Source organism: Bacillus sp. B4EP4a, assembly GCF_006680105.1.
Taxonomy (GTDB): Bacteria; Bacillota; Bacilli; order Bacillales; family DSM-1321; genus Peribacillus; species Peribacillus simplex_E.
The window spans coordinates 1-115343 of sequence record NZ_VHIK01000022.1 but is presented as its reverse complement, the minus strand read 5'-3'; the positions used below and the strand labels follow the sequence as shown (position 1 = coordinate 115343).

Sequence of the window (115343 nt, the reverse complement as noted above, 5' to 3'; positions counted from 1 at the left end):
GTGATTACTCCCTCGATGAAAAAACAACCATAGAAAAAGAAGAATATTTTAAATTTGTTGATCAAGTACGGCAGGAAGATTTTGAACTGGTGGAAAAATTGCAAAAAGGATTAAGTTCCGAGGCATTTACAAATGGTATCTTTTCTCCAACTGAACATGCTGCAGTTTATTTTCATGAACTTATTGATAATAACCTCCAGAACTAACTAGCTGCCAATTGGAAAGCATTTAAAAAAGAAACGTTAATAGAGAAATTCGTAAATTTAATAGCTCTTAAGCAACCAACCAGTGTGATTCGGTAGTTTACCGGAGCATACTGGTTGAGTTGTTTTATTTGTGATAACTTTCTTTGCTTATTTGAACGACCGAAATTTGCGAACTGCCTTTTATTTATTCCGGGTGTGAGGACTTGTTCTTCCATTGTTGTTCTTCAGCAAGAAACTCAAAAAAAACATTCATGGCAGTAAGCGGATGCTCATTTACTCTTTTAAAGTAATTACTTTTTCTGGCATCTGTTAAATAGCTGCTTTTTTTGATTCTCTCCAACATATATTTTTGACTCATTTTCACTATTTCCCTTTTGTTGTGTTTGTTTTCTTTTAATAAGGCAAATCCAACAGCTCCCACCAATGCATAGATTCCAAGTGCGATTTTCGAGATGGGTATAGATTCGTTCTTAAATAAAAGAAAAAAAAGATTAATGATGGAAAAGCCTATCATCACCGTCGAAAAAAAACCGTATTTCATATTTTTCTTCAACAAGGGGGACAATGTTGATTGAAGTTGTTCGAGTTCGGCTTGCATGAAGCCCGGTATATTATTTATTTTGATATTCATTGTTTCCTCCTTATTATCTTGCATGAACCCAATAAGTATATGGCACTAAAAAAAATTGTACCTATTTAATGAAACAGGAAAAGGAACCTGATAATATATATCTTATCGTTTGGAAACGTGTTTGTCATTTAATATACCCCATGGACTTTTTTAGGGAAACGTAAACGAAATTGACGTATGTGGGTGATGAATGGAATGCCTAATTATATGTGTTGAACTAACTCAGATAGACAGCGTTCTTGCAGTATGAGGATGCCAAATAAAGATCATTTGCCTTAATATATTTACAATGGTATAAATGATGGGTGGATTATGGTAAAATGGTCCTCAAATGGAAGTCATGTTTTTCGTTTTTTCATCATTAATAGTTATGGATGGCCACCCTGCGCCTTTTTTTGTCATAAATACGTGACTATTGTGGTAATTTGTTCTTTTAAATCGAGTTTTGGAACAAATCAATATATAATTAGAAAGCGAGATATTAGATTCAAAGATTAAGGAGGGACATAGAATGATGGAATGGGCTCTGATCATTTTGTTTGCTGCAGCAGTATTACTGTTCATTTTATCGTTTATTAAAAAGGATTCTGTAAAAGTGGACAGTCAATTGGAACAGGTTGCTATCACTTTTGGAGATGAAATGAATGTATTACAGGAAAAAATCAGGAACATCGAGATAGATGCTGAAATTACGGTGCAAGAGGCAGGCGTTCTAACAATGTCTTCCGAAACGCGGATCTTGTTGCGTGAAGTACTCGACCTACATAAGCGAGGCTATTCATTTGAAAGCATCGCACTGAAGACAAAACAGCCGGAAGATGAAATAGAGCGCATGCTTACTCCTTACATAAAAACGAAGAATGAAAGGAGAAATGTGGCCAATGACATCTAAATCAATGCGCAGCTTTGCCGGAGGCATTGTTGTTGCAGCAGGCTTATGCGGTGCAGTGTACTTCTTTGGTCCAGGTGAAGCGACCGGCACATCGGAGAAACTATCAGAAGATGAAATGAAAGAGTCTCTGGCTTCAGAAGGGTATGTCATACATTCCGAAAAAGAATGGGAAGATCAGATTGCTGAAGCACAGTCGGTTAAAGATAAAGCGGAAGCGGAAAAAGAAACGGTAAAAGAACCAGCAGAAAAAGTCATATACCGTACAGTTCTTACTGTGGCTAAAGGCTCGACAAGCATCGATGTGGGTAAAAACCTACAAAAGGCAAAAGTCATTAAAAATGCCAATGATTTTTTTGACGCGGTTGAAAAGAAAGGCAAGGCCAACGGATTACGACCTGGAACGTATGTGGTAGATAGTGCGATGACGACGGAAAAAATAATTTCCATCATATTTAAATGAACATAAAAACGACCATCGATATGATGGTCGTTTCTGTTTGTCGACAAAAGGGTGTTATTAATGGTCTCATCCCGAATCCTTTTCTCGTTTTGCTGAGGGAATGATTACCTATGTTTGTTTACTGTTTTATATGGGATGAAACCTCATTAGATTGAAGAAATTTGCGACACTCCTGCCGAATAACTGTCTAGCCGAGATCCGGAGACGTTTGCGTAGAGGAGGCTTGTCAGACAGTCGGCGGAAAGGGAGCGGATTTCTGAAATCAACTGGAACTTTTGTAAGAATGTAGACCGACAATAGAATATGTTGGTCTCAGTTAGTTCACAACATAGGGGGGAATGGTCTTATCCGAATCCCTTTCACGATTTTTTTAAGTAATGGTTACCATAATTTTGAAACATACTTGATTATACTCCATGACTTTTTATTCATTCAAATGGAATGAAACCTCATTAGATTGAAGAAATTTGCGACACTCCTGCCGAATAACTGTCTAGCCGAGACCCCGGAGACGTTTGCGTCGAGGAGGCTTGGCAGACAGTCGGCGGAAAGGGAGCGGATTTCTGAAATCAACTGGAACGTTTTTATGTTTTCTTTAACTTAATCTTTGTCCGCACTCCGGCCCACACTGCAATGATAAGTCCTCCAATAGTATCCGCGATTAAATCTATCATTGTATCTTTATTTCCCCCGCCTTGTAGTGTCATTCCGAATAATTGATCAGAACTGAATTCGTAGATCTCCCATATGACACCACCAAGTGCTGAGAAAGAGAGGGTAAATAAAAAGACAAACCAAGGGGAAATCTCTTTGCCTGCATTTCTGTATACCATTCGTTCATATAAAGCAATTCCCGTAAAAGCAAGAAGGGAACCGCTTAGTAAATGTAATAATGTGTCCCACCACCCCAGACCATACCAACCTAAAATAGAACCTAAAAATTGTGAACCGAATAAGAAGATTAAATAGGAAATGATAATTGGCAGATTGAATTGAAGCTTGGTAAATAGGGCCAGTAATAGGGGAATTGCCCCGCATACCACACCGCCTATCGAAACCAGTGATTTGAAAGTTTCATCGGCTGTATAGTGAAAAATAGATAATGCTGCCATGAAAAGTACATACACTAAACTTAATGAAATAACTAGCTTACGATTCATATGATTACCTCAACAAATCATCATAATTTTAATTTTTGTACACAAGAATAAATGGAAATAAGCAATCCGCCTGTAAGACCGAAAATTATATCGTACATGGTATCTTTATTACCGCCTCGCTGCATGGTTTGAGTAAAAGTGAGATCTCCTGCGAATTCATATATTTCCCAAAGAACAGTGGCAATGACTGAAAGTGAGAGAACAAAAAGAAAGATGACCCACCTTGAAACATCTTTTCTCGCTTTTTGCGGGATGAATAGTTTATAAAGAACAATCCCAATAAAACCTACGAAGATACCTTTGTAAAAGTGAACGCCAGAGTCCCACCATTTAAAATCAACATAAAAATTTGCGATAGATCCTAAAAATGTCGTACAGAAAATAAAAACATAATAACCGATTATGATTGGAATGTTAAAGGGGTTATTTTTTACAAACAGTAATGAAATGGGCAAGGCACTTACCAATATTCCCCCTAGAGCCACCATCCATCGCGAAGAATCATCTTTTATGAGATAAAAGATGAGTAAACCAGTCATGAATGCTATAAAAACCAGACTAACAATAATGATTATTTTATGTTTCAATATACTCACCTCATTCGTAAATATTCATTACGATCATATCCAATTCAGCCAAATGCAACGCGGCAAATTGAATTTTGGGGGTATTTTTATGATGTTCTTTTTTTAATCCTCTAACTCACATCAGTGTTATCATTGTTGGTTACCATGGTGCTTTTTAATGATATTTTTAAATTTAGCCGTGATAAACAATAATAAAGGCATGACCAGACCTAAAATCGATACTCCTTATTTTTGGCTATTCATTTTAAAGTTATTCAGAAATTAATTGCCTTTCTTCAACAATCCATCCCCGTTTCATTATCCGGGCCCGTTTTTCCAAGGATTCACCTCAAAATTCCGACATGTCATTAGAATCAATTTCATTGGTAAAGGTATAGAAATATATCGCGAAATCGCTTTAAAAGAAATACAATGAATTGCCAATTATTTAGTACTGCTAGATTCAAAATAGAAAATAAACAACCTGTATTTTAAAAAGTGCCACACTCCTATATGTATTATGTATGCTTGTTTATAACCTGCACAATTCTCAAAACCGAGACAAAATGTTCATGCATTGTAATGAAAAACACACAGGAAGATATTCTTGTCCAAGAGAAAGTATTAATTTCTTAGTCCCGAACCTTAATGTTCAGTGAGTATTTTTTTAACTGCCACCTAATTTTTCACTGATGCGCTCCTTCGCGATTTTTGAACTGGTACAATTCTTGCATATTATTTTTGTGTATGTCTCTTGTGTGTATATTGAGTAAGGAAAAGAATAGGAATCTGTTAAACACACAATTATTGAAAAATATTTATTTGACGTTTAATTTGCCCTTGGTTATATGTCAGAAAATTAATCCGGATTCATAAAGGGAAGGCGAAGCAATTAAATTTAAAAAGGTTAGGAGAATTTTCGTATGAAAATACCAGTGGAAAATATTGTAGAGTTAACTGTAGAACATCAATTCTTACAGGCTTATCCTATATTGAGTCAGTTACGAACTGATTTGACTTTAGAGGAATATCTAGAATTATTAAATGATATGCGTAAGGAGGGTAAACAGTTATTTGCTTTATATCATGATACAAGCATCGTAGCTTTAGCAGGTATTAGCTGGCGTGAAGATTCATATAATGAACGCTATGTTTTTGTACAAGATTTGGTTACTGATGTAAATCATCGTCCTAGTGGCCTTGGATTTAGTCTGCTCAGTTATATACATAATTGGGCAAAAGAACATGGAGCTGAATATATTACAATGGAATCTTGAATTCGGTGCCTTGACACCATAAATTGTTCATTTCCTATTTTTTTTAGGATGGGCTAGCACCTACTGGGTGTAGCCTTTTTTTTGTACATATGCACCAGCAATGAAATTTTTTTTAACGATTTATAGAGTGCGGGGAAAATGGGAACAAAACATTTATGAAATAAGGGTGAAAAGACCAGGTATTTATAAACTTATAATCAAAAAAAATTGAACAAGTTTAAGGGAAAATTCTTTGCCATATTCAAAGGCAAGTTGCCCTGTCACCCAAAAATTTAGTTGAAAGCTTATAAAAACTCTGTGGAGGTCTGCAGAGTTCATCTTCATGTTTTTATGCCCCAAAACCATCCAACTTTCTGTCACTTAGTTCAACAAAAAAATAGAAGTTTTTGCTCTCGAAAATGAAAAAAGAACAAAATAATTATGCAAAATTGGCGATTTATGCATTTACTCATAGAATTCCACTAATACGACTTTTTCATTTTTCTGATTTCCACAGTGTAATCAAAAAGTAGCGACATTCCTGTCGTTAATTCTTCTCAACAAAACTAGGTTCAGAAAGGTTAATCCGAGGCACCTTCAGCATCCTTTAATTAAATTATCGATCTTCAAGAAAAGAGCGTGTTTGATAAAGATTATCAAGTCCACAATGAATTGCAATTTATTTTACTTAGATGGATATAATTGCAGCCAAGGTGAAAACATAATTTTAACAGGCTTTTGGTTATGAGGGGGTTAGCATTGAAATTTCGAGTTCCTATCCCATTGAGGAAGTTAATTGAAGATAAACAATCAGTGAAAAATAAAAACCAACAAGAAGACTTAAATCAAAGCAAAAATCCAAACTCCAGCAAATCTAAAAATCAAGCCCAAAATCCAGAACAAGCCCAAAACCGAAGTAAAGACTCAAAGAAACATCAAACAAAACTTATATCTTCTGACCTTCAATTTAATTTAGACCATATTAAGAAAACGTTAGGAAATAGTTCAGACATAGTTATAAGGGATTTTCAAGCAGGTAAAAATGGGGAAATTAAATTAGGCATCGTTTACACAGATGGATTAACGGATTCGGTATCCGTCCAAGATTTCATCCTCGACACTTTGATGATTGAAATTAGGAACTCGGATTTGGACGTAGCGTTCTTTAATCCCTCTGACTGTTTTGAAATGATAAAATCACATACTCTTCCTGTAGGGGGAATAGGGGAAATAACTGATTTCCAAAAACTTTTTAACCATGTTTTATCGGGAGACACGATGTTATTGATGGATGGCTCCCCAAAAGGAATAGCACTCGGCTCAAGAGAATGGGTCGATCGCGGAGTTCAGGAACCTTCCTCACAAACAGTAGTAAGAGGCCCGAAGGATGGGTTCACTGAAACGCTGCGAACAAATACGGCTTTAATAAGACGGAGAATCAAAGATCCTAACCTTTGGCTTGAAACAAAACAGATTGGTGAAAAAACGCAAACAGACGTTGCAATTATGTATCTGAAAGGTGTTGCCAATGATAAAACGGTTTCAGAATTGCAAAGCCGGTTAAATCGAATCAATATAGATGCGATTCTTGAGAGTGGTTACATTGAAGAACTTATACAGGATGAAGTATATACTCCATTTCCAACCGTATATAATACGGAACGTCCTGATGCCGTAGCTGCGGCCCTGTTAGAAGGAAGGATTGCAATCCTAGTTGACGGAACGCCGTTTGTCCTTATCGTTCCAGCACTGATGGTGCATTTTTTTCAGTCCAGTGAAGATTATTATCAACGGGCAGACATTGCCACATTAATTCGAATATTACGGTATTTATCCTTTTTCCTTGCTTTGCTTACACCGTCCCTTTATGTAGCAGTCTCAACCTTTCATCAAGAAATGCTTCCTACACCTTTACTCATAAGTCTAGCCTCACAACGAGAGGGTGTTCCTTTTCCAGCTTTTGTAGAGGCGATGATAATGGAGGTAGTGTTTGAAATCTTGCGTGAGGCAGGTGTGAGGATGCCTAGGGCAATCGGTTCATCCATTTCCATCGTAGGTGCATTAGTTATTGGGCAGGCTGCTGTCGAAGCAGGGTTCGTTTCAGCAACAATGGTTATCATTGTGTCCTTAACAGCCATCTGCAGCTTTGTGTTCCCAGCCAATAGTATGGCCATGGCTTTTCGGATGCTTCGATTCTTGTTTATGATCCTTGCCGCTACATTTGGATTATACGGGATCATTTTGGGGCTGATCGTGATGGTCCTACATTTAAATAGCTTGCGATCTTTTGGTTTACCATATTTAGCTCCAAATGCACCATTCATTTTACAAGATCAAAAAGACAATATCATCCGATTGCCACACTGGTCATTATTAAAGCGGCCTCGTTTGATTAGTAAAAATGATACAGACAGAGGAAATGTAAGTTCTCCGAAACCACCTAGATAAAATGATGAGATTATGAGGGTTCATGATGAAAAAAATGCTAAAGGTATTTTTAATGTTACCTATAATTTGTTTATCCGGCTGTTGGAGCAGCATTGAGTTGAATGAACTTGCCATCGTTACTGCCATGGGAATTGATAAAACAGAAGATGGGTATCTGGTAACCGTCCAAGTTCTGAATTCGAGTGAGCTGGCAGGTGATGCCAGGTCTGGTCGCACGGAAGTTGTAACCTTCAGGAAGAGTGGTAAAACCATTTTTGAAGCAATTAGAAGCCTATCAACTGATGTACCAAGGAGGTTATATGTAGCACATCTTCGTGAAGTTGTCTTTGGTGAGGAAATGGCCAGGGAAGGAATTGCAAAACCTCTGGATGTCCTTTCCCGGCAAAAGGAGTTGCGTTCCGATTTCTATATGACTGTTGCTAAGGGTTCAACTGCTTATGATACGCTTAATGTGCAAACGGCTCTTGAAAAAATACCGGCAAATAAAGTCTTTGACTCCTTGGAAAATTCAGAGAAAAGATGGGCACCGACAAGGACGGTCACTTTGGATGAGCTGGTCAGCAGTATCGTCAGTAAAGGCAGACAGGCCATGCTAACGGGGATTTACGTTTATGGTGATCCCGAATCAGGAAGCAATGTTACGAATGCACAAAATATCTCCCCGAAATCCGGTTTGCGTTTGGATTATCTTGGAGTATTCAAGAAAGATAAACTTGTCGGCTGGTTAAACAGGAACGACAGTAAAGGTGTTAGTTACATTACAGATCATGTTAAGTCTACTCCGGTAAATATTCCATGTGAAGGTGAGCAAATTACGGTCAACACGACTAGTTCAAAAACGAAAATCAAGGGGAAAATGGAAAAAGGAAACCCCAAAATTGATATAAATGTCACGTCAGAAGGGAGTATAGGTGAAGTAGAATGCTCAATCGATTTAACTAACCCCAAAAAAATCGAAGAATTGAATGAAAGATACGCAAAAGATATTAAAGCTAAAATAGAAGGATCGATAAAAACGCTTCAAGAGAAGTATCAAAGTGACATTTTCGGTTTTGGTGATGAAATCCATAGAACCGATCCTAAAGCATGGAAACGTTTAGAAGGAAATTGGGAACAGGAATTTGCAAATTTGGACGTGAATGTAACCGTTAAAGCAAAGATTCGTAATTTAGGAACGATATCAGAATCCTTTCAAAAAGAAATCGAGGAGTAAAGATCAATGTGGGCAATTATTGGAACAGTGTGTACTGGAGCTATTATTTCATTTTTTGAAATACCTCCTCTTATTAAAAAGAAATGCTGGAAGGAAATTGTCATTTTTATTTTATTGCTTTTAATTGGCATGACGTTGAGCATTTTAATAATCAAGGATATTACCATTCCCACTCCTATAGATTGGATAACAAAAATATATAGTCCACTCGCTCATTTCATGGATCGTATCTTATCCTAGGGAGGTATCGAATATGCTTGAAAAAGGAAAAATCAGCTCTGGTGAATTTCTTATTTTAGTCATCATATTCAACATAGGAGGAGCGATACTTACTTTACCTTCCGGACTTGTCTCATTAGCAAAACAGGATGGCTGGATTGCCTATATAATAGCTACTCTCATCGGTTTATGTTTCGTTTTCTTATTTACCCGACTCGCCTCACTTTACCCATCCATGACTTATATAGAAGTTAATGAAAAAATATTTGGCAAATGGATTGGGAAAATCTCTGCCCTGCTATTCCTGTTTTATATTTATTACCTTTCTTCTGCGTTACTAAGTGAAATTGGGAATTTCTTTTCGTCACAGGTTCTGGTTGAAACACCTATGGAAATGATAATGATCTTGTTTATATTAACAAGCTTATTTGGTGCACGGCTAGGATTGGAAGTCATCTGCCGAACTGCAGTAATTTTTTTCCCTTGGCTTGTACTGCTGCTTTTCATATTATTCGTATTTCTTATCCCCGATATCAAAATCGAAAATATGCAACCTATATTTGAAGAAGGCTTGAAACCGATAATGAAGGGATCATATCACTCTTTAGCACTGCCTTATGTTCAGCTTGTTTTCTTTTTAATGATCACTCCATATGTAAATGAAAAGGCTGAAATGAAGAAGAATTTTTATTTAGGGACTTTAATAGGTGGCAGCGTTCTTTTCTTAGTGATCATTTTCAGTATCCTCGTATTGGATGCTGCTAATACAGCAAGATTAACCTATCCTTCTTATAAACTGGGGATGAGGATAAGCATTGGTAATTTTTTTGAAAGGGTCGAGGTCATTGTGGCATTCATTTGGGTTTTTACAGAGTATTTTAAATTGACCATTTGCTTTTATGGACTCGCCTTAGGACTAGCTCAATTGCTAGGATTAAAAAATTACAAAATTCTTCTATTCCCATTAGCTTTTCTAATTCTCACTTTAACCATCTTTTCGCATCCCGATATAGTACATTATCAAAACTTTATGGCCACAGCTTGGACACCTTTATCCTTAACGATTTGTTTTATTCTGCCATTGTTATTATTAATGGTTGGGAAAATTAGAAAAAAGTAAGGGCAGCTTGCATCACATTAGATATTTTCAAGTGGATGTTGCATCTGGATGAGACTGACAGAATTAATCAAAATTAGGATGGGATTCGCTGCAACTTGGCGACTTTTACATGTTTAAGGACTTTCGGGAACTCCGTGATACACATGTCGTGGATCTTTTTGCATGGGAAAATCGGCACTTTTTTCAAATAGCAGATAAGCATGACCTGAATAATGATGTAGCGGAAATCTTATAGTTACTTGGCAATTTGGAAAGTTTTGCTGCTTCATAGATAAAACCTGTACAGATGAAGAGGAGGAGGGATATAGAGAAAGGCAGTAGTGGTACGGTTTAGTCAGTTCGTCTTGGTAGGAAAACAGAACAAAATGTATGATTTAAGTCCGTCCAAGTGGACATTACTACAATGTTTAAAAACATATGCCCGATCATTAAAACCCATAATACGACATCAAATTCCAACATATTTCTACTTTGCCATTTTGTATAATGAGATAGAAAAATATTTTAAGGGAGTGATTGTTGTAATATGAAAAACAGGAAACTTGTTTCAACTCTAGGAGTTGCCGTTTTATCGGCGGGTATTGCGGCACCAACATTTGCAGCTAATGAAACATCCCCAGGAACACCCATTCAACAAACTTATTCGGTTTCAGGTTTTACAGATCATGCTGAACTAGGGAAAAAGCTAGAACAAATTGCGAGTAATAGCCAAGGTAAAGTAAAAGTGGATGTAGCTGGATATTCTAATAGAAATAGAGAAATCTATAAAGCAACCGTGGGAACAGGTGACAAAGTCGTTTTAATTCAAAGTGAGATTCATGGAAATGAGAAAACTGGTACGGATGCCATCTTGAATATCTTGAAGTTTTTGGGGACCAATTCTCCTGAAGCGGAGAAAATTCGCAAAGAAATTACCCTGGTGGCTTTGCCTAAAATGAATCCGGATGGTGCTGAATTGAACCGTCGGGGAAATGATATGACCTGGTCAGAGGTCGTGGAACAGTTTCCACAGTTAGCAGGAGCGAATCCATCTTGGAACTATTATACATACAAAAATGAATCATTCGATTATGAGTCCAATCCTGGTTTCGATGTCAATCGTGACTTTAATCCTGATTTAAATTATATTCCTCAAGCTAAAGACTTCCCTGGAAAATCATCCACCCCTGGTTGGTTCATAACACCTGAATCACAAACAACGCGTGATGTTTACAAGTCTCTCCTGAAGCAATACGGAAAGGTGGAGATTTTTGTGGACTTGCACCACCAAGCTCCCTATTATGAAGTTGATGGAACGGATGATTTAGTCACATACTCGCTTTCCGCTCAATTTGTTCCTGATCCAAGCTCGCCTTCAGGACAAGAGTATGCCAAATATGCAAAAAACTATAATTATGATTTTTCCAGACAATTGAATGTAGCGGTATATAATGCGATGAAAGAACAAGGTAATTCTCCATATGGAAATATATCCTTATATCCGCAAAACCAAAACCTTCCTGGAACGGCTTTAGGAGCCTTTGCTTTAAACGGAAGTGGGACAGTACTCTTTGAAGTCAGAGGCCAAACACAGTCTTTTGGCCAAAAGAAAAAAGGCATGCTTATTAAAGCAGTGGAAAGAGGGTTATATGGAATAATTGATGGAGTTACTGATGGCTCAGTATATAAAATCAATCCGGAACAATACGAGTCAATTCCACTGACGGAGGGCAGGCAATAATAAAAATTGATAGTTTTATCAACTTAGTAACCAGACGGGTACCCGCCTGGTTTTTCTACATGATCGGTTTCGGCAAACAGAAAATGCTTTTTTGAATATCGCCATTGTAGAAGTAATTCCTTTCAAGTTATATGATGCAGAAGAAAACTTTTTGAAACATAGTTATTTTTCACTATTAACACAAAGTGTTAAAAATGTCAGAATATTAGTAATAGTTATTTTTTAGTAATTAAATTATAAGGAGGGTTTTTATTGAATTTTAAAAAGAAAGTCCTATCAGTTTCATTATCTAGTTTAATGACATTAAGCGCAGTTACAGCTGTTGCGCTGCCAGTCGGAGCGGTTGGAAATGGTCCCAGTGCTGGAAATGGTCAAGTGACAACTTCAAATCTTCATACATATGAAAGCCTGGTAAGCTATCTTAAAACGCAGGATGCTAAACAAGAAAGGCTGGCACTGGAAGTAATCGGCGAAACGGTAAAAGGGAGGGATATTTACCTAGCGAAATACATTTCAAATCCCAAGAATCCTACTATACTATTTTTAACTCAACAGCACGGAAATGAACAACTGACTACTGAAGGTGCACTCGAATTCATTAAACATCTAGGCACGAATAAGACTAAAGGTTTATTGGAAAATGTTAATATACTGATCATTCCCATGTTAAATGCAGATGGGGCAATGGGAGATGTTAATTTCCCTCTTGATGACTATTTAGCAAAAGGTGATCGACATCTAACACGGGCAAATGCAAATGGGATCGACTTAAACCGTGAGCATGATAAAAAAACTGATTCCATGCAAGTGGAGGTAAAGGCTTTACACGAAAATGTATTTGCGAAATACGATATAGATTACATGATAGATTTACATCATCAAGGGACGCTAAGCGAAACAGATGGTGAACTTGTTTCAGGTTCAATTCTTTATCCTACAAACGCTAATGTAAAGCCTGAAGTATTAGAAGCGTCAAAAAAACTGGGTGCTGTTGTATATAACTCCATTGAACCAACTGGTTGGGGGCATATTGGCAGGTATGATGGCGGTTCTGGAGAAAATATAGGACGTAATGGTGCAGCCGTTCGTTATGATATTGCCACACTGCTCTTTGAGATGCGAGGTATGTCGGACCACAATATCGAGTCAGTGGCGCTTGGACAAAAAAGTAATGGCTATCTAATAAAGCAAACGGTAACCACTTTGGATGCAGCTGTCAGAGCTATTGCCGATGATTCAATAGAAACTGTTGATGCAAGCTTTTGGGATACCCTGCCAACACAATACAATCGTCCTGGGGCAGAATCAGACGAATAAAATGATGACACATCCCATTCTTTCAGATGGGATGTGTTTTTTTAATTTTCCCACATCGATAGCTCGAACTTGTTCATCAGTTTATATGAAATGATTTATAGAGGAAATGCAGGATAAGATTAAAGATGATATAGAAAAAAGGCATCTGCTTTCACTACAAGCAGATGCCTTTTGAACGATAACGTATCGACCTGAAATATCCTTCTTTAATAATTACCGCTTGCTTCTATAAACTTTTTTCGGATGAATTCTCCTTTTTTTGTTCTTCTTTTAGCTGTAAGGCTACTAAACTGGCAAAGTCATGAATGATGGTGGCTGCCAATAGTGATGTAATTTGTGTTGGATCGTACGGCGGGAGGACTTCTACCAGGTCGAACCCAATAAAGTTGAATCCTTGCAGAGAACGTATCATCTCTAGGGTATCAAGGCTATTTAGACCGCCGACCTCCAAGGTGCCAGTTCCAGGAGCACATGATGGATCTACAAAATCAATATCAAAGGTCAAGAAACAAGGTGTATCCCCAATGGTTTTCTTGACTTCCTTCACGACATCTTCGATTCCTCTTTTCTTCAGCTCGGGAGTTGTTATCACATTGTAACCTAGATCTGTACTTGAATCTATATCTCCTGGATGATTGAGCGTACCTCTGATGCCAATCTGGAAAACTTTATCCGTTTGGAGCAAGCCTTCCTCATATGCACGGATAAACGGGGAACCATGCCAGTATTTTTCATCATAATAAGTATCCCAGGTATCTGTATGTGAATCAAAATGAAGAAGTGCAACAGGACCGTGTATTTTTGCGGCAGCTCTTAGATTAGCCAATGTTACGGAATGATCTCCCCCGATGCCTATTGGAATGATACCGTTTTTCATCAAGTCAGCCATAGCCTTTTCAATTAACTCATAGCTTCGATGTATATTATGGGGAATCACCGAAACGTCCCCAATATCAATTGCATTACATTCGTCAAACGGAAATACCTTGTGAATGGGATGGTAAGGAAATAACGTCATGGATGCCTGGCGGACAGCCTGTGGAGCAAACCGGGCTCCTACCCTGAATGATGCAGCTGTATCAAAAGGCATACCTATCACTGCCAATTTGGCATTTTCCCTTGAAGAAGGTAAGCGCATAAATGATCCGGTGGTACAAAACTCTGGTTTAACATCAGGGGATAAAGGATATTTCATTTTTCTATTCCTCCATTTTCTTATAACGATAATAGTTTTGAAACTCATATAAATGAATTCCTATGGAAGATTAATTATGCAATTATCATGCCAGGTCACAGTAAGTGATTTAAAGAGGGTTTTTCCAGTTATCATTGGCTTGGTTTATGCAAGGGCGAATAATTTATGGGAAATTGAATCGCTGATGAAGAGATGCTCCAAGACTTCATTTCTATGAATCAATCATGTGCCGTTAAGAATACAGGAATTAAGTAGCATTTTTGGCGTTTTTCGTTTGTAGAGTAAACCGAAATCATGTGGCACAGAAATTGCATTAAGGTATACAGGTAAAACTTTTAAAAAAGAGGGAGGCATGGGGATTTATCTAGTTAAGAAATTGAACTTACTGGTTTGAAAGCGGTTTCAAGGAGGAATGATAGGTGGAAAATGAGGTTACATTGAAAAGATCACTGAAATTATGGCAAATCGTTATGATGGGGTTAGCATATATGACCCCCATGGTCGTATTTGATACATTTGGAATTGTATCTGGGATTACGGGCGGCCATGTGCCGACTGCCTATATCTTTGCATTGGTGGGGATGCTTTTTACAGCGGCGAGCTATGGAAAACTTGTAAAGGTTTTTCCTGCTGCAGGTTCTGCCTACACTTATACGCAAAAGGCCATAAACCCGCATTTAGGATTCCTGGTAGGATGGTCTTCGTTGTTAGACTATTTGTTTTTACCTATGGTCAATGCATTGTTGACCAAAATTTATCTTACAGCATTATTTCCAGGAGTTCCCACGTGGATTTGGGTCGTATTGTTCGTAGCAATCGTTACCATTCTCAATCTACGGAGTGTCAATGTACTTGCAAACTTTAATGCGCTTTTTGTTTTAATCCAGATTGCCATCATGGCAGTGTTCATCATTCTTGTCGTCAAAGGTTTAAATGATGGAGAAGGTACAGGAGAAGTGTTTACGATAAAGCCTTTCGTAAATGAAGGAATGGACTTTTCTGCAATAATAACCGGGGCCACAATCCTTTGTTTTTCCTTTTTGGGATTCGATGCGGTAACGACACTATCTGAGGAAACGCCGGATCCGAAAAAAACGATTCCAAAAGCGATATTTTTAACTGCACTATGGGGTGGAATCATCTTCATTACCGCATCTTTCTTTATTCAGCTCTTTTTTCCGGATATATCCCGTTTTAAGGAACCGGATGCTGCATTACCGGAAATCGCCCTTTATGTAGGTGGGAAGCTATTTCAATCCATTTTTCTTTGTACGACTTTCGTCAATACGCTAGCCTCGGGACTAGCATCGCATGCCAGCGTTTCCCGTCTTTTGTATGTTATGGGACGTGATAAAGTGTTTCCGGAAAAATGGATTGGGTTTATTCACCCTAAGTGGAAGACGCCAGCCATTAATGTACTCATAGTTGGAGTCATTTCATTGTCGGCTTTATTCTTTGATTTAGTGACAGCAACGTCACTGATCAACTTCGGTGCATTAATGGCATTTACCTTTGTAAATCTGTCAGTGATCAGCCATTTTATCATTCGGGAAAAGAAACATCGAACGATAAAAGGGTGTATTCAATACTTAATCATGCCTTTAATTGGAGCTATAGCAATTGGCATTCTTTGGATCAACCTTGAGACAAGTTCCCTAATAATGGGGACAAGTTGGTTCATTATTGGTTTTTGTTATCTATTATATATCACAAAGGCATTCCGGAAGGCTCCGCCCCAATACCAAGTTGAAGAAATTCAGCTATGAGACTTTGCAAGGAAAAAACGCATCCTAATAAGGATGCGTTTTTTTGTATTTAATCATCACTGTTTACATATGCAAACCTGAATTGCTTATGAATTAATACATATGTCCTGATGGTTGTATGTGTGTTATTGATGATTGCAAATGGCGGTATATGGCTATCCACACGATATCTTCGAAGCTGGCATGAAAGTTGCTTAAGTAAGTTATAAGAATAAAAGTGAGGTGCTAAAATGACAGGGGAAATTAAGGTGATTGAAAAACGTCAATCGGATAATCCACTGCAAGAGTTCCAGGATATCTTAAAAGAAGCGATTCATGTTTTGGACTATCCAGATCAGGTTTTTGATTTTTTGAAAGTGCCAATGCGTTTTCTGGAAGTCAGTATTCCTATTCAAATGGATAATGGGGAGACAAGGATGTTTCAAGGGTATCGGGCTCAACATAATGATGCAGCCGGTCCAACGAAAGGGGGGATTCGGTTTCACCCGGATGTCACTCCTGAAGAAGTTAAGGCATTGGCCGGATGGATGAGCTTGAAATGCGGAATAACCGATCTTCCATATGGAGGGGCAAAAGGTGGCATTGTGTGTGATCCCAGACAGATGAGTTCATCTGAGCTAGAACGATTAAGCAGAGGGTATGTCAGGGCAGTTAGTCAAATAGTGGGCCCTACAAAAGATATTCCGGCACCTGATATGTATACAAATTCACAAATCATGGCCTGGATGCTGGATGAATACGATCACATCAGGGAATTCGATTCACCCGGATTCATTACAGGAAAGCCTCTGAGATTAGGAGGATCGAAGGGCAGGGAAAAGGCCACTTCCAAGGGAGTATTATATACACTTCAAATGATATGTGATTTAAAGGGGATTCCTATTGAAGGCATGCGGGTAATCATTCAGGGATTCGGGAATGTTGGCAGTCATTTAGCGTTATATTTACATGAAATGGGGGCTAAGGTTGTCGGTATTGCGGATGAGCTTGGAGGCTTATATGATCCGGATGGCTTGGATATTCCTTACCTTTTGGAGAATAGGGACTCTTTTGGGGTTGTTTCGAACTTATTCAAAGATTCATTATCCAATCAAGAATTGTTGGAAAAAGAGTGTGATGTGCTGATTCCCGCAGCTATAAGCGGAGTGGTGAATAAAGATAATGCAAACCGATTAAAATGTGAAATCCTGATCGAAGCAGCAAATGGGCCGACAACAAAGGAAGCGATTAAGATTCTCGATGATAAAGGTATAGTGCTAGTCCCGGATATTTTGGCGAATTCAGGAGGGGTGATAGTCTCGTATTTTGAATGGTGCCAGAACAACCAAGGTTATTACTGGACGGAAGAGCTTGTGGATGAACGATTGAAGGAAAAGATAACGGCCAGCTTTTTGAATGTCTACCATACTTCACAAAAATATTCCGTGAACATGAAGGTGGCTGCTTATATTGAAGGGATTCGCAAAATAGCAGAAGCATCCCAGCTTCGAGGTTGGGTCAGATTCTGAGCGAATTAGGGCTTACAAGAAAGGAGGCAATCCGTTGAATTTTGATATTCTTTCCGAAAATAAAGAAAACCAGGCTATTCATCATTATTGCTTATTGTCACAAGATTATAGATATGATGTGACCATTGTATATTCGGCCCAGTTTTTCGGTAAAGCAATGGTGACTTCCATGCAAAGCGGAAGAATGATCCTGCTTTGTGCCAATGATATTAATTTAGATCAGTACTGGGCTCCGACCCTTGGGATTGAACATGAAGATATACATGAGTTCCAAAACTTTCTCAAGTTGGTCTTACAAACCCCATTTCATTTAGAAGAATACTGAAGGAAGGAATGATGTAAATGTACGTTGATGTGATTCTTAGCCCATGTGAAGGCAGGATTGAAAAAATTTCAATATCCAAAAATTCCAGATTTTACGAATGGGAACAATTATTTCAGATTAAGAAGGCAGATGGACGTGTGGAAATCATTGATATTGGTGTTAGCGGGAAAATAGAATCATTGGAGGTATTGGAGGGTGAGCCAGTCGTGGCCGGCGAGGTCCTCGCCTATTTTAAAGAAGATTTATTTGTGACCGGCAGCGATTAATTTAAAAACGAAAAAGAAGATGAAATGATTCATCTTCTTTTTCGGCTTATCCGATAATCCTCCACTGCTCTCAAATTCATGTTCCCCTATACCCCAATTTTGCAGAAACCCGATTGCCAGTTTCCATAACATTCTTAATGAGGAAATCAAGTCTTTCATCTGTCAGGTTAAAACTGACAAAACCTATGCTCACCGCACCGTGAACTTCCCCAAAATGGTTCAGTATCGGCACGGCAACAGAACATGTTCCCTCTGTTCTTTCACTGTGGCTGATTCCATGTCCCTTTATTTTAGTCTCTTGCAATATATCCCAAAAAGCTGCTCTTTCTTGAATTGGCAGAAGAGCATCCACGATTTTTTTAGCTTGATTATATGGCATATAGGCGAGCATCGCTTTATTGGCAGCCCCAATATGCAAAGGAACTCGTGAGCCAAGCTGGTCATAAACCCGGATTTGGCTTTTTTCACTGTCGATTCGTTCGATTACGAGTGATTCCATTCCTATTGGCTGGCTAAGATAGACGCTTTCCTCCACTTTGTTCATCAGCCTTTCCAGTTCAGGCCTTATTTGGCTGATGTAATCCATTTTGTCATACATACGTAAACCATATTCGAGCCAAATATTCCCCAAACCATATTGTTTGGATTGCCCGTCCTGTTGGATTAATCCATGCAAGGACATCGCTTTTAACAAACGATGCATGGAGCTGACAGGAAGATCACATTCTTGGGAAAGTTCCGTAATTGACAGCCAGTTTTCCGATGAATTGGAAACCAGCACCTTTATAACGTTCATGGCACGGTCGATCGATTGCATAAACAAACCACCTATCTTTCATTACAAGTTGAATAAAACTTTGATTTATTTGAATATTTAAAACATATTGACATTATACCAAAGTTAATTTTATAATAAAAGAAAAATTCCTATTAGCGGAAACGTTTTCCACTATGCGGAAAAGGAGGGGGAGGCAGTGACATATTGTTCGTCCATGTACAAACCATTGGAACGTGTCATTGTAAAACATCCGAAAGAAGCGTTTATTAGTCAAGAGCATTTAAGCCAAGCATGGCGGAACTTCAACTTTGCGGAAGAGCCAGATTTCAACGAAGCACTAAAAGAGTATGGTGACTTTATTTCCATTTTGGAGAAATATGTTCCAAACATCGATTATTTGCCAGCATCTTCGGTAGTCGGCATTGACTCCTTATATGCGCATGACCCGGTCAAATTCACTAGCCAAGGAGCCATCATTTTAAAGTCCGGGAAAGAATTGAGACAGCCTGAAGCTAGTGTATACAAGGAATTTTGTAAGGAAAAGAACATCCCGATTATTGGGTATTTAAAGGGTGATGCGGTCGCGGATGGCGGTGATATCGTTTGGCTTGATGATAAGACCCTAGTTGTCGGACATGGTTATCGTACAAATGCTGAAGCCATTCGGCAACTAAAAGAAATGACCGCTCATCTTGTGGATGAATTCATCGTAGTTCAGCTTCCGCATGATCAAGGAGAGGGAGAGTGTCTCCATCTTATGTCTTTCATCAGTATGGTCGACAAGGATTTAGCAGTGGTTCACTCCCGCCTTATGCCTGTCTTTTTCAGAAAACTGCTGATTGAACGAGGCATACAGCTTATTGAAGTGCCGGTTGATGAGTACTTGACCTTGGGCTGTAATGTTCTTGCCATTGCTCCGCGGGTTTGCCTGTTATCTTCTGGTAACGCTTACACGAAGCAAAAGCTTATTGATGCGGGAGCAACAGTTTATGAGTACAAAGGAACTGAGATCAGTTTCAAAGGCACTGGCGGTCCAACTTGTTTAACCTGCCCGGTGGTCCGTACAAATATTAATGAAGGGGGATTGGAATGAGTCAATTACTATGGGGTACTCCAGAAACGCTCCGTACCTTGTTATGTGAACTTGTTAGCTGGGAAAGCCGTACTCTTACATTAGGGGAACGGATGTTTCCGTATAAGGTGCAAGATAAATTGAGGGAGCTTGATTATTTTAAAAGGAATCCGGCACACTTATCGCTTCACGAGGCTGATTTAGGGAGGAATTTTGTCAATGCTTTCTATAAACATCCTGATGCAAAGGAGACCGTTGTATTAATTAGCCATTTTGATACGGTTCATACTGAAGAATACGGTGACCTTGAGACTCTTGCATTTCAACCAGAGGAGCTCACGAAAAAACTTCATGACAGGAAAGATGAACTACCGGAAGAAGCGCGCATTGATCTTGAATCAGGAAAGTACTTGTTTGGTAGAGGAACGATGGATATGAAAATGGGGCTTGCCCTTCATATGGCTATCATCGAAAAGGCAAGCATCGAACAATGGCCGATCAATCTCCTGCTGCTAACGGTTCCTGATGAGGAAGTGAATTCTGCGGGAATGAGGGCTGCAGTTAAAGAACTTGTGGCTTTACGTGATAAATATGACCTTTCCTATAAAATGTTTTTTAATAGTGAACCGTCCTTTTCACAGAAACCGGGCGATAATAGACATTATATTTATTCCGGAACTTTGGGGAAAATCATGCCCGCTGCCCTTTTTTATGGGAAAGAAACTCATGTAGGTGAGCCATTAAAGGGCATGACGGCTAACTATATAGCCTCGTTCCTCACGCAGCTCATGGAGTGGAACACTCTTTTTCTGGAAAGTGATCTTGGTGAGGAAACACCATTACCGGTATCGCTTCAGCAAAAAGATCTAAAACTACAATATTCAACACAGACACCTTATCGGGCAGCCGCGCTTTATAATGTGTTCATTATGAAAAGAACAGCTGCAGAAATAATGGACCTATTCGAGCAGGTTGCAAACGAAGCAGCGATGAAATGCAATGAATCTTATAAAGAGCTATGTATGCGTGAACAAATTGAAGGTGTAGGTGAAGTACAAGTATTACGCTATGAAAAGTTACTTTCATATGCCGAGGGCAAATTTGGCGGGAGTTTTGTTGAGAAAATAAAGAGTGAAGTTAAAGGAAACATGGACTTGGATGAGCGGGAAAAATCAGTGCGGATCGCTGAAAAATTGATGATACAATGTCAGGAGCTTTCACCCGCCATTGTATTGCTGTTCGCACCGCCATATTATCCAGCCGTCAATACGTCCGATGATCCGCTTATCATGGAATCTGTGAAATTAATGAAGGAAACTGCCAGCATGCTTGGTGAAGAAGTCAGCCAAATTCATTATTTTAATGGACTTTGCGATTTAAGCTATGTTCAATATAGTGACGAGTCTGATGGCTGGACGGCTTTTGAAAAAAATACACCAGTCTGGGGCGATACTTACAGCATTCCTTTTGCTGATATGCAAAAACTTCAGGCACCAGTACTTAATGTGGGTCCGTTCGGCAAGGATGCCCACCAGCGTACTGAGCGCCTTCACATCGATAGCGCCTTCGTCCATACGCCCGTCATGCTGGAGAAGTTAATAAAGAGTATGTTTAAGTGTTTGGTTGAGAAGTGATGGTCCGACAGGAGAACTGGATTAAAAGTATAAAACTTTAACTGGGGGTATTTATATGAATGACCTGCCTAATGGTCAAATCACTTCCGAGCCGCTTAATCAGAATAATAAGCCACTTAACCAACTGACGGAGTTACCTGAAAAAGGGATAAATCCTTTTGTATTAATGTTTATCGTAATTGTAATAGTGACGGTTTTAACCTATATCTTACCCGCTGGCCAATATGAAAGAATTGAAAAGGATGGCCGAAGTGTAGTCGATCCCACTTCTTTTGAATTCATTGAATCAACACCAGTGGGATTATTGGAAATGTTCAGCAGTATTCACGCAGGGATGATTGAAGGAGCGTCAATTATCTTGTTCGTCTTTTTGTTTGGCGGAGCACTGGGAATCATGCAGGCAACGGGAGCACTGGATTCTTTCATTAAGTTTGTGGCCGTCCGATTCGGAACAAAAGAGAAGTTGCTTATTCCGTTGATGGTATTAATCTTCGCATCATTAGGGACACTGATCGGCTCTGCTGAAGATGCATTAGTTTATATCGCAATCATAGTTCCGATGACGATTGCATTAGGCTTTGATGCACTTACAGGTTTTGCGATCGTCATCCTTGGAACATTGGCGACTGGATTCATTTCTGGCATTACGAACCCTTTTAATGTAGGAGTTGCCCAAAGCATTGCAGAACTGCCCATGTATTCGGGAATGGGATTGCGGATCGCTCTTCTTGCAGTGTTTTATGTCGTTACAGTATTGTACATCTATTTCCATGCAATGAAGGTTAAAAGAAACCCTGAACTGGGGGAGTATGGGAAATTCAAGCGTGAAGAACATGCACATCTTGATAAAAACTTTAGGATGAGTAAAAGACATAGCATTGCTTTAATTATTTTATTGGTGAATTTCATCCTATTAGTATATGGAGTTATTAAATTAGGATGGTATATAAGTGAAATTGGCGGTTTGTTTTTATTAAGCGGGATCATAATGGGCCTAATTGGTGGCTTGACTCCATCAAGGATGGCTAATGGTTTTATTTCAGGAGCGGGCGATATGGTTTCCGGGGCATTGATAATAGGTGTTGCACAGACAATCTTGGTCATCATTACAAGTGGCGGATTGCTGGATACCATTTTATATTATGCTGCAGGATTGGTTGAGCAGCTTCCTCCCGCCATAAATGCAATCGGTATGTTCATTGTCCAATTATTTCTTAACTTCATTGTTCCATCCGGAAGTGGACAAGCAGCATTGACGATGCCGATTATGGCTCCATTGGCGGATTTAATGGGTGTGACAAGACAAACGGCAGTATTAGCTTTCCAATTAGGGGATGGGATCTCGAATATGATATTTCCGACTTCTGGAGTGCTATTGGCTGGTCTGGCAGTGGCAGGCATATCATTTACGAAATGGGTAAAATGGGTGTTTCCGTATCTTTTGATTCAGGTTGCGGTAGCGATTATCTTTTTGATCATTGCACAAAGCATACAGTATGGCCCTTTTTAAAGATCTGAAAAGTCTGAATATTAGCACTAAGTGTTGAAGGAGGCATTTATGATGAAGACAATACAGGAGACAGTTGTCGATGAAGTGATTTCATGGAGACGTCATTTTCACGAAAATCCGGAGCTCTCTTATCAGGAGCACCAGACTTCTGAATTCATTTATAGGAAATTAAAAACCTTTACAGGATTAGAAGTGACGAGACCTACCGAAACGAGCGTTTTAGCGGTTCTCAAAGGAGCTAAAAAATCTGCCCGAAAATCGAATACCATCACCTTTCGTGCAGATATTGATGCACTCCCGATTCAGGAAGAAGCAGAAATTGAATATAAATCAAAAAATCCTGGGGTTATGCATGCATGCGGACATGATGCACATGCTGCGATGTTATTAGGTGCTGCTAAAGTCCTCTCTGGGAAAAAAGATGCGATTGATGGAGAAATCAGGTTTATTTTCCAACACGCCGAAGAAGTTCTGCCAGGGGGAGCTCAGGAATTGGTGAAAAAAGGGGTCATGGAAGGAGTGGATTATGCATTTGCACTGCATGTTACTCCTTATGAACGAACAGGAACAATATGTTTAAGGGAAGGGGTATTCTGTGCAGCAGCCGATGATTTTGAAATTAAAATTATTGGTCAGGGCGGTCATGCCTCGACTCCGGAATTAACGGTAGATCCGCTACTCATTGGTGCAGAAATTACTACGAATCTTCAACATATCGTTTCCAGAAAAATTTCAGCTCTTAGGACACCCGTCATTTCAGTCACTCAGTTCCATTCAGGTAGTGCGCTCAATGTCATACCTGAATATGCGGAAATCGGTGGTACCATTCGTTCCTTAGACTCTGATAGCCGATTGAAAGCAAGGGAATATCTAGAACAAATCGTTAAGGGGATTTCAGAAACGCATGGGGCAAAATGTGAAATTACTTGGTATTTAGGGTATCCAGCCGTGGTAAATGATAAAGCAGCTGTCGATATTTCAAGAACGGTCATGGAAGGCATTTTTGAAGGTGATAATATCATCCAGGTTGATGACCCTATGTTCGGGACAGAAGATTTTTCGGCTTTTTCCGAAATCGTACCCTCTTCCATGCAATTTTTAGGCGTTCATAATGATGAGTTTGGAAAAGCTTACCCGTTACACCATCCTAAATTTAAAATCGATGAGAAGGCTTTAGGGTATGGAGTAAGATATTTTGTAGGAATAGCGGATAAATTATGCGGTCACCAAAATAATTGTTAAAGCATTGCTGGAAGAGACACCCGTTATAGTTTAAGAGAAGCTTTCGGTTGTCTTTTCTCCCTATCATGACTATTTTTCCATGGTTTCCGCTTCTGGAATAGTTAAGTGCAGCAAAGTGATGAAAAGAAACTTCATTTAAAGAACGGCTGGTTCAAAAGGGTTAATATCCTACATTTTTAAAAAATAAGCTACCTATTTAGGAGGAATATATATGTTTAAACACGCGATTGTAAGGAAGATTGGAAAAAGTTTTGTTAATGGCTTAACAACATCGGATTTAGGAAACCCGGATTATGAAAAAGCTCTTGTGCAACACGAGGCTTATGTAGAAGCATTAAAGCGCAGCGGTGTGAAAGTGACCGTTCTCGAATCGGATGAGAGACACCCGGATTCTACGTTTGTGGAAGATACAGCCGTGTTGACGCCAAAATGTGCCCTTGTAACCAATCCTGGTGCAGAAAGCCGGAATGGTGAGATTAATGAAATGAAAGAAGTTTTAAAGGACTTTTATGACACAATCGAATATATTCAATCTCCAGGTATGTTAGATGGCGGAGATGTAATGCAAATTGAAAATCACTTCTATGTTGGCCTTTCAACGAGAACAAATGAAGCAGGTGCTCTTCAGTTCAAGGATATTATGACTAAGTATGGTTATGATACGACCATCATCCCCCTTAAGAAGTTCTTTCATTTAAAAACGGGTGTCAATTACCTGGGAGACAATAATTTATTAGTGGCCGGGGAATTCATTGATCACGACGCTTTTTCTGGCTTCAATCAAATAATCGTAAAACAGGAAGAAGAATATTCGGGTAACTGCGTCAGAATGAACGACTGCGTTATTGTCCCTAAAGGGTTTGATGGTACAAAGAAAAAAATTGAAGATTTGGGATACACAGTGATTGAAGTGGAGATGACTGAATTTCAAAAACAAGATGGCGGACTTAGTTGTCTCTCTTTGAGGTTCTAAGATAGTTTAGGAGAAGGCAAGGCATAGGATAATAGATAAGATAAGGAAGTGATTACATGGGGTATGGACTGGAGAATAATGATCAGCTGCAACGCTCAATGAAAAGACGCCATTTATTTATGCTGTCACTCGGCGGCGTAATTGGTACAGGCCTTTTTTTAAATGCAGGCTATACAATTAACCAAGCGGGGGCAGGAGGGGCCCTGGTCGGTTATCTAGCCGGCGGTCTTATTTTGTATATGGTAATGGTCTGCCTTGGCGAGCTAGCCGTTCATATGCCGGTTACAGGTTCTTTCCAGAAATATGCTGCCGAATATATAGGGCCTTCCGCTGGTTTCTCTCTAGGATGGATGTATTTCGTAGGTTCAGCCGCAACAGCAGGAGTTGAGTTCACGGCTGCAGGAATTTTGATGAAACAATGGTTCCCCAATAGTCCTACCTGGATTTGGTGTGCTGTGTTCATAGTGCTTTTATTTACTTTGAATGCATTAACGACAAAAGGTTTTGCAGAGGCGGAATATTGGTTCGCTGGAATAAAAATCGTTGCAGTGATTTTGTTTATCTTGATTGGAATCGCGGGCATCTTTGGTTTTGTCTCTTTATCTGATCGTCCAACCCCATTCTTTGAGAATTTGGCTCCTTCTGGTCTATTTCCAGCAGGGGGGATTACAATCATCTTTGTGACAATGATGAATGTAATATTTTCTTATCAAGGCTCAGAACTAATAGGAATAGCGGCAGGGGAAAGTGAAAAACCTGAAGAGAATATCCCTAAAGCCATTCGAAACGTACTATTTAGAATCATTATTTTCTACATTTCGTCCATTATCATCCTTTCTGCCATATTCCCTTCTTCGGAATTAGGCTTATTGGAAAGTCCTTTTGTAACTTTGATGAAGATAGCCGGGATTCCTTATGCAGCAGGTATCATGAATTTCATTATTTTGACAGCCATTCTTTCTGTGGGGAATTCATGTCTTTATGCATCCACAAGGTTACTTTGGTCGATGGCTCATGACGGAATGGCACCCAAGGTGTTTGGTCTATTATCCAAGAGGAAAGTGCCATTGAATGCCCTTCTTTTTACGATCTGTTTTTCGCTCCTATCGTTATTGACTAGCTTCATTGCAGCGGATACAGTGTTCGTGATACTTATGTCCATAGCGGGTATTTCCGTCACGATCTCATGGATGGGAATTGCTTTATCGCAATATATGTTTAGAAGGAAATTTATAAAAGCGGGTGGTAAAACGGAAGATTTACAATACATAGTACCCTTTTACCCATTTGTCCCGTTGTTTTGTTTAGGCTTTTGTTTGCTGATTCTAGTATTCCTTGCCTTTGATCCTACTCAACGTGTCGGACTGTTTTATGGGATAGGATTTTTGATAGCCTGTATATTATTCTATAAATTTAAATTGGCTAAGAAAGTAGAGTCAAACACTAACTTTGAAAATGAAAAAATATTGTAATAGAGTTACACCAAAGGCTAGCCAGTTTTCACTGGTTGGCCTTTTTAAATCTTGTAATTGCGGTAACTTGGATGATTATTTACTGAATCGAAAGGATAATACTGACATTTTTACGAAAAAGAAGGAATACCTTACAAAATAGGAAGGGAGAATTAACATGTCTGATTACAAAGTGACTAACAGCATCACAACGAGCCTGCGGAAAAGTAACTTTTTTACCGAGAGACGGAAATAAAACAATAATATTAAAATTGGGGGAAGTAATGAAGATCAATCATATAAATTTAACAGTTAATGATGTTACAGCATCAAGGGAGTTTTTAGAAAGATACTTTGGATTGTCATGTGCAGGAAGCCGAGGCGATGGGTTCGCCGCAATGAAAGATGATGATGGATCCATATTGACACTAATGAAAGGAAGCGATGTACAATACCCCAAGACTTTTCATGTTGGATTCATACAAGAAAATGAAGAGCAAGTTAACAGGATCAATCAACGGTTAAAGGATGATGGATTCATGGTGAAACCTCCAAAACACCTACACAGATATACGTTCTATGTAGAAGCGCCTGGAGGATTTAACGTTGAAGTACTGTGTTAACGAGCTACTTGGAGATAAATCGTAAAACTACTATAAGAAAGGATTGTGGAAGAACAAGATATAATATTGCCTATATAAGTGTGGTCAATATGAAAAACCAGTTGGATTAAAAACGCTGGCGTTAATGCCATTTTAATTCCTTCATAACGGTCATGATGTATATGGAAAACCGAAAAAGCTGACTGCAAAAGCCTGTTCAAGAAGGCTCCTGTCATCAGCTTTTCTTTTTTTTGCTTTAGTCCCCAAACGGTTTGATCCTGCATGACTGCATCCTGAAATCAAACATGTATATTGAGTTACTTACGGAGACGTTGCATTTCCGAATTGAAATAGGATTTGCTGTAATCACATCCTACAATAGCGACGATATTGCCTTCATCATCAATAATTGGCGCAAAGCTTGTTTTCCACTCACCGTACCTGTCTTCGTATATCGGAGTCACACCAGCTTTACCATTAAACGCCTGGTAAGCGACATTAACCATTTCAGGGGGACCAATATATTCTTCCCCCGGTTCAATTACAAAGCCTTTGTCTGCAACGAGGTGAATCAGACGTCCATCCTCCGTCATGATAAATATAAAGACCCATTCAATTACCCCTTCCTTTTCTTGAATCATGGTAAGTTTTTGTTTTAATTTCTGGGAATAGGAAGTTTGCCGGTTCATATTTTTTTGTAGACTGATAACCTCTTCAGCTGGAATGATAGCTGCGGTTACAACGGCAATGGAACGAAGCCGTTGATTTATTTGTTCTTCTAAAATGGCCCGTTTATCCACTGGTGAAAAGCGTGCCTCTTCAATTTTATTACGTAATTTTTTATATTTCCTGCTCATCGTAGGCTGGCTTACTTCCAATACCTTCGCTGCTAGTTTTAATGATTTGTATTGTTCCATCGCCATGTTGATAAGCTGTTCCTCCACAAGGTCGACTGCTTCCTGCATAGGCATTAGAAAATCGATAACAGGTATTGAAGTGGGTTTGGGCCCTTTAAAAGGAAGGACCTCTTTAACCAACACCACATCTACTTCCGGCATTCCGCTAGTAATCACAAGCCTTTCAACTGTATTTTCAAGTTCGCGCACATTACCGGGCCATTGATAGATACATAACAAGTCGATTGCATCCGGGGTGAAAGCCACATTTCGATTGTATAGTGTATTGTACTTTTGTAAAAAAAACTGAACCAGATGGGGGATTTCATCTACACGATTCCTAAGCGGCGGAAGATGGATAGGTACGACATGAAGACGATAATATAAGTCTTCTCGAAATTCACCTTTTTTCACCATTTTTTCGAGCGATTTATTTGTTGCGGCAATCACTTGAATATCAACAGGGTGTGATGTCGTACTTCCAATTGGTGTGACAACGCGTTCCTGAAGGACGCGAAGCAGTTTTACCTGTACGTTAAGCGGTAATTCGCCAACCTCATCCAAGAATAAGATACCTTTATGGGCGAGTGTGAATTTCCCTTTGGCGCCGTCTTTCCGTGCGCTGGTAAAAGCCCCTTCTACGTAGCCAAAAAGTTCGCTTTCAATCAAGTTTTCCGGGATTGCACCGCAATTGACAGGTATAAATGGACCGTCGCTTCTGTTACTCATATTATGTATGGCCCTGGCGGCCATTTCCTTTCCAACACCGGATTCCCCCAATAAAAGGACTGTTGCGCTAACATCAGAAACCATTTGCATTTTATGCAGGACATCAAGCATCGGTTTACTGCGGATCACAAATGGAAAAGATGGCTTCTTCGATTCCAACAAAGGCCCCGATTGCCCCCTTGATGTATCTGGATAAGAGTCTTTAATTTCTTTGTAGGCCCAAACCCATGCCCCAGATTCAATCGGGTATGCCGTCATCAGCATCTCTGGACCCTGCCATGAGGACTGCATGAAAGATCTTTTTTCATTTTTGCCCATTATCTCTTCTGCAAAGCTTGTGGAAAATAAATCTTGTTCAACATCTTTGATGGAACCGCCGACATTAGCGGATTTGACTGTTTGGAATAAGGAATTCCCTGTTCCGGTCGATTTCAGTATGGTGCCATTTTTATCTGTCACAATAAGCTGATCGTAAATAGACAAGAGTGCAGAGGTGAAGTGATCCATTTATGTCTACCTGCCTTTCATTTAACTTCCTAGTTTTTATATTACAGAAATTTCACAATTGTTCAATAGTTTCAAAAATGAATATTCTTCCTTTTGAAAACCCAGTAAGCATGGTGTTTTCTGATTGGCATGTTTATTGCATTAAAGTAAAGAGAAGGGACTAGAAAGCATGATTGCAAAGGAGGGAGAAGCTATTTTGAATAAAGAGAATCAGTTCCAACAGAATATCAATTCTGAAGATCCCTTTATTAAAAATCTATATTCAGATTTGAATGAGCGGATCAATGCGTATGAGCAGGAAGATGCCGTGAAAATCGACAAAATGAAATGGAAGGATGCGACAGGTTCTATTTTTCTCATGATTTTAATCATCTTTTACCTGGTCTATACACTTTTCTAAAGTAGTTTTGTTTAGCTCACCCAAAACAAATACAGCCTTATTTCCAAGCGATACAATCATTATTTTATAGTTGGGAGAGAAGCGAGTGAGTAAAGAGAATTCCTCCATTTCAAAGGATGTGGCCTTTGGCTTTTTACCGGCAAGTAAAAGTGACCGGATTTTTAACCTTCGGGATTTAATTTTAGTTCAGGTTGTTATTGGCCTCTCATCTTTTGGGCTGTTAACTGGTGGATACACAGGTACAATGCTTGATGCGAAGCAGTCACTTGCAGCGATTTTATTCGGTAACGCCTTCCCTATGCTGTTGATTGTTCCCATTACCCTTTATTTTGCGCGTTATGGCATAGATACTTTTGTAGGGTTTCGAAGTTCACTAGGGTATCTAGGATCCAATATCTTTTTCTTTGTTTTTCTTATTTTAACTCTCGGCTACATTTCCATTGCGCTTTTCATGTCCGGCCAGGCGTTAGCAGAGGCTGCTAATTGGATGGGGATGCCCGACATTTTCTCAAGCCAAGCAACTGGAGCGCCGTTTTTCTCGATTTTACTCTTCATCTGTGCATTCCTTGTAACGGTGAGGGGACCGATAGCGATTCAAAAATATACCGCAGTAGCCGTTCCGGTATTTATGGTTCTCATGTTTGGCCTTCTCGCAATAGTCTTGTTTGGCCAGGGATTCACTAACGTTGCTCATATACTTCCTTCCGAGCCATTTGAATCGACTTCTCGTTCATTCGCGACTGCCCTGGAATTAAATATCGGTCTCGGCTTCTCATGGCTTCCATACCTTGGCCAATACAGCCGTTTATCTAAAACAGAAGGAGGAGCATTTAAAGCAGGATTCTACAGCTATGGAATTATCGTCTGTATCGCTGCTTTAGTTGGGGCCCTTGCTGCATTAGTCGCTGGTTCACTTAATCCTTCTGACTGGATGTTTTCCATCGCAGGAAGTTGGGGTGGCTTCATTGGCTTGATTTTACTCTCGGTTGGGAATGTCGGTGCAGCCATTTTCCTTATGTACTCACAAGCTGTCAGCTTTAAAACTGTATTCCCGAAAAAGTCATGGATGATTGCGATGGGTACGACCGTACCGACTATATTCTTACTTCTAAGCTCGACGTTCTACGATGCATTTGGTTCATTTATTGCTGTCATTTCCTTTATTATGGCTGTTCTTGGCGGCATTGTCGTTGCAGATTACTTTTTTGTAAAGCGACAACGCATTTCAATAAGGGATTTGTATGACACACAAGGCTCTTATACCTATTGGAAAGGCATTAACCCGTCGGCAGTTCTCACGGTGGTAATTGGAACGATCGTTTACTGGGCACTCTATAATCCATTGACTTTTGAAGCTAGTGACTTTTTCCTTTATACAGCTGCCGGAATTCCAACATATTTTGTCGCTTTAGTCACCTACTATGTTTCATCTAAATACATTTTCCGTTTTGAAGTTGACATGGAGCGTACATCCGTTGAATTAAAGGAAGCTAAATAGAAAAATCGCAATTTAAAGAATCTAGGGAACGAGAGGAGATTGTTCAATGTTTACACAAAGTTTAGATTTCAAAACAACTGATTTAGATACATTCCCATTTCCATTCACTTCAGGTAACTATCGTTATTCAAACGATTTGAAAAGACTCTCAAACATTAACTGTATTGAAGTTACACCAGAATACAGACTCCAAGTGGAAACGAAGCGTCGTCTCCTTCAAGAACAGCCGCATATAAGGTTTCAATCTTTTTCACACACAATGGAAATGCAATGGGAAGTGTTGGAAATGCTCATCGACATGGCAACTGATCGTTATCCGGAGCATTTCGAGGTCCTTAAAGATGGAGACAACTGGACTTTCAAGAACCACATTTTCGGGGAATCCGATTCATTCGTGTATGGCGATGCCACCACGCTTCCATATGAGCCGCTTGATTATATAGGCCGTCATTTCCACAATGATTTTGTTTTAATGGTTCATCGCGATAGTAATTTCTATTTGGAAGTGGGACAAGTTTCATACGCCGCACTCTTCTCAGCTAACTGGAATAAAGGCATGTCCTTTGATGAGATTCATGCACCTGTTCCATTTATATCGCGGAAAGGCGATGAACTTGCAGATCGCGTTCGTAAGTTTTTATTATCCATTGAGCCAGGAAAGCCATGGACACGCATCAACTGGAACCTGATGGCGGACCGTTGGGATGTCAACTATGAAACGATGGATGTATGGGGACCTCAGCGTTCTGGGATAACACCGGAAAATGCAGGTAAACTTGTTCGTTTGCGTGTTGAAGAACAAAAATTTTATCGCATGCCACGAAGTAACGCCATTCTATTCGTATTGAATACGCAGTTCCTGCCACTGGAGGATTTGACATTACGCCAGGAGTGGTTTGATCTGACATATAGCGTACTGCAGGATATTCCGGATCCTATGGCTGCGTACAAAGGAATTGCCCCGTTTCTTCCGCAATCGGTTGAATATTTGAGGCGTATTGATGAAAAACAAAAAAGCGAAGATAAACAATAAGTAGGAGGATAGGGCCTTGTACAATAGTCCAGTATTGTTTGATAAATCAATTACGATCGTAAATCAATTTACTCCTCGGAATGAGCGAAGAAAGTTTGTCGTCATTTCTGATCAAGCCGGATATGAAAAGGCGAAAAGTTTCACTTCTGAACTTGCAGGTACAGTGCCTTTTGAATGTCTTTCCATTAACGGAATGGAAGATAAAGAGGGGATTAAGAGAGTCATCTTGTCACAAAAGATGGGCACCCAATTTTATATTGCGGCTGCATGGAACAATGCCGTAATGATCTTCTCGCTCGGGGTGGAAGCTGGCCTATCTGAAGCTGAGATCCAGACTGTGATTATCGGGCCTAAACGGCGGTACGTATATTGCATGAAATGTTTCGAAGTGTCGGAAGTCGCAGAAGAAGCAGAGATTGCAGAATGTGACCATTGCAGAGCAAGTCTTGAAATAGGACCTTTTTATTCCATAGTACGGGAAGGTTATATTGGTTACCCATTCATCTCAATCGGAAAAGAAGAAGTAGGGAGCTGATCATCATGCGGGTAGTAGGAAATATTCAAATGAAAGTAAACAAGATTATTCAAGAAACAGCATTCGTAAAACAGTTCGAGTTGATTCCAGTTGATGGAAACCCATTGCCTGCATTTACTGGCGGTTCGCATTTGACTACATTCATGCCGGCCGGGGATACGATATTCGAGAGAGAATACTCCCTTATCAGCAACCCAAGGGACCGTAAAAAATATGCAATTTCCATTCGGCGTGATGGGGCGTCACGCGGAGGTTCCGCTTTCTGGCATGATCATGTACAGATAGATTCCAGGTTGGAAGTCAGTTTCCCTAAAAACAACTTCCCTCTCAGCTTTCGAGCAAAGCATCATGCCTTTTATGCAGCTGGAATCGGCATCACCCCATTTCTGGCAATGATGGAAGACATGGCTGCCGAAGGCCAAACCTTCGAACTCCATTATGCAGCACGCACACCGGAATTATGTGCTTTTTATGATCTGTTGAAAGCCAAATATCCTGATCAATGCACCTTTTATTTTTCGCAGGCAGAAGACAAACGCAGAATGATGCCTGAGACGATGAAGGATCATCGCATTGGCACGCATGTATATTTTTGCGGACCAATCGAGATGGTTCAAGAGTATCGAAAAGCCGCCAGTTCCTATGGTTATCCGGAACATGCGATCCACTTCGAATTATTTGCGACAAAAAATGATGGGCCGCAAGATCCTTTCATTGTCGACCTTTCAGACAGCGATCGGTCCATCCGCGTTCATGAAGGCGAAACACTGCTTGATGCGCTTTTAAGGGAAGGAATTGATGCACCTTATTCTTGTAAAGTGGGCGGGTGCGGAAGTTGTGAGGTAGATGTTGCAGAAGGTGAAGTGGATCACCGGGATTTCTTTCTTAGCGAACAAAACCGTCAATCACGTAAGTCAATCCTGACATGCTGCTCACGTGCAAAGGACGACAGACTTGTATTAAAACTTTAACGATTTCGTACAGGCTTTAAAAAAAATAATGAAAACCGGAGGCAAAAAACATGACAATTTTAGAAACGGCAGTTATAGAGCTTAAAAATTACATCGACGGTAAGTGGCAGTCCTCATCTTCAAATGAAGTAATCCCGGTAATCAATCCTGCAACACAGGAAGTCATTGCAAGGGCTCCGCGTGCCACCAAGGAAGATACAGAAAAAGCAATCTCAGTTGCGAAAGCAGCTTTTGAAAGTGGAATCTGGTCAGGACTGACGGCACAGGAGCGAGCTTCCTACCTATACAAAATCGCTGATAAAATTGATGAACGTGCGGAAGAGTTAACGATTCTCGAAACAATGGACAACGGGAAACTTAAAGCAGAGGCAGGTTTCGATATTGCCGATGCCGCCGCGTGTTTCCGTTACTACGCTGGTTTGATTCTTCATCCAGAAGGGGAAACTTATCAAGTTCCCGCTCCCGTGCAAGCGATGGTCGTTCGTGAACCAGTAGGTGTAGCCGGTTTGATTGTACCTTGGAATTTCCCTCTTCTAATGAGTGTCTGGAAAATCGCACCTGCCCTTGCGGCGGGTAACACCATTGTATATAAACCGGCTGAAGTGACACCTGTAACAGCAATGAAATTATTTGAAATCCTAGAGGAAGTCGGCATCCCTAAAGGTGTGGCTAATATGGTGATGGGGCGCGGCACTGTTGTCGGTCAAACCATTGCAGAAAGCAAGGACGTTGACATTGTTTCATTTACGGGAAGTACGGATGTTGGCCGCACTATCATGAAAGCGGCCGCGGGCAACTTAAAGAAAATTTCCCTTGAGCTTGGCGGTAAATCACCTAACATCGTTTTTGCTGATGCAGATTTAGAGACAGCCATCGATTACGGATTATTTGGCATCTTCTTCGGTGCCGGCCAAGTATGTTCATCAGGTAGCCGCATCCTGGTTGAAGAAAGCATTTATGATGAATATGTAAAACGCTATGTGGAACGCGCAAATAAAATCAAAGTTGGACCTGGCCTTGCAGAAGACAGCAACATGGGGGCAATTGTCAGCGAAGCGCAAATGAATAGCATTTTAAATTATATTGAAATCGGCAAACAGGAAGGTGCGACACTTGCAGCAGGCGGTTACCGTCTTGTTGATGACGGCCTTGACAAAGGATACTTCATTGCACCGACTGTCTTCACCGATGTAACACCTGACATGCGCATCGTACAAGAGGAAATCTTCGGTCCAGTCGTTGTCATTCAAAAGTTTAAAGATGAAGAAGAAGCTATTAAACTTGCAAATGATACAGACTACGGTCTTGCAGGCGGCGTCTTCACTAACGATGGCGCAAAAGGATTGCGTGTGATCAAGAAAGTGCGTGCAGGGATTACATGGGTAAATGATTATCATCCAACATATGTCGAGGCGCCATGGGGCGGTTATAAACAGAGCGGGATTGGACGCAGTTTAGGAAAATACGGCTTGGATGAATACCAGGAAATTAAGCAAATCAACATTAATCTCGATGTAAAACCGATAGGCTGGTTCCCAAATTAAGCATATGATTAGAGATGAAGCAATCAACATTCTTTAATCAAACCAAAAACCTAATCCAAATCCGGATTAGGTTTTTGGTTTGTAACGAAAGGGGTGCGCAAATAAAAAATCCGAACCGCTTTTTAAATTTCCTTCGAGATTTTGGCCCAAGGTTAATCAATGGCAGCCTTAATTTAACGAACCATATGGTTCGCTTGCATTAGTTGGTCTAAAGTAATATTTCAAGTTGATTTAGCTGAATAGAAATATGTTAAAAAAGTACCCTTATTATCTCAGGTTTTAATCCTTCTATTTTAAAAAGATTATAGGCAAAAGAGCTCTATCTAAATGTTAAAACAAAGTTGATTGGAGAGGAAGGTACGAGACTCCTGCGGGAAGAACGCGTCCAAGGGAGACCCCGCAGAAAGCGAGTGCCTGGAGTGAAATCAACGTTCAAATTGTTCAAGCCAAAAAAACTATAAGCAAACTCGATTTTCATCGAGTTTGCCTACAGTCTGAAATGTAATTCTAAATACGGATTGGTTTTTTGCAGAGAAACTTTTTAAAACCCTCAAAAAATTGTTCTTAAGCTTATAAATAACGGAGAGATGAGCAATCCCAAGGAATTAGCTTTTTCGTAGATTTTCTTCCTGACAACAAAAGGGGGAGTTTTCCTTTGATGAGTGAAAATGGATTTGAGCATAAAAAACACCATTGGTATGATTAAAGTGTCATTCCGATGCATATTTATCGCTTTAATCAGAAATAGCATTTATGGATTGATTTGTTTTACCGGTGCAGCATTTATACATAGTATCATATAGGAATCAGGTTAGGAGTGAATATTGATGACTAAGTTTTATTCGGATATGACAGTGGAGGAAGCAATATCATGTTTTCCCATAGGAAGCACTGAAGTGGAAGTTTTGGATGATTCAGAAGATTTCATCGGATTTTTGACAATAGAGGCGTTATCTGCGGCAGTGCAGCAGAGTGATTTGACGAAGCCTATTTCCCATTTCATTACTGTGAATGCACCGCTGCAAAATTTACGCAATTACTCAATACTATATGAACAATTTCAAGCATTCTTTGAGAGTGATTTATGCAGGGTTGTATTTAATGCCCTTTATGATGGCGTATATATCACGGATGGTGCTGGAACGACATTATTTATCAATCAAGCTTACCAGCGTATTACCGGAATAAGAGAAGAGGAAATTATCGGAAAACCGATGAGTTATTTAATTGAGCATGGTATGATATCCGTTTCTGCTTCATTGGACTCAATCCGGACGAAGAATCAAGTTACTTTGACACAAAGAATCCGAAATGGAAGAAAGATTATCGTATCGGCCACACCTATTCTATCGCCACAGAATGAAGTCATATTTGTCATAAATAGTGTAAGGGATATAACTGAATTAATCCGGATGAAGTACACGATCGATAGCCAAAAGCTATCTTTCCAACCTATTTCTCAATTATTGCCTGGCTCGGAACAAGTCAATTTACAAGAAATAATCATTGGGCCTTCTACAACTCCCTTATTTAAACTGGCTGATAAAGTAGCTAAAACGGATGCGAAGATCTTGTTACAGGGGGAAACGGGAGTAGGGAAAAGTTTAATCGCCAAGTACATACATGCCCAAAGCTCCAGGAAGGAAAAAATCTTTCTTGAATTAAATTGCGGAGCCATCCCAGCGAACTTGGTGGAATCTGAACTTTTTGGATATGAACCAGGGGCATTTACCGGATCCCTTAAGAATGGGAAAATGGGGATTTTCGAGAAAGTGAATGGTGGCACGTTATTTTTGGACGAAATTGGGGATTTACCTTTAGAGTTACAGGTAAAACTTTTGAAAGTGGTAGAAGAAAACAAGTTTATGAGAGTAGGATCTACCGAAATGAAAGAGGTGGATGTCAGGTTAATTACAGCCACTCATCGGGATCTTGCCTCCCTCGTTCAAGAAGGGTCTTTCCGCGAAGATCTATATTACCGGCTTAATATCGTATCATTTGAAGTCCCGCCCTTACGCCAGCGAAAGGAAGAAACGATCCCACTTTTAGAAATGTATTTAAAAAAATTCAATGAAAAATATAATGAAAAGAAAAAGATGACACCGGAATGCTATGAATGGCTGACGAACTATTCGTGGCCTGGTAATATACGTGAGCTCGCTAGTCTTGCAGAGCGACTGGTCGTCACGACTTATGATGATACGATTGATTTGCCTAATTTACCATCCTTCATCCAGCCGGTCTTATCAAAAAAACCTACAACACATTCATTGAAGGATGCCGTTTCCGAGCTGGAGCGATCCCTGATCCTGAATGCGATGAAAAAATATGGGACTACAAGGGCTGCGGCCATCTCTTTGGATATCAGTCAAAGCGCTTTGGTGCAAAAAATGAAAAAATTTCACATTCGATTAGAAAACGAATCAAAATAGTTTTATTGATTTGATTTCTACTCATTATTTCTTTTGTAATCCATGAAAAAAAGGTTATCCCCCTTATAAATTAAGCGTTTTCAATTTGGCATGATTCCTGCATTAGATAATACATGAAAGGGGAGATAACCATGAATATTTCTATTTTTTCAATGGCTAACAAATTGGTGACAGGATCAGATTCTTTACAGCAGCTGACTGATGAGGTTAAGCGATTAGGGATGAAGAATCCGTTGATAGTTACAGATAAAGTTTTACTGGATGCCGGGGTAGTGCAAAAGGTTGAGGATTTACTTTCATCAGCATACGGTATTTTCTCGGATGTGAATCCTGAACCGGAAATTGAAATCGTAGAGCTATGTGTGCGGTCTATCAGGGAGGGAAATCATGATGGACTGATTGCGGTAGGCGGGGGAAGTGCGATGGATATTGCGAAAGCCTCTTCTGTCATGGCTACAAATTCGGGTAGCATCGAGACATATTTCGGAACGAATTTGATTGAAGTTCCGGGTTTGCCTTTAATAGCCATACCGACGACTGCCGGAACCGGATCTGAAGTGACGAATATTTCAATTTTATCGGACAAAAAAGAACAAGTGAAGAAGGGAATTGTTAGTTCATATCTTTTACCGGATGTAGCGATCGTATCACCCGTGATGACGCTGACTTGCCCGCCAAGTGTGACGGCTGCGAGCGGAGTGGATGCACTTGTCCATGCGGTAGAGGCTTATATTTCCAAATTTGCTTCGCCCGTTACAGATGCTTTGGCAATTGGGGCCATGAAGTTGATCGCAAAAAATTTACCAAAGGCTTATGCTGCACCAGATAATCTGGAAGCACGGGAAGCCATGATCACAGGAAGCCTAATGGCAGGGTTAGCTTTTGGAAATGCCGGTGTTGGAGCTGTTCATGCCTTAGCTTATCCGCTTGGAGGCCGCTTCCATTTATCACATGGAGTCAGCAATTCATTATTACTGCCATTTGTCATGAAGTGGAATAAAATTGCATGTTTGGAAAGGTTCAGAGACATTGCTGAAGCACTTGGAGAGAAAGTCAATCATTTAAATGATGATGAGGCAGCGGATAAAGCTATAGAAGCGATGACCAGAATATGCCGTTACGTTGATATACCTGAGTCACTAAGTGAATTTGACATTCCTGAATCGGCTTTAAGTGAAATGGCTGCTGAGGCCATCAAACAAGTTCGTTTACTTCGCAATAATCCCCGTGCATTAAACGTTCGGGATATCGAAAAAATTTACCGTTCAGCCTATGGCTTTTAAGTGGAGGAAACAATATGAAATGGAAAAACCGTCGCTACGGAGATGAGACATCGTATATACCTGCGGGACCTTTTAAAATTAGACTTCCATTTGTCCATTATCGTTTTGAGTGGCCTGACTATGTTCAAGGGTTATTGATGTGTGCAGTTGACCTTGGAGCGATTACACTGCTTGCAGACCATCTGGGGATGCCTTTTGATGTAGCTCTAGCCGTCGTTGTCTTGAATGGATTATTGTATTTAGCACATCATTTACTCGGGGACCCAGTTATACCAGGTTGGATTACACCTGCGGTTCCATTGCTTGTATTGTTCGTCGGGCAATTTCCGGAAGGACCTGATCGGGTATATGCACTCGTTGCATTTCAATTAACATTAGGTATTTTATCGATAGTGCTTGGAATGACCGGACTTGCCAGTAAGGTCGTACGATTAGTGCCGAATGCAATTAAATCAGGCATCATTTTAGGGGCAGGAATTGGTGCTGTCGTATCCATTTTCGAAGTGGGTGGAAAGTTTGATTTATTTCCTTATACAATAAGCATTTGTATCGGATTTGCCTTTTACTTGCTTTTTTCGAAAAATTTCGGAAAGTTAAAAATGCGAAATAAAGTTTGGGTATTCATAGGCAATTTAGGGATATTGCCAGCAATCTTGCTTGCGGTCTTTGTAGCCCCTATTTTTGGTGAAGCAAAATGGCCTGATATTCAATGGGGATTCAGCAGTCCGGACTTTGCTACGCTTTGGTCGGACTATACTGTGTTCGGTTTAGGTTTCCCTGCCTTGACCTTCTTTTTAAGTGCGATTCCAGCTGTTTTTGCCACTTATTTAGTTGTATTCGGGGATGTGCTGAAAACAAAAGCATTGCTTTCTGAATCCGATGAGGTCAGGGAAGATGAAAAAGTGGACTATAATCCAAACAGAGCTCATTTAATTTTTGGCGGCCGAAATGTGATCATGAGTTTTATCGGACCTGATATAACAATGTGCGGTCCGTTGTGGGCAGCCATGCAGGTCGTGGTTGTAGAACGGTTCAAGAATGGCAAGAAAGCCATGAATTCTTTCTTCGGCGGTGCTGGCTCGTTCCGTTGGGGTACGAATACAGGGTTATTCTTATTGCCGGTAGTCAGCTTGGTTGAACCAATTCTCGGTGTGGCCTTGGCCCTAACGCTTTTGGTTCAAGGATATGTTAGCGTACGCGTCGGTGTGATGCAGGCGAAGAGCCAACGTGACCTGGGAATTGCAGGGGTCGTCGCTGCCATCCTTGTTATAAAAGGTGCTGGAATGGCGTTTGCAGCGGGAATTCTATTATGTGTCCTTCTATATGGCAAGGACTTTTTCAAAGGTGAGAATGATAAGACTTTTACAGATCATGCAGAAGAAGAGGAGATTAAAGCAGGATGAAAAAAGTAGTGGAAAAATGGCCAATTTATATAAACGGCGAACCTGTTCATACAGAGCGTCATTTTGTAGTGGAAAATCCAGCAACATTGGAGCCTGTGGGGTATGTTCCGGACGCTAATGAAAAAGAGGCAAAGGCTGCTGTGGATGCAGCTCAAGCTGCTTTTCTGACTTGGTCGAGAACCAGTGCATATCATAGGGCGGAATTACTTGAGAAGTGGTACACGATCATTGAGAACAGGCTGGATGAAATCGCAACGATCATGACACTGGAACAAGGAAAGCCATTGGCCGAAGCAAAAGGTGAAATGAAATATGCTTCAAGTTTCGTGAAATGGTTTGCTGAAGAGGCAAAGCGTAACTATGGGGAAATCATTCCAGCCTCTGTTGCTTCAAAGCGTATTTTAGTGCAAAAGCAGGCAGTCGGTGTCGTTGCTGCCATTACCCCGTGGAACTTTCCTGCTGCCATGATCACGAGGAAAGTGGCGCCAGCCCTTGCTGCAGGATGTACCGTGGTCATCAAACCCGCGGAACAAACGCCTTTGACCGCTTTGCTATTAGTTGAGAGTGCCCAGGAAGCAGGGATTCCGGCAGGTGTGATAAATATTGTAACAACACAAAAACCGGGAGATGTGTCAGACGTCTGGATGAATGATTCACGTGTTAAAAAGATCACATTTACTGGCTCCACTCCTGTAGGAAAACATCTAATGAAAAAGGCGGCAGAAACAGTAAAAAAAGTCTCGCTTGAACTCGGTGGATTGGCTCCGTTCATCATTGCTGAGGATGCTAATATCGAAGAAGCAGTAAATGGTTTGATTCAATCGAAATTCAGAAATGCTGGACAAACATGTATTTGTGCGAACCGAATATATGTCCATGAGACAATTGAACAGCCGTTTTTAGAAGCTTTCGAAGAAGCCGTCTTAACTTTGAAGGTTGGAAATGGAATGGAAGGAACCGATCTTGGTCCATTGATAGATGGAGCCGCAGTAAAAAAAGTTCAGTTTCAATTAGAGGATGCTGCAAGTAAAGGGGCTATCATCCATAAAACCTCAAAAGTAGATGAAAAACAAGGCTATTTTATAGCACCAGCCATACTTTCCAATGTAACGGATGATATGCTGTGCATGCAGGAAGAAACATTTGGGCCAATTGCGCCAGTCAGTACATTCAAAACCGATCAAGAAGCGATCGATCGTGCCAATAACACGAACTTTGGCTTGGCAGCTTATGTGTATACCGAGTCATTAAATAAGGCAGTTGCCTATTCGGATAGTCTTGAATATGGGATTGTCGGTATTAATGACAGTGCCCCATCCACTGCCCAAGCACCATTTGGAGGCATGAAGGAAAGTGGTTTAGGCAGGGAAGGTGGACACTACGGCATGGATGAATATTTGGAAGTGAAGTATGTCTCCATGCAGCTTGGTAAGTAAATAAAATAGAAGAGTCCGTCATGATTCTTCAGGCAAAAAAAAGAGCAGAAGGCACATCAAATATCGATGTGCCTCCTGCTCTTTTCCAATGGTTAAAAAGCATACGTTCCTTCAATGGCAAATCCAAATATGACGTTATTTTCTTCAAATAGCTGCTTCAGAATAAATACTCCAAGTGGGGGGTACGTTTACAGATATGTAAGGGGGATCGCAATCATACTAGGTGATTGCCATTAAAGTGAATTTATGACGAATCAAATGAAAAAACCCCCTAAGAAATCTAAGGGGGAAGGGAGGCATTTATTAAACATATTTTATCTTATGTTTACTTACTAATTCGATATAAAGGAGGGAAGGTCATGTTTCCAAGGATGACATCGAAGTCAGCACCGGTAGCCTTGGGAACGTTACTTGTATTACCATGGAAAGTCTCATTTGCAAGTAATGCAAAGGCCACCGCTTCTTTCGCTTCGGAAGAGTATCCCAAATCTTCTTGAGTCAAGACTTGAATAGAATTTCCAAGCAGTAATTGAATCATATTTAATAACGTTTTGTTATAGCTTCCACCGCCGCCAATAATCACTTCTTCAATATTGGTTTTTGGAAAGATGAAATTTCGATAGTTCTCCACAATGGACTTTGCTGTAAACATCGTTACTGTTGCTAAAATATCTTGACTTGGAAGTGATTCAAACATCTTTAATAGTTTTAATACATATTCCTTGCCAAACAATTCCCTGCCAGTTGATTTTGGAGGAGGGCTCATAATAAAAGGATGACTGATGCAATAAGATAAAAGTTCGTCATTGATTTTTCCTTGTTTAGCTATGTTACCACCTTCGTCATAGCTTATATTGAACAATTGGCGGCATACTTCATCAATGATCATATTTCCAGGCCCTGTATCAAAAGCATACATGTCATTAAGAGATGCTTGCTTGGGTAAGACGGTTACATTTCCAATGCCCCCTATGTTTTGAAGTAATCTTCCCTTCCCTTCACTTCTATAAAGAATGTATTCGGTAAAAGGAACAAGAGGAGCTCCTTGTCCACCAGCTGCCATGTCCATCGTACGAAAATTAGAGATTACAAGTGTGTTTGTATCGTGAGCAATTACTGCGGCTTCCCCAATTTGCAAAGTGGAGGGTATATAATTTTGGTCCTTTAAAGGCTGGTGGTAAATGGTTTGTCCATGGGATCCAATAAGATCCAGTTTATTAATGGGAAATCCAGCTTTATGACAAACTTCCTTTACCGCAGTGGCAAATAATTTTCCTAATTTAAAATTCAAACTGCATATTAATTGAACATTGGATGTGACTGCAGATAAAGACTGGATAATTTCTTTTTCAATATCCTCTGGGAAAGGGCATGTCATGAACTCAATCATTTCCATTTCAGTCTCGAGTCCACTATTATTCACCCGAACAAGTGCGGCATCAATTCCATCCAGCGATGTTCCGGACATTAATCCAACTATGTACATCGTCATTCCACCTACTTCGATTCTTTTATAATCCTGATTTAGCATGAACAGTATATGATACTAAGATAAGACCATTTCTAATATATTGTTTAATATATACCTTACGTCCATTGTTCACTGACATGCGCCACTTGAACCGTAAAGCTATTTCTTGAAGATTATTTTACTTTTATATTAATCTGTTTAGTTTGTTTACTTTCATTGTGGGTTCGGTCTAAGGCAGTCACAACATATGTGTAAGTCTTTCCTTTTTCTACACTGCCGTCAATAAACAATTGACGTTTATTTTCTTTATGCACTGTGGCAAGTAAGTTCGTTGAGTCTTCTATGTTTCCTTTTTTCTTCCCATCAAAACGATAAATAGCATAATAGGATGCATCTGATTGCTTGTGATCGTGAATTTCAAATTGTATTCCATCTCCTGCTTGTGTTGCCTTGCTCACCTTTGGAGCCTTTGGGGCATGATCATCAATCCAAGGCATGGCAGGAACCAATGCGGGATGCTTATAAATATCCTCGCTTAAGCGATCCGCTATCCCAAGGGGGTTTTTCCGTAAATCTTTGGCACTGAAATGCATGCTTCCATCAAATTCCTTATATGTTCGATTCAGTTTTAACTGGTTTGGCATTTCTTCAGGATTGAACCAGTTTTGGACACCATTGGACTCTGTATTAATTTTATAGTCTCCTTGTCCAATATAGAGTTGAACATTTTTACCTTTGACTTCTTTTGTCCACCAATCAAGAAGTTTGGCATAGTCAGCTACTGGCAATCCTATATTCCAATATAATTGAGGGGCAATATAATCAATGTATCCATTATTGATCCACGTTCTGGTATCCGCATATAAATCATCGTAATTCGTTTGTCCAGCGGCAGTGTCAGATCCTGTGGGATCAACTGCTTTGTTGCGCCAAACTCCAAATGGGCTTATACCAAACTTCACATATGATTTTTCTGCCTTGATTTCTTCATTTATATTCTTAACAAGGTTATTTACATTATCCCTTCGCCAATCTTCCACATTTGTAAATCTATCTGCTCCATATTTTTGATAGGAAATTTCATCTGGGAAAGGTACTCCTGCAATTTTGTAAGGATAGAAATAATCGTCCATATGGACTGCATCAATATCATAATTCTTAACAACTTCCATTATTCCATCGATCACAAACCGTTGTACGCCAGGAATGCCTGGGTCAAAGTACAACTGTTGTCCATATGGTATGACCCAATCAGGGTGCTTTCTAGCAGGATGAGATTCTGGAAGATTATCAATATCCGATAATTCAGCTGTCTTACCTAAAGGCATAGTAATGCGATATGGATTAAACCACGCATGAAATTCCATATTACGATCATGTGCTGCCTCTACCATGAATGCAAGAGGGTCATACCCAGGGTCTTTTCCTTGGACTCCTGTTAAATATTTTGACCAAAGACCGTATTCAGAAGGGTAAAAAGCATCTGCAGTTGGTTTAATTTGCATAACTACAGCATTCATCCCCATTGCTTTTTGTTCATCCAAATATTTTATGAATTCTTCTTTCTGTGCTGATATGGATAAACCTGGTTTGGACGGCCAGTCAATATTTAATACAGTTGCAATCCAAGTTGCGCGCAGTTCCTGTTTTACATAAGTAGTTTGCTGAGGGATAGTCCCCGTTTCTGCATGTGCAATCAAATCGGATGGAAGGAGAAGTGATCCTCCCACCAAAGCGGCTAGCGCCAGTGAACCAAATCTTGTCTTTGTAATTCTTTCATTCATCAATAGTACAACCTCATTTCATTATAATATTTATATTTAATTATTTGTAAGCGTTAACAAATAATGAATATATGAATTTGTCACATATGAATAGTGAGATAAGATTTAAACAATAAAAAGAATCGGAGGTTTGGTTCATAAAATGGCTAGTCAATCATTTCTAATTTTTAGTAGAAAGATAACAATCATTTAGCTATCTACCGTTTATTTTAAAATTAATTTTTAAAAATGTATACACAATATTGAAATTAATTTTTAATAATGATATATTCTCTATAGCTAAAAAAGTTTCACCACTTTCACCACTGAAATAAAAAAGGATGATATGTATGCTAGAGCATTTAACGACAGAGCGTCGTAATGAAAAGACCATGAGTTTGGATGAAATGGGAACACTTGAATTTTTAGAGGTAATGAACGAAGAAGACATTAAAGTTGCCCATTGTGTAAAAAAAGAACTTCCGCAAATTTCTAAAGCCGTGGAGATGATCGTCGAAGCCATGAAAAAAAACGGCAGATTAATTTACATGGGTGCAGGAACAAGCGGGCGCATCGGGTTATTGGATGCAGTAGAATGTCCCCCGACATTCAATACCGATCCTAGTGAAGTAGTGGGTCTTATAGCCGGTGGGGAAAAGGCTTTCATTAAGGCAGTTGAAGGTGCTGAAGACAGTTTTGAATTAGGTCCTGAAGATTTGAAGAAAATCGAATTAACAAACAGGGACGTGGTAGTGGGCATTGCAGCTAGTGGACGCACTCCATATGTTATTGCTGGATTGGAATATGCCAATCAAGTTGGTGCAGGAACTGTGTCGATAAGCTGTAACAAAGGTTCTGAGATAGGTAAGATTGCAAAAGTTGCGATTGAAGTTGTAAACGGGCCTGAAGTCCTGACGGGTTCTACCCGTTTAAAAGCTGGAACATCGCAAAAGTTAGTATGCAACATGCTTTCCACCGCCTCAATGGTTGGAGTTGGTAAAGTTTATGGTAATTTAATGGTAGATTTACAGTTAACTAATGAAAAGCTAGTTGAACGCGCAAAACGTATTATCATGGATGCTACTGACTGTAGCTATGAAATTGCAGATGAATTTTTAAAAAAGGCAAATGCCCAGCCTAAAATTGCAATTGTCATGATTTTAACGAATGTTTCATATGAAGAAGCCTCAAATCGTTTAGTGAAAGCACAAGGATTCATAAGAAAAACGATTTAACGCTTTTTATAAAAAAAATAAAAAAATTGGAGGAACAAAGAATGAAGGTATTATTCGTATGCTCAGGTGGAATGTCTAGTGCAATCGTTGTAAGCGCTTTAAAAAAGGAAGGGGAAAAACAGGGTGTAACCATAGAAGTATTGGCAGTCGGCACTCAAGAATTTGATGCAGAAGTACGAAATGGCTGGGATGTTGCAATGGTAGCTCCGCAAGTCAAACATCGTTTCGATGGCTTTAAGGCATCGGCAGATGAAGCGGGCGTCCCATGTGAAGCCATTCCAGCCCAAGCTTATAGCCCTCTTGGCGGACCTAAACTATTAAAACTGGTAACGGAACTAGCAAAATAATAATCTAATTACTATTTCTTTTCACTAAACGTAAAAGGGGAAAACACGAATGGACAAGTTTGTAGCTTTTTTAGAAAATAATCTTTCAACACCTATGGCTAAATTGTCTGAGCAAAAACATTTACGCGCGATTCGGGATGGTGTGGTTTCTGCGTTACCTTTCATCATCTTTGGCAGTTTATTCTTGATCATTGCATTTCCGCCCGTTGCAGCAGATACTGCATTAGGTGAATGGTCTGCAAAACATATAGCTGAAATTTTAATTCCATATCGATTAACGATGTTTATCATGACGCTATATATTACTTTTGGTATAGGCTACAGTTTATCTCAAAGCTATAAACTTGATCCGCTATCTGGAGGTTTACTATCATTAGCAGCCTTCCTGTTCACAATTGGTGTAAAGATGATGGATGATGTGGGGTTTGTTTTGCCAATGACAAATCTCGGAGGCCATGGTCTTTTTGTAGGAATGATTGTATCCATTTTTGCTGTCGAAATTTTACGTCTTTGTAAGACAAAAAATATCACAATCAAAATGCCTGATTCTGTTCCAACTTCAGTGGCCCGTTCATTTGAAGCATTAATACCAGTTTCAATTGTACTGCTTGTTATGACTTTAATTACAGTCGTTTTTGCTGTTGATTTACATTCACTTGTCGATAAAGCGGTTGCACCACTCATCAGTGCAGGCGATACATTGCCAGGTGTATTAATTCCAGTATTTTTGATTACATTCTTTTGGTCATTTGGTATTCATGGCGTATCAGTCGTAGGTGCCGTAGCTCGCCCGGTATGGGAAGTATACTTGGGGAATAACTCTGCAGCGGTTGCAGCTGGAAAGGCAATTCCCCACATCGCTCCTGAAACATTCTTCCAATGGTTTATTTGGATTGGTGGGTCTGGTGCAACATTGGGTTTAGTAATAGCCATGCTCTTAACGGCAAAGTCTACCTATAGTAAAGCAATGGGGAAAGCAACAATTGTGCCAAGCATTTTTAACATCAATGAACCTGTCATCTTTGGGATGCCAATTGTACTAAACCCGGTACTGATTATTCCATTTATCATTACACCGCTAATTGGTGCAACACTTGCATATATAGCAACGTCCATCGGACTGGTGAACCCGACATATGTAATGGTTCCCTGGACATTGCCCGCTCCAATAGGTGCCTACCTTTCAACAGGCGGTGATTGGAGAGCCATTGTTCTAGTGATGGTGAATTTAACTATTTCCGTTATTATTTATCTGCCATTCTTTAAGATGTACGATAAAAAGCTTTTAGCGCAGGAAAACATGGTGGAAACAACGGATAATAAAAATATCGCTTTATAAGGAATACCTAAAAGGGAGTTTGGGACTAAATGCTCCAAACTCCTTTTATGAATTGAGAGGGGGGAAAGGACATGAATTCAACTTCTAGAATCCACTTTTTTAGTTACAAAAGTGCCTTTCTATTTTTTAGCTTCATTCTTGTTTTTAATTTTATCTTTAACAGATTCATGGATGCCTTTGAGATAAATAAACAATTATCACTATACTTGGGAAATACCTTTGCCATAAGCGCAGGATTGACGATGGTTGTTTGTTTTGTTGAAGGTAAGTTTAAAAACAAGAAACAAGCATCACTATTATTCTTGTCTTTATTAGCGGTAAGCGCACTGGTTTGTTATGCAATCATCTATAAATAATATGAAGAATTCAGATTAGCTTACTATGAGGTGTTAGGGGAATGGAAATGAAAAACGGGTTGAAGATTGCCACAATTGGTGGAGGCTCCAGTTATACACCAGAATTAATAGAAGGTTTTATTAAACGATATGATGAGTTGCCTATTAGAGAACTGTGGTTAGTGGATATTGAGGCAGGAAAAGAAAAACTGGAGATTGTAGGAACATTAGCAAAGCGTATGGTTGAAAAAGCAGGACTTCCAATGGAAATACATTTAACGTTAGACCGCCGTCAAGCCTTGCAAAATGCTGATTTTGTCACAACGCAAATGAGAGTGGGTTTACTTGATGCACGAATCAAGGACGAGCGGATCCCATTGGACTTAGGCTTAATTGGTCAAGAAACAAATGGTGCAGGAGGATTGTCCAAAGCATTACGAACTATCCCCATACTTCTGGAAATTGCAGAAGAAATGCAGGAGCTCTGCCCTGATGCATGGTTAATTAATTTCACAAATCCTGCTGGGATGGTAACGGAAGCCCTTCTTCGCTACAGTAAGCATAAAAAAGTTATTGGGGTATGCAATGTTCCATTTAATATGCATATGTCTATTTCTAACATGCTTGGTGTTGATATGAAGAGAGTGCACATAGATTTCGCCGGGTTAAACCATATGGTTTTCGGGATGCATGTGTTCGTTGATGATCAAGAAGTCACAGATAAAGTGCTTGAAATGCTTGGCAATCCTGAAATTCAAATGACGATGAAGAATATTGCCCCATTGGCTTGGAACAGAAGATTTTTGAAATCTTTAGGAGTGGTGCCTTGCCCGTACCATCGTTATTATTACAAAACAAAAACGATTTTAGAAGAAGAGTTGGAAGCATTCAAATCTGGGGAAACTCGAGCAGAAGTTGTGAAAAAATTAGAAGAAGGTTTGTTTGACCTATACAAGGATGAAACCCTTGACATCAAGCCTCCACAATTAGAGCAACGCGGTGGAGCTTACTATAGCGATGCAGCGTGTAACGTCATTTCTTCCATTTATAATGATAAAAAAGACATTCAAGTGCTAAATGTACAAAACAAAGGATCGATTACTGATATAGATTATGATTCAGCAGTCGAAGTAAGCTGTATCGTCACCAAAAATGGACCAATTCCTTTGTCTATGGGTAAATTACCCATACAAGTGCTTGGCTTAATTCAACAAATCAAATCATTTGAAAGAATTGGTGCTGAGGCAGCCGTTACAGGTTCTTATGATAAAGCGTTATTAGCTTTAACGATTAACCCGCTTATTCCAAGTGATGACTTGGCGGAAATTGTTTTACAAAAACTTTTAAAAGCGCATCAAGAATACTTACCACGATTCTTCAGTGAAAATGCTGTACCAAACATCAAGTGAATGGTGTTTTAAACAGTAAATATGGATTACAGGAATCCAATGAACCTTCAAAATCTAACATAAAATAGGAGTGTAATGATATGTCAACTGAAATGAACAATAACGAAATGGAGATTTTTGAAATAATATCACATAGTGGAAATGCGAGAAGTTTAGCATTCGACGCACTGAAGGAAGCGGAAGAATTCAATTTTGAAAAGGCAGAGGATCTAATTAAACAAGGTCAGGAAGAATTGAACTTGGCCCATAAAACACAAACCAAACTGATTCAAGCAGAATTGAATGGAGTTCCAAGTGAGAAAACTCTATTAATGATTCATGCTCAGGATCACTTGATGACGGCAATGAGTGAACAAAAGCTAATTGAACATATGATTCGCATTGTAAAAAAGCTAGCTCCACAACAGTAAAGAGGTGATTAAATAATGGGTAAACTCGGTATTTCTATCTATCCAGAGCATTCAACCGTTGAAAAAGACATGGAATACATTGCACTTGCACACAAATATGGATTCAAAAAGATCTTTACTTGCTTGCTATCAGTCGAAGGTGACAAAGAGAAGATTTTAAAAGAATTTAAAGAAACAATTCGTTATGCCAATCAATTGAATATGGAAGTGATGGTCGATATTGCTCCCCGAGTATTCGGTTCGCTAGGCATTTCTTATAATGACTTATCGTTTTTTGCAGAATTAGGTGCGTATGGGATCAGGCTGGACATGGGCTTTACAGGTAACGAAGAGTCGATTATGACACATAATCCATATGGTCTCAAAATTGAAATAAATATGAGCAATGCAACAAAATATTTAGAAAATATTATCGATTACAAACCAATTAAAGAGAATTTAGTCGGATCGCATAACTTCTATCCTCATCGCTATGCAGGATTGAGCTATCCTCATTTTATAAAATGCTGTGAGTCATTCAAAAAGCATAATATCCGCACGGCAGCTTTCATAAGCTCGCATGCAGCAACGTACGGACCTTGGCCAATAATGGAAGGTTTATGTACATTAGAAATGCACCGGGAATTGCCCATTACAACACAAGCAAAACACTTGTATGCGACAGGGTTGATTGATGATGTAATTATTGCAAATGCCTACGCATCCGAAGATGAATTGAAGCAGCTTAGCCTGTTAAATAGCGCTCTGTTAACATTTAATGTTAACCTTCACGAAACCATAACAGCTTTAGAGAAAAAAATAGTATTGGAAGAATTCCATTTTTACCGTGGAGATGTTTCCGATTATCTTATTCGCTCGACTCAATCACGCGTGAAATATAAGGGCAAAGAATTTAAACCAACATATACGCCTGACATTAGACGCGGTGATATTTTAATTGAAAATGAGCTCTATGGACAATATAAAGGGGAATTGCAGATTGCATTGAAGGAAATGAATAATTCGGGGAAAACAAATGTAGTTGGCCGAATAGCGGAAGAGGAAATTTTTCTCCTCGATTATTTGGAACCATGGGGTAAATTCCAATTCAATGTTAATTGAGAATCTACAGGGAAGGAAAGGTGATATTCCTTCCCTTTTTTACTGAATAGGAGAATGATATGAATTATATTATCGGTGTTGACGGCGGTGGCACCAAAACTGAAGCAGTGGCCTATGATTTAGAGGGAAATAAAATAAGTGAAGGCAAAGCGGGGTATGGTAACCTGCTAATAAATGAAAAACAAGCCATCGCTAACATTATACAGGCAATTGAACAATGCATAACGCCTATTGATAAGGGAAGCTGCGGTTACATTTGCTTAGGTTTAGCCGGGTATGGAGGAGTTGAAAATCCGCAGGGTATAAAAAGTGCATTAAGCAGGGCATTTAATGCCCCGTTCACGATCGTAAATGATGGAATTATCGCTCATGCTGCTTTACTAAAAGGAAATGATGGCATTTTGACCATATCCGGAACTGGATCTGTAAGTATCGGCATTCATAAAGGTATCGAGAAATCGGCTGGTGGCTGGGGACACATTCTTGGGGATGAAGGAAGTGGCTATTGGATTGCCATGCAGGCTTTTATAAAAATGACGAAAGAAGAGGATGAGGGATATGAATATAGCCATTTAACCGAGACAATACTTAAAAAACTTGGGCTTCATAGTGTAATGGAACTGAAGAAATTCATTTATTCCGCCACGAAATCCGAGATTGCCGCGTTTGTTCCCCTAATTGTCCAACATGCGGAGAAGGGCGATGGTTTCTCGCAAAATGTGCTGAATCAGGCCGGGTACCACCTTTCAAAACAAACGCTTGAGGTTATCAAGAAGTTAAAGTTAAGTAAGAATGTTACAATTGCAATAAAAGGTAGCATATTGACAAATATACGATTGGTGCAAAGCTCTTTCATCAATCATATTAAACTTGAAAAACCAAATGTGAAATTTGTTTTGGATGACGTATCAGCTACCTTGGGTTGTTACTACATAGCAATGAAGCAGTTAAAGTAAGTAAAGATCAAGGAGAGTAAACCATATGCACGTTGAAAATATTTTATTGAGAATTGAAAGCTTATTGAACCAGTTGCCTAATTCAGAAAGGAAAATTGCCCAATATATCTTAGAAAATCCACAAGATATTATTAGAATGACGATACATGAATTAGCTGAACATGCCAATGCCAGCAGTTCTGCAGTAACGAGATTCTGTCATTCTATAAAAGTTAACAGTTTTTCAGAACTGAAGGTATCCCTATCATCACTGATTTCCCAACCGGAGAAAAAAGGTTTCCATGACATAGAGCCTAATGAAACAATAGCGTCCATTAAAAATAAAATAGTGTCCAACTCTGTCCAAGCTATACAAGAAACGGCACATTATTTGGATGAGACCGTACTTGACAAAATCATTGAAACCATGAGGAGTGCAGATGTGATTTATGTCTATGGATTAGGGGCGTCATGGCTTGTTGCTGAAGATATTACACAGAAGTGGTTACGGTTAGGAAAGATTGTAAGTGCTAATCAAGACCCGCATATTACGGCCACTGCACTCGCTGCATCATCAAAGAATACCGTTTTTTTCTGTATTTCCAATAGTGGCGAAACTGAAGAAGTTCTGGAACTCGTTGATATTGCTAAAGCATATGGAATTAAAACAATTGGTTTATCACGATTGGGGAACAATGGGCTAACTAAAAAAGTTGATATGTCCCTAAATCATGTACGTGCACCGGAGGCAAAATTCCGAAGTGCTGCAACAAGTTCGCTTTTTGCACAATTTCTAACGGTCAGCATTATTTTCTATGCGTACGTTTCAAAATTCTATGATGAAAATAAAAATGAAATTGAACGTTCAAGGGAATCGGTATTGAAATTCACAAAAAGGAATTTGGATACTTAAATGTGAGTCTTATACTTATCGTGTTTATTAGCATGGATAGGGTCAACGAACGGAATTTTAGCTTGAGATGTTTCCGAACAGGATGCCTTGTAAAATTTACATCACGATGAAAGGAAGATGTACGCTAAATGATCCAAAAGAATTCTCCGAGTCCCATTTATCATCAACTTGAAGAGGAGATTAAAGGAGCGATTCAAAGTCTTGAATTGGTGCCAGGAGAGATGATTCCTTCAGAAAAAGAATACACTGAAAAATATGGAATAAGCAGGATGACGGTGAGACAGGCCATTTCTAACCTCGTAAATGGCGGTTATTTATACAGGAAGCGGGGAAAAGGAACATTCGTTGTTCAACAAAAATTAGAGCAACCCTTGCAAGGATTAACAAACTTTTCAGAGGATATGATTTCAAGAGGACTTAAACCAAGTACAGGAGTCATCAGTTTTACAGAGGTCAATGCTGATCATGAACTTGCTGCAAAGCTTGAGGTTGAAGAAGGAACTTCTATTTTCGAACTGGAACGTGTGAGGCTTGCTGATCAGTTGCCGATGGCATATGAAAGGCTATACATCTCAAAAGATCTTGCCCCGGATCTAACGGAAGAAATAGCCGTGAGTTCCATTCATGACTATGTTGAAAAAAACTTTGGCTTACAAATCGAGCATGGCAGACAGGTAATTGAAGCCGCCATTGCTCAAAAAAAAGAGGCGGAAATGCTCGAGGTAGCCGAAGGTTCCCCTTTATTGCTGATAGAACGAAGATTTATCCTAGATACCAATCGACCCCTTGGGGTTGTCAGATCTGTCTACCGTGCAGATCGATATAAATGCAGGATTAATTTGGAGCGTATATCATCAGCAATGAAAAACAGAATCCCACTCTTAAATAATAATAGCAAAAATAACTTATCTGGATAAGTTAAAACCCCTTGCCAATATGGACAAGGGGTTTTTTAGTAGAATATCACTTTTCAAGTTTGAGAGTTTTCTAGCTCGAAAAGGAAGGGTACTTTGAAAAATTAAGGAATTACAATCCGGGACATTAATATTTCGCTAAGCTTTCTGTCAATCGGTTTTCTTTCCAAATGACTGTAATGCCCAGGCCAATGACGATAATGACAGCAGCAAAAAGATAAGGGTAGTGGATGTTTACGTCAAACAGCAATCCTCCAATAGATGGCCCGGCGATATTCCCTAAGCTAGTATAGGTGGAGTTCATTCCAGCAACGAATCCTTGTTCTTTCCCGGCAGCTTTTGATAAAAATGTCGTCAATGCCGGACGAAGCAGGTCAAATGCAAGGAAGATGAAGCAAGTTACCACTAGAACTGCCAAAAAGCTAGAAATCATAGTGGACGCTACCGCAAAAATGGCACCGACGATTAAACATAATTGGATAAGCTTCTTTTCGCCGAGAATATCCACCAGTTTTCCAAACATAAATACTTGCACAACAACTCCGAAAATAGAGCTTATTGTAATGATAATTGCAATATCCTTCGGTGTGAAGCCGAATTTATGATCAGAAAATAGGCTAAACACAGTTTCATAGGCTGATAAACCAAAAGCGAGTACAAATACGATGATGAACGCAATAAAGTAAAGCGGATTAAGTGATCTTTTTAAATCGCCTATAAAGTTTGTTTGCTTTGTACTGGCAGAAACTTTTGCAAGCTGTTCCTTTGTAAGCGGCTCTTTTAAAATGAATATTGATGAAAGGCAAGCTACAAAAGCAATGGCCGCCGCAAGGAAGAAGGGCAATCGTATACCATATTCTGCAATAAAGCCACCGATACCGGGACCTATTATAAAACCTAAGCTAATGGCAGCTGAAATATAGCCCATTGCTTTTGGTCTTTCCTGGACGGATGTAATATCTGCAACATATGCAGTAACACCTGGCATGATAAAGGCGGCACTGATTCCCCCTAGGATCCTTGATAAATAAAACACCGATACGTTTGTCCCTACACCGAAGATAAGTTCTGAAACTCCAAAAAGGAATAAGCCGATGATGATGATTTTCTTTCTGCCGTAACGGTCAACCCAACGACCTGCGAATGGTGACATAACAAGCTGTGATACCGCAAATACGGCAACCAGATAGCCCATCGTACTTCCTGATAAATGCATGATATTCATAAATGACGGCATAACGGGGATGATGAGTCCAATTCCCAGAAAAGCAATGAATATATTGCTTAGAAGAATAATCAATACCGCCTTTTGTTCTTTAATTGGTTTATTCATGTGTTAACACCACTTTCTTTGTGAATCATTCTTGTGAAATACCTCTCCAAAACACTTTCCAAGAGGCTGCCAATTTATCCTTCAGCCGTTTCTCATCATTGCCGTACACAAGCTCAAGCAAAATGGAATCCACTACTCCCAAGAAAGCATAGGTCGGAGTTATGGCTGCATCTTCGACAATTAATTTGGCATTGATCCAATCCTGGAATTTACATTCCAGAATTGCCTGCACCTTTTCCTCGATATCTATGACCTCCTGCCCGATCTCTTTTTCAAGATGCGCTGGCGGAAAAAAGGACATACGCAGCCAAAACTTTATATGCTCATTTTTTTGGAAAAGATCGATGACCAATTGCAGGAATCCATATAAATCTTTTTCAGGATTTTTTGAATCGACTTTACTGAAATATTGGAGTTTCGAAGATAGCTCCGTCTCTTTCGCATCACGTAAAACTTGCAGAAAAAGATCATCCTTGCCTTTAAAATGGGCGTAAATGGATTGCTTTTTCATGCCCACTTCTTCAGCTATTAGAGAAAGGGACGCTCCTTCATAACCATGAATCGTGAAAAATTTTAGAGCGGCTTCCTTAATTTCATTACTTTTCAATAATATCACCTCATAATTTAACGAACGTTCGTCAGTTATAATAGCAAATTAAATAAATATATGCAAGCAAAAAAAGTTCATAAAGAGGTATTAGGCAACAGAAATCATTCATAATAAGGGCGCTATATTTGAAAAGGACATTATTGTTGTTTCCAGCAATAGATATGTACTCAAGATTATTCACTAAATTCCCGCATATAATTCATATGGATAATAAAGAGACAGGGGGGATTAAGGTGGATACGTATGACATCAGAAAAGTGATCCATTACTATTACACAAAAATACAAGAAACGAATGACCCCTATTATTGGTACTGTTTGGCTGAGACTCAAAGTAGGGCCGGTTTAACAAGTGAAGCGATGCAAACGATTGATAACGCCTTGTCGCTTCCAAATCCTTATCCTTCAAAGCAGGAACTGCTAGATATGCAATTGAGCTTTCAATCTGCTCTTTCAAGGGAAATGAACTTGTACAGAACAGTCACAGTGACCTCAAAGCAAGGCGATATTGATGGGGACGGGACAAAGGACAATGTTTTTCTTACCGCAAACAAAACCCCTGATAGCCCCTTTTGGAGGAATGTAACTTTGGTTATCCAAAATGGGAGGACTAATCAATATGAACAAGTTCCCATGAAAAATAACGCAGGATATAATCCGACCCTTTTTCTGGGTGATTTTACAGGTAACAAAGGGGATGACATTTTAGTGGTCATTGATACAGGAGGAAGCGGTGGTTCCATTTATGCGTATGTTTTTTCATATCTTAACGGTCAACTGATGACCATTTTTAATTCAGACGCATTCAATGAAACCTATAAATACGATGTTAATTATGAAAACCAATACAAAGCAAAGGTGAATAGTTATTACCTAAAAGAAAGGTACATTCTTGACCTTACTTATAAGGATAAGGAATATTTATCTGAAATTTATGACAAGGATGGTGTATTGAAGGCGCCGATAGAAGGATGGGTCAATCCTTTATCTGGTTTATATCCGGTTGATTACAATAGGGATGGCATATATGAGCTCGAAGCGTATCAGAGGATCGCAGGGAGATATAATGCCGACTCACTGGGATTTGTACAGACTGTATTGAAATGGAACGGGCTAGCGTTTGCTCCTGACAGGCAGAATGTGGCTATTTTTGGAGGGGAAATATAGCACATTGGAATAGAAAGTTCATGAACAAGGTAAGGGCGAAATCTTCGCCCAAAAGAAACCGGTAAATATTCTTGGCAATTGTTCAGCGATTGTGTACTTTTCGAAGATAATTGAACCGGCTAAGCGGACGTGATGGTTTCCTCACCTCATCTACGATTTCAAGGGGAGTAATGCTAGTAGGAATGGTTAGTAGGCAATACCTACTCGTGATTTTAAATAATCGCTACTTTTTATTTGGCTAAATGCAAATTCTGCTGTATCCGGCACGGATATTTCAGCCCCATTCTCCGGTAAAAAGTCACCTTCTACACGATATGTACCAATACTTTCTCCATCCGGCAAATACGTAGGACAGACAATAGTCCATTGAAGTGTTGATTGTTTAAGCATTTCGTAAACTTTATGATGTTCTTTCGCTGCGCGGGTAGACCTACGCTTTGAATCACTGGACTGATAACGTAGAGTATTTGGGGTTGTTCTACTTTGCAGGATTCCTGCTGTTCCAATGGTAATAATTCGTTGGATACCTTCGTTTTCCATTGCTTCGATAATTAGTGGCATACTTGCTGATAAAGTGGTAGTCCCATCGGTATTCAGTGCACTAATAACTACATCAATCCCATGCATGGCACGTCCGATATCATCTTTAATTAGTACATTACCTTGAATAATGGTTAAATTGGCATCGTTCATTCCAATCTTTTCAGGAGTGCGAGCCAAAACTGTAACATGATGTCTGTCTTGCAGACCATAAGTAACTAAGTGCCCCCCAACTCGACCAGTTGCACCCAATATTAAAATGTTCATAGAAACGAACCTCCTTTTGCTAATACAATCATTCCACTAACATTATATCGTCATTTTCAATTAATGGGAGCTTTAGTGCACTAAGACATCATAATTCAGCACTTGCTGGCCGGTATCTCAAGAAGAAAAATGTTCGGAGATAAAGATACAAAATGGGCCGCTCAAAAGCTTCCTGAGGGCCCATTGAATTGGAAAAATATAAAAACGTTTTAAAAAAGGACAATGGCGACCACAATTCCTTCTCTAATATTCCTGTCCTTCTTTCGATTTTAGAAAAGAATCAACTGATTCATCTAATAATTTTTCCCGATTAGGATCTTCATTGACATCAGTATCCACTTCCATTCCGTTGTAATGTAATTTACTAACCTGACTTTTATGTTGAGCTGGATAATGGTTATTATTTTTTTTGTTTGTCATATAAACTCCTTTTTTAACAGATATTTTCTCTTTAGTATGAACAATTGATCCAATATGAAATCCAATATTCTGTAAGATTATTTCAGCTTGAGTCTTGTTGTCTTGATGGAAGGTTGAATTAGTATACATGATTTTACTTTGGATATTATTGACTGAATATTATAAATATTGTAACATTCAGTTTGTGGACCTATTTCTAAAACTGTGTTTTACATTCAAAACAGGAATTTGTTCTTCTTTGAGTAAAGAAAAAATAATCTGACAGGAGGTTTTTGTTATGAAGAAAAGAATAAGGAATACTTCTTTAGTTTTTTTGTTGGGAGTTTCAATAATTCTATCATTATCATTATTTCTTCCTTCTTTTGGCCAAACAGCTGAACAGCAAACGGACTTTAAAGTAACTCTACTAGGAACAGGTTCTCCTCTTTTAAGTACCACCCGCTCCGGTCCATCTACACTTGTAGAAGTTGGTGATGAAAAACTCCTCTTTGATGCTGGACGTGGTACTGCTTTACAATTATATAAAGCGAATATGTTACCGGGCAGTATTGACAAGTTATTTCTTACTCATTTGCATTCGGATCATACAATCGGCATACCAGACGTATGGCTTACAGGTTCTTTACCAACAGGAGGGAAAAGAGAGCAAGCATTTAAGATTTGGGGACCTAAGGGAACCGAGAAAATGATGTTACATATGAATAAAGCATTTAAAGCCGATTTGGATGCAAGAGATGATTCTGGAAATGGAAACGTTGAAGGAGCAAGTATCGTCGCAAATGATATCAAGGAGGGGGTTGTCTATAAAAAAAAGGGAATTGAAGTAATAGCCTTCAAGGTTGACCATAAATCAATTGAGCCTGCTTTCGGTTATCGGGTTAATTACAAAGGACATTCAGTAGTCATCTCAGGTGACACCCGCTATAATGAAAATCTAATTAAATTTGCTAAAGGCGCTGACGTAGTTATTCATGAGGTTGCAGCTGCAAGACCTGATAATGAATCAGAATCAATAGCCAATATACTTGATCTTCACACTACACCGGAGGAAGCAGGTAAAGTCTTTAGCCAAATACAACCAAAACTTGCTGTGTACTCACATATTGTATTATTGGGTGGATTAACAGAAGAAAAAGCTAATTTGCTCGAAAGAACAAAAAAAACATATGATGGAACAGTTATAGTAGGTGAGGATTTGTTGTCCATTGAAATAGGGGACAAGGTACAAGTAGAACAGCCGGGAAACGAGGCGAACTCGGGGAACTAAAACAGACCAGCTTCAGCTATATAATGAAAGCGAGGAACTCTTCCTAAAAGAAATAAACGTTTCTATTCTACCTCGGCTAGGGGAATAAATCATAGCTTCTTTCTAGCTATTTAACAAAAGGACAGATTGATTGAAGAAGCCGACCATTAAAAGGTCGGCTTTTTCATATACTATTTTTAGCAGAAACCGCAATAGCCTTTAATGGGGGGAGGAACGCCACCGTAAACTCCAAAATCACAAAAAATATGACCTTGAGCAGTCGGTGCGAATGGAAAAATCTCGGACAGACCTGATCAACTTTTTAGCTAGGCAAGTAGGTATAGATATTTATGGTAAATAGGGAAACAGGGTTATGTTTGTTATGACACACGAGACCTGGTTAGAATGGAAGATGGCTACCGGACCAGTTCTAATCCTATTGACTGGAAGGTCAAAGTGGAGTGAGAATCCTTTGCTTGTTAACAAAGTAAGCCCACTCAGAAAAGCCGATTTCCTTTAGTCTTTTTTTAACTTGTTCAAATTCATCGCCAATACGTTCAGGTGTATGCGAATCTGATCCAAATGTTACCTTCACATTATAGAAAAGAGCTCGTTCTAAAATGCCATCTGCTGGATACCACCCACCACACTCTTTTGTTTTACCAGAGGTATTAATCTCAATGGCGATATCTTCTTGACTAATGATTTTTAAAGTTTTTTCAATACTGTCTGTTTCAATGGATGAAAAGGCAGGATAAAACCCTTTCATTGCATCAATATGGCCTAAGATTTGAAACACTCCGCTTTTTGCAGATTTCTGTATTAATTCATAGTATTCATCTTTTAATCTTGCCTGTTCTTTAGAAGTTAAACCATTCCAACGCCCTTTTTTAAAAATGCTAATGTCTTGAACATAATGAACAGATCCAATTATGTAGTCAAAAGGGTGTAAAAGATATTGATCACGGTAGACTTCAATGTGGTCAGGGAAGAAATCACTTTCCATTCCTAATAACACCTGAATTTTACCTTTATATTCCTCTTTTAAGCGAAGTACTTCCTCAATATAAGGGACAAGTTCACTTTTTGCCATTGCAATAGTTGGGTAGAGATGGTCGTCCTCACTATAAAAATATGGAGAATGATCAGAAATCCCAATATATTGCAAGCCGTATTCAATGGCTTGCTTTACATAATCCTCAATTGTGCCGATAGCATGTCCACATCGTTCATGGTGAGTGTGCAGATCAAATTTTATTGAATTCGTCATTTCCTTAAGCCTCCTAAAATAACCGGGTTGTCTTGTTATATCATATCCAAAATTCACACTCTTTCTCACAACTTGAAAGAGAATTTATACCTGCATTAAATCTGCCGTTTTATGGGCGGGTAACGGATAATTTTATACATATCAATTAAAGATATTTTAGTTCGAGCAATTGTATAAATGTTGAATTTCCAAGACAAAATAGAATGTTCAAATATGTAAAAAGAAAGGAAAGATACAGAATGACTAAAGTATTGTACATTACAGCTCATCCTCATGATGATAAACAATCTTACAGTATGGCCGTTGGAAAAGCATTTATTGACACTTATAAAGAAGTAAATCCTAGCCATGAAATTGTGAATATTGACCTTTATAAAGAAAATATTCCTGAAATTGATGTAGATGTTTTCAGTGGTTGGGGGAAACTTCAATCTGGAAAGGGCTTTGAAGAACTTTCGGCAGAAGAGAAAGCAAAAGTTAGTCGACTCTCAGAGTTATGTGAGCAATTTATAGCTGCCGATAAATATATATTTGTAACACCTTTATGGAATTTTTCATTCCCGCCAGTAATGAAAGCTTATATAGATTCCGTAGCTGTTGCAGGTAAATCATTTAAATACACCGAACAAGGCCCAGTTGGTCTTTTAACTGATAAGAAAGCCTTGCATATACAAGCCCGTGGTGGTATTTATTCAGAAGGACCAGCAGCAGAAATGGAAATGGGTCACCGGTATCTAAATATCATTATGCAATTCTTCGGAGTGCCTTCCTTTGAAGGTGTATTCGTTGAAGGACATGCAGCAATGCCTGATAAAGCACAAGAAATAAAAGAAAATGCTATAGCACGATCAAAAGATTTAGCTTCTACTTTTTAAGCTAGGAGTCAAAACTGTAGGCAAAACTCGAGGAAAAGCAAGTTTGCCTACAGTTTTTATTTAAAAAGTTGTTGATTTCATAAATCCGCTCCCTTTCTGCCGACTGTCTTCCAAGCCTCATCAAAGCAAGCGTCTGTGGGGGCTTGGCTAGCCAGTTAATCGGCAGGAGTGTCACAAATTTCTTCAACACAGGAAGTTCATTACAATTAGGTAAAAATTCATGAAGGATAACCAAGTTTTCTAATATAAAATCATGGTTCGGGGTGAGACCACTCCGAACCTCTTTTTGTTTGTCAAAATAAAAAATAATATGTGGAATTTTTCTTGCCTCACCAATCAAGGGCATCTCTAATAAAGGATTATGGTTTTTTTATTTTGTGCGGCTATTCATTATTGTTGCTTTTGTATTCTGGATTGGTTTAAAGATGCAAACGATATGCCAATGCTTTTCTGTATATGCTAGTGGGGTAGAGGGGGGCCTTTGTAATTACTCTATCCAGTGGGATGAAATCCTTAATTAATTGAGGGAGCTTCTATAAGAAGAAGTAAAAAAATCGATTCCTTAACATAGCGGAGATCGACTTTGGAATTCTCTGTACTTTTTTTGTTTTAACTTCCATACTTTTATGTATGTAGTATATTTTTATCAAACTCTGCTAATGGATAAGCAAGTCAATAATTGTACTTGAAAACGGAGTGATACGATGAATAAGATGTATGACGTCATCATTACCGGTGCTGGATGTGCCGGCTCTGCACTGGCAATTTATCTTGCTAAGGCAGGTTTCCATGTGTTGTTAGTGGACCGATCGACTTTTCCAAGGGACACATTATCAACCCATACCTTTTTCAATAATACTGTCGCTCTTCTTCGAGAAATAGGTGTCCTGGACAAGCTGCTGGAAACAAAAGCACCACCGGTACGGGATATTAAATTTCAATTTGAGGATACCGTGATAGATGGTCTCATCCCTGTGGTTTACGGAGAGGACAGCTGTTATTGTATTAGAAGGACTTATCTCGATCAAATCCTACTTGAACAGGCCAAATCTCAAATGAATGTAACCGTTTTAGAAGGTTTTCGTGTGACGGATGTCATCCGTGATGACGAAACAGTAATAGGCGTGAAAGGCTTAGACGGCAACTACGAGAAACAAGAATTTTTAGCTCGCCTGGTAGTGGGGGCAGACGGCCGATCCTCTATTATTCGCAAGCTGGTAAAAAGTGAACTCAAAATAAGTATTCCGGCAACAGTCGGTATTTATTTTGGGTATTTTTCTGGATTTCGCCACGATGATGTCCCTAAATTTGAAGTATACAAGATAAAAGATAACACAGCCATTCTCTTTCCAACGAATGATGATTTATATGTTATTGTCGGCATTTTCCCATTAGAAAATAAGGAATTGATAGAACGGTTGAAATTAAATCCGGAAAACGGTCTACGCAATCTCTTGACAGATAACTTTCCTAATACAACAATTGGTGCTCGCTTGAAAAATGCTGAAATCGCAGAACCGGTCAAAGGCATACTAGGATATGATAATTACTGGTATAAAGGAATGGGAAAAGGATGGGCGTTGGTTGGTGATGCGGTTTGTTTTAAAGATCCTGGCATGGCGCAGGGGATCCATGATGCTATATGTGGAGCACGTATTTTATCCAATATTCTATTAAAATATAAGGGACAATCCGATCAATCGAATCAAATGTCTGAAGAATATCAAAAGGCAATAGAAGATGAGTTTATGGTCCGGTTTCACATGGGATGCCAAATTTCGAAGAATGAACGCATATCTGAACAGCAGGATGCTGTCAATAAGCTAATCAGTTCCCATCCAGAGGCCATAGAGAAGTTTTTAGGGATTTACAATTACGCAAACGAGCCCGCTGTTTTAGAAAATGAACTCGCACGAATTATGCAGTCTATCTAGCAATGATTTAATGATCCAAGTACAAAAATAATTCGCTATAAACATAGAGCAACAATATGCTGATAATTTTAAGGTAGGACAACTAATTGAAAAAAATATAAATCAGTTCAATCTCATTTTGGATAGCGTTTCCTCTTTGGTGAAGTTGCCCAGGTTACACAATACAGCTTACTCTTGAGCTTAGACTTAGTATAGGGGTAGCGCGTCAGTGGAGCTGCCCTTAATATGGGGTTTACGAGGAACATTTAATCAATCTTTGCTTCAAAGCTGTAGTGGGTACTTTTTTTAACAGATCTATAACCCAATAAATGAATAAAAAAATCATTTCCTAACGGCAGGAAACCGCTTTTTCGCTGGGATTTGCTAGCGGACAAAATACAAAGTTTGGCGGTTCCCCTTTTATATCGATGGAAAAAAGCGACAAAACAAATGAATGGGACGATGTTATTTGTGTAAATAAAGAACTGATTTTGAAGGTTGTTTATACACTTTATAAAGGCAAAAGAAGAGAACGCAATTAATCTGGTTTATGTTCCACCAAAGAATGTGAAAAATTTCATTATAGTTATTCTTCTAATCCGTTATAATTATTTTTGCATATTGTACGAACATGAAATTATGTTATCTAAATGGATTTTCTTTTAACAGGTATAACGGTTGTATAAAAAGTCAGAAAAATATAAAATATACTTAAATCGGAGGATTTTTTCTTATTTACTGTAACAATTTGTGATTACTAATCTGGCTGACTATTAAACCACGATTGTCATGACTAGAGAAAGTTGCAATCATTTCTTAATATTTACCTTTTGCTATTCATTAATTTTTATTTCTAAAAAGAAAAGAGTGAGTTTTATGATGAAAGACATTAAAAATATCTATTGTGTAGGTCGAAACTATGCTTTGCATGCAAAAGAGTTGAATAATGAAATACCAACTTCCCCTTTTTTATTTTCAAAACCAACTCATTCGCTTGTGGAAGCAAAAGGTCAGTCAATTACTTTGCCGAGTAATCAGGGTTCCGTTCATTTTGAAACTGAACTTGTCATACATATCGCAAAGCAGTACGAATCAGGAATGAAAGTAGATGAAATGGTTGATGCGATGGCCATTGGATTGGATTTAACACTTAGAGATGTTCAATCACAGTTAAAACAAAAACAGCACCCTTGGCTTTTGGCTAAAGGATTCAAAAATTCAGCTGTTGTTAGTGAATTTATACCGTTTCCAGGTGTCGAAGCGTGTGAACAATTAGATTTTTCCCTGTTAAAGAATGGAGAGCGTGTACAAGTCGGAAATATTAAAGACTTACTATTTGATTTGCAAACCATTATAGAATTTACAGAAGAGCATTTTGGGCTTGGGAAAGGAGATATTATTTTTACCGGTACTCCAAGCGGCGTAGGACCACTATCAGATCAAGACAAGCTTTCACTAAACTGGGGTGGAAATGAAATAGGATCCTGTTCAGTTACACTGAATTCATGAAAAAAGAGCAGTCATTTTGACTGTTTTTTTTATGGAATAATTCAATCTTAGACAAAAGGTAGAAACTCGTCTAAAATGAAGAGAACAATATATCATCTTTAGAACAAAGTCCCGAGCACTAAAATTAAATCCATGACGATGATCATTTAAAGTGCCATATATTAATTATATAGGATAGAACAGGGTGGAATGGGCATGACAAACAACCAAGAAAAGAAGTATTTAGATAATTGGCTATCTATTACTAATATTCAAATGAGCATTACCAATGAGCTGGAAAGTGCTTTGCAAAAAAATCATAACCTGTCGTTAAAAGAATTTTACGTTCTATACTTTTTATCCAAAACAAGCGATAAACAATTGAGGCTACAACAATTACAGGAGATGGTTGGATTAAGTCAAAGTGCTATTTCAAGGCTGGTAGGCAGGCTGGAAGCAAAAAGCTGCGGAGCATTACAAAGGCATATATGTGAAGATGATCGAAGAGGTATCTACACACGATTAACTACATTAGGTGAAGAAAAACTTCAAATTTCCTTAAATACTTTTCATGAAATTCTGCACGCTGCTTTTTCAAAAGGAAATCTTCAGGATGAATTACAATCTTTAATCCAGAAATTGTAATATGGTTCTTACATCTATTAAGCTGTAAGTGAGGTCTGTTATTTCTATATATATTAGCTAGGAATATTCATTTGCACAGAGAACTGATATTATTTAAAGCTGAGTGTTGCCTTTCGCTTTTGTTGACAAAAGGGGAAGTGTAAATGCGGAATTGAATGTAAGCGCATGCATATAAAGAAGATGGAATGGCCAATAAAGTTATGGGAAATGGAGAATTTGACCATTATAAATAGCTTAATAAAGATGAACTTCTTGTTATTAAAGTACTTTCAAAAAAATGCCAGGGGCAGAAGTGTTAGCCCCTGGCATTCTCTTTTTCATTTATTGTGTTTTAACTCTCTTTAGAAGGTGAGACGTGCGATTCAAATTGCTGCTGCCTTTGATCCGCCACTTTATATCCTTGCTTCCTCAAATAAGCATCTTCGCCAATAGTCCATCACCAGCATCGGAAAAAAGATGACGTACCCCATTATCTTATAAAGATCACCTACTGCAGTAAAATCATTTGAAACTATTTTCATTTTTCGACGTATTACTATCAAGGGTAATTTAGAAATTTCCTGAAATACGAATAGATTTCTTGTCATTTCTTATTACGCCCAATTTTACTTACATATTCTTAAGGCGGATTGAGATAATTTCGAAAGGAAGAGGAAGCATGTTCAAAAAAATTTTAGCAAGTTTAGGAAAAGGAGCCGCAACTGTAGATTTACAATGTGGTAATCGTAATTATCAAGCGGGAGAAAGCATTCAAGGGGAGGTTGTCATTCAAGGTGGTGAGGTGGAACAGAAAATTAATCAATTGACTGTCCGGTTTATGATGAATGTGGTATTAAAACAAGGAAGCGTTTCTAAGGAAGTTGCCCATATACCATTAATTAATCGAGATCGTATTCACCCTAAAGAACGTAAGGTCATTCCTTTTCATTACGTCCTACCTACGAATATACCTATTTCTAGTGGAACTGTTTCATACTATTTGGATACACATCTTGATATTGAGGGTGGGGTTGACCGCAAAGATGTAGACCGGCTAGTCATCCAATCCCAAAAATCTATCCAATCCATTTTTAATGCAATGGCTCAATTAGGTTTTCGCGAGACAGCCGATTCGGGTAAACTTGACCAATATGGACAGGAATTTGCCTTTTTTCCCACTCAACAATTCATGGGACAAGTAAATGAAGTTGAAATGCGGTTCGCCAATGAAGAATCAGGTATCCGGGTCTGGATGGAAGTTGACTGTAAAAGCGGCTACAAGGAAATTGAAGCAAAACGTGAGTTTCATTTAAATCAAAATGTTCTTGAGCATGAAGCCGGACTTGAAAAACTATTAGGAAAATTTATATCGGAAGCTATTGATCAGCCTTATGCTTTTAATCAGCCTTTCTCTTATTCCGCAAACCAGCATCATGGTCGCGCTTCCCAATTAAACGCTATACCTGGAATGGTTGGTGGATTAGCAGTGGGTGTTTTAGGGACGATGTTATTTACTGAGATGATGGAAGGTTTTGATATTGAGGAAATGTTTGAAGAGGCAACAGAGGATTTTGATGGGGGATTTGATTCTTTTTTTGATAATGGAGATGGGGAATCCTAATAAAGCCATTAGAGAGTCCTGTGTCAACCAATATTATTAGTTTGTTTTTTTGTAGAAAAGAAAAAGTACCCACTAATCATTGCTTAGGTAAGGATTGGTAGACAAGCGTTACTTACTTTGATCAGTAAGTAACGCTTGTTTTAATGTTGTTTTGCCAGGAGGGCACATTTAATAGTGCAACTTGCTTCTTTTGCATATGCTCCGATTTTCCCCTGATCCGTAGCTTTTTGCCTATTAAGACTCCTATAGTAAAAACTTCTTCATTTGATGATATTTTACCGTTAATTCAATGTAAAAAGTGTGGAGTGACACAAGTATTCTTGGAAACTAAAATATTTTTATATAAATATTCAGAATTTTAAAATAAATATATTGTGCATTGTATACAATATGGCATATAATGCGTTTAATATACAAAAGGAGGGGAAATGGATGCAATGAAGTTAAATAAAATTAAATCTGTTTCAATCGCTTCAGAAGTTTTTGATCAACTTAGATTAAAGATAATCAATGGTGAGTTGAAAAATGGAGAGCGATTGGTTGAAATGAATCTAGCCAAAGAAATGGGAGTAAGCAGAACTCCTGTTAGAGAAGCGGTACAACGATTAGAACAAGAAGGTTTAGTAGAAATTCTCCCCAGAAAGCACTGCGTTGTGAAAGGCATAACCTTTGAAGCCATCAATGAAATTATCCTCATTCGTTCGTTATTAGAGCCTACTGCTGCTAGAGTTGCCGCGTCCAAAATCACCGATGAACAGCTATTGAAATTAAAAAGTTATCTAGAACAGTCTGAAATGTATTTTCAACAAGGTAGAATTGAAGACCTTATGAAGGTTCATGATTTATTTCATGCGGAAATCATTAAAACTTCTGGGTTAAACAGACTGATCAATATGCTAGAAAACTTACATGATTATATTGTTCATTTTAGATATTCCTTTTTAAGTAGACCCCACCTTGTTGAAAGATCCATCAAAGAGCATTCTGAAATCTATGAAGCTTTATGTAGCCGTGATGAAGACAGAGTAGAAAAAGTATTTATCAAACATCTGAGCGGAATTACAGATTATGAAAAAGTGGTATTGGACGATATGCCTTCCGAACAAATTGGTTTGGAAAAATGATGTATTCAGAATAGGGGGATTGTAATGAGCAATATGAAAACGAAAAGTATCCGTGAGGAAATCAAAGAAACGATTCGAGTTTTGAGTGATGAAGTCGGGCAACGATTCGCTGGAACAGAAGGTGAGTGGAAGGGTACAGATTATATTCACCGAAGACTTAGCGAATTAGGAGTGGAAACTGAAAAGCAAGTGTATCCTTTTGTGGGGTGGGAGCCTGAAGGAACACCTGAGCTTGAAATCCTGTCTCCAATTTCTAAAGTGTTAAAAACGGCATATCTCCTTTTCTCTGGATCTACTCCATGTACAGGAATTAAAGGGAAGCTTACATATCATGGAATAAAAGGCTTAATTCCGGGCGTTTATGATATGCCTTGTTACAATGTTTTAGGTGCTGAAGGAGAAATACTGGCACAGGTTGTTGTAAATAGCGGCGGTGACCCAATTGCATTATTGAATCCAAGAGCAAAATTCCCAATTCCTGCTGTAGTGATGAGTTATGAAGATCATCTTCATGTACAGGAGTTATTAAATGAAAATCATGACATTGAGGTATTTGTAAAGGTAGAGGGAAAAATAAAGGAATGTAAATCGGCAAACATCATTAGTCATCCATATAAATCGAAAAATACAGACGAAAAGAAAAAAGTAATTGTTTGTGGTCACTCTGATACTACGTTAAATACTCCTGGAGCCTATGATAATGGTTCAGGTATAGCAGGAATCGTTGAAGTTGCCAGAAGACTTAAAACCGAAAATCATGATTTTCCTTTTGATGTAGATGTCATAGCATTTTCCAATGAAGAAGTTGGATTCATAGGAGCCGATTATTATGTAAATGATTTAAAAGAAAAAGGAACACTTAATGAAGTAGCGGCAGTTATCAATCTTGACCAAATTAGTGCGGGAGATAAGATATGGTCCTGGGTAGGGCCGGAAGATTTCCGTCAAAAGGTAAAAGAAAGTTTCAGAGAAGCTGGAGCTTATGATAGCGATGACTTCGAAGTTGATGTTGATACTCCTAAAGCGGGAGCAGATGAATGGATGTTCCATTTAGAAGGGATTCCAACGGCGCTCCTTATGTTTTGGAGATTGCCGGACTATCATCGTCCGACAGATACTATGGAAAAAATCGAATATGACAAAGTGGAGCTTATTATCGAGACTGTTTTCAACTTACTCAATCGAATAGAGTAAAGGAGAATTCCTATGTCCAAAAAAACTGTTTTTTTCCTATTGGCTCCATCCGTATTGATCTTATTAGGACTTTTTGTTATACCTTTAATTGTTGTGCTAAATAATTCCATCTTGGATGAAAGCGGAAGAATAACGTTTCAGCATTATCTTTTATATTTTAAGGATCAACACTATTTATCTATTACCATACGTTCAATAAAAATTTCCTTAATAGCTACTTTTATCACCTTGTTGGTCGGTTATTTTATCGCCTACTTCATTACCAAATATATCAAGAGTAAGAAAATTAAGCGTATTGCCTATATCGTGATCATATCACCATTATTTACGAGTGCTGTCGTAAGGTCATTTGGATGGATGGTCATTTTAGGGAATAACGGATTTATCAACAAAACTCTATTAGGGCTGGGTATCATCTCCCAGCCTCTAAGACTTCTGTATAACGAGACTGGTATAATAATTGGTTTAGTTTATATATTGGCTCCCTTTATGATTTTATCCATTACGACAGTTTTGGAGAATATAGACAGCAGGCTGGAAGAGGCTGCATCGGATTTAGGTTTAGGTCGTTTACAAACCTTTCTAAGGGTAACGCTTCCATTGACAGTCCCTGGAATATTGGCAGGCAGTGTTATGGTTTTCTCCCTGGCAATTAGTGCGTATGTAACGCCTGCTATGCTATCCGGTGGAAGGATCCAATTGATCGCGACCGTTATCTATGAACAGATGATGCAGGTATTCAACTATCAGTTCGGTTCTGCGGTTGCTTTTGCTGTGTTAGTCTTTAGCTTTTTGATTATTGGATTGAACCATTATTTATTAAGGTCTGACTGGATAGAGGAGGGAAGACGTTGATCTCTAAAGTAGTAATGTGGACAATAGGTGGCTTCCTGCTTTTATTTCTGGCCTTTCCATTATTGGTATTGATTAATGTTTCGTTTACTGAACTAAATTATTTAAGTTTTCCTGGAAAAGGTTTTACATTGAAATGGTATCAAAAGCTTTTTGAGGATATATCTTACTTAGAATCCTTCATATATAGTTTTAAACTATCGGGTGTCGCTACTCTAGGTTCGATATTAATTGGTATTCCAGCCTCATATGGTTTGGCAAGGAATAATTTTAAAGGCAAGGGGATTGTGATGAGTCTTATCTCATCCCCTCTCTTGCTCCCTCAAATCTTCTTAGGCTTGGCACTGCTTCAGTTTTTTTACTACTTTACTAATAGCCCACAGAATTTCTTAGCCCTAGTTTTAGGTCATATCATCATTACTTTGCCTTATGTGGTTCGGACGTGTGTGAATAGCTTTCTTGGGATAAGCCCATATATTGAAGAAGCTGGAAGGGATTTAGGTGCGGGTGCATTGAAAACCTTTTTCATCATTACATTGCCACAGATGAAATCTAGCATTATCGCTGGAACACTGTTTTCCTTTGCGGTTTCGTGGGTAAATGTTGAAGTTACGATTTTCTTGACCTCTGCCGATCAGATGGCACTTCCGGTTAAAATGTTCAATTATGTTCAGTACAATATCGATCCAATGATAGCTGCTGTTTCAGCCGTGACGATTTATATTGCATTTTTCTTAATTCTTGTCATTGATATGTTAGTAGGCATTGAGAATGTTGCTTCAAAATAAAACATGAGACTAGGGGATGTTCTATGAAGAAGTTAAGTGTTTACACCATTTTGTTGGCTATTATTTTAGTAGCTGCTACTGGTTGTGGAAAGCCCATTCAACCAAAAAGTGGGGCGACAGAAGCCAATTCAGATGTACAAGAACAAGAAATATCCATTGCCATTTTCGGTGGTGATTGGGGTGAAACTATCAAAAAGCATATTATTCAACCTTTTGAAAAAGAGACTGGTATCAAGGTGAGAATCATTGAAGGCAATTCAACTGCAACTTTTTCCCGTCTATTACAGGAAAAAGGGGCTCCTACCATCGATTTAGCCTTAATGGATTCCGGAATTTCTGAACTAGCTCACGAAAAAGGAATTGTTGAAAATATTGATATTAGTAAACTTAAAGAAAACGCTGCCCTTCTGCCTGAAGCATATCAAGGTAAAGGTGAAGAAGTATATGGAGTAGCTCTAGGGTATTGGGGACTAGGGATTGTATATAACAAGGACGTAATTAAAAACCCACCAAGGTCGTGGAAAGACCTTTGGAAGGAAGAGTATAAAGGAAAAATAACGGTTCCAACACCTGCTACTACCGGAGGACTTCCTTTATTGGTACAAGTTTCTGAGCTTGAAAGAGAAGCAAAAGGGAAAGTGGAAAAAGGATTTCAGAAAATGAAGGAATTAGAAGTAGTAGCATACTTCGATGGTTCTGGAACAGCCACTAATCTATATCAAAGCGGGGAAGCATCAGTTGGAGCTCACTACGGAGGACCTACATATGTAATGCAAGACCAAGGTCAACCAATTGAATTTGTTGTACCGAAAGAAGGCGTTCTAGGTGCAGGTAGCTTTTGGCATGTTGTGAAAGGCTCGAAAAAGTCTGAGCAGGTTTATTCCTTCTTAAACTATGCTACTACTAAGATTGCACAGGAAGGCATTGCGAGTGATTTATATTTGGCACCAGTTCATAAGGATGTAGAATTAGATGAAAAAACACTTGAAAGAATGCCATATGGCAAAAACGGCACCTTAAAGGATATGAACATGCCTGATTATAATCTCATAAACCAACATCGAGATGAGTGGACCGAGCTATGGAACAGAGAAATCGGAAATTAAGGAGGTTTCAATCATGTCAGTGGTTCCGATTGTAGAAAACAATATAGCACTTGTAGCCGATGAAAAAGTCAGCATTATCGAGTTAAAGAGCATCACTAAGAAATATAGTCAAGCGATAGCTGTAGACAACATTTCCCTTAATATAAAGGAGGGTGAGTTCCTTTCGCTTCTGGGTCCAAGCGGATGTGGGAAAACCACTACCCTTAGAATGATTGGCGGTTTTGAGCTTCCAAATCAAGGAAGTGTTAAGATCGATGGGAAAGAAGCCGGGAATTTGCCACCCAACCAACGTCCGGTTAATACGGTTTTTCAAAACTATGCTTTGTTTCCTCATTTAAGCATTTACAATAATATTGCTTTTGGATTAAAGCAAAAAAAAATATCAAAGGCGCAAATTGCAAGGGATACAACCGAAATTATCGAAATTATGGGGTTGCAGCATCACAAGGATAAATATCCAAGGCAACTATCAGGTGGGCAGCAGCAAAGGGTTGCACTTGCAAGAGCTCTGGTAAATAAGCCAAGAGTGCTCCTTCTGGATGAACCACTAGGAGCACTAGATTTAAAGCTAAGAAAAAAGATGCAGTTTGAATTAAAAAAACTTCATGAACAATTCGAAATCACGTTCATATATGTCACTCATGATCAAGAAGAAGCATTAATCATGTCCGATCGAATTGCTGTTATGAACCAAGGGAGAATTGAACAAATTGACACGCCTCAGCAAATCTATAACAATCCAAAGACTCTTTTTGTTGCCGACTTTATTGGGGAAACCAATGTAATAGATGTGGAATTATTAGAAAGCCAGAATAGAGAAAATCTATTAAAAGAGTTTTCGCAAGTTAAGAATTCAGATAAAAAGCTTGTAATAAGACCTGAACACTTAAACATTACCCAAAGTCGCTTTCAGCCTAATCGAATTACGTTTGAGGCTAAATTAAAAAAAGTCCATTTTGTTGGTTCAAAAAGAGTGGTAGAGTGTGTATCAGGCTCTCAGGAGATTGTTGTTAACCTATCTGATGAGGAGCAAATGGAGCATCTAGGTGAGAGTATTTGCTTGAGTGCTAGAAAAGACTTAGTGAAAATACTTTAATATGTTGGTACGCTCTGTTAAAGGAAACTTTACAGAGCTTTTTTATTGAAGTAACTAGACAGCGGCGCAAACTCTTCACCGAAATTTAGCATTCATTTTATGCGTTCCCGGAACAGTTCAGTAAAAACGAAGTCATATCTAGCCGATTGTGATAAATGGATTAGGTGAAGCTGATCATGAAGCTGATCATTTTATGTAGTTAATAAGAGTCAAGAAAGAAAAAAACATGTAGGTAACCTAATGCATTCTTACTTAATGATTGAGTTTAATATATAAAGTCAATCTACACATAAGGGGTTTTTGGTTATATAACCTTTTGAGGAAATTATTATTATTTGAATAATGAAGAAGTGAAGAAGAGAAAATATGAATGCTCAACTATACCTATATAACTCCCTTAGAGATAACCACAAAGGTAATGATGGTATCGACTTTTTGATTTCTGATTTGTTTTAATGCGTTCATCTCCTGAATATAACCCTACAGTTTTTGATTTAGCGTGAAAAAAATGAATAAACAATCATATAAAGCCAATTCTATATACAAGAATGATAAAAAGGAGATTACATCGTGAAGCCATATGAAATAAAAAATATGATTATTGATGACGAGTTTGATGGTGAAGAATCGGTTACAGCTGATTTTACTCACAATGATAAAGATTATAGCATTACTTTAAAAAAAGAAGATCTTGAAATAATTAATACATGGGTTTTTGAGGATGGTTCATCTCTTCCAGCAAATTTATCAGGTACTATCATTGAATTGATAAGGGAAGATATTAAAAAGAAAATCTAGTCATTTGCACTAGATCTTTTTTATGGTCATATTCTTAATCGAAGAAAAATTTAGCCTTATTTATATTGATGAAAAAAGATAATGAAGAATTATTGCTTGTGGTGCAATACCAATAAGATTGGAATAAGCATTAAATAACTAAAATGTTTACTTCAGAAAACTATCGTGGACAAGGAATCTTAACTATTTTGTTAACTAAAATAGTCGATGTAGCTAAAGGTATAAGAAAAATATGGCTTTATGAACAAGAGACAAGCCCTTAATTGATGAAAAAAGGGCTTTTTCGTAGTTAATTACCTAAAAGATCCATTAAGGTAACTAACTAAAGTTTCTCTTGAGGATCTTTAATTTTAAAAATACGATGCGAGAGTTAATTCACTCGTATTTTTTTAAAACGATTGCTGCATTATGTCCTCCAAAACCAAATGAATTGGATAGACCAGTACTTATTTCCACCTTACGGGCAATACCCGGTACATAATCTAAATCACATAATGAATCAGGCTTTTCTAAGTTGATGGTTGGAGGGATAATTCCTTCCTGTAAACTTTTTGCCAAAGCAATTGCTTCCACGCCTCCAGCTGCTCCTAACATGTGACCAAGCATAGATTTATTAGCTGTTATTGGGATTTGATAAGCTTTTGATTCAAATAGTTTTTTAATTGCCAGTGTCTCAGAACGATCTCCAACTTCTGTACTTGTTGCATGAGCGCTAATGACATCAATCTCTTCAGGGGAAATTTTTGCGTTTTTCAAAGCCATTTTCATTGCAAGATAGGCTCCTTTACCTTCTGGGTGTGTAGCTACCATATGATAGGCATCAGAACTTGCACCATACCCAATGACTTCTGCATAAATTTTTGCATCTCTACGTAAAGCGTGGGACAAAGATTCCAAGATTAAAATTCCTGCTCCTTCTGACATGACAAATCCATCTCGATTTACATCAAAAGGACGGCTAGCTTTAGTTGGATTATCGTTTCTCGTTGATAATGCTGTAGCATTGCCAAAACTAGCTAAAGATAAATCTGTTATAGCTGCCTCTGCTCCTCCTGCAAAAACGGCATCAGCTTCTCCAAAGCGAATAAGTCTGAATGCTTCACCGATAGCTGTATTACCGATCGCACAAGCAGAAACAGGTGACATAGTAGGCCCCATTGCGTTCCACTTAATACTAATTTGAGCTGCGGCAGCATTTGAAATCATGGCTGGTACCAGTGTTGGACTAACTCTTCTTGGACCTTTCTCTCGAAGAGTATCCACATTATCAATCAATGTTTCAATTCCTCCTATCCCCGAACCAACATATACGCCAAGTCTTTCCAGATTGATATCATCAATATCTAAATTAGAATCAGTCCAAGCTTGTTCAGCAGCAGCCAAAGCAAATTGAGTAAAGCGATCTAGACGTCGTGCTTCATTTTTTCCTAAGATATCATCTGCATTAAAATCACGAATAATTCCTGCAATTTTTGCTTTATGATTGCTTACATCAAATGTATCAATAGAGGAAATGCCTGACTTCCCATCAGTAAGATTTCTCCAAAATTTTTCTACGCTGTTTCCAATAGGAGAGACTACTCCCATTCCTGTAATAACGACTCTTTCCATTTTTCATCACTCCAAATGAATAGTATACTTGTATTATACTTCGGAGTTATCCTATTACAAGTGAGTGTTTATCCTGGTATAATAACTACTAGGTTAAATTGTTATGAAGGAGGTTTTAGAAATGAATGATAAAACCAGACTTGAAGCTTTGTCTTCATTTTTGAAAACGAAGCGATCCCAAATAAAGCCTGAATCTATAGGTATACCTGCTGGTACACGGAGAAGAACACCTGGCTTACGAAGAGAAGAAGTTGCACATTTGGCGGGAGTCAGTACTACTTGGTATACGTGGCTAGAGCAAGGTCGGGATATAAAGGTCTCTACAAGCGTATTGGATTGCATATCTACAGCCCTACAGTTAAAAAATGATGAACGGGAGTATCTTTATGATTTAGCTTTAGAAGTGAAATCATCCATTATTCATCGAAAGAAGGATCAGCCAAAACTTAGTCCTTCTTTGGAAAGAATTTTAGCTGAGTTAACGTATTGCCCTACTATCATTACAGATCGACATTGTCATATTGTAGGGTGGAATAATCCTGCCGCTCATGTATTTTTAGATTTTGAACAACTCCCGGATGACCAACGAAATTTGATCCATCTAATATTTACAAGAAAAGAATTAAAAGCATTAGCTGTGAATTGGGAACATTTTGTTAAAGGATTTCTTGCCATTTTTCGTGCCTATTATGGTCACTACTTAGGGGATGAATGGTATAGCTTATTTATTAATGAAATGAGTAGTTCTCACCCGGAATTTCAATCTTTATGGCAAGAAAGTCAAGTGAGCAAAGCTCCAGAAATGATGATTGAATTTAGACATGCTAAAGCCGGAAAGATGCTGTTTAATTTAACTTCTCTCCAAGTCCAGGGGGACATGGACTTAAGGTGCAGTATCTATACACCAGTAGAGGGAACAGCTACAGAAGATAAATTAAAACGATTAATGAAGAAAATCTCCATTGAAAGTTCATAAACCAGCATATTCACTGTCTTTTATAGATAGATTATCATGATCAAACCTTACTTAAACTGATCAACAATTAGTAAAGCTCTTTTTGCCTATTAATCTTTAGGACAAGTTTTATAATCGGCCTGATATTCCGTGAGAGTGTTATGTAGTTCTGTCCTAGCCGATCGGTTCAAGGGGCATGGGAAAAGGCAAAAAAAATAATGGACTCCGCATCTCGAAATCCATTCCAAAAAAACGTGTATGAAAGTCACGTAAGCAATCTTCGTATGTATATTGAGTTGCTTTTTCATTACCAGGGACACCTCTCTGATTTGGAAGGTCGTATAGTGGCCCTGGCAAATGAACTGGAAGAATATAAGATCATCCAATCGCTTCCCGGTATAGGAGAAAAAATCGCAGCCACGATTATCTCTGAAATTGGTGAAATCGATCGGTTTAATCATCCGAAAAAACTGGTTGCCTTCGCTGGAGTAGATAAGTGTTCACGCATCGGGGAAGTTTACGGAAACCATTAATCGTACAACTAAAAGAGGTTTGAGCAGGCTAAGTCATTCTCTGTATCTTGCCGTACTATCGGCATAAGAAGTTCATGGAACAAAAAGCTTAAAGCAACCTATGATAAGAAAAAATCAGAAGGAAAACCTGCCAAAGTACAATCGTTGCCTGTATTAATAATTTGTTTCATTGGATTTACGCACTATTAAAGAGAAAAGAAACGTTCCTAGATTTAGCCTAATTAACGGTTTTGTGAAACAGAGAAAAATCCTTCCAAAAGGGTTTTAGAGGGATTTTTGGCATGGCCAAAAATAGTATATCATAAGGGAAATGAAATTTTTAGAGAAAGATATTGACATCCTATTAGCTGGTTTACTTCAAAAAATTGGGGTGATGCTGCAGTCTTTTTTATGGAACTAAGGGGGGATCTTCCCTAGGTGTAGAGTGACAATTTTGTTCATTAATACAACTTATATTCCTTTAAATTTCAGAAGCTTCTGGTTGGATACCTTCTATATTTCTTTCTTCGACTACCATGCGCAATCCACGTTTCGGTCTGAGTGTAATAGACGGAAGTGGTTTTACTTCATGATGGTCCGGCGCAAGCCTTATCCGATATCGTTGAGCAATGCACGCTAAGACAAGCACAGCTTCCATCATTGCGAAATGATTTCCGATACAAACTCTCGCCCCTCCGCCAAACGGAAAGTAAGCGAACGGAGGTAGAGTTTTCACAAAGTTGTTTTCAAATCGCTCAGGATTAAAAGACTCTGGATTATCAAAATACTCTGGCTTGTGGTGCATCACATACTGACTTAACAGAATCATCTCGCCTTTTTTAAAATGATATCCTCCTATTACCACATCCTCCTCCACTTTCCGTGATATTATAAAGCCAGGCGGGTATATGCGCATTGATTCATTGATAATATTTTGTGTGTACGTTAATTTCATATAATCGCCAGGAGTAGGATTACGATTGCCGATTACGCTATCTATTTCATTGAAAAGTTTAGTTTCCACTTCAGGGTGTTGTGAAAGCAAGTATAAGGTCCAGGAAAGCACGTTTGCAGTTGTTTCGTGACCGGCAAGGAAAATGGTCATTAGCTCATCACGTACCTGCTGGTTTGTCATAGCTAAGCCATCCTCATCATCTCGAGCAGCCATTAGAATCCCAAGCATGTCCTCATGTCTCTCTGCATCTGCCCTACGTTTTTCAATAAAGTTATAAATCACTGTATCAAGTCTTTGTATCGAATTTTTAAATTCAAGGTTATTTTTAGTCGGAACCCATAGTGGCAATTGAAGAAGTGTTCTCATCCTTTTAACAGCAATTCTCATAGATGCTTCTATTGGTTCCCCGAGCTCGTCATATCCATCTTTGAGGTTCATACTGAACATGGTCTTGCTGATAATACCGAGAGCAAGGCTCATCATATCCTCCGTAATAATCCTTTCTTCTTTGTTTTTCCAAGTGGAAATATAGTCCATTGTTATATCAATCATATCCTGACCATAATTGCTAATATGAGACTTTTTGAAAGAGGGTTGAATAAGCCTTCTTTGGCGCATGTGAATTTCCTTTTCACTTGTAAGAAGGCCTTCTCCAAGTAATGGTTTTAAAGCTTGGAAGTCATTTGATTTCAAGAAGGATTTTTGTTTTGTTACAAGTACCTGCTTAATTAAATCTGGATTTGAAATAAAGTAAACATTTTGGAAAGGTCCAAAACGAATTTTAGCAACATCTCCATATTCATTTGCTAACCGGGTAAGAAAGCCAAGTGTATCTGAAATAAACTCCTTTGAATGGCCAGTAATTAGTCTTCCTTTTGGGCCCTTGGGAGAATCATGTGAAAAATCTGTGTCACTCAATGGTTTGTTTCCTCCATTTCGATATAATTACTTTTAATCATCCTATGAGGAAATTATTAATTGGTTTGGACAGGTTGTTAATAAGAAGACCAATAAATACAATATTTTTTAAAGATAGTTAATCAATTTGAATTCAAAGTGTTTATGAAATTGTAAAGGCACCCATCCCTTGGTTGTCACTTTTTTTTGATGAAAGCAGGTATGTATGGAACTAACTTACAAAAGTTAATCTTGTTGAACTAACAAATATGGGGTTGGAAACAGCTCCATTTTCTTATGCAACTTCCGGGGCAGGATAGTGGAACAAGGAATTTCAATAGATATCAGAAATTACATGGTAAAATAGTTAAAAAAAGGCTGTGTTATATATGAAAGTATCTTTAATTGCTGCGATGATAAGGATAGAGTCATTGGCAAGGAGAATGACATCCCTTGGAGAATCCCGAAGAATTGGGAGTATGTTAAAAATACTACAAAGGGACATCCAATCGTATTAGGTAGAAAGAACCTTGAGTCAATCGGAAGGGCTTTACCTGACCGAAGGAATATTATTTTGACGAGAGATAAGAGTTTTACCTTTACCGGTAGTGATATTGTCCATTCAATTGAAGATGTTTTTGAGTTATGTAAAAATGAAGAAGAGATTTTTATTTTCGAGGGAGAAAAGATTTATAATTTGTTTTTGCCTTATGTTGAGAAAATGTACATTACAAAGATTCATCATGAATTTGAAGGAGATACTTTTTTTCCAGAAGTTAATTTCGATGAATGGAAAGAAATATCAGTTGAAAAAGGGATTATGAATGACAAAAACCCTTATAACTATTATTTTTATGTCTGCGAAAAAGAAACTTTTTTCAGCTAGATGCAGAAGAATATAAAAGTTTAATGGCACTCATATACATTAAATTCAATATACTTTTCATTAGTGCTATTGTTAACCAGTCAATTGATATTCCATCCATAAATTAGGGTCATAATAAATACCAAAATCGTTTTCTCTATCAATTTGAATAGGCTGTAAAGCACCTTGAATAACATATCTGCCACTCTCACGAAAATGCATACTTGTCCATTATTCGCAATCCTTTATGGTCCCAGTAACAGTAAAAGCTTTATAAATTGGTCTTACAATCTTTGCCCCCAGCTTCCAATGAGTTCGAATCCAAGGGTCAAATGGTGTATTATCCTCTCGTTTCCAATGGACGTAGTCATCAAAAGGTGTAAGTGGATAATCCACTTTAAAACTAGGCCGAACGGGTACAATTTTTTCTACCCCTTTTTTATTTGCTAACTTTTTAAATTCCGATAAGAGTCTTTGGCTTAATCCAGATTTCTGATAGTCGGCATGGATAGCGATATTCATGGCAAACAAAGTATTTACTGAATCTGGCTCTTTGTTCTCAACTCCTTGAATCAATGTATCTGTCCATTTAACAGGAGAATGAGATTTTATTCTTAATGAACTTACGGGTGCTTTACTTCATTAAGGGAGTTGCTTTGGCAGCTCTTTTTCTTATAGAGCTAATGTGGCAGTTAGTCTGATGCTTTAGTGTTTTAAGAAATTAGTTTTTCATTTGGGATTATCAAAGTCACCATTGATCAATGGGAGATAGAATCAAATATGGGAGAAATCATAATAGAACTATGCTTTTGAGGCACAATAAATTGAAAAGATATAAAAAGGATGCAAAGCGAGGGATTTTATGAAAAAGGTTGTAATGTTTTTCCTATGTCTTCTTATCTTAATTCTTCCATCACAAGTTTTTGCTCAACGAAAAGTACCTATTTTAATTTATCATTCGATTGACGAGTTTACTGGGCAGGGCTCTAAGGAGCTATATGTAACTCCTGATAATTTCCAGAAACAAATGATTTATTTAAAAGACCATGGTTACACATTATTAACTTTTGATCGTTGGCAAGACATTTATAAAGTAAATAAACCCATTTTCATTACCTTAGACGACGGATACAAAAACAATCTGAATGCATTTGCTATCTTTCAAAAACTTAAAAACGAACGTTTTAAACCAAGTGGTACCATTTTTGTTATTTCTGACTTTATCGGTCGTTCAAACCGATTATCTAAATCGGATTTAAAAATGATGGCTGATTCGGGTATAATCTCAATCCAGTCTCATACTGCTACACATCCTGATTTGACGGAAATAAAAAATTATGAATATGAACTGAAAGGGTCCAAAGAAAAAATTCAAAAAATAACAGGCAAACCAGTTATTGCTCTTGCGTATCCATACGGAAATTTCAATGACAAAGTCGTAGAAGAAACGAAGAAATATTATTTATTTGGAATTACGACAACTCCTGAACTATTTTCTGAGAAGGGCATAAAAGACGAACTTTATCTTTTACCACGAATTTATATCAAGTATTCAACTACTATTGATGACTTTGCAAAGATAGTTGAAGGCGGTTCCTATAACAGGTAATCGCTTTTTCTTTTGGAACCAAGGGAAAAGTACTTAATATTGTTTATAAGCAAATGGGTACGGAAAATAGGAAAACATCAAATATAATTCAAAAGTTTAAGAAGATAGATATTGAACTAATTGGGTGATTTATGATTGAAGTTCTTTAAAAACAATGGAGTTGATAATTTGATGACGAGAGTCGCTTTAAGGGGCCTAGGATCCTTTTTTTGTTTTTAATGAACTTACGGGCAGGTTAGTGCAATAAGACGTGTTACAAAAGTGATAAAAAAATGGGAGAATTGAAAATGGATAAGTCTCTTCATTTAGGTGCAATTTTGTTATTTATTATAGGTTTGGTAGCATTTTTTGGTTCTTGTTTCTATAGTAAAAAAGAACACCAGAAATTCAAAAAGTATTCATTGTCCGTCTCAACAGGTAGTTTTCTAGAGGATATTTAAGGCGTAATAGTTGTAGGTTTACTCGGTATCTTTCCTTGGTATGAAAATAAAATATTAATGCTACTGTTTGGATGACAGAATGGATATTAAAGAATAGGTTGGAGGATATTAAATAACGGGGAAATTATTGTCGGGAGTATTAGAGGTAGGCAGTATCACTATTGATAGTGATACTACCTTGACCGGCATTAGAAATCAAGTTGCAGATACTAAGATTAGAGAAGGTAAGCCCAATAGTTTTGGTTATTTTTTATCTCCACAAAAAATATATTCAGATTCATTTCTCATATCATTAATATTTATAGATGAGAAGATTAATAAAGTTATTTTAAGGGCATATTCGGAAACCGAAGAAGATGGTATGACCACTGCTAAAAGACATATGCGATGGTTAATAGGACTATTGGGTGAGCAGTTAGGAATAAAGAATCAAATAGATCTCGACTGGGGGATGGTTAAACCTTGGGTAGATATGAGAAGTGGTCAGTCGGAGATTCATATTTCCTTTTAATAAAATGCTAGGTGAATATTTTTTTGAGCCTTGTTCAACTAAAAGGTGCAAGAGTTGAATATCCAGCTGCCAAAGATTCTTGGTGGCTTTTTCTTATTAATCTAACGTGGCAGGTTAGCTTAATAAGAAAATAATAAATGTCGAAATCTACATCTAAAGTTGTATGGAAAATTCAGCCTTAAGATGTATCAAATATTTCCATTAAATTGTTATATTTAAATAAGTGGAAAGCGTTTTCTTTAATGAGTTTGTATCGATCGTCAGTTCTTTTTTATTATGCTAACGGTGCAGTTTAGTTGAAGTAGGAATGTAAATGAATATCTAATTTTTGTAAACCATAAAGGATTTTAGTATACCCAAATGAAGTAGTAAAAGATACTGGGTTTGGCAGAGGAAAGAGTGAGTATTAATAAATATCTTTTTATATGTTTAACGTTGATTTTGTCATTCTTGCTTAGTACTTGTTTTGGAAATGAAAAAGTTATAGAAATAGAAAAAAATATTATCTATGTAGGAAGGAGGAAAAATTTTGTTTTTAAAAATTGTAAAGAATGATTTCATCAGGAATAAAATTTTAAATATATCAGTATTTGTATTTATAACTATGGCAGTTATTTTGGCAGCTAGTGCAACAAATATCATTGCCAATCTGATTCAGTCGATGTCGGAACTTCAGGAAAGTGCAGTCCCAGCTGATATTACGCAGATGCATTCAGGGGAATATGACCAGGAAGAAATCGATCAATTTACGGAAGAACACCGTGAGAATATAGCGATGCAGGAGACGATGGTTCTTCTGACTTTTGATGGAAGTAATATTCATTTTGACCAAAATCAAACGATGGCTGGAACTATACAGGATATTTCATTTGTCGTACAGAATAAAAATTTTGATTTTATATTGGATCTGGATAATGAAAAGCTGGATGTAACAGAAGGGGAAGTGGCGGTTCCCATCTATTTCATGCAGCAATATGACTTAAAAATAGGTGATACGATTACGGTGAAAAGCGGAGAGTATAAGAAAGAGTTTGTCATTTCAGATTATGCAAGAGATTTTGAGATGAACTCTTCCCTTACTTCTTCGAAACGGTTTGTGATTAATCAGGCAGACTATAATGAAATGCTTTTAAGGCAGGCAGGGGAACTGGAATATCTGATCGAATTCAAACTGCATGAAAACGGGGATTCTCAAGGACTTCAGACGGCATATATCGAAGAAGGCCTTCCAGCAAACGGTCCTACAGTCGGAGGAAAGGTATTTCTGTTGTTTAATGCCATGTCAGATGCGGCAGTTGCAATGGTTATTATACTTATCAGTATTCTGCTGATTATTATCGCTTCGCTCTGTATCAGACTTACGTTTCTGGCAACGATTGATGAAGATTTAAGAGAAATCGGTGTGATGAAAGCAATCGGAATATCCAAAAAGGATATAAAGAAGGTTTATCTTAATAAATACAGAGTCATGTCAGTAGCAGCAGGTATCATAGGCTATCTGCTTTCCTTTGCAGCAGTAAATCTGTTTAACGGTAATATGAGACTTTACCTTTCTTCGGATTTATCAGGAAACTTAAAATATGTACTATCTTTTATCGCTCCATTATTTGTCTATTTCATGATTGTGATGTACTGCAAGAATGTACTGAAAAGAATCGATAAGATTTCTGCGGTGGAAGCATTGCTTTCAGGTATCATGGACCGTGGAAAGAACCGAAAATACAGTTTTCCACTGCTTAAGAACAAATTCTTCAGCACCAATATTTACATGGGACTAAGGGATGTATGGAAACGATTCAAATTATACAGGTTACTGTTCTTTATTTTTATCGTATGTACGTTTATTGCCATACTTCCCATAAATATTTATAACACCATGAATTCACCGGAATTTTCCACATACATGGGAATAGGAAAATCCGACATGAGAATCGATCTTCGAAGGACAGATACGATTACAGAAGATTTTAAAAAGCTGCAGGAAGAGCTGAAAAATGATTATGATATTGAAAAGTATGCGGCCTACATCACATGTTCCTACCAGGTCAATAATGCGGCAGGTTCCTGGGACTATATTAATATTGAAACCGGAGATTTTTCCGTATTTCCATTAAAATATCTGGAAGGAAGAGCACCGCAGGGTGAAGGGGAAATCTCACTTTCCTATGCCAATTCGTCAAAAGATGGATTAATCAAGAAAGTGGGAGATGAGGTAGTCGTAAAGGTTGCCGGGACAGAAAAGACTTTGAAAGTAACGGGAATTTATCAAGATATTACAAATGGCGGGAAAACAGCAAAGGCGCATACCAGTCTTGGTTTAAATGAAGAGACCGTTCTTTGGTATATTGTGAGCATGGATGTGGCTCCAGGCGTTGATATTCGTGAGAAAATGGACTACTACCAGAATACCTATGATTCTGCGCAGGTAAATGATATCAAGGAATATACCCAACAGACTCTGGGAAATCTTATTGATCAGATGAGCACAATTGTTATAGGCGGAATCGCAATTGCAGTAATCATTGCAGTATTGATAACTGCATTATTCCTTAAGATGATATTGTCAAAGGATATGTCTCAGATTGCAATCATGCGAAGTGTGGGATTAACTTCTAAAAATGTTAGTCATCAATATATGTCAGGAACTTTGATGGTACTGATATTGGGAATCATATTTGGAGTGTTGGCTTCTAATTATTTAGGGGAGTTTCTTGTAAGTATGGCCATGTCCTCTATGGGAGCTGCAAAAATTGAATTGGTTCATGTTGCATGGCAGACTTGGCTGCTATGTCCGTTAGCGCTGATTGTAGTAGTTGGATTTACTATATCTGTGTGCTGTAAGGTAACAGTAGAAGATGATTTATCAGCAGTTTTAAGAAGTTAGAACGGCTGAAAAAGGTCTGGGCAGGAGGCGTAACTGCGATGGTAGAAGAAGTCTCCTGCGTGAAGGCACCGATGCAGAAAAGAATGCAGATTCCTGAAAAATAAGGCGATTCCGGGGTGCCTCTGTGGATATAGACTGTGATTAAATGTTTGACATTGGAGGAATATATATGAGCACTATATTAGAAGCAAGAAGTATGAACAAAAAAGTAGAATTAGGAAAAGATAATGAGCTTGATATCTTAAAAGATGTAAGCTTGGAGATAGAAGAAGGTGAATTCGTATCGGTCATGGGGCCATCCGGAAGCGGGAAATCAACACTGCTATATAATGTAAGCGGTATGGATAGAATGACTTCTGGTAGTGTGAAATTTAAAGGCCGCGAAATCGGCAGACTAAAAGAAGAAGAACTGGCAAAGATTCGAATGAATAACATGGGATTTATCTTTCAGGATATTAATCTTTTAAAGAATCTGTCAGTGATTGACAATGTTATGTTTCCTGCTCTTGTATCAAAAGATGCGGATAAAAATGCGATACATCAAAAAGCAAAAAAACTGTTAGAAATGACAGGAATTAAAAATCTTGCAGATAATAATATCACCCAGGCATCTGGTGGACAGCTGCAGAGAGTCGGCATCTGCAGAGCATTGATAAATGATCCGGATATCATATTTGGAGACGAACCGACAGGATCATTAGATTCCAAATCGACAGAAGAGATTATGTCAATTCTTGCAGAGATTAATAAAAAAGGGACAACCATAATGCTCGTTACGCATGATGCAAAGGTGGCAGCAAAAACCGAAAGAGTATTGTTTATGGTAGATGGAAATATTGTGGCACAGAAGAAAATGCGTAAATACGATGCGCAGCATGACGATATTAAGGGAAGAGAAGAAAGTATTATGAAATGGTTAGTGGAAAATGGATTCTAATTTTTCATTTTTTATCAATATCCCAGGCTTTTTTCAAGATGAAGGTCGTCTTTTTTATTCCACAAGATAGTTTGTGAAATATTGTCCTTAAACTATCGGGTGCGTTAGCTGAAGATAGGGGCTGTCTTTAAGGCAGTTTTTTCTTATGGGGGTGTCACCAAAAAGGTCGGGCAAATACTGCCCGACCTTTCAACTATACCACACGACATAGTTAATGGGATATTTATAATACGAAACTATAAAAATATCATTCCTCAATATGTATGTAGATTAGTTTTACTTTGCAAATAAGTGGTTGCCTATTCTAATGACTGTTTTCCTTGTGAAAATCCATTCATCTGTTGCCGAGAACGGATTATAATAATAAACAGAACCATGAGTAGGATCCCAACCTTGTAATGCATCAATAACAGCTCGATAAGAATAGCTATTTGGGGTCAAATAATATTGCCCATCATGTACAGCTGTAAAAGCATTTGTCTGGAAAATGACATCGTAAGTATTTTTAGGAAAACCTGGCGTTGACATTCGGTTCAAAATTACTGCAGCGACAGCTACTTTTCCTTCATAAGTTTCTCCTCGAGCTTCTCCATAAACAACCCTGGCCATCATTTCAATACTATTTAATTTTTGTTGTGTTTGGAATCCAACAACTCCATCTGGTAATATTCCAGAATCTAGTTGAAGTTGTTTCACTGCATGATCAGTAATTGAACCATAATACCCTGTTGGTTGACTGTTAAAGTAACCCATTTTCTTTAAATTTTCTTGTAAGTCATAAACTGCTTCTCCTTGACTTCCATTGTGTAAAATTTCTTGAGCATAGATTGAATTTGGTATAAAAAACATGAAACAAATAAAAACAACAAACGACATTTTTTTTACATTTAACATCAAATAATACCACATCCTTCGATTTATTTTCCTGCTATTCTACTTTATCATACAAATAAAATAGATTTATCTTACATTATTCCTATTTTAAACCAAAAACCGAAGAAATTTTCAGACGAATTTGCCTGTTTATTGGGGTACCGCCTATCGCCATCAAGCTAAGAAAAAGGATTATATCCATAACGAAAAAATAAGCTATTCTTTCTGTAAATGCTGCTGAAGATAGCTTTTTTCGTTTTGGGGTATAAAGAAATTTTAACTTGATGGGCATGCGGCAAGACCCCTTATGCAACTAATGGGGCAGCATTCCTGTATAAAGAAATGTGAAAAAGGACGAGTTTGTGAAGGAGTGTACTTAAACTAAAGGGTGCGTTAGCTGAAGATCAGAGCTGTCTTTAAGGCAGCTTTTTCTTTATGGAACTATCAGGGCAAGATAGTTCAAGAAGGACTGGTGCAAAGTTTATCCGAAATAAGACATAAGTATTTATGAAACTTTTTCCATTTCCATTCTTAATATATAATGAATGAGGTGAAACTATTTAATTAATAGTAAATAATCGTCATAGGAGGTAAAAAATGAGAATAGTTGTATTAGCTGGCGGATTAAGTGATGAAAGGGATGTTTCTCTTGCTTCTGGTGCTCAAATTTCTAACGCTTTAGTTTCAAAAAATCATGATGTATTATTACTAGATATTTATAAAGGTTTACAAGATGTTTCTGATTTTGAATCAGCTTATAAAAAATATAGAAAAGAAACATATACTTATAATGTTCCTAAAGAAAAACCTAATTTGGAAGTATTACGAAAACAGCAAAATAATAAAAAGTCTTTAATTGGTCCTAATGTGTTAGAAATTTGTCAAGATGCCGATATTTGCTTCCTTGCTCTTCATGGTGGAATTGGTGAAAATGGACAATTACAGGCCTTATTCGATATATACGGTATTCAATATACTGGTAGTTCCTATGAGGGCAGTCTATTAGCGATGAATAAAGTAATTTCAAAAGAATTAATGGCTTTTAATGGGATAAAAACGCCAAAATGGGATATTTATGATTTCGATAAAGAATTACCAGAAATTAATTATCCAGTAGTTTTCAAGCCAAATGACAACGGTTCTAGTATAGGAGTGATAATTCTTAATAATTCTGATGAACTTCATAAAGCATTAGAAGAAATAAAGGACATTTCAAATACTATTCTAATTGAAGAAAAAATAGATGGTAGAGAGTTTTCTGTTGGCATAATTGGAAATGCTGCTTTACCTGTTATAGAAATTATTCCTAAGAAAGGTTTCTTCGATTACCAAAGTAAGTATCAAGTAGGTGCAAGTGAAGAAATATCTCCTGCAAATATTCCAAATAGGCTAGCTGAAGAATTACAAAACACGGCGTTAAAAGTACATAATTTATTAGGATTAAAAGTCTATTCTAGAATTGACTTTATTGTTGATCAGGATAATGTAATTTATTGTATTGAAGCGAATTCTCTTCCTGGTATGACGCAAACTAGTTTATTACCTAAAGAAGCCCATGCTAATCAAATAAGTTATGAAGATTTATGCGAATTACTAATAATAGAATCTTTCAAGAAATACTCATAAGAACAAGATATATCATACGTAAACAAAAGCAGTGTGTAGTCAGTGCTTTTGTTTTTAGAGTCTTACAGTTTAATATCGTATTATTAGTAGGTACGAATCTGTAGTAAGAATTAAGTGATTTTATAAGTGAGGTCAGATTTTAGTTATTCAATTAAAGGGTGCGATTCTTGAATAAGGTTCGCTTTTCTTATCGAACTAACGGGTGCGTTAGTTGATTAAGGCACACAAAAATAATCAATTATACTCAAATCACTCTTTCTTATTTTTATAAAAAGAGATAGGTTATTAAACATAGAATAATGAACAGAGTTTTGTTACGAGAAAGGCAATAAAAAACGTCCTTTTCAAAACGAACAGTGGTGTGTTCAGAAAAGAACGAGTTTTGGAACAAATAATAACCTATTTATAATATCGTGCTTAATCGATAAAAATCAAATAAACGCCAATCCCTTATAGATATGGGATTGGCATTTTGGCGTACTTCTTAAAGTTACAAATATGTTAAGTTCATTTTATAAACAACATTTTAAGAAATGTTTTTCAATTCCTCTGTTAATCGTAGGAATTCTTCTTTGTTTTGATCCTGTAATGACTGGTCAATCTCTTTTCGGATTTGCTCTTTTCGGAAATTAAGAAGGGATTTGTTTAACACCATTTCAGCAAATTCAGAATCCATGACGTTTATTTCAGGTTGTGGTGTTGTATTAGCCAAATTCTTTTCCATAGGAAACCAACTCCTTTACCTTTTTTCTATTATACCAATAGTTTTCAGACTATTCAAATATTCCGCTTAGTAGTTCCAATGAAATAATTATCGTGTAAATACATTTAATTATCACCAAACAGAAAAATACTAGTTTTAGAACAAATAATAACTTATTTATGAAATGTTTGCTTTTTTACTTTTGTTCAGCAATCGGGCCAGATTGTGGAAGATCATTTTAAAAGAAAATTCGATATTTGTTGGTGAGATTTTGAAGGATTGTACTTAAGCTAAAGGACAGAATAGTTTAAGAAGGAAATCAAGTTTATATATATTTTGTCCATCAACTTTTCATTGTAATGTAATCCTTCTTTCTATCGTTTTATAAGATTAAAATGGAATTATTACATCAATTGGGTTCTAACTCCTCCAAAAGTAGCAAGATAAGCGAATAAAAAAGCAGTACCACCGCTATAAAAGTGTTGGTACTGCTATATTGAGTGACAAGTTTTGTATTAATTAGAACGTACTTGCTACTTTAACAGCTTTTTCAAGCCCTGCAGCAATAATTTCTTCTGCTTTATCTGAGAATTGATTGTGACCTTCAATCACTACTTTCTCTATATTTTTTACACCGAAGAAGCTCATCATACTTGCTACATATTTAACAGCCATTTCTACTTCAGCTTTTGGTCCTTCAGAATATACACCGCCACTTGCGTTTAATAATACAATTTTCTTATCTCCAATCAGACCTACTGGACCTTCTGGCGTATATTTAAATGTTTTGCCTGCGCGGTTTAAATAATCAATATATGTGTGTAGTACAGCCGGAATTGTTAAGTTCCATAATGGGAATCCAAACACAACTTTATCAGCTGCAAGGAATTGTTCTAAATATTTATCAGCAACAGTTACTGCTTTTGCTTCTTCTGCTGTTAAATCAAGTCCTCTACTAACCTTAAATGTACCGTTAATCATATCTGCTCCTACATATGGCAACTCTTCCTTGTATAAATCAAGTTCTACCACTGTATCATTTGGATGTGATTCTTTATAGCTTGCTAAAAAAGCCTCATATAATTTCACACTCACCGCTTGGTTTGCGGGGCGATTGTTTGCTTTTACAAATAAAACTGTTGTCATTCTCTTTTCCTCCTGTTACTCGCTCTTATGTTGTTATATATTTATTCACTAAAAAGGGAATCCTTGTCTTTACAATATCTTTTTAAAACTATATTCCATGTCTCCACCTAGAGCTTCAGCTGTATCACCAGTTTCTCTGAAGTCATGTGTATGAATCTTTTCAAACAGACCAAAGTTTACTTGCTTATAAAATTCATAACAAGGGAATCCGTCATGTGCACCTTGAATATCGATAGTACCATCTTTTTTGACATGTATAGTTAATAGATAATCAACGGGAGGTGCATATACATTTAATGGGTTGCTAGCACTAGCACTCATTTGAAATTTGACGTCATCTGACCTCCATACAACATCAGTGCACAAAATACCTTCCGTACTAGCTTTTCCTGTTTTTTTATTAACGGAACCATCAGGAGTTGTGATTCTTTCTGTTGTTATGCCAGTATTCGCATATGTGAAGATTTCTTTTTTATAAAAATCTACAACTACTTCTTGTTCAATTCTGGAACGCATAGCGTTTACAGCATGTGGTGTAAATTCACGTGAGTCACCTTCGAATTGAATCAAGTTTCCTGTTTGAGTATCCTTCTTAGGTTCAGTCCAAGACATTGGAATAAATACACTTGCTCTAACTTTAACAATGTTAGTCATAAGAACCACCTCTGTAATTCTAATTTTATTTTGGGTAATTCATAACTTTGAGCCATTCAGCAAAACAGGCCGCAATTTCTTTCGTATAAATTATTGCTTTTCCTTTAATATTTGCTGCTTGTAAACTTCTACTTAGTATTTATATCTAGATTGTCGTTTTAAAACTGTATTCCATTTCCCCAGCTAGCGCTGCTGGAGTGTCACCAGTTTTTCTGAAATCATGTGCATATATTAATTCAAATGGACCAAAATCTATTTGTTTATAAAATTCATAGCAGGGGAACCCATCATGTGCACCTTCAATTTGTGCAACACCACTCTTGTTAACATGTATAGTTAATAAATAATCAGCCGCAGGTGCTGCTGCATTTAAAGGATTGCTTGCACTTGCCCTCATTTCAAAAGAAACTTCATCAGTGCCCCACACAACATTAGTACATACAATATTTTCTGTACTTGTTTTTCCTTTTTTATAATCAATAGAACCATCTGGATTTGTAACTTTTACAGTTACGATACAAGCATTTGTATATGTGAAAATTTCTTTTTTATAAAAATCAATAATCACTTCTTGCTCTAATCTTGACCGCATAGTGTTTACAGCGTTTGGTGTAAATTCACGTGCATCACCAGTGTATTCGAATATCTTTTCTGTTGCAGGATCTTTAATAGGTTCCAACCAAGCATACGGTGCAAATACACTTGCTCTAATTTTAACGATGTTAGCCATGAGAACCCTCCATAATGTATTAATTTTGTTTCGGTGAATCCTATTTCTTTTATAATTAAACTATAGTCAACTTGATTGACTACATTGCGTATAGTACAATGAATTTTAAATAAAGTCAACCTGATTGACTTTATTTAAGGAGGTTTTATGTATGAATCATGAAGTATTTAGTGAATTGGATCTTACATCACTTTTATCATTATCCTTTAGTACATCAATTAATGAATTACATGACAGATTGAGTGAATTTGGATTTGGAGATATTAGACCTGCACATGGTTTTATGTTTAAATGCATCACTCCCAATGGAGCAACAGGTATAGAACTAGCCGAATATCTAGGAATTACAAAGCAAGCTGTGAGTAAAATGGTGGATTATCTTGAGAAAAGTGGCTATGTAATGCGCAAAGCTCATCCCACTGATAAGAGAGGAAAAATTATTGTTTTGACCGAACGAGGTTGGTTAGTAGTGAAAGCAAAAGAGAAGATACTAACTGAGTTTGAGCAACGTTGGATTGAAATCATAGGTGCTGAACGCCTGCAAATGCTCAAAGAAGATTTAACAAAATTAGTTTATGAAGAAAATGAAGATAAACTATCATCGAGGTTAAGACCTGTCTGGTAATTATAGAGTATGAAGGGAACTTTTAATCGTGCTTAAATTCGTACTAACAGTACAGCATTCCTGTAATGATAGCACCAGAACCCTTAATCTGATAGACACTGTAGTGATGAAAATAAGCTTGGTTTGGCGATAATTAATAAGAAGAAATCTATCATTAAGGGAGTACCTGTATGGTTAAATTGTTAATTGCTGATCGCGATCAAAATGAACGAACAGGGATTGGCTGGCTAGTTTCTTCGTTTTCGATTCCATTTGATCACATTCTATTAGCAGGCTCAGTATCTGAGGTATTTCATCTAATAGAGGCCGAAGTACCAGATGTTGTTTGCATTGAACTCGATATGATTCCAAAGGATACGTGGGACAGCTTTAAGGAGCTGACCAAACGGTACATACAAAAGGTCATCGTCATGACGGCTGAAGCCACATTTGAACGTGCGCTTCAAGGCATCGAGCTTCATGCCTATGATCTATGGGTAAAACCTCAGTCGCCTGACCATATCAAACGAGTATTAACCCAGTGCTGCAAGGCCGTTTCAAAAACTGAGGAGAAACGAGAGCCATCGGCTCAAATTGAGGTTCCTTCCGTATCTTACAGTTCTCTATTCGTGCATCAAGAAACGTTAGGCGCCAATTTCCGATTAATGCTGATGCAGTTGGAAAATTCGAAGAAACAACCTATACTGCTATCTTTTTTACAAGAATATCCATTTAAGAACCGACCGGTTGTATTGCCGCTAAGCGACATGATCGTTTCTGTTTTTTCATTCGATAACCAGCAGCCACAGCCACTCAAACAATTAAAGCACATAGGCAATCGGATTCTAACCGAATGGGAAGAGCAGTTTTCGGAGCCCATGTCACTAGTTTTATATGATACTAATGACCCGTTGCTTTCGTTAAATGAAAAATATCTTCATGCGAAGCAAGCGCTAGAAATTCGTTTTTTCAAAGGATATCGGCAGCTTTCGGTCATTGAGGATAAGGTGAACTGGGTTATGATCGATCCGTTTTTAACCCCGTCTGAACAGCGCGAATGGATTGACATGCTGAACGAAGGTGACAGGGACAAAATTAAGCAGTGGATGTATAAAGAATTTTTGAATAAGGAAGATCCCTATCCCGAGCCAGGTTTATTGCGAACCCGGTTAACAAGCTTATTAGCCCAAGTCCGACGCTTCATGAAGTCATTTTACCTTGACGAAGGGATGCTTGAGAGACGTTATCATCAAGTATTTGAATCCATCCTATACAATCCGATTCTATATCGGATCGTCCAGGAGTTATTGCTGTTCTTATATGAAGTTCTTGATCGGGCAAATAACAATCAAGAAAACGCTCGTACAAATGTGATTGAGCAGGCCATCCGGTACATTGAGGAGAATTTTACTAACCCTGAGCTAAGGCTTGAGGACGTTGCGAACCAAGTAAACAGAAGCGCAGCGTATTTTAGCTCGCTCTTAACAAAAAAACAAGGAAGCTCGTTCCGACAGCTATTAACAAAGACACGGATAAACGAAGCGCAGCGTCTATTGATAGATACAAAACTCTCGATTCAAGATGTAGCAGATAAAACAGGATTTATAAATGCAAATTACTTTAGCAAAATTTTTAAGGAAAAAACCGGTACAACCCCCCGTTCATTTAGAAATCGTAAAAAAGTATAGAAATCTAAAATAATTATAGATTTCAAATGTAAGCGTTTTACATTACACTTTAAATTCGAAAAAAATTAGAAAAATTCAAAAAATAGACGTCTGTTTTCAATCGCTTTCCTTCTCTAAACTAGAGAAGTAGGAAGTGTCCCAAAAATCAAATATTGAAAAGGGGAAAGACGCTTATGACCGAACAAAAATTTAAGATGGATGACGCTCCACTTAACAAGTTCCATATGAAAATTACAGCGCTTACTTTTGGCTCAAATTTCTCTGATGGGTATGCTCTTGGGATTATAGGAGTGGCTCTTACTCTCCTTAGCCCACAAATGGAACTCAATTCGATGTGGGTAGGACTAATTGGAAGTTCTGCTTTGATCGGACTCTTTTTCGGTAGTCTAGTACTTGGAGGGTTATCTGACCGGATAGGCAGACAGAAAATATTCCTGCTTAACTTTTTATTGGTCACTATAGCTTCGTTGCTGCAACTATTTGTGGATGGTCCCGTAGAGTTGTTAATTTTGCGGTTACTGATAGGTTTTGCTCTCGGAGGCGATTATGCAGTCGGTTCGACTTTACTTGCCGAGTTCGCGCCTAGAAAGTATAGGGGGTTCTTACTGGCTTCTCTAAATGTGCTCTGGACGGTTGGTTACGTCTCTGCAACCATTGTCGGATATTATTTAGGACAAGCTGGTCCGGAATCATGGCGTTGGATGCTTGCTAGTGCTGCAATCCCTGCATTCATTGTGCTGCTACTGCGAATCGGAACGCCTGAATCACCACAATGGCTCATCAGCATGGGACGTATTGATGAAGCACGCCATATCGTAAAGAAGTATATCGGGCCTAATGCGGAAATCGACGAAACTATTATTGAGACTCAAAATAAAAATGGCTTTCGTGCTCTTTTTAACAAAAAATTTCGGAAGCGAACAGCTTTTGGAAGTCTATTTTATGTCTGTATTGTCATTCCGTACTTTGCCATCTACACATTCCTACCGTCTATCTTAAAAAGTATGGGTTTAGCAGAAAACTTCACTGTAGACTTGTGGTTAAACATATTCCTAATCTTGGGTTCGGTTGCTGGTCTTTGGCTTATGGAGAAATTTTCTCGAAGAGGTTTCACGATTAGTACGTTTGCAATCCTGACTGTCTGCTTGCTTATGCTTAGCATTTTTCACGAACCTAAACTTTTAGTAATTCCGATTTTTCTGGCTTTTACTTTTATATTATCAGCAAATTCAAATCTTACGCTAACATATCCGGCCGAACTTTTCCCAACCGAAATTCGCGCATCTGGGGTTGGTTTTGTGACAGCGTTCAGCCGAATTGGTTCTGCTATCGGGACATTCCTCCTGCCCCTTAGTATGAACACTATAGGGTTGGATGCCTCGATGATTGGAATGACGGCTATTCTGTTAATTGGTACTATCATTTCGATTGCCTGGGCACCGGAGACAAAGTCACTTTCTTTAAGCGAGGCAAGTAATCCTTTTAATGAAGCAAGTAATTCAAATTCAAACTTAAACCCCTTGAACCATAAGAAGATTAATTGACATGAAAAAAGGAGTACCTCTCCAATTCTCGAAAGAGAGGTCTCGTTGCGAAATTTTACTAATCCAAAGGCTTAAACATTATAAAAGTTAATGTTTTGTCAAGCTGCACAATATAGGAGATGAGTTTATTATGAAAACACAAGAAAAAGTAATGATAACTGAAGATGATTTTAGTATCGGGGATTTGATTTCAGTAGCAAGGCATCATGCCCCTTTGGAGCTGTCTATGAGTGTAAAGAAAAGAATTAGCCAAGGAAGGGATATAGTCGAGCGTTTTGTCGAGGAAGAGCGAGTCATATACGGAATTACGACCGGAGTAGGAGAGAATTCAAAAATAAAAATTTCAGCCTCTGATTCGAGAGAATTGCAAAAAAATATAATTATGAGTCATGCTTGCGGTATGGGCGATCCGTTGGAGAAGGAAATAGTAAGGGCAATTATGGTGATGATGATCAAAAATTTATCCCTTGGTTATTCTGGTGTAAGACTTGAAACGGTAGAGAGATTAGCAGAGATGGTGAATAAAGATGTCATACCATTCGTCCCTCGAGAAGGTTCCCTAGGTTACTTAAATCATCAGGCACATATCAGTTTGGTCCTTTTGGGTATGGGTGAGGCCTATAATCAGGGCGTACTAACAGATGGCGAGACGGCTTTGAAGAAGGCCGGAATCAAGCCAATCGAACTGCATGAAAAGGAAGGGCTTTCTTTGATTAATGGCACGGTAGATATGACTGCAATTGGCGCTCTGGCCGTTTATGATGCCATTAATGTTCTTAAGGCGGCAGACATTGTTTCGATAATCAGTTTTGAGGCGCTGAAAGGTACATACTATGCCTTTGATCCCAAAATTAGTAAAGTAAAACGTCATCCTGGACAAAAAAAGACAACTGATAATATTCATAAGCTGATAGAAAACAGTGAGATCACGGAAAAATTTAAAGATTACCGCACACAAGATGCTCTTAGTATTAGATCCATTCCACAAGTGCATGGAGCTTGTAAAGACGCTGTTGATTACGTTCGGACGATTGTGGAGAGAGAAATGAATTCAGCCTCAGATAATCCGTTGGTGTTTGATGATCAAGAGGGTGCAAGAGCGATATCCTCTTCCAATTGTCATGGAGAAGCGATAGCCTTAGCCATGGACTTTCTGGCAATCTCTCTATCTGAATTGGCCAATATTTCTGAACGAAGGATTTTTAGACTCGTCTCGCCTCAGCATAGCGAGCTGCCCCCGTATTTGATCGAGCAAAGTGGGCTTAACTCGGGCTATATGATTCCTCAATATGTCGCGGCGTCATTGGTTTCTAACAATAAGGTTTATTCACATCCGTCGTCTGTGGATTCCATTCCGACAACCGGGGGTCAGGAAGATCATGTAAGCATGGGGACATCTGCAGCTTTAAAGGCACTGAAAGTAATCGCCAATACTGAAAAAGTGATTGGGATCGAATGGATGTGCAGCTGCCAGGGGATTGAATTCCATCAGCCGTTACAGCCTGGAACAGGAACGACTGCAGCCTGCGATTTGTTTAGAAAATATGTGCCTCGCCTTGAGCAGGACAGAATTTTATACAAAGACATGCGTACAGCTGCGGAACTGGTTCATTCAGCAGAAATTGTAAAGCATGTAGAAGCAAAAATCGGTCCTTTGCAATTTTAAAGATATGATTCATAGCTGAAGTTGCAGTTTGAATCAATAAAAGAATATGAAGGACAAGATATTCGTTTAGAAATAAAAAAATTTAACAATATATGATGACCACGAGACTCGTAAAGTAAAAACAATATGGCCACTCGGTTTCATGCTTGATCAAACGGCAATCCTAGAAAGAGTAACAGTAAAAATAAATAAGGAATTCAATTTCGGAAAATAAAACATACAAGATTAAAAGGGTAGAGTTTTCACCATTAGAAACAAGAATTGTCGTTACTAAATCTGACACGAAACTCCTAACAGATGAGAGTGGGTTGAAATACAAAGTATTAAGCAAACTGGAACATAAACTCCTTAATGCAAGGAAACATGATAAAGAACACGGTTATAGTGTTGAGTATAAAAAATCTTGTGTATTTTTAAAATCAGCTGGTGAAAAAGTTGAACCCATTTTTAGTAAGTCTGAAGTAGCAGGTGAAGATGACGAATATGTAATGATTTTTGCTCCGGTTAAAGACCGGCAAGACTGCTTGCTAGGAGTTGGTGATGATATAAAGATTAATTTTAACAAAGTAAATTATATTTACTTAATCCTTATAAATATATTTACTTAATCCTTATAAATATATTAAATTAATCTTCCGTAATAGGGCGCGATTCTTTAATAAGAATCGCTTTTCTTATAGAACTAAAGGGTGCTTTACTTCAATAACAGGGTGTTGCTTTGGCATCTTTCTTATTGAACTCTAACGGGGCAGGTTAGTTCCACAAACACAGTGTATTCGTACTGTGACGTAGCAAAATAACAGCTACTGATGTTTCTATTTCTTTTTTTAAAAATTTGTAAAATTATAAATAGGGATAGTCCAATCACTATCCCTAACATTACATATGATTTCGATTAACGAGTTCTTCCGCCTAATTGTTGTTCAGCCATTTGCACTAAACGTTTTGTAATTTCTCCACCAACAGATCCGTTTGCACGAGATGTTGTATCAGCGCCAAGTGTAACACCGAATTCACTAGCGATTTCGTATTTCATTTGTTCTAGAGCTTGCTCTGCACCATTAACTACTAATTGATTACTGTTGTTATTTCTAGCCATGTTGTCAGCTCCTATGAATGTAATGTGTTGCTAGTCATAGGTTTTGATATTGTTAAGAGTTATATACATAGAATTTAAAATAAATTAAGACAGTGATTAAGTGAAATTAAAACTCATCTGTAGCTCTAGAAGGGAAGAGCACAGGAACCACATTGAAGCCACCGGGGCGCAAGGTAAGGGTTTCAGAAGATCCGAAAAGCAAATAATCTGAGGCAGGTGTAAATCATGCCGGTGAATATCCGTAGGGAAGCGTGTTCATCCATAGCCTATGCTTACCGAATCCCGTCAGAGGCTTTCTCCTCCTATTGCACAGTTTGTGTCAACTATACACTAAGCCTTATATAACTAACGGTTGCGTTAGCTGAAGATCGGAGCTGTCTTTAAGGCAGTTTTTTTTGGGGGGCAGGTTAATTCAATAAAGTGCATGCAATAAGGGAGGGTAATGTGTGAGAGATAGAGGTTCGGTTGTGCTTGTAGAAAATAACATGGTTGGACTGATTAAAAGAATTAGGAACGGTTCTGTTTACTATGTTTTTCCTGGTGGTGGAATTGAAGAAGGTGAAAATCCTGAAACAGGGGCAAAAAGAGAAGCCTTTGAGGAATTAGGTGTAAAAGTCAACGTTAATGAGTGCTTTGCAAAGGTTGAGTTTAACGGCACACATTACTTTTTCTTAGCTGAAATTATCGAAGGAACTTTTGGTACTGGACAAGGTGAAGAATACACCAATGAAAATAGAGATAGAGGTACATATTTGCCAATATGGGTAGATATAGAAAAACTATCACTCCTTGACGTTAAACCGAAAGAAGTTGCTTTAAAAGTACAATCCATTTTCACCTAACAGGTTCTCAATAAGGAAGGTTGCGTTTGCAGCCTTTTTCTTATAGAACTAACGGGTGCTTTAGTTGAAGATCGATCGGAGTTGTCTTTAAGGCAGCTTTTTCTTTATGCAACTATCGGGGCAGTATAGTTGAAGAAGAACTGAATAAATAAATAAAAACAGCCAGGTTCTGGCTGTTTTTTTATAAAAAATCCAAATGCTTGCAATAAAAACAAAAATTCAATCAGATTTATGGGATAATTTTATTAATTCCAGTTTTTCTCTATAAATTGAACTGCAGGTTGTAAATTTGTTTTGTTAGCAATTGAAATGACAGTGGGAACCACAGAAGGGTCCGTTTTGGATAAATTAGGGATCCGTGGATTTAACCGAAAAAAACGATTTCCTAGAAGCTGAGAACTGACCATGGATTCATAGTAACCGGATCCACTAGCGACTATCTGAAGAAATGGCAGTAAGGGTTCATTGGGCGATCGGTCCCAAAGAACTCCCCAATTTGGGGGAAGGTTCTTCATATTTTCGGGGCGTATGTTATCTGCACTCACCATCCCCCACCCCTTCGTATCTCTTCTTAATTGAGTCGGCTCTTCACCTGTTCCAATGGATAATACCGCAATTTGATCCAACGGCTGTTTGGCTTTCCCCACTGCAAACGCGATACTGGCTGTACTGGGGTTAGTTGCTACTGTATACCCATCCACGTAGTTTTGATAGGCTCGTTGCGTCGCGGGAGCACCACTGCTCCGTAGTATTACATCACTCGCTTTCTCATTTAAATAGGGAGAGCCAGGAAAGTTGTGGAATAACACAGGAGTCCAACGATTCAGCTCAGGTGAGAATAAATGAAATGCAGGGACAACAATTCGTCTTTTTAAGTCTTTGAGGAGAAGATCTGGTGGAAAAAATGTTTGTACCGCTTTAATGAAACCGGAATATGGTAATTGTTGGTTGAAAACAGGTCCGCCTGGTCGGGAAACGCTGAATGCCGGCAGGATTTTATCCTTAAAAAACTGGAGTGTCTCCTTCGGCGATCTTCCACTTGCTAACGCAAGGGCAGTGAATGAACCGATTGAATTTCCCGAAAAAACATTGGTTCGACTAATTAATTTTGGGTTTTGCTGAGCCAGTCTGTTCAAAAGTTGTAAACTTAAAGCACCTAAGGTGCCGCCTCCATCAAAGGACATGATTCGATATTTTGTCAAAGCTGATTTCTCCTTTCTAATCTGGTCAAAAGTATCATTCAGTATATGTTTATTTTTCAGGAGCCGGATTATGTAGCTAAACATCCAAGGAAAGACTCCATCGAGTATATAAAAAATACTACGACGAGGATAAGGAGACTACGTTTGAGTGGCAGTACGGGCAAGCCAAACGGGAATTTATTATGCACGTACTTTGTTTGTAATGGGTGATGAGAAAGGCAGAAAGCACAGCCAAAAAAACTTGAAAGAAAAAAAGCCATAGCGGTGGGCTACGGCTGCCTGTTCCGTCCTCAAACAGGTTATTTTGCAACCCTGTGCACAAAAGGTTATTGATTATTATTAAATATCGTGCAATCCTTCAAGATGGAGATCGCTTTTTCCAACAACAAGATTGTGAAGAATTACACTTAAACTAAAGGGTGCATTAGTTCTAGAAATCGACTTTTAATATTGGAATTTTTCTTAGCATATATTCCGGAATGGGCGGTATAGCATTCTTGCTACCATACGTAAAAGAACACTTTCTCGAAGGTGGAGTTTCTTCTCAAAACAACCATTATTCGCATTCGTTAAATCGTAACACCAAGATAAGGAGGGTTTGTATGTCTTCTGCACAACAATTTTTTTTAATAATCATGATAATATTAACCATATTTTTCTTAAATGCTAAAAGTGCTCCAAATAGGTCTAAGTATAGTATTGCAATATTCTTATTAGTAACTTTTATATTAGTATCTAGTATAACTTTTATCATACTTTGAGAGATTAATTTAAAATGAAAAATCAATACAACCCCAGTCGACATAACACCTAATTAACGGAAGTTACCAAACGAACAAAACCCTAAATTTGGCCAAGATCGGTCATATTCAGGTTTTTTTTTGTTGGAAAATATGGGTTAAAGAGTTCCTGTAATCTAAAATTACGATTCTTAACAAAATCATACATACAAATTAAAGTAAAAAAGTACCCTTTATTAACTAACGGGGCAGTTTAGTGCAATAAGCATTATACTATGTATCAGGAGGTCGATAATAATGCCTGTTCATGATTTTGGAATAATTGATAATATCGAAAATCTGAAAAGAAATATTGCTTATGAACCACAAAAATATAAATGTATTTCTGTTGATGATGAAATTATTAATCACTTAAATGAGCATTTATCTATTATGAGAACCTACTTTCATTCGCTTGAACGCACAGAGTTTGGGTTAGCTTACTGGGGAATTACAATTATTCCACCTGATTCTCTATCAATGTTTTATGATGTGATTACATCTTCAACGATGTATAAAAAATCTACTGAACTTAATGAGTTAGCTTCTAAAATATTTCAAGCTAAAGAGGAAAATAAATACATGATACACTTTGGAATATAAGCCTTTTTGTTTTTATCTTATCTAAATTAACGGGTGCTTATATTAAAGAAGGGATGGCTGCGGCTAACGGCTTCCCTTTTGAGGTGCAAACAATGCAAATCACATCACATTTTTTGTCACTAATATCAATGCAATTCTCAATGGAATTCTCTAATTAAATATCAATTATAAACGCAGAGAAGGGATAGCTTAATAGCTATCCCTTCATCTTAATTTCACTATCTAATCCCGTTGGTTGAAGAAAGTTGTTGTCTGTTTTATTGAGTGTCTTCGTTGCCCTTGTACTCCAAAATATCACCTGGCTGACAATCCAAAGTCTTACATATCGCTTCTAATGTAGAAAAACGAACCGCTTTTGCTTTTCCATTTTTCAGAATGGAGAGATTCGCCATAGTAATTCCAACCCTCTCCGAAAGTACTGTTACGCTCATTTTCCTTTTTGCCAACATCACATCAATATTGATGATAATCGCCATGATATTCACCTCAGATCGTTAAATCATTTTCTGATTTTATATTAATAGCTTCTTGTAAAAGTCTTTGGAGAACAGCAGCAAAAACGGCGATCACCATTGAGGCGAAAATAATGACCAATCCGATTGGTATGAAACTTGGAGGGTCAACTCTTTTCGCCATGAGATAGTAGAGTGGCATACCTAACAGGTACAAGGTACTGATCGTGATGGCACAGTGCTTTATATTCTTTAAAGCCTTTACCGATAATTCCGAGAACGCTTGGTTCTTATCAATATAGCTTAAAAGTTTAAAAGCTTGATAAAGAGCGAAATAAAAAGGAATCGCTGCCACGTACATATCGATTAAAACGAGAGATTTCATATAAGCAATATCTGGATACAATTCCCCAGCAAAATTCCCGATCTTAGGCACCAAAAATATGCACAATGCAAGAACTGCAATTCCAACCAGAAAAATAATTACCTTTAAGAAAGTGGTTGAACCTCGTTTAACATTCATTTTAAATACCTCACTTATTTAATGACAACATGATTTTATCATATGATTTATCGTTTTACAATAAATTTGTATTGTTTTTTATTGTATTATTATTGTTACATGAAGTCCTTCGATATACTTGTTTCTTTGATCAAATTCATGAAGGGCATTCAAATATTCCGAGTAAGACTCCGTATCATTCTTTGTTGGTGGTTGAGGAGAGAAAGAGAAGCGATGTCTTGCATACTTTTGAGTGAAATCATCAAGATATATATAAGCTGGAGCAAGAGAATAAACAGAATTTGTGGAAGAGTCATCTCTTGCTCTCATATAGACGGGCAGCATTCATGTAATAAATGAAGTGATAATTCAGTAGGTTTGTAAAACATTGTACTTAAACTAACGGGTGCGTTAGCGCCATGAGAAGGCCGCCAATTGACGGCCTTCTTAATGTATGATAATTCCCATTATCGTACATTCGAAAAATGAAGTTAAACCCCCTTAATTAACTATAGGCACAGGTTAGTTCAACAATTTATTTGCTTTTTTTTGTAATATCATAAAGGTGGTGAGGAATTATGAAAAAGAATTATACGATTTTCTTTTTACTTTTGTTTATTGTAGCTATATCTAGTGGTATGGCACTTAAAAATTATTTCGACTATTCTATGATTATTGGAGTTGGTTTAGCGACAGTATCTTTATTAGCTGCTGGGTTTTCGCTTGGAAAAAGGTACAAGGTAAATAATTCACATCATTAAATTGTTTGTTAAGCTAAGGCGTGCTTTACATCAATAAGGGAGGTTGCTGAAGCAACCTTTTCATTAGGGAACTAACAGGTGCAATAGTTCTTTAAAGAGCTGTGACGATCACTCTTTTTTTTTGGAGCTAATGGGGTAATTATTAATATAATAAGAATTATAGATAGTATAAAGGACCGGAAATTCACTATATTAAAGGTGGGAAATGGCATGGCAAGAAAGTACCGATTATATCAAATTGATTCATTTACGAAAGAAAAATTATCAGGTAATCCTGCTGGTGTAATTACAAATGCAGATGGTTTATCTTCAGGTGAGATGCAGAGGATTGCTAGAGAGCTTAACAATTCGGAAACGGCATTTATATTTAAATCAGACAATAGCGAATCTGATGTACATATTCGTTTTTTTACGCCTACTCATGAGGTTCCCATCTGTGGACATGCGACGATTGCTGCTCACTATGCTCGTGCAGTTGAAAATAGCTTAAATACAGGTAAAGTTTTTCATAAAACTGGTGCCGGCATTTTACCAGTCGATGTGATTAATGAAGATAATGATTACAAAATTATAATGACGCAGGGTAGTATAAGTTTTGATGCGGTGATTGATGGTCTAGCTTTAGAAAACATATTTACAGCTTTCAATATTAGTGAAAATGATTTATTAGAAGATTGTCCCGTACAAATCGTTTCTACCGGGCATTCCAAGGTGATGATTGGAATTAAAAATTCGGAACTTCTTCACCGATTAAACCCTAATATGGATTTACTAACAAAAGTCAGTGGATTAATTAATTGCAATGGTTTCTATGTGTTTACGATGAATGCTCCCTACTCTGAAATCTTAATTCATGGAAGAATGTTTGCTCCAGCAATTGGTATTAACGAAGACCCTGTTACAGGTAATGCGAACGGCCCTTTAGGCGCATACTTAATACACCATGGACTTGTCAAACATGATAATACTTTATTTAGTTTTAAAGCAGTGCAGGGCGAAGCTATAAACCGGGCGGGTGTCATTGATGTTCAAGTGAAAATTTGTAATCAGGAACCAGAGGAAGTAAGGATTGCGGGAAATGCTGTAATCGTATTTAAGTCCGAGTTATTACTTGAATAACCATTCAACGTGCGTTAGCTTAAGATCGAAGCTGTCTTGTCTTAAGGCAGCTTTATCTTATGGAACTAAAGGGGCAGTTTAGTTGCATAAAGAACCGGATAGCTATAAAAAAGCAAACTCACCAAAACTGCGGTGAGTTTGCTTTTTTTAAATGCCAATAACGAAGTCAAAACATCTGTCATTTTTGTTTATAAATTCGAAAAACCACTTCAAAACGGAACCCTTAATAAATAAGTGGCTTTTTTTTATTCTACTCTTTATGTCTCCTTTTTAAAATTTTTTAACGAAGTAAATCTAAAAGATCGTTAATCGTCATATGCAGAAGAATTACAATTTTTTGACTTAGAGTAAGCTCTAAGTATTATTCTTTCTTTATGTCACAAATTAAAAAAGAAAGAAGAAATAGACATATCAGATTTAATGGAGGCGGTTATATTGACATATTCTATTGGGGAATTTTCTAAAATAGTTGGGTTAAGCGAACATACATTGAGGTTTTATGAAAAAGAAGGGTTAATAAAAGTAAATAGAGACGATAACAATGTCAGAATCTACTCGGATGAAAATAAATTATGGATTGAATCCTTGCTCCACCTAAAAAATACAGGGATGTCACTAAAAGACATGAAACGATTTGCCATGTGGGGGCATATGGGGGATAAAACAATGGAGGAAAGGTTAGCTCTGCTTAAAAAGCATCGCAAAAAAGTAGTGGAAGAATTGGAGAAGATTCGTCAAAGTTTAGAGCATTTGGATAATAAAATAAATTTTTATGAAAATGAAGTAGGAGACTGTTTCTCTTAGAAATTAAGGAGCCAGGTGTTTTTTCATTTGCATCTTTTGGATAAACCTCGTACAGACAACTTTCTACATCGTGTTTTTATCGAAAGTAAAAATAAAAAAAAACTTGCGTTAGAGTGCTCTCTAGGGATTAACCTATTCTTGCACCATTTAAAATACATGAAGGGTTAATCACCCTTTACAAAATACGACAAACTAACAATGTTTGATCAATTCAGAAAGAGGTTAAAAAATGAACGAAAAATATAGCAACTTATTTAAATCTTTTACATTTAAAAACGGGATTACCCTTAATAATAGAGTGGTTATGGCACCAATGACAACTTGGTCCAGTAATGATGATTACACGGTTTCAAATGAGGAATTAACCTATTACAAAAAAAGAGTAAACGGAGTAGGACTTGTGATTACAGGTTGTACACATGTGACTCCAAACGGGATCGGTTTTACAAATGAATTCGCAGCTTATGACGATAAATTTATGCCGGGCTTACGTAAATTAGCTGAGGCCGCGAAAAGTGGCGGAGCTCCTGCGGTCCTTCAAATTTTCCATGCAGGTAACAAAGCCCTACCAGATCTTGTTCCAAATGGTGAGGTTGTTAGTTCCAGCGCTTTAGAGACTGAAGCTACTGGATTTGCTCCTTCAGTTTTGCCTAGAGAACTTTCACACGAGGAAATTTTAGATCTCATCCATGCATTTGGAGAAACAACAAGAAGAGCAATTGAAGCAGGTTTTGATGGCGTTGAACTTCATGGTGCTCATGGGTTTTTAATGCAAAACTTCTTCTCACCTTACTTCAACAGACGAGAAGACCAATGGGGAGGATCATTAGAAAATCGCATGCGTTTCCCACTGGCAATCGTTCAAGAAGTGAAAAAGGTGATTGAAAAGCGTGCAACAAAACCGTTTATTTTAGGATACAGAATATCTCCTGACGAACACCAAGAAGGCGGTTTGAAAATGAAGGATACCTATGAATTAATTAATCGTCTTATTGAAGCAGATGTTGATTATGTACATGCTTCGTTGGCTAATGCCTTATCCTCAAAGCCCGTAAATAGTAAAGATGAAAAAACATATCTTGAATTAATTGTTGAACATGTAAACGGCAGAGTTCCTTTAATGGCTGCTGGTTCTATGGTAACTCCGGATGACGTTTCAACAGCATTAGATAAGGGTCTATCCCTAGCAGCGATTGGTCATACATTAATCATGAATCCAGACTGGGTAGAAAAGGTTCAGACTGGAAAAGTAGCTGAAATTGAGACAGCCATTAAGACGTCAAAAGTAAGCGAGCTTGAGCTTCCTGAAAAACTTTGGAATATAATTCAAGCTTCAGGTCCTTGGTTTAAGATTGAGGAATAACATCGTAATAGAAAAGTTTACTGTTTTTTATCACGTTTCTATTAAGAGAGGATGTTTTTTATTTGTTCGTTTAATGTGTTAGTGGGCAATTAAGATATTAATATAATTTAGATAGAGATTAAATTTTTTAATATGTGAAGTATCATACTTAAACTAACAGGTGCGTTAGCGCCATAAAAAGGCCGCCAATTGGCGGCCTTTTTAATGTACGATCATTACAATAATCATACTTTCAAACTAGAAAAAATATAAATATAATTGAAAGGAGTGAGATAATAATGGAAGTAAGTGCCTTTTTAGGGCTGTTTTGGGGATGGATGACGGTTGTCGTATCGGGAATACTTTTCGTACGTCCATCAGTACTACGTGAACTGAAAAAATTAGTGGTCGAGGACAGAGGATTTGGGATTATGTATGGCTTTCTATCGATTTTCCTAGGATTAGGCACTGTTATCCTGCATAATGTATGGGCATTAAACTGGCAGGGATTCACCACAGTCATTGCATGGCTCGCACTATTAAAGGGAATTTACGTAATTGCATATCCTGAACCATCCAAGAAAACCGACTTTGAAGTACGGATACTATCTACGCGTATAGCACTTGCTATCGTTGGTGCTTTGGCTTTATGGATGCTTGTAGTAATCTATATGAAATAATCAGTATTTCGAAGGAATGAATAATTGGCAACGGGTGCGTAGCGTCATAAGAAGGCCGCCAATTGGCGGCAATCTGAATGTCCGATATATATATAATCATACATTCAAATTCAAGTGAAAAACTACCCTTAATTAACAAACAGGAGCGTTAGCTGAAGATCGGAGCTGTCTTTAAGGCAGCTTTTTCTGTATGCAACTATCGGGGCAGGTTAGTTCAACAAGAATTCACCCAAGATTACAAATCGGATGGTCAAATATGGAAAAATATTAAATTGGTATAATAATAGATGATGCGAAATTTATAGTATCAGGAAGTGAATTGGCTTATGAAGAAAGAGCAATTAATCCAAAAGTTTAATAAACAAGCTGCCAAATATTCAAAAGAGCTTAAAAAACAAGAGCAAAATAAATGGAGAAAGCAAATTTTCCAATCGGTTAAAGGAAAGACTTTAGAAGTGGCTGTTGGGGCTGGAATGAATTTTTCCTTCTATCCAAAAGGTATAGAATATTTAGGAGTAGATTTCAGCCCCAAAATGATTGAACATGCTAAAGAATCTGCAAAAAAATATGGGGTAAAAGCCAAATTTATTTTATCTGATGTTGAATGCCTTGATTTTCCTGATAATTCCTTTGATACAATTGTTTCATCCGGTTCTTTTTGCGGTTATGAAAATCCAGTACATGTTTTAAACCTTTTTAATAAATGGTGTAAAGAAGATGGACAGATATTACTTTTGGAACATGGGCTCTTTTCCGTCCCAACCCTGGCTTGGATTCAAAAGAAACTTGATAAGGCTGCAGTTAATGCTATTGGATGCCATCAAAATCGAGATATCTTAGAAATAGTTAAGCAATCCAATTTGATAATTAAGAAGCATGAACGTGGGATTTTAGGATATCTTTATTTAATCTGGGCAAAACCACAAAAGTTAGAACAATTTAATAATTAGACACTAATAAAAATACGAATAGACTAAGTTTATCTTTTATTCTTTTTGAAATAAAAGGAGGCGATGCCTTAAATAAAGCAATGCTTTTTCCTAGTTCGACTATCGAAGAAGATTGTGAAGAATTGTACTTAAAGTAACAGGTGCGTTAGCTGAAGATCGGAGCTGTCTTTAAGGCAGCTTTTTCTTATGGAACTAACGGGGCAGGATAGTTCCATAAGGGATATGTTTTTTAACAGAATTAGCGTAAAATGGTAAATGTAAATTTATTGAAATAAGGGTTGGGGAATATGAGGCATCTTAAAATAACACTTAAAATAAGCGCAAATTACCTCTTAAAGTGACAATAAAGGCATGATAGTACGTAAAAAAATTCGAACTAACATAGGTGTAAGAATGTTACTCCGTTGCAGAACCATTAAAAACATTTTAGGTGTAGGCAGCCAACAATCATATTTAGGGCCAGTTAGGAGAAATTCAGCTCTGGTTTATAATGCTTCTATTTAAAAAATTCGTTTTCTCATTCCAGTCGAAACATGTAGCCCATCAGGAGAAATCTTTGCTCGTCGTGACTTTAAAAACTCCCCAAGCACTTTTATATTTCTGTTTTCCATCCAGATTTCTCTCCTTATGGTGTTACTGAAATACTAGTATAATGAAAAACTCGTAATAATATTGGTAGCTATTAGAATAAAATCATAGATAAGAAAATAAACAAAAAATGCCTAGTAATTATCAGGCAAGCGAAAGGGGAAAGAGAAAAAATGAAGGCTATTATCATTCCACAATTTGGAGAAGCATCCGTACTTACACAGAAAGAAGTAGCAACTCCACAACCTGGGATTGGAGAAGTAACAATTGATGTTGCTTATGCAGGTGTTAACTATGCGGAGGTATTATTTCGTAAAGGTGTTGTAGAGGATTTAGCGCTTCCATTTGTTCCGGGAATTGAGGTATCTGGAACAATTCGAGAAATCGGTGAAGGAGTAACGGGAGTAAGAGTAGGTCAACCTGTTGCAGCTCTAACAATTGTAAATGGTGGTGGATATGCAGAGGTAGTGAAAGTGAGTGAGGATTTGGTTATCCCGTTGGATCAAGAAACAAAAACTGTAGATATGCGAGTAGCAGCAACATATCCATCCAATGTAACGACCGCGATGATGATTTTATCCAGTGTGGCACATTTACAAAAAGGCGAAACGGTACTGGTACATGCTGCCGCTGGTGGAGTAGGAAGTGCGATCGGGCAAATGGCCCGTGCCCTTGGAGCAGGTAGGGTGATTGGAGTAGTAGGAAGCAAACAAAAAGTAGCATATGCCAAAAGTTTAGGCTATGACGAAGTTTATTTACGAGATGAATACGCACAAACTATTGCAGGTAGTGGTATAGATATTGTCATTGATCAAGTAGGAGGAGAAGCCAGAACAACAGGATTATCTCTCTTGTCCCCATTAGGACGATTGGTTGTCATGGGCAATGCAAGTGAAGCAGCAGACGTTACCCCATCTGCGAATGAACTTTGGTTTAGTAGCAAAGCAGTCCTTGGATTTAATCTACAGTTACTAAGTGTGTACCATCCAAAAATCGTTGCACAAGCAGCACGAAAAGCCCTTTCTTATGTGGCAAGTGGCGAAGTGAAGGTCGATGTAACAGAAGTACTGGATTTATCTGAAGTAGCAAAAGCTCATGAGAGTATCGAAAATCGGACATCCAAGGGAAAAATAGTGCTTCGAGTGAAATAAACAATACCTGTTTTGAATAGGTGAACTACCCACCGCCTAAAAGGCGGAAGTTTCCTGCTTCATCTACCAACTGTCAACCATTTAGTAGGTCTTACATGATCCCCACAAACGTAACTTTGACGTGAACCATACTTAGAATACGATAGCAATTTCAATGCAAGAGATTTCCTAAAAATATGTCAGACATTCGAGGTGGTTAATGACCACAGAAACCCGCATTCCACCGTTTTTTCAAACAACTATATTTCCTAAATGAGCATCATGCAGTCTTGTTGACAGTGCAAAATGAAACAACTTTATGGTAAGAATCGAGACCATTACTTACGTAAGAATATGCCTTGAACAGCTTATTTTTAAACGACTTTATTGTTACTGCACAACGTTGTTAAATCAATCAAGCAGCCTTTCCATATTTCAATATTCCAGAATCGGGCGCAATTGTTGAAGCTTAAGCAGATTTAATCGACTTTATTGTTATTTATTTTTTGTAAAAATGAGTACAGGGTGAAGATAATTAAATAACTATTTTTTTGAACACTGTCCCATTTACGAACGGTGTAATGTATGGATTATTAAAATTAAACAACTTTGTTGTAAGTGAACACTAAAGAAAAAAGTTAAGGTAAATTCAACAATATAAATGAATTTGCTAAGCTTTTTGTGAGTTGAAGACGTGTTGGTAATGCTCGAAAACACAGACATCCTCATTGGAATATGTGAAAATAAAACTAATAGACTCATTGGTTTTATACGTGTTCTTTCAGATTTTGTCTATAAAGCCTTAATATTCGATGTTATTATCCATGAAGAGTATCAAGGAAAAGGTTTGGGACGAATATTGTTAGATCAAGTAACGACACACCCTAAACTTCAATCTGTGCAACACTTTGAATTGTATTGTAAATCTGACAAAATATCTTTTTATGAAAAATGGGGATTCACTAAAGAAATTGATGATATTAACTTCATGAGAAAAACCGTCAAATAGCATGGGGGCTGTCATTATGGCAGCTTTTTCTTATGCAACTAAAGGGGCAGTTTAGTTGAAGAGTGCTGTTTGATCTTTGTTCAACAATTGGGCCATTTTCTTGAATAAGAGAAGGGATTATTCGTAAGTGAATCGAAGTTAATCTGAAGATGTTATTTAGTTTATGGTAACTAGAAATGTAGATGGTCTACAGGTTTAGTTTACATAAAGGTTTTTTTGTAAATGAAGAGAATTATATTATTAGGAGGAGATTGAATTGAAGTTATTACAAATCAGACTGTTGGTTAATGATTTTAAAAAAATCTCCAATTTTTACAAAGATCTATTAGGACTTTCAATAAGTTGGTACGAGGAAGAAATGGAATATGCACTTTTCAATAACGGAGAAACGAAAATCGAGCTTTTATCTCGAAAAGCCATGGCAGAAGTGGTCGGAGAGGAAAATGAATTTTTAGAAGGGGAATCTCAATCAAAATTTTTACTTCAATTTGAAGTAGAAGACGTTGATAAGACTTATAACCGTTTAAGAGAAAATGGGATTGGATTTATTACTAAACCACACGATCGTAAAGAATGGACGTATTGCACATTTTCTAGACCCAGATAGGAACCTTATTGAAATATATAAAATGCTGTAATTGATTAGAAATTTTTCAACACAAATAACTCGGTTCGAATAAATTGAAGCGGAGTTATTTGTATTGCTACCGATAACAATGAATTATGTTAACTGAAAATGCCCCGTATACAAAACTTTTTTTCGTAAGAATTAAATTATTTTATAACGAATTACTAGAATAATTTTATACAAGAAAAAGGAGGAATTAACGTGAGAATAAAAATTGAAGAATTTGAGCTTCCTCATATAGATTCAGGTCCTTATGGAATTACTAGGGGAAAAGATGGTGCCCTATGGTTTACACAACATAAAGCGAATCAAATAGGTCGAATGACTGTTGATGGTAAAGTGACTTATATTGATCTTCCTACTGTCAATGCAGGTGTGCTATCTATCACTTCTACAGATCAGGGTGATATATGGTTTACTGAAAATAGGACAAATAAAATTGGAAAACTAACAGTAACAGGTGAAATTACTGAATATACGCTACCGAACAGCGATTCGGGACCTTTTGGTATCACGCAAGGACATAATGGAGACATTTGGTTTACAGAAATGAACGGAAATAGAATAGGGAGAATCTTATCATCAGGTGAAATTATTGAGTATAGTTTGCCAGTTCCTGATTCTTATCCCTCTTTTATTGTGGCTGGATCTGATCATGCTCTATGGTTTACTCAGAATCAGAGTAATCAAATAGGTCGGATTACGATAGGCGGGGAAGTGACTACATATAAGTTACCCACAAAACAGGCTGGTCCTGTGGGTATTACAAATGGACCGGATGGTGCACTTTGGTTTGTAGAAATTAACGGAAATAAAATTGGCAGAATTACTACTTCTGGAATAATAAGTGAGTTTACCATTCCTACTCCGAATGCTCGTCCACACGCAATTGTAACCGGCCCTGATCGTGCTTTATGGTTCACTGAATGGGGAAGTAATCAAATAGGTCGAATTACAATAAACGGTGAAATTACGGAATATCCTATTCCTACGAAAAATGCGGAGCCACATGGTATGGTAGTAGGACCTGACAAGGCCTTGTGGTTCGCTGAGGAATGCAATAAGTTAGGCCGGTTAAGCTTTGAATAAAAACCTTGAAAGGTAGTGAATATCTATGGAATCAAATAAGCAGCATGGACCGAATCCTACAGATAAATATCCGATTAAAGGAAATAATATTTTACAATTTATTAAAAATACAATTACTAGACCAAATATTATTGCAGGTGAATATTCTTATTACGATGCAAAAAATGGAGAATCCTTTGAAGATCAAGTCTTGTATCATTACGAATTTTTTGGTGATCGACTTGTTATAGGGAAATTTTGTGCCATAGCACCCGGTGTGACGTTTATTATGAATGGAGCTAATCATAGGATGGATGGCTTCTCCACTTATCCGTTCAATATTTTTGGACAAGGTTGGGAGAAATACACACCAACGCTAGATCAATTGCCGTTTAAAGGGGATACGATAATTGGAAATGACGTCTGGATTGGGATGGATACGGTCATTATGCCTGGAATCTACATAGGTGATGGTGCTATTATAGCAGCCAAATCAGTTATTACTAAAGATGTGGAACCATATACAATTGTCGGAGGAAATCCTGCAAAGAAAATTAAAACCCGTTTCTCAGAAGAAATCATTAGCAAATTGCTAGAAATAAAATGGTGGGATTTAGATATTGAGGTTATTTCCGATCATATTGGTTTGATAGTAAATGGAGATATAGACAATCTAGAAAACCTGAAAAATAAAATATGACAAAATAAAAACTGTCTATAAGGCCCAGTGACAGGGTTCTTGCTCTAATCCGTCAAATGTTTAATATAAAATGCAAACTAATAGGAGGATTATTATGGTCTATGTCGCACTGCTTAGGGGAATCAATGTTGGTGGGAAAAATAAAATTAACATGAAGTTGCTTAAACAAGCTTTTGAACGAGTGGGTATGAGCTCTGTAGCTACATATATCAATTCAGGTAATATTATTTTCACAGTGAATGGCCAATCAAAAACAACAATATCCCATATTTTAGAAGAGGCTATACATACAAACTTCGGATTACAAATCAAAGTTTTAGTCCGTAGTTTTGATGATTTTAAAAAAGTCATACACTCCCTTCCAGAGTCATGGACGAACGACCAACAGATGAGAAGCGATGTGCTGTTTTTATGGGACGAAATTGATGATGAGTCAGTGCTCAATAAGCTGGTCATCAAACCAGAAATTGATACGGTGAAATACGTTCCTGGAGCCATTCTATGGTCGGTTGAAAAAAAAAATATTACCAAATCCGGTATGACTAAACTCGTTGGTTCAAAGCCATACCAACAAATAACAATCAGAAATGTAAATACAACTCGCAAAATATACGAACTTATGCAAGCTGCAGAGGTGTGAATTACATGATACTAGCAAGAATCATTTTCTAGTAATTGGAAACTATCTGACGGATAACTATCAGAACCCTGTCACTGGGCCTATAACACTCGTTATGGTAACAAAAAAGGTTAGGTACTTTTTTAGATATCCAACCTTTTTTTGCTGATAAGACACTTTATGAAAGTTCTGCAATAAACACCAGTTGAATTAAATTAATCGATCTTCAACTATAGGGCGCGATTCTTTAATAAGGTTCGCTTTTCTTAATGAACTCCCTCAGTTTAATAGAAAATGCTCACGAATACTCGCTTATTCGCAGGATTTCAAACCACATGGTATAGGTTGCTTTAGAT

The 115343-nt window shown here is 37.8% G+C and carries 107 protein-coding genes and 3 pseudogenes (1 of these 110 running past the window's edge); 84 read left to right on the top strand and 26 right to left on the bottom strand.

The window, feature by feature from the left end; translation table 11 throughout:
• Window positions 1-206: the 3' portion of an aromatic ring-hydroxylating oxygenase subunit alpha gene (locus FNK51_RS12320; protein WP_141993513.1), read on the top strand. It extends 826 nt beyond the left edge of the window; the window shows 206 of its 1032 coding nt (coding positions 827-1032); its start codon lies off the left edge, out of view; its stop codon occupies window positions 204-206.
• A gap of 184 nt (window positions 207-390) precedes the next feature.
• On the opposite strand, the gene FNK51_RS12315 is transcribed toward FNK51_RS12320, so the two are convergent.
• Entirely contained in the window at window positions 391-837 is a 447-nt protein-coding gene (locus FNK51_RS12315) for a DUF5392 family protein (RefSeq protein ID WP_098370699.1), read from the bottom strand.
• A 511-nt stretch (window positions 838-1348) separates the two neighbouring features.
• Between FNK51_RS12315 and FNK51_RS12310 the strand changes: the two genes are divergently transcribed.
• Entirely contained in the window at window positions 1349-1729 is a 381-nt protein-coding gene (locus FNK51_RS12310) for a hypothetical protein (protein ID WP_286178670.1), read from the top strand.
• The gene (locus FNK51_RS12305) at window positions 1719-2189 is read left to right on the top strand and encodes an endolytic transglycosylase MltG (protein WP_141993512.1); all 471 of its coding nucleotides are present in this window, start codon (window positions 1719-1721) and stop codon (window positions 2187-2189) included. The genes FNK51_RS12310 and FNK51_RS12305 overlap by 11 nt, the downstream gene beginning before the upstream one ends.
• 584 nt (window positions 2190-2773) lie before the next feature.
• Here the strand turns inward: FNK51_RS12305 and FNK51_RS12300 are convergent.
• On the bottom strand, window positions 2774-3349 hold the full coding sequence (locus FNK51_RS12300; protein WP_141993511.1) for a DUF2238 domain-containing protein: 576 nt from the start codon (window positions 3347-3349) through the stop codon (window positions 2774-2776).
• A gap of 20 nt (window positions 3350-3369) precedes the next feature.
• Window positions 3370-3945 carry a DUF2238 domain-containing protein gene (locus FNK51_RS12295; RefSeq protein WP_286178668.1) on the bottom strand — a complete coding sequence of 192 codons (576 nt, stop codon included), beginning with the start codon at window positions 3943-3945 and terminating at the stop codon, window positions 3370-3372.
• An 893-nt stretch (window positions 3946-4838) separates the two neighbouring features.
• On the opposite strand from FNK51_RS12295, the gene FNK51_RS12290 reads away from it, so the two are divergent.
• From FNK51_RS12290 to FNK51_RS12260, 7 genes are all read left to right on the top strand, one after another.
• Window positions 4839-5192, top strand: a complete 354-nt coding sequence (locus FNK51_RS12290) for a GNAT family N-acetyltransferase (protein WP_141993509.1) — start codon at window positions 4839-4841, stop codon at window positions 5190-5192.
• 927 nt (window positions 5193-6119) lie between these two features.
• Window positions 6120-7619 carry a spore germination protein gene (locus FNK51_RS12285; protein WP_286178694.1) on the top strand — a complete coding sequence of 500 codons (1500 nt, stop codon included), beginning with the start codon at window positions 6120-6122 and terminating at the stop codon, window positions 7617-7619.
• A 25-nt stretch (window positions 7620-7644) separates the two neighbouring features.
• Entirely contained in the window at window positions 7645-8832 is a 1188-nt protein-coding gene (locus tag FNK51_RS12280; RefSeq protein WP_181762247.1) for a Ger(x)C family spore germination protein, read from the top strand.
• Window positions 8833-8838: 6 nt separating this feature from the next.
• Window positions 8839-9072: a hypothetical protein gene (locus tag FNK51_RS12275; protein ID WP_063590757.1), complete on the top strand. Its 234-nt coding sequence runs from the start codon at window positions 8839-8841 to the stop codon at window positions 9070-9072.
• Between the two features lie 13 nt (window positions 9073-9085).
• Window positions 9086-10171, top strand: coding sequence for a GerAB/ArcD/ProY family transporter (locus FNK51_RS12270; RefSeq protein WP_141993506.1), 1086 nt, complete (start codon window positions 9086-9088; stop codon window positions 10169-10171).
• A 526-nt stretch (window positions 10172-10697) separates the two neighbouring features.
• On the top strand, window positions 10698-11891 hold the full coding sequence (locus FNK51_RS12265; RefSeq protein WP_141993505.1) for a M14 family zinc carboxypeptidase: 1194 nt from the start codon (window positions 10698-10700) through the stop codon (window positions 11889-11891).
• A 252-nt stretch (window positions 11892-12143) separates the two neighbouring features.
• Entirely contained in the window at window positions 12144-13208 is a 1065-nt protein-coding gene (locus tag FNK51_RS12260) for a M14 family zinc carboxypeptidase (RefSeq protein WP_141993504.1), read from the top strand.
• Between the two features lie 226 nt (window positions 13209-13434).
• On the opposite strand, the gene speB is transcribed toward FNK51_RS12260, so the two are convergent.
• Window positions 13435-14403 carry an agmatinase gene (speB, locus tag FNK51_RS12255; RefSeq protein WP_098370686.1) on the bottom strand — a complete coding sequence of 323 codons (969 nt, stop codon included), beginning with the start codon at window positions 14401-14403 and terminating at the stop codon, window positions 13435-13437.
• Between the two features lie 419 nt (window positions 14404-14822).
• On the opposite strand from speB, the gene FNK51_RS12250 reads away from it, so the two are divergent.
• The 4 genes from FNK51_RS12250 (at window position 14823) to FNK51_RS12235 (ending at window position 18268) form a co-directional block, all read left to right on the top strand.
• Window positions 14823-16169, top strand: a complete 1347-nt coding sequence (locus FNK51_RS12250) for an APC family permease (protein ID WP_286176965.1) — start codon at window positions 14823-14825, stop codon at window positions 16167-16169.
• Window positions 16170-16399: 230 nt separating this feature from the next.
• A complete protein-coding gene (locus FNK51_RS12245) occupies window positions 16400-17677 on the top strand; it encodes a Glu/Leu/Phe/Val family dehydrogenase (protein WP_141993503.1) in 1278 nt (425 codons plus the stop codon).
• A gap of 34 nt (window positions 17678-17711) precedes the next feature.
• The gene (locus FNK51_RS12240) at window positions 17712-18002 is read left to right on the top strand and encodes an SAV0927 family protein (RefSeq protein ID WP_098370684.1); all 291 of its coding nucleotides are present in this window, start codon (window positions 17712-17714) and stop codon (window positions 18000-18002) included.
• A 17-nt stretch (window positions 18003-18019) separates the two neighbouring features.
• A complete protein-coding gene (locus FNK51_RS12235; protein ID WP_141993502.1) occupies window positions 18020-18268 on the top strand; it encodes a biotin/lipoyl attachment domain-containing protein in 249 nt (82 codons plus the stop codon).
• Window positions 18269-18344: 76 nt separating this feature from the next.
• Here the strand turns inward: FNK51_RS12235 and FNK51_RS12230 are convergent, their stop codons facing one another.
• Entirely contained in the window at window positions 18345-19085 is a 741-nt protein-coding gene (locus FNK51_RS12230) for an IclR family transcriptional regulator (RefSeq protein WP_141993501.1), read from the bottom strand.
• A 175-nt stretch (window positions 19086-19260) separates the two neighbouring features.
• On the opposite strand from FNK51_RS12230, the gene FNK51_RS12225 reads away from it, so the two are divergent.
• From FNK51_RS12225 to FNK51_RS12195, 7 genes are all read left to right on the top strand, one after another.
• Entirely contained in the window at window positions 19261-20139 is an 879-nt protein-coding gene (locus tag FNK51_RS12225; protein ID WP_141993610.1) for a dimethylarginine dimethylaminohydrolase family protein, read from the top strand.
• The gene (locus tag FNK51_RS12220) at window positions 20136-21752 is read left to right on the top strand and encodes a M20/M25/M40 family metallo-hydrolase (RefSeq protein WP_141993500.1); all 1617 of its coding nucleotides are present in this window, start codon (window positions 20136-20138) and stop codon (window positions 21750-21752) included. Before FNK51_RS12225 ends, FNK51_RS12220 begins: the two co-directional genes overlap by 4 nt.
• A 166-nt stretch (window positions 21753-21918) precedes the next feature.
• Window positions 21919-23262, top strand: a complete 1344-nt coding sequence (locus FNK51_RS12215) for a YfcC family protein (protein WP_483296121.1) — start codon at window positions 21919-21921, stop codon at window positions 23260-23262.
• 51 nt (window positions 23263-23313) lie between these two features.
• Window positions 23314-24504, top strand: coding sequence for an amidohydrolase (locus FNK51_RS12210; RefSeq protein ID WP_353617863.1), 1191 nt, complete (start codon window positions 23314-23316; stop codon window positions 24502-24504).
• Window positions 24505-24715: 211 nt separating this feature from the next.
• Window positions 24716-25477, top strand: a complete 762-nt coding sequence (locus tag FNK51_RS12205; RefSeq protein WP_141993497.1) for a dimethylarginine dimethylaminohydrolase family protein — start codon at window positions 24716-24718, stop codon at window positions 25475-25477.
• Window positions 25478-25533: 56 nt separating this feature from the next.
• A complete protein-coding gene (locus FNK51_RS12200; protein WP_141993496.1) occupies window positions 25534-26949 on the top strand; it encodes an amino acid permease in 1416 nt (471 codons plus the stop codon).
• 263 nt (window positions 26950-27212) lie between these two features.
• Window positions 27213-27551: a VOC family protein gene (locus tag FNK51_RS12195; protein ID WP_063233316.1), complete on the top strand. Its 339-nt coding sequence runs from the start codon at window positions 27213-27215 to the stop codon at window positions 27549-27551.
• On the opposite strand, the gene FNK51_RS12190 is transcribed toward FNK51_RS12195, so the two are convergent.
• Window positions 27548-27814, bottom strand: coding sequence for a hypothetical protein (locus FNK51_RS12190; protein WP_141993495.1), 267 nt, complete (start codon window positions 27812-27814; stop codon window positions 27548-27550). The two genes, FNK51_RS12195 and FNK51_RS12190, sit on opposite strands and share 4 nt — an antisense overlap.
• A gap of 33 nt (window positions 27815-27847) precedes the next feature.
• Window positions 27848-29662, bottom strand: coding sequence for a sigma 54-interacting transcriptional regulator (locus FNK51_RS12185; protein WP_141993494.1), 1815 nt, complete (start codon window positions 29660-29662; stop codon window positions 27848-27850).
• 196 nt (window positions 29663-29858) lie between these two features.
• On the opposite strand from FNK51_RS12185, the gene FNK51_RS12180 reads away from it, so the two are divergent.
• The 10 genes from FNK51_RS12180 (at window position 29859) to FNK51_RS12135 (ending at window position 42197) form a co-directional block, all read left to right on the top strand.
• Window positions 29859-30062 carry a hypothetical protein gene (locus FNK51_RS12180; RefSeq protein ID WP_141993493.1) on the top strand — a complete coding sequence of 68 codons (204 nt, stop codon included), beginning with the start codon at window positions 29859-29861 and terminating at the stop codon, window positions 30060-30062.
• An 85-nt stretch (window positions 30063-30147) separates the two neighbouring features.
• Window positions 30148-31560 carry a purine-cytosine permease family protein gene (locus FNK51_RS12175; RefSeq protein WP_141993492.1) on the top strand — a complete coding sequence of 471 codons (1413 nt, stop codon included), beginning with the start codon at window positions 30148-30150 and terminating at the stop codon, window positions 31558-31560.
• A gap of 46 nt (window positions 31561-31606) precedes the next feature.
• Window positions 31607-32593: a heme-dependent oxidative N-demethylase family protein gene (locus FNK51_RS12170; RefSeq protein WP_141993491.1), complete on the top strand. Its 987-nt coding sequence runs from the start codon at window positions 31607-31609 to the stop codon at window positions 32591-32593.
• Window positions 32594-32609: 16 nt separating this feature from the next.
• Window positions 32610-33128 (top strand): hypothetical protein, encoded by a 519-nt coding sequence (locus FNK51_RS12165; RefSeq protein ID WP_098370670.1) that lies wholly within the window; start codon window positions 32610-32612, stop codon window positions 33126-33128.
• 5 nt (window positions 33129-33133) lie between these two features.
• Complete coding sequence (locus FNK51_RS12160; protein WP_286178663.1) at window positions 33134-34099, top strand: PDR/VanB family oxidoreductase; 966 nt, start codon at window positions 33134-33136, stop codon at window positions 34097-34099.
• Window positions 34100-34149: 50 nt separating this feature from the next.
• Complete coding sequence (locus tag FNK51_RS12155; protein ID WP_141993490.1) at window positions 34150-35643, top strand: aldehyde dehydrogenase family protein; 1494 nt, start codon at window positions 34150-34152, stop codon at window positions 35641-35643.
• 827 nt (window positions 35644-36470) lie between these two features.
• Window positions 36471-38075, top strand: a complete 1605-nt coding sequence (locus FNK51_RS12150) for a sigma-54 interaction domain-containing protein (protein ID WP_141993489.1) — start codon at window positions 36471-36473, stop codon at window positions 38073-38075.
• A gap of 131 nt (window positions 38076-38206) precedes the next feature.
• A complete protein-coding gene (locus FNK51_RS12145) occupies window positions 38207-39358 on the top strand; it encodes an iron-containing alcohol dehydrogenase (protein WP_098370667.1) in 1152 nt (383 codons plus the stop codon).
• A 14-nt stretch (window positions 39359-39372) separates the two neighbouring features.
• A complete protein-coding gene (locus FNK51_RS12140; protein ID WP_098370666.1) occupies window positions 39373-40761 on the top strand; it encodes a solute carrier family 23 protein in 1389 nt (462 codons plus the stop codon).
• Window positions 40758-42197, top strand: a complete 1440-nt coding sequence (locus tag FNK51_RS12135) for an NAD-dependent succinate-semialdehyde dehydrogenase (RefSeq protein WP_098370665.1) — start codon at window positions 40758-40760, stop codon at window positions 42195-42197. Before FNK51_RS12140 ends, FNK51_RS12135 begins: the two co-directional genes overlap by 4 nt.
• 325 nt (window positions 42198-42522) lie before the next feature.
• Here the strand turns inward: FNK51_RS12135 and anmK are convergent, their stop codons facing one another.
• Together anmK and FNK51_RS12125 are read right to left on the bottom strand one after the other, a co-directional pair.
• Window positions 42523-43683, bottom strand: a complete 1161-nt coding sequence (anmK, locus tag FNK51_RS12130) for an anhydro-N-acetylmuramic acid kinase AnmK (protein WP_141993488.1) — start codon at window positions 43681-43683, stop codon at window positions 42523-42525.
• Window positions 43684-43841: 158 nt separating this feature from the next.
• Window positions 43842-45452: a glycoside hydrolase family 10-like protein gene (locus FNK51_RS12125; RefSeq protein ID WP_141993487.1), complete on the bottom strand. Its 1611-nt coding sequence runs from the start codon at window positions 45450-45452 to the stop codon at window positions 43842-43844.
• A 329-nt stretch (window positions 45453-45781) separates the two neighbouring features.
• On the opposite strand from FNK51_RS12125, the gene murQ reads away from it, so the two are divergent.
• The 10 genes from murQ to FNK51_RS12075 all read left to right on the top strand — a co-directional run bounded on the left by murQ (window position 45782) and on the right by FNK51_RS12075 (window position 54372).
• Window positions 45782-46666 (top strand): N-acetylmuramic acid 6-phosphate etherase, encoded by an 885-nt coding sequence (gene murQ / locus FNK51_RS12120; protein WP_098370662.1) that lies wholly within the window; start codon window positions 45782-45784, stop codon window positions 46664-46666.
• Between the two features lie 41 nt (window positions 46667-46707).
• Window positions 46708-47013 carry a PTS sugar transporter subunit IIB gene (locus FNK51_RS12115; RefSeq protein WP_061463755.1) on the top strand — a complete coding sequence of 102 codons (306 nt, stop codon included), beginning with the start codon at window positions 46708-46710 and terminating at the stop codon, window positions 47011-47013.
• A gap of 49 nt (window positions 47014-47062) precedes the next feature.
• Entirely contained in the window at window positions 47063-48352 is a 1290-nt protein-coding gene (locus FNK51_RS12110) for a PTS sugar transporter subunit IIC (RefSeq protein WP_098370661.1), read from the top strand.
• 71 nt (window positions 48353-48423) lie between these two features.
• The gene (locus FNK51_RS12105) at window positions 48424-48708 is read left to right on the top strand and encodes a hypothetical protein (protein ID WP_098370660.1); all 285 of its coding nucleotides are present in this window, start codon (window positions 48424-48426) and stop codon (window positions 48706-48708) included.
• A 41-nt stretch (window positions 48709-48749) separates the two neighbouring features.
• Window positions 48750-50096 (top strand): 6-phospho-beta-glucosidase, encoded by a 1347-nt coding sequence (locus FNK51_RS12100; RefSeq protein WP_141993486.1) that lies wholly within the window; start codon window positions 48750-48752, stop codon window positions 50094-50096.
• 80 nt (window positions 50097-50176) lie between these two features.
• Window positions 50177-50506, top strand: coding sequence for a PTS lactose/cellobiose transporter subunit IIA (locus FNK51_RS12095; protein WP_098370658.1), 330 nt, complete (start codon window positions 50177-50179; stop codon window positions 50504-50506).
• A gap of 15 nt (window positions 50507-50521) precedes the next feature.
• Window positions 50522-51607: a DUF871 domain-containing protein gene (locus tag FNK51_RS12090; protein ID WP_098370657.1), complete on the top strand. Its 1086-nt coding sequence runs from the start codon at window positions 50522-50524 to the stop codon at window positions 51605-51607.
• Window positions 51608-51666: 59 nt separating this feature from the next.
• Entirely contained in the window at window positions 51667-52563 is an 897-nt protein-coding gene (locus FNK51_RS12085) for an N-acetylglucosamine kinase (RefSeq protein ID WP_141993485.1), read from the top strand.
• A 25-nt stretch (window positions 52564-52588) separates the two neighbouring features.
• Window positions 52589-53455, top strand: coding sequence for a MurR/RpiR family transcriptional regulator (locus tag FNK51_RS12080; RefSeq protein WP_098370655.1), 867 nt, complete (start codon window positions 52589-52591; stop codon window positions 53453-53455).
• Between the two features lie 128 nt (window positions 53456-53583).
• Complete coding sequence (locus FNK51_RS12075) at window positions 53584-54372, top strand: GntR family transcriptional regulator (protein WP_141993484.1); 789 nt, start codon at window positions 53584-53586, stop codon at window positions 54370-54372.
• A gap of 124 nt (window positions 54373-54496) precedes the next feature.
• Here FNK51_RS12075 and FNK51_RS12070 read toward each other — a convergent pair whose 3' ends face one another.
• Together FNK51_RS12070 and FNK51_RS12065 are read right to left on the bottom strand one after the other, a co-directional pair.
• Window positions 54497-55702 (bottom strand): MFS transporter, encoded by a 1206-nt coding sequence (locus FNK51_RS12070; RefSeq protein ID WP_098370653.1) that lies wholly within the window; start codon window positions 55700-55702, stop codon window positions 54497-54499.
• A 25-nt stretch (window positions 55703-55727) separates the two neighbouring features.
• Window positions 55728-56309 carry a TetR/AcrR family transcriptional regulator gene (locus FNK51_RS12065; protein WP_098370652.1) on the bottom strand — a complete coding sequence of 194 codons (582 nt, stop codon included), beginning with the start codon at window positions 56307-56309 and terminating at the stop codon, window positions 55728-55730.
• Window positions 56310-56737: 428 nt separating this feature from the next.
• On the opposite strand from FNK51_RS12065, the gene FNK51_RS12060 reads away from it, so the two are divergent.
• Window positions 56738-57478, top strand: a complete 741-nt coding sequence (locus FNK51_RS12060) for a VCBS repeat-containing protein (RefSeq protein ID WP_286178693.1) — start codon at window positions 56738-56740, stop codon at window positions 57476-57478.
• A 186-nt stretch (window positions 57479-57664) separates the two neighbouring features.
• On the opposite strand, the gene FNK51_RS12055 is transcribed toward FNK51_RS12060, so the two are convergent.
• Together FNK51_RS12055 and FNK51_RS26560 are read right to left on the bottom strand one after the other, a co-directional pair.
• On the bottom strand, window positions 57665-58285 hold the full coding sequence (locus tag FNK51_RS12055; RefSeq protein WP_141993483.1) for an NAD(P)-dependent oxidoreductase: 621 nt from the start codon (window positions 58283-58285) through the stop codon (window positions 57665-57667).
• Between the two features lie 243 nt (window positions 58286-58528).
• Window positions 58529-58705, bottom strand: coding sequence for a hypothetical protein (locus tag FNK51_RS26560; protein ID WP_181762246.1), 177 nt, complete (start codon window positions 58703-58705; stop codon window positions 58529-58531).
• 277 nt (window positions 58706-58982) lie between these two features.
• Here FNK51_RS26560 and FNK51_RS12050 point away from each other — a divergent pair, with 277 nt between their 5' ends.
• The gene (locus FNK51_RS12050; protein WP_141993482.1) at window positions 58983-59972 is read left to right on the top strand and encodes an MBL fold metallo-hydrolase; all 990 of its coding nucleotides are present in this window, start codon (window positions 58983-58985) and stop codon (window positions 59970-59972) included.
• 430 nt (window positions 59973-60402) lie between these two features.
• Here FNK51_RS12050 and FNK51_RS12045 read toward each other — a convergent pair whose 3' ends face one another.
• Window positions 60403-61221 (bottom strand): histidinol-phosphatase, encoded by an 819-nt coding sequence (locus FNK51_RS12045; RefSeq protein WP_181762245.1) that lies wholly within the window; start codon window positions 61219-61221, stop codon window positions 60403-60405.
• Window positions 61222-61460: 239 nt separating this feature from the next.
• Between FNK51_RS12045 and FNK51_RS12040 the strand changes: the two genes are divergently transcribed.
• The 13 genes from FNK51_RS12040 (at window position 61461) to FNK51_RS11980 (ending at window position 74963) form a co-directional block, all read left to right on the top strand.
• Window positions 61461-62096, top strand: coding sequence for an FMN-dependent NADH-azoreductase (locus FNK51_RS12040; protein WP_141993481.1), 636 nt, complete (start codon window positions 61461-61463; stop codon window positions 62094-62096).
• 704 nt (window positions 62097-62800) lie between these two features.
• Window positions 62801-64030, top strand: coding sequence for an NAD(P)/FAD-dependent oxidoreductase (locus tag FNK51_RS12035; RefSeq protein ID WP_141993480.1), 1230 nt, complete (start codon window positions 62801-62803; stop codon window positions 64028-64030).
• A gap of 858 nt (window positions 64031-64888) precedes the next feature.
• Entirely contained in the window at window positions 64889-65518 is a 630-nt protein-coding gene (locus tag FNK51_RS12030; RefSeq protein ID WP_141993479.1) for a fumarylacetoacetate hydrolase family protein, read from the top strand.
• A 195-nt stretch (window positions 65519-65713) separates the two neighbouring features.
• Complete coding sequence (locus tag FNK51_RS12025) at window positions 65714-66142, top strand: MarR family winged helix-turn-helix transcriptional regulator (RefSeq protein ID WP_141993478.1); 429 nt, start codon at window positions 65714-65716, stop codon at window positions 66140-66142.
• Window positions 66143-66800: 658 nt separating this feature from the next.
• The gene (locus FNK51_RS12020) at window positions 66801-67742 is read left to right on the top strand and encodes a sporulation protein (RefSeq protein ID WP_141993477.1); all 942 of its coding nucleotides are present in this window, start codon (window positions 66801-66803) and stop codon (window positions 67740-67742) included.
• Between the two features lie 428 nt (window positions 67743-68170).
• The gene (locus FNK51_RS12015) at window positions 68171-68866 is read left to right on the top strand and encodes a GntR family transcriptional regulator (protein ID WP_141993476.1); all 696 of its coding nucleotides are present in this window, start codon (window positions 68171-68173) and stop codon (window positions 68864-68866) included.
• A 24-nt stretch (window positions 68867-68890) separates the two neighbouring features.
• On the top strand, window positions 68891-70060 hold the full coding sequence (locus FNK51_RS12010; RefSeq protein ID WP_141993475.1) for a M28 family metallopeptidase: 1170 nt from the start codon (window positions 68891-68893) through the stop codon (window positions 70058-70060).
• 12 nt (window positions 70061-70072) lie between these two features.
• The gene (locus FNK51_RS12005) at window positions 70073-70915 is read left to right on the top strand and encodes an ABC transporter permease (RefSeq protein ID WP_141993474.1); all 843 of its coding nucleotides are present in this window, start codon (window positions 70073-70075) and stop codon (window positions 70913-70915) included.
• Window positions 70912-71700: an ABC transporter permease gene (locus tag FNK51_RS12000; RefSeq protein WP_141993473.1), complete on the top strand. Its 789-nt coding sequence runs from the start codon at window positions 70912-70914 to the stop codon at window positions 71698-71700. Before FNK51_RS12005 ends, FNK51_RS12000 begins: the two co-directional genes overlap by 4 nt.
• A 23-nt stretch (window positions 71701-71723) precedes the next feature.
• A complete protein-coding gene (locus FNK51_RS11995; protein WP_141993472.1) occupies window positions 71724-72806 on the top strand; it encodes an ABC transporter substrate-binding protein in 1083 nt (360 codons plus the stop codon).
• Window positions 72807-72819: 13 nt separating this feature from the next.
• A complete protein-coding gene (locus tag FNK51_RS11990; protein ID WP_141993471.1) occupies window positions 72820-73902 on the top strand; it encodes an ABC transporter ATP-binding protein in 1083 nt (360 codons plus the stop codon).
• A 570-nt stretch (window positions 73903-74472) separates the two neighbouring features.
• Window positions 74473-74700 (top strand): hypothetical protein, encoded by a 228-nt coding sequence (locus tag FNK51_RS11985; protein WP_141993470.1) that lies wholly within the window; start codon window positions 74473-74475, stop codon window positions 74698-74700.
• A 143-nt stretch (window positions 74701-74843) separates the two neighbouring features.
• Window positions 74844-74963: a GNAT family N-acetyltransferase gene (locus tag FNK51_RS11980; protein WP_141993469.1), complete on the top strand. Its 120-nt coding sequence runs from the start codon at window positions 74844-74846 to the stop codon at window positions 74961-74963.
• Between the two features lie 112 nt (window positions 74964-75075).
• On the opposite strand, the gene fabF is transcribed toward FNK51_RS11980, so the two are convergent.
• Window positions 75076-76311 carry a beta-ketoacyl-ACP synthase II gene (gene fabF / locus FNK51_RS11975; protein ID WP_141993468.1) on the bottom strand — a complete coding sequence of 412 codons (1236 nt, stop codon included), beginning with the start codon at window positions 76309-76311 and terminating at the stop codon, window positions 75076-75078.
• A gap of 121 nt (window positions 76312-76432) precedes the next feature.
• Between fabF and FNK51_RS11970 the strand changes: the two genes are divergently transcribed.
• Together FNK51_RS11970 and FNK51_RS11965 are read left to right on the top strand one after the other, a co-directional pair.
• A complete protein-coding gene (locus FNK51_RS11970) occupies window positions 76433-77287 on the top strand; it encodes a helix-turn-helix transcriptional regulator (RefSeq protein WP_141993467.1) in 855 nt (284 codons plus the stop codon).
• 146 nt (window positions 77288-77433) lie between these two features.
• Window positions 77434-78020 (top strand): annotated as a pseudogene (locus FNK51_RS11965) (transposase); the annotation flags it as partial.
• Between the two features lie 239 nt (window positions 78021-78259).
• Here the strand turns inward: FNK51_RS11965 and FNK51_RS11960 are convergent.
• Window positions 78260-79651 carry a cytochrome P450 gene (locus FNK51_RS11960; protein ID WP_141993466.1) on the bottom strand — a complete coding sequence of 464 codons (1392 nt, stop codon included), beginning with the start codon at window positions 79649-79651 and terminating at the stop codon, window positions 78260-78262.
• Between the two features lie 368 nt (window positions 79652-80019).
• Between FNK51_RS11960 and dfr the strand changes: the two are divergent.
• Window positions 80020-80516, top strand: a pseudogene (gene dfr, locus FNK51_RS11955) (DfrD/DfrG/DfrK family trimethoprim-resistant dihydrofolate reductase).
• Between the two features lie 210 nt (window positions 80517-80726).
• Here the strand turns inward: dfr and FNK51_RS11950 are convergent.
• Window positions 80727-81071: a GNAT family protein gene (locus FNK51_RS11950; protein ID WP_141993464.1), complete on the bottom strand. Its 345-nt coding sequence runs from the start codon at window positions 81069-81071 to the stop codon at window positions 80727-80729.
• A 286-nt stretch (window positions 81072-81357) separates the two neighbouring features.
• Between FNK51_RS11950 and FNK51_RS11945 the strand changes: the two genes are divergently transcribed.
• The 5 genes from FNK51_RS11945 to FNK51_RS11930 all read left to right on the top strand — a co-directional run bounded on the left by FNK51_RS11945 (window position 81358) and on the right by FNK51_RS11930 (window position 86876).
• Window positions 81358-82104 (top strand): polysaccharide deacetylase family protein, encoded by a 747-nt coding sequence (locus FNK51_RS11945; protein ID WP_141993463.1) that lies wholly within the window; start codon window positions 81358-81360, stop codon window positions 82102-82104.
• A 287-nt stretch (window positions 82105-82391) separates the two neighbouring features.
• Complete coding sequence (locus FNK51_RS26555; RefSeq protein ID WP_181762244.1) at window positions 82392-82544, top strand: hypothetical protein; 153 nt, start codon at window positions 82392-82394, stop codon at window positions 82542-82544.
• 127 nt (window positions 82545-82671) lie between these two features.
• Window positions 82672-83055, top strand: a complete 384-nt coding sequence (locus FNK51_RS11940) for a hypothetical protein (protein ID WP_141993462.1) — start codon at window positions 82672-82674, stop codon at window positions 83053-83055.
• A 529-nt stretch (window positions 83056-83584) separates the two neighbouring features.
• On the top strand, window positions 83585-85939 hold the full coding sequence (locus FNK51_RS11935; RefSeq protein ID WP_141993461.1) for an FtsX-like permease family protein: 2355 nt from the start codon (window positions 83585-83587) through the stop codon (window positions 85937-85939).
• 169 nt (window positions 85940-86108) lie between these two features.
• The gene (locus tag FNK51_RS11930) at window positions 86109-86876 is read left to right on the top strand and encodes an ABC transporter ATP-binding protein (RefSeq protein ID WP_141993460.1); all 768 of its coding nucleotides are present in this window, start codon (window positions 86109-86111) and stop codon (window positions 86874-86876) included.
• Between the two features lie 276 nt (window positions 86877-87152).
• Here FNK51_RS11930 and FNK51_RS11925 read toward each other — a convergent pair whose 3' ends face one another.
• Window positions 87153-87770, bottom strand: a complete 618-nt coding sequence (locus tag FNK51_RS11925) for a cell wall hydrolase (protein WP_141993459.1) — start codon at window positions 87768-87770, stop codon at window positions 87153-87155.
• A 576-nt stretch (window positions 87771-88346) separates the two neighbouring features.
• Here FNK51_RS11925 and FNK51_RS11920 point away from each other — a divergent pair.
• Window positions 88347-89375: a D-alanine--D-alanine ligase family protein gene (locus tag FNK51_RS11920; protein WP_141993458.1), complete on the top strand. Its 1029-nt coding sequence runs from the start codon at window positions 88347-88349 to the stop codon at window positions 89373-89375.
• 526 nt (window positions 89376-89901) lie between these two features.
• Here FNK51_RS11920 and FNK51_RS11915 read toward each other — a convergent pair.
• From FNK51_RS11915 to FNK51_RS11900, 4 genes are all read right to left on the bottom strand, one after another.
• Window positions 89902-90099 carry an IDEAL domain-containing protein gene (locus FNK51_RS11915; RefSeq protein WP_098371696.1) on the bottom strand — a complete coding sequence of 66 codons (198 nt, stop codon included), beginning with the start codon at window positions 90097-90099 and terminating at the stop codon, window positions 89902-89904.
• A gap of 498 nt (window positions 90100-90597) precedes the next feature.
• On the bottom strand, window positions 90598-91224 hold the full coding sequence (locus FNK51_RS11910) for an FMN-dependent NADH-azoreductase (RefSeq protein ID WP_141993457.1): 627 nt from the start codon (window positions 91222-91224) through the stop codon (window positions 90598-90600).
• Between the two features lie 69 nt (window positions 91225-91293).
• On the bottom strand, window positions 91294-91878 hold the full coding sequence (locus tag FNK51_RS11905) for a DUF3238 domain-containing protein (protein ID WP_141993456.1): 585 nt from the start codon (window positions 91876-91878) through the stop codon (window positions 91294-91296).
• Window positions 91879-92023: 145 nt separating this feature from the next.
• Entirely contained in the window at window positions 92024-92608 is a 585-nt protein-coding gene (locus FNK51_RS11900; protein WP_141993455.1) for a DUF3238 domain-containing protein, read from the bottom strand.
• Between the two features lie 151 nt (window positions 92609-92759).
• On the opposite strand from FNK51_RS11900, the gene FNK51_RS11895 reads away from it, so the two are divergent.
• From FNK51_RS11895 to FNK51_RS11875, 5 genes are all read left to right on the top strand, one after another.
• Window positions 92760-93233 carry a MarR family winged helix-turn-helix transcriptional regulator gene (locus FNK51_RS11895; RefSeq protein WP_141993454.1) on the top strand — a complete coding sequence of 158 codons (474 nt, stop codon included), beginning with the start codon at window positions 92760-92762 and terminating at the stop codon, window positions 93231-93233.
• Window positions 93234-93403: 170 nt separating this feature from the next.
• Window positions 93404-94900: a helix-turn-helix domain-containing protein gene (locus FNK51_RS11890; RefSeq protein ID WP_141993453.1), complete on the top strand. Its 1497-nt coding sequence runs from the start codon at window positions 93404-93406 to the stop codon at window positions 94898-94900.
• 173 nt (window positions 94901-95073) lie between these two features.
• Window positions 95074-96444, top strand: coding sequence for an MFS transporter (locus FNK51_RS11885; protein WP_098371702.1), 1371 nt, complete (start codon window positions 95074-95076; stop codon window positions 96442-96444).
• 130 nt (window positions 96445-96574) lie between these two features.
• Window positions 96575-98110: a histidine ammonia-lyase gene (hutH, locus tag FNK51_RS11880; protein WP_098371703.1), complete on the top strand. Its 1536-nt coding sequence runs from the start codon at window positions 96575-96577 to the stop codon at window positions 98108-98110.
• 308 nt (window positions 98111-98418) lie between these two features.
• Window positions 98419-98718 carry a hypothetical protein gene (locus FNK51_RS11875; RefSeq protein ID WP_141993452.1) on the top strand — a complete coding sequence of 100 codons (300 nt, stop codon included), beginning with the start codon at window positions 98419-98421 and terminating at the stop codon, window positions 98716-98718.
• Window positions 98719-99005: 287 nt separating this feature from the next.
• On the opposite strand, the gene FNK51_RS11870 is transcribed toward FNK51_RS11875, so the two are convergent.
• Window positions 99006-99209 (bottom strand): alpha/beta-type small acid-soluble spore protein, encoded by a 204-nt coding sequence (locus FNK51_RS11870; protein WP_034304517.1) that lies wholly within the window; start codon window positions 99207-99209, stop codon window positions 99006-99008.
• Window positions 99210-99655: 446 nt separating this feature from the next.
• Between FNK51_RS11870 and FNK51_RS11865 the strand changes: the two genes are divergently transcribed.
• Entirely contained in the window at window positions 99656-100051 is a 396-nt protein-coding gene (locus FNK51_RS11865) for an NUDIX hydrolase (RefSeq protein WP_141993451.1), read from the top strand.
• 245 nt (window positions 100052-100296) lie between these two features.
• Here FNK51_RS11865 and FNK51_RS11860 read toward each other — a convergent pair whose 3' ends face one another.
• On the bottom strand, window positions 100297-101253 hold the full coding sequence (locus FNK51_RS11860) for a patatin-like phospholipase family protein (RefSeq protein ID WP_141993450.1): 957 nt from the start codon (window positions 101251-101253) through the stop codon (window positions 100297-100299).
• 1037 nt (window positions 101254-102290) lie between these two features.
• Here FNK51_RS11860 and FNK51_RS11855 point away from each other — a divergent pair.
• The gene (locus FNK51_RS11855; RefSeq protein WP_483296120.1) at window positions 102291-102635 is read left to right on the top strand and encodes a short-chain dehydrogenase; all 345 of its coding nucleotides are present in this window, start codon (window positions 102291-102293) and stop codon (window positions 102633-102635) included.
• Between the two features lie 257 nt (window positions 102636-102892).
• On the opposite strand, the gene FNK51_RS11850 is transcribed toward FNK51_RS11855, so the two are convergent.
• Together FNK51_RS11850 and FNK51_RS11845 are read right to left on the bottom strand one after the other, a co-directional pair.
• Window positions 102893-103111: a helix-turn-helix domain-containing protein gene (locus FNK51_RS11850; protein WP_098371708.1), complete on the bottom strand. Its 219-nt coding sequence runs from the start codon at window positions 103109-103111 to the stop codon at window positions 102893-102895.
• Window positions 103112-103121: 10 nt separating this feature from the next.
• Window positions 103122-103610: a DUF2975 domain-containing protein gene (locus FNK51_RS11845; RefSeq protein ID WP_141993448.1), complete on the bottom strand. Its 489-nt coding sequence runs from the start codon at window positions 103608-103610 to the stop codon at window positions 103122-103124.
• Between the two features lie 557 nt (window positions 103611-104167).
• Between FNK51_RS11845 and FNK51_RS11840 the strand changes: the two genes are divergently transcribed.
• The 12 genes and pseudogenes from FNK51_RS11840 to FNK51_RS11785 all read left to right on the top strand — a co-directional run bounded on the left by FNK51_RS11840 (window position 104168) and on the right by FNK51_RS11785 (window position 115008).
• Window positions 104168-104350 (top strand): hypothetical protein, encoded by a 183-nt coding sequence (locus FNK51_RS11840; protein WP_141993447.1) that lies wholly within the window; start codon window positions 104168-104170, stop codon window positions 104348-104350.
• 210 nt (window positions 104351-104560) lie between these two features.
• Window positions 104561-105469 (top strand): PhzF family isomerase, encoded by a 909-nt coding sequence (locus FNK51_RS11835; protein ID WP_141993446.1) that lies wholly within the window; start codon window positions 104561-104563, stop codon window positions 105467-105469.
• 435 nt (window positions 105470-105904) lie between these two features.
• On the top strand, window positions 105905-106273 hold the full coding sequence (locus tag FNK51_RS11830) for a MerR family transcriptional regulator (protein WP_098371712.1): 369 nt from the start codon (window positions 105905-105907) through the stop codon (window positions 106271-106273).
• Window positions 106274-106502: 229 nt separating this feature from the next.
• Window positions 106503-107636 carry an NADH-dependent flavin oxidoreductase gene (locus FNK51_RS11825; RefSeq protein ID WP_141993445.1) on the top strand — a complete coding sequence of 378 codons (1134 nt, stop codon included), beginning with the start codon at window positions 106503-106505 and terminating at the stop codon, window positions 107634-107636.
• A gap of 278 nt (window positions 107637-107914) precedes the next feature.
• Window positions 107915-108295: a hypothetical protein gene (locus tag FNK51_RS11820; RefSeq protein WP_141993444.1), complete on the top strand. Its 381-nt coding sequence runs from the start codon at window positions 107915-107917 to the stop codon at window positions 108293-108295.
• A gap of 326 nt (window positions 108296-108621) precedes the next feature.
• The gene (locus FNK51_RS11815; protein WP_141993443.1) at window positions 108622-109245 is read left to right on the top strand and encodes a class I SAM-dependent methyltransferase; all 624 of its coding nucleotides are present in this window, start codon (window positions 108622-108624) and stop codon (window positions 109243-109245) included.
• A gap of 761 nt (window positions 109246-110006) precedes the next feature.
• Window positions 110007-110984: a quinone oxidoreductase family protein gene (locus tag FNK51_RS11810; RefSeq protein WP_141993442.1), complete on the top strand. Its 978-nt coding sequence runs from the start codon at window positions 110007-110009 to the stop codon at window positions 110982-110984.
• 682 nt (window positions 110985-111666) lie between these two features.
• Entirely contained in the window at window positions 111667-111972 is a 306-nt protein-coding gene (locus FNK51_RS11805) for a GNAT family N-acetyltransferase (protein WP_141993441.1), read from the top strand.
• Between the two features lie 256 nt (window positions 111973-112228).
• Window positions 112229-112610 (top strand): annotated as a pseudogene (locus tag FNK51_RS11800) (VOC family protein).
• 191 nt (window positions 112611-112801) lie between these two features.
• Window positions 112802-113689, top strand: a complete 888-nt coding sequence (locus FNK51_RS11795) for a Vgb family protein (protein WP_141993440.1) — start codon at window positions 112802-112804, stop codon at window positions 113687-113689.
• Between the two features lie 25 nt (window positions 113690-113714).
• Window positions 113715-114368, top strand: coding sequence for a Vat family streptogramin A O-acetyltransferase (locus tag FNK51_RS11790; RefSeq protein WP_141993439.1), 654 nt, complete (start codon window positions 113715-113717; stop codon window positions 114366-114368).
• Between the two features lie 94 nt (window positions 114369-114462).
• Window positions 114463-115008 carry a DUF1697 domain-containing protein gene (locus tag FNK51_RS11785; RefSeq protein WP_141993438.1) on the top strand — a complete coding sequence of 182 codons (546 nt, stop codon included), beginning with the start codon at window positions 114463-114465 and terminating at the stop codon, window positions 115006-115008.
• Window positions 115009-115343: the final 335 nt, after the last annotated feature.

Excerpts from the sequence above, each read along its gene's own strand:
- FNK51_RS12315 (WP_098370699.1), bottom strand. The coding sequence starts at position 837 with ATGAATATCAAAATAAATAATATACCGGGCTTCATGCAAGCCGAACTC.
- FNK51_RS12310 (WP_286178670.1), top strand. The coding sequence starts at position 1,349 with ATGATGGAATGGGCTCTGATCATTTTGTTTGCTGCAGCAGTATTACTG.
- FNK51_RS12305 (WP_141993512.1), top strand. The coding sequence starts at position 1,719 with ATGACATCTAAATCAATGCGCAGCTTTGCCGGAGGCATTGTTGTTGCA.
- FNK51_RS12300 (WP_141993511.1), bottom strand. The coding sequence starts at position 3,349 with ATGAATCGTAAGCTAGTTATTTCATTAAGTTTAGTGTATGTACTTTTC.
- FNK51_RS12290 (WP_141993509.1), top strand. The coding sequence starts at position 4,839 with ATGAAAATACCAGTGGAAAATATTGTAGAGTTAACTGTAGAACATCAA.
- FNK51_RS12280 (WP_181762247.1), top strand. The coding sequence starts at position 7,645 with ATGAAAAAAATGCTAAAGGTATTTTTAATGTTACCTATAATTTGTTTA.
- FNK51_RS12275 (WP_063590757.1), top strand. The coding sequence starts at position 8,839 with ATGTGGGCAATTATTGGAACAGTGTGTACTGGAGCTATTATTTCATTT.
- FNK51_RS12270 (WP_141993506.1), top strand. The coding sequence starts at position 9,086 with ATGCTTGAAAAAGGAAAAATCAGCTCTGGTGAATTTCTTATTTTAGTC.
- FNK51_RS12265 (WP_141993505.1), top strand. The coding sequence starts at position 10,698 with ATGAAAAACAGGAAACTTGTTTCAACTCTAGGAGTTGCCGTTTTATCG.
- speB (WP_098370686.1), bottom strand. The coding sequence starts at position 14,403 with ATGAAATATCCTTTATCCCCTGATGTTAAACCAGAGTTTTGTACCACC.
- FNK51_RS12245 (WP_141993503.1), top strand. The coding sequence starts at position 16,400 with ATGACAGGGGAAATTAAGGTGATTGAAAAACGTCAATCGGATAATCCA.
- FNK51_RS12235 (WP_141993502.1), top strand. The coding sequence starts at position 18,020 with ATGTACGTTGATGTGATTCTTAGCCCATGTGAAGGCAGGATTGAAAAA.
- FNK51_RS12230 (WP_141993501.1), bottom strand. The coding sequence starts at position 19,085 with ATGCAATCGATCGACCGTGCCATGAACGTTATAAAGGTGCTGGTTTCC.
- FNK51_RS12225 (WP_141993610.1), top strand. The coding sequence starts at position 19,261 with ATGTACAAACCATTGGAACGTGTCATTGTAAAACATCCGAAAGAAGCG.
- FNK51_RS12220 (WP_141993500.1), top strand. The coding sequence starts at position 20,136 with ATGAGTCAATTACTATGGGGTACTCCAGAAACGCTCCGTACCTTGTTA.
- FNK51_RS12215 (WP_483296121.1), top strand. The coding sequence starts at position 21,919 with ATGTTTATCGTAATTGTAATAGTGACGGTTTTAACCTATATCTTACCC.
- FNK51_RS12210 (WP_353617863.1), top strand. The coding sequence starts at position 23,314 with ATGAAGACAATACAGGAGACAGTTGTCGATGAAGTGATTTCATGGAGA.
- FNK51_RS12205 (WP_141993497.1), top strand. The coding sequence starts at position 24,716 with ATGTTTAAACACGCGATTGTAAGGAAGATTGGAAAAAGTTTTGTTAAT.
- FNK51_RS12200 (WP_141993496.1), top strand. The coding sequence starts at position 25,534 with ATGGGGTATGGACTGGAGAATAATGATCAGCTGCAACGCTCAATGAAA.
- FNK51_RS12195 (WP_063233316.1), top strand. The coding sequence starts at position 27,213 with ATGAAGATCAATCATATAAATTTAACAGTTAATGATGTTACAGCATCA.
- FNK51_RS12190 (WP_141993495.1), bottom strand. The coding sequence starts at position 27,814 with ATGCAGGATCAAACCGTTTGGGGACTAAAGCAAAAAAAAGAAAAGCTG.
- FNK51_RS12185 (WP_141993494.1), bottom strand. The coding sequence starts at position 29,662 with ATGGATCACTTCACCTCTGCACTCTTGTCTATTTACGATCAGCTTATT.
- FNK51_RS12170 (WP_141993491.1), top strand. The coding sequence starts at position 31,607 with ATGTTTACACAAAGTTTAGATTTCAAAACAACTGATTTAGATACATTC.
- FNK51_RS12160 (WP_286178663.1), top strand. The coding sequence starts at position 33,134 with ATGCGGGTAGTAGGAAATATTCAAATGAAAGTAAACAAGATTATTCAA.
- FNK51_RS12155 (WP_141993490.1), top strand. The coding sequence starts at position 34,150 with ATGACAATTTTAGAAACGGCAGTTATAGAGCTTAAAAATTACATCGAC.
- FNK51_RS12150 (WP_141993489.1), top strand. The coding sequence starts at position 36,471 with ATGACTAAGTTTTATTCGGATATGACAGTGGAGGAAGCAATATCATGT.
- FNK51_RS12145 (WP_098370667.1), top strand. The coding sequence starts at position 38,207 with ATGAATATTTCTATTTTTTCAATGGCTAACAAATTGGTGACAGGATCA.
- FNK51_RS12140 (WP_098370666.1), top strand. The coding sequence starts at position 39,373 with ATGAAATGGAAAAACCGTCGCTACGGAGATGAGACATCGTATATACCT.
- FNK51_RS12135 (WP_098370665.1), top strand. The coding sequence starts at position 40,758 with ATGAAAAAAGTAGTGGAAAAATGGCCAATTTATATAAACGGCGAACCT.
- anmK (WP_141993488.1), bottom strand. The coding sequence starts at position 43,683 with ATGTACATAGTTGGATTAATGTCCGGAACATCGCTGGATGGAATTGAT.
- FNK51_RS12125 (WP_141993487.1), bottom strand. The coding sequence starts at position 45,452 with ATGAATGAAAGAATTACAAAGACAAGATTTGGTTCACTGGCGCTAGCC.
- murQ (WP_098370662.1), top strand. The coding sequence starts at position 45,782 with ATGCTAGAGCATTTAACGACAGAGCGTCGTAATGAAAAGACCATGAGT.
- FNK51_RS12115 (WP_061463755.1), top strand. The coding sequence starts at position 46,708 with ATGAAGGTATTATTCGTATGCTCAGGTGGAATGTCTAGTGCAATCGTT.
- FNK51_RS12110 (WP_098370661.1), top strand. The coding sequence starts at position 47,063 with ATGGACAAGTTTGTAGCTTTTTTAGAAAATAATCTTTCAACACCTATG.
- FNK51_RS12105 (WP_098370660.1), top strand. The coding sequence starts at position 48,424 with ATGAATTCAACTTCTAGAATCCACTTTTTTAGTTACAAAAGTGCCTTT.
- FNK51_RS12100 (WP_141993486.1), top strand. The coding sequence starts at position 48,750 with ATGGAAATGAAAAACGGGTTGAAGATTGCCACAATTGGTGGAGGCTCC.
- FNK51_RS12095 (WP_098370658.1), top strand. The coding sequence starts at position 50,177 with ATGTCAACTGAAATGAACAATAACGAAATGGAGATTTTTGAAATAATA.
- FNK51_RS12090 (WP_098370657.1), top strand. The coding sequence starts at position 50,522 with ATGGGTAAACTCGGTATTTCTATCTATCCAGAGCATTCAACCGTTGAA.
- FNK51_RS12085 (WP_141993485.1), top strand. The coding sequence starts at position 51,667 with ATGAATTATATTATCGGTGTTGACGGCGGTGGCACCAAAACTGAAGCA.
- FNK51_RS12080 (WP_098370655.1), top strand. The coding sequence starts at position 52,589 with ATGCACGTTGAAAATATTTTATTGAGAATTGAAAGCTTATTGAACCAG.
- FNK51_RS12075 (WP_141993484.1), top strand. The coding sequence starts at position 53,584 with ATGATCCAAAAGAATTCTCCGAGTCCCATTTATCATCAACTTGAAGAG.
- FNK51_RS12070 (WP_098370653.1), bottom strand. The coding sequence starts at position 55,702 with ATGAATAAACCAATTAAAGAACAAAAGGCGGTATTGATTATTCTTCTA.
- FNK51_RS12060 (WP_286178693.1), top strand. The coding sequence starts at position 56,738 with ATGCAATTGAGCTTTCAATCTGCTCTTTCAAGGGAAATGAACTTGTAC.
- FNK51_RS12055 (WP_141993483.1), bottom strand. The coding sequence starts at position 58,285 with ATGAACATTTTAATATTGGGTGCAACTGGTCGAGTTGGGGGGCACTTA.
- FNK51_RS26560 (WP_181762246.1), bottom strand. The coding sequence starts at position 58,705 with ATGACAAACAAAAAAAATAATAACCATTATCCAGCTCAACATAAAAGT.
- FNK51_RS12050 (WP_141993482.1), top strand. The coding sequence starts at position 58,983 with ATGAAGAAAAGAATAAGGAATACTTCTTTAGTTTTTTTGTTGGGAGTT.
- FNK51_RS12045 (WP_181762245.1), bottom strand. The coding sequence starts at position 61,221 with ATGACGAATTCAATAAAATTTGATCTGCACACTCACCATGAACGATGT.
- FNK51_RS12040 (WP_141993481.1), top strand. The coding sequence starts at position 61,461 with ATGACTAAAGTATTGTACATTACAGCTCATCCTCATGATGATAAACAA.
- FNK51_RS12035 (WP_141993480.1), top strand. The coding sequence starts at position 62,801 with ATGAATAAGATGTATGACGTCATCATTACCGGTGCTGGATGTGCCGGC.
- FNK51_RS12030 (WP_141993479.1), top strand. The coding sequence starts at position 64,889 with ATGAAAGACATTAAAAATATCTATTGTGTAGGTCGAAACTATGCTTTG.
- FNK51_RS12025 (WP_141993478.1), top strand. The coding sequence starts at position 65,714 with ATGACAAACAACCAAGAAAAGAAGTATTTAGATAATTGGCTATCTATT.
- FNK51_RS12020 (WP_141993477.1), top strand. The coding sequence starts at position 66,801 with ATGTTCAAAAAAATTTTAGCAAGTTTAGGAAAAGGAGCCGCAACTGTA.
- FNK51_RS12015 (WP_141993476.1), top strand. The coding sequence starts at position 68,171 with ATGGATGCAATGAAGTTAAATAAAATTAAATCTGTTTCAATCGCTTCA.
- FNK51_RS12010 (WP_141993475.1), top strand. The coding sequence starts at position 68,891 with ATGAGCAATATGAAAACGAAAAGTATCCGTGAGGAAATCAAAGAAACG.
- FNK51_RS12005 (WP_141993474.1), top strand. The coding sequence starts at position 70,073 with ATGTCCAAAAAAACTGTTTTTTTCCTATTGGCTCCATCCGTATTGATC.
- FNK51_RS11995 (WP_141993472.1), top strand. The coding sequence starts at position 71,724 with ATGAAGAAGTTAAGTGTTTACACCATTTTGTTGGCTATTATTTTAGTA.
- FNK51_RS11990 (WP_141993471.1), top strand. The coding sequence starts at position 72,820 with ATGTCAGTGGTTCCGATTGTAGAAAACAATATAGCACTTGTAGCCGAT.
- FNK51_RS11980 (WP_141993469.1), top strand. The coding sequence starts at position 74,844 with ATGTTTACTTCAGAAAACTATCGTGGACAAGGAATCTTAACTATTTTG.
- fabF (WP_141993468.1), bottom strand. The coding sequence starts at position 76,311 with ATGGAAAGAGTCGTTATTACAGGAATGGGAGTAGTCTCTCCTATTGGA.
- FNK51_RS11970 (WP_141993467.1), top strand. The coding sequence starts at position 76,433 with ATGAATGATAAAACCAGACTTGAAGCTTTGTCTTCATTTTTGAAAACG.
- FNK51_RS11945 (WP_141993463.1), top strand. The coding sequence starts at position 81,358 with ATGAAAAAGGTTGTAATGTTTTTCCTATGTCTTCTTATCTTAATTCTT.
- FNK51_RS26555 (WP_181762244.1), top strand. The coding sequence starts at position 82,392 with ATGGATAAGTCTCTTCATTTAGGTGCAATTTTGTTATTTATTATAGGT.
- FNK51_RS11930 (WP_141993460.1), top strand. The coding sequence starts at position 86,109 with ATGAGCACTATATTAGAAGCAAGAAGTATGAACAAAAAAGTAGAATTA.
- FNK51_RS11925 (WP_141993459.1), bottom strand. The coding sequence starts at position 87,770 with ATGTTAAATGTAAAAAAAATGTCGTTTGTTGTTTTTATTTGTTTCATG.
- FNK51_RS11920 (WP_141993458.1), top strand. The coding sequence starts at position 88,347 with ATGAGAATAGTTGTATTAGCTGGCGGATTAAGTGATGAAAGGGATGTT.
- FNK51_RS11915 (WP_098371696.1), bottom strand. The coding sequence starts at position 90,099 with ATGGAAAAGAATTTGGCTAATACAACACCACAACCTGAAATAAACGTC.
- FNK51_RS11910 (WP_141993457.1), bottom strand. The coding sequence starts at position 91,224 with ATGACAACAGTTTTATTTGTAAAAGCAAACAATCGCCCCGCAAACCAA.
- FNK51_RS11905 (WP_141993456.1), bottom strand. The coding sequence starts at position 91,878 with ATGACTAACATTGTTAAAGTTAGAGCAAGTGTATTTATTCCAATGTCT.
- FNK51_RS11900 (WP_141993455.1), bottom strand. The coding sequence starts at position 92,608 with ATGGCTAACATCGTTAAAATTAGAGCAAGTGTATTTGCACCGTATGCT.
- FNK51_RS11895 (WP_141993454.1), top strand. The coding sequence starts at position 92,760 with ATGAATCATGAAGTATTTAGTGAATTGGATCTTACATCACTTTTATCA.
- FNK51_RS11890 (WP_141993453.1), top strand. The coding sequence starts at position 93,404 with ATGGTTAAATTGTTAATTGCTGATCGCGATCAAAATGAACGAACAGGG.
- FNK51_RS11885 (WP_098371702.1), top strand. The coding sequence starts at position 95,074 with ATGACCGAACAAAAATTTAAGATGGATGACGCTCCACTTAACAAGTTC.
- hutH (WP_098371703.1), top strand. The coding sequence starts at position 96,575 with ATGAAAACACAAGAAAAAGTAATGATAACTGAAGATGATTTTAGTATC.
- FNK51_RS11870 (WP_034304517.1), bottom strand. The coding sequence starts at position 99,209 with ATGGCTAGAAATAACAACAGTAATCAATTAGTAGTTAATGGTGCAGAG.
- FNK51_RS11855 (WP_483296120.1), top strand. The coding sequence starts at position 102,291 with ATGCCTGTTCATGATTTTGGAATAATTGATAATATCGAAAATCTGAAA.
- FNK51_RS11850 (WP_098371708.1), bottom strand. The coding sequence starts at position 103,111 with ATGGCGATTATCATCAATATTGATGTGATGTTGGCAAAAAGGAAAATG.
- FNK51_RS11845 (WP_141993448.1), bottom strand. The coding sequence starts at position 103,610 with ATGAATGTTAAACGAGGTTCAACCACTTTCTTAAAGGTAATTATTTTT.
- FNK51_RS11840 (WP_141993447.1), top strand. The coding sequence starts at position 104,168 with ATGAAAAAGAATTATACGATTTTCTTTTTACTTTTGTTTATTGTAGCT.
- FNK51_RS11835 (WP_141993446.1), top strand. The coding sequence starts at position 104,561 with ATGGCAAGAAAGTACCGATTATATCAAATTGATTCATTTACGAAAGAA.
- FNK51_RS11825 (WP_141993445.1), top strand. The coding sequence starts at position 106,503 with ATGAACGAAAAATATAGCAACTTATTTAAATCTTTTACATTTAAAAAC.
- FNK51_RS11820 (WP_141993444.1), top strand. The coding sequence starts at position 107,915 with ATGGAAGTAAGTGCCTTTTTAGGGCTGTTTTGGGGATGGATGACGGTT.
- FNK51_RS11815 (WP_141993443.1), top strand. The coding sequence starts at position 108,622 with ATGAAGAAAGAGCAATTAATCCAAAAGTTTAATAAACAAGCTGCCAAA.
- FNK51_RS11810 (WP_141993442.1), top strand. The coding sequence starts at position 110,007 with ATGAAGGCTATTATCATTCCACAATTTGGAGAAGCATCCGTACTTACA.
- FNK51_RS11805 (WP_141993441.1), top strand. The coding sequence starts at position 111,667 with ATGCTCGAAAACACAGACATCCTCATTGGAATATGTGAAAATAAAACT.
- FNK51_RS11790 (WP_141993439.1), top strand. The coding sequence starts at position 113,715 with ATGGAATCAAATAAGCAGCATGGACCGAATCCTACAGATAAATATCCG.
- FNK51_RS11785 (WP_141993438.1), top strand. The coding sequence starts at position 114,463 with ATGGTCTATGTCGCACTGCTTAGGGGAATCAATGTTGGTGGGAAAAAT.